Annotated in this window: 92 protein-coding genes and 1 tRNA gene (2 of these 93 cut by a window edge); 31 read left to right on the plus strand and 62 right to left on the minus strand. The window is 41.3% G+C overall.

Annotation, left to right across the window (positions count from 1 at the left end; all coding sequences use genetic code 11):
- On the minus strand, nt 1-1578 hold the 5' portion of the coding sequence (locus tag DZC72_RS02245) for a 2-oxoglutarate dehydrogenase E1 component (RefSeq protein WP_125221279.1). The gene continues 1218 nt to the left of window position 1, outside the view; only the first 1578 of its 2796 coding nucleotides appear in the window; its start codon is at nt 1576-1578; its stop codon lies beyond the left edge, outside the window.
- A gap of 120 nt (nt 1579-1698) precedes the next feature.
- On the opposite strand from DZC72_RS02245, the gene DZC72_RS02250 reads away from it, so the two are divergent.
- Together DZC72_RS02250 and DZC72_RS02255 are read left to right on the plus strand one after the other, a co-directional pair.
- Nucleotides 1699-2211, plus strand: a complete 513-nt coding sequence (locus DZC72_RS02250) for an alpha-ketoglutarate decarboxylase (RefSeq protein WP_243641625.1) — start codon at nt 1699-1701, stop codon at nt 2209-2211.
- Nucleotides 2212-2255: 44 nt separating this feature from the next.
- Entirely contained in the window at nt 2256-3359 is a 1104-nt protein-coding gene (locus tag DZC72_RS02255; RefSeq protein ID WP_125221280.1) for an acyltransferase family protein, read from the plus strand.
- A gap of 33 nt (nt 3360-3392) precedes the next feature.
- Here the strand turns inward: DZC72_RS02255 and DZC72_RS02260 are convergent, their stop codons facing one another.
- The 4 genes from DZC72_RS02260 to DZC72_RS02275 all read right to left on the minus strand — a co-directional run bounded on the left by DZC72_RS02260 (nt 3393) and on the right by DZC72_RS02275 (nt 7328).
- Nucleotides 3393-3746, minus strand: a complete 354-nt coding sequence (locus DZC72_RS02260) for a hypothetical protein (RefSeq protein ID WP_125221281.1) — start codon at nt 3744-3746, stop codon at nt 3393-3395.
- 21 nt (nt 3747-3767) lie between these two features.
- A complete protein-coding gene (locus tag DZC72_RS02265; protein WP_125221282.1) occupies nt 3768-5039 on the minus strand; it encodes a metal-dependent hydrolase family protein in 1272 nt (423 codons plus the stop codon).
- 74 nt (nt 5040-5113) lie between these two features.
- A complete protein-coding gene (gene galE / locus DZC72_RS02270) occupies nt 5114-6130 on the minus strand; it encodes a UDP-glucose 4-epimerase GalE (protein WP_125221283.1) in 1017 nt (338 codons plus the stop codon).
- Between the two features lie 43 nt (nt 6131-6173).
- Entirely contained in the window at nt 6174-7328 is a 1155-nt protein-coding gene (locus DZC72_RS02275; RefSeq protein ID WP_125221284.1) for a DegT/DnrJ/EryC1/StrS family aminotransferase, read from the minus strand.
- Between the two features lie 91 nt (nt 7329-7419).
- Here DZC72_RS02275 and DZC72_RS02280 point away from each other — a divergent pair, with 91 nt between their 5' ends.
- The 3 genes from DZC72_RS02280 to DZC72_RS02290 all read left to right on the plus strand — a co-directional run bounded on the left by DZC72_RS02280 (nt 7420) and on the right by DZC72_RS02290 (nt 11707).
- On the plus strand, nt 7420-8658 hold the full coding sequence (locus DZC72_RS02280) for a 3-deoxy-D-manno-octulosonic acid transferase (RefSeq protein WP_125221285.1): 1239 nt from the start codon (nt 7420-7422) through the stop codon (nt 8656-8658).
- 16 nt (nt 8659-8674) lie between these two features.
- Entirely contained in the window at nt 8675-8929 is a 255-nt protein-coding gene (locus DZC72_RS02285) for a hypothetical protein (RefSeq protein ID WP_125221286.1), read from the plus strand.
- Between the two features lie 1125 nt (nt 8930-10054).
- A complete protein-coding gene (locus DZC72_RS02290; protein WP_125221287.1) occupies nt 10055-11707 on the plus strand; it encodes a helix-turn-helix domain-containing protein in 1653 nt (550 codons plus the stop codon).
- Between the two features lie 525 nt (nt 11708-12232).
- Here the strand turns inward: DZC72_RS02290 and DZC72_RS02295 are convergent.
- From DZC72_RS02295 to DZC72_RS02340, 10 genes are all read right to left on the minus strand, one after another.
- On the minus strand, nt 12233-13987 hold the full coding sequence (locus tag DZC72_RS02295) for a RagB/SusD family nutrient uptake outer membrane protein (protein ID WP_125221288.1): 1755 nt from the start codon (nt 13985-13987) through the stop codon (nt 12233-12235).
- A gap of 25 nt (nt 13988-14012) precedes the next feature.
- Nucleotides 14013-17210: a SusC/RagA family TonB-linked outer membrane protein gene (locus tag DZC72_RS02300; protein WP_125221289.1), complete on the minus strand. Its 3198-nt coding sequence runs from the start codon at nt 17208-17210 to the stop codon at nt 14013-14015.
- A gap of 546 nt (nt 17211-17756) precedes the next feature.
- Nucleotides 17757-19490, minus strand: a complete 1734-nt coding sequence (locus tag DZC72_RS02305; RefSeq protein ID WP_125221290.1) for an efflux RND transporter periplasmic adaptor subunit — start codon at nt 19488-19490, stop codon at nt 17757-17759.
- A 30-nt stretch (nt 19491-19520) separates the two neighbouring features.
- Nucleotides 19521-20219: a PepSY domain-containing protein gene (locus DZC72_RS02310; RefSeq protein ID WP_125221291.1), complete on the minus strand. Its 699-nt coding sequence runs from the start codon at nt 20217-20219 to the stop codon at nt 19521-19523.
- A gap of 3 nt (nt 20220-20222) precedes the next feature.
- Nucleotides 20223-22715 carry a heavy metal translocating P-type ATPase gene (locus DZC72_RS02315; protein WP_125222566.1) on the minus strand — a complete coding sequence of 831 codons (2493 nt, stop codon included), beginning with the start codon at nt 22713-22715 and terminating at the stop codon, nt 20223-20225.
- 2 nt (nt 22716-22717) lie between these two features.
- Entirely contained in the window at nt 22718-23947 is a 1230-nt protein-coding gene (locus tag DZC72_RS02320) for a permease (protein WP_125221292.1), read from the minus strand.
- Between the two features lie 9 nt (nt 23948-23956).
- Nucleotides 23957-24484 carry a DUF3347 domain-containing protein gene (locus DZC72_RS02325; RefSeq protein ID WP_125221293.1) on the minus strand — a complete coding sequence of 176 codons (528 nt, stop codon included), beginning with the start codon at nt 24482-24484 and terminating at the stop codon, nt 23957-23959.
- 8 nt (nt 24485-24492) lie between these two features.
- On the minus strand, nt 24493-25707 hold the full coding sequence (locus tag DZC72_RS02330; protein ID WP_125221294.1) for a TolC family protein: 1215 nt from the start codon (nt 25705-25707) through the stop codon (nt 24493-24495).
- Complete coding sequence (locus tag DZC72_RS02335; protein WP_125221295.1) at nt 25704-29489, minus strand: efflux RND transporter permease subunit; 3786 nt, start codon at nt 29487-29489, stop codon at nt 25704-25706. Before DZC72_RS02335 ends, DZC72_RS02330 begins: the two co-directional genes overlap by 4 nt.
- A 106-nt stretch (nt 29490-29595) precedes the next feature.
- The gene (locus DZC72_RS02340; RefSeq protein WP_125221296.1) at nt 29596-30018 is read right to left on the minus strand and encodes an HYC_CC_PP family protein; all 423 of its coding nucleotides are present in this window, start codon (nt 30016-30018) and stop codon (nt 29596-29598) included.
- Between the two features lie 266 nt (nt 30019-30284).
- Here DZC72_RS02340 and DZC72_RS02345 point away from each other — a divergent pair, with 266 nt between their 5' ends.
- Nucleotides 30285-32018: a sulfatase family protein gene (locus DZC72_RS02345; protein ID WP_125221297.1), complete on the plus strand. Its 1734-nt coding sequence runs from the start codon at nt 30285-30287 to the stop codon at nt 32016-32018.
- A 292-nt stretch (nt 32019-32310) separates the two neighbouring features.
- Here DZC72_RS02345 and DZC72_RS02350 read toward each other — a convergent pair whose 3' ends face one another.
- Nucleotides 32311-33399: a Gfo/Idh/MocA family protein gene (locus DZC72_RS02350; protein ID WP_125221298.1), complete on the minus strand. Its 1089-nt coding sequence runs from the start codon at nt 33397-33399 to the stop codon at nt 32311-32313.
- Nucleotides 33400-33860: 461 nt separating this feature from the next.
- Between DZC72_RS02350 and DZC72_RS02355 the strand changes: the two genes are divergently transcribed.
- The 4 genes from DZC72_RS02355 (at nt 33861) to DZC72_RS02370 (ending at nt 41962) form a co-directional block, all read left to right on the plus strand.
- A complete protein-coding gene (locus tag DZC72_RS02355) occupies nt 33861-38006 on the plus strand; it encodes a hybrid sensor histidine kinase/response regulator transcription factor (RefSeq protein ID WP_125221299.1) in 4146 nt (1381 codons plus the stop codon).
- A gap of 260 nt (nt 38007-38266) precedes the next feature.
- Nucleotides 38267-39454 carry an endo-1,4-beta-xylanase gene (locus DZC72_RS02360; protein ID WP_125221300.1) on the plus strand — a complete coding sequence of 396 codons (1188 nt, stop codon included), beginning with the start codon at nt 38267-38269 and terminating at the stop codon, nt 39452-39454.
- 10 nt (nt 39455-39464) lie between these two features.
- The gene (locus DZC72_RS02365) at nt 39465-40919 is read left to right on the plus strand and encodes an MFS transporter (RefSeq protein ID WP_125221301.1); all 1455 of its coding nucleotides are present in this window, start codon (nt 39465-39467) and stop codon (nt 40917-40919) included.
- Between the two features lie 5 nt (nt 40920-40924).
- Nucleotides 40925-41962, plus strand: coding sequence for a glycoside hydrolase family 43 protein (locus DZC72_RS02370; protein WP_125221302.1), 1038 nt, complete (start codon nt 40925-40927; stop codon nt 41960-41962).
- Between the two features lie 108 nt (nt 41963-42070).
- Here the strand turns inward: DZC72_RS02370 and DZC72_RS02375 are convergent, their stop codons facing one another.
- Together DZC72_RS02375 and DZC72_RS02380 are read right to left on the minus strand one after the other, a co-directional pair.
- A complete protein-coding gene (locus DZC72_RS02375) occupies nt 42071-43117 on the minus strand; it encodes an FG-GAP repeat domain-containing protein (protein ID WP_125221303.1) in 1047 nt (348 codons plus the stop codon).
- 72 nt (nt 43118-43189) lie between these two features.
- Entirely contained in the window at nt 43190-44200 is a 1011-nt protein-coding gene (locus DZC72_RS02380) for a zinc-binding alcohol dehydrogenase family protein (protein WP_125221304.1), read from the minus strand.
- A gap of 210 nt (nt 44201-44410) precedes the next feature.
- Between DZC72_RS02380 and DZC72_RS02385 the strand changes: the two genes are divergently transcribed.
- Genes DZC72_RS02385 through DZC72_RS02395 form a run of 3 tightly spaced genes read left to right on the plus strand, consistent with a single transcriptional unit; the run spans nt 44411 to nt 48658 of the window.
- Nucleotides 44411-46882 carry a glycoside hydrolase family 95 protein gene (locus tag DZC72_RS02385; RefSeq protein ID WP_125221305.1) on the plus strand — a complete coding sequence of 824 codons (2472 nt, stop codon included), beginning with the start codon at nt 44411-44413 and terminating at the stop codon, nt 46880-46882.
- A 2-nt stretch (nt 46883-46884) separates the two neighbouring features.
- Nucleotides 46885-47688, plus strand: coding sequence for a glycoside hydrolase 43 family protein (locus tag DZC72_RS02390; RefSeq protein WP_207891695.1), 804 nt, complete (start codon nt 46885-46887; stop codon nt 47686-47688).
- Between the two features lie 25 nt (nt 47689-47713).
- A complete protein-coding gene (locus DZC72_RS02395) occupies nt 47714-48658 on the plus strand; it encodes an alpha/beta hydrolase (RefSeq protein ID WP_125221306.1) in 945 nt (314 codons plus the stop codon).
- A gap of 214 nt (nt 48659-48872) precedes the next feature.
- On the opposite strand, the gene DZC72_RS02400 is transcribed toward DZC72_RS02395, so the two are convergent.
- Nucleotides 48873-48954 (minus strand) — tRNA-Leu (locus DZC72_RS02400).
- 201 nt (nt 48955-49155) lie between these two features.
- On the opposite strand from DZC72_RS02400, the gene DZC72_RS02405 reads away from it, so the two are divergent.
- Nucleotides 49156-50553 (plus strand): dipeptidase, encoded by a 1398-nt coding sequence (locus tag DZC72_RS02405; RefSeq protein ID WP_125221307.1) that lies wholly within the window; start codon nt 49156-49158, stop codon nt 50551-50553.
- A gap of 69 nt (nt 50554-50622) precedes the next feature.
- Entirely contained in the window at nt 50623-51204 is a 582-nt protein-coding gene (locus tag DZC72_RS17670) for a hypothetical protein (RefSeq protein ID WP_165869248.1), read from the plus strand.
- Between the two features lie 29 nt (nt 51205-51233).
- Here DZC72_RS17670 and DZC72_RS02415 read toward each other — a convergent pair whose 3' ends face one another.
- A complete protein-coding gene (locus DZC72_RS02415) occupies nt 51234-51812 on the minus strand; it encodes a PhnA domain-containing protein (RefSeq protein WP_125221308.1) in 579 nt (192 codons plus the stop codon).
- 137 nt (nt 51813-51949) lie between these two features.
- Here DZC72_RS02415 and DZC72_RS02420 point away from each other — a divergent pair, with 137 nt between their 5' ends.
- From DZC72_RS02420 to tamL, 5 genes are all read left to right on the plus strand, one after another.
- Nucleotides 51950-52315 (plus strand): BlaI/MecI/CopY family transcriptional regulator, encoded by a 366-nt coding sequence (locus DZC72_RS02420; protein WP_125221309.1) that lies wholly within the window; start codon nt 51950-51952, stop codon nt 52313-52315.
- Entirely contained in the window at nt 52315-54348 is a 2034-nt protein-coding gene (locus DZC72_RS02425; protein WP_125221310.1) for a M56 family metallopeptidase, read from the plus strand. The genes DZC72_RS02420 and DZC72_RS02425 overlap by 1 nt, the downstream gene beginning before the upstream one ends.
- 112 nt (nt 54349-54460) lie before the next feature.
- Nucleotides 54461-55561: a DUF4407 domain-containing protein gene (locus DZC72_RS02430; RefSeq protein WP_125221311.1), complete on the plus strand. Its 1101-nt coding sequence runs from the start codon at nt 54461-54463 to the stop codon at nt 55559-55561.
- A gap of 485 nt (nt 55562-56046) precedes the next feature.
- Nucleotides 56047-60969, plus strand: a complete 4923-nt coding sequence (locus DZC72_RS02435) for a translocation/assembly module TamB domain-containing protein (protein WP_165869249.1) — start codon at nt 56047-56049, stop codon at nt 60967-60969.
- Nucleotides 60970-60997: 28 nt separating this feature from the next.
- Nucleotides 60998-63322, plus strand: coding sequence for a translocation and assembly module lipoprotein TamL (gene tamL, locus DZC72_RS02440; RefSeq protein ID WP_125221313.1), 2325 nt, complete (start codon nt 60998-61000; stop codon nt 63320-63322).
- A gap of 45 nt (nt 63323-63367) precedes the next feature.
- Here tamL and galE (DZC72_RS02445) read toward each other — a convergent pair whose 3' ends face one another.
- From galE (DZC72_RS02445) to rfbB, 5 genes are read right to left on the minus strand one after another with little or no spacing between them, the layout of a single operon-like run.
- Nucleotides 63368-64402 (minus strand): UDP-glucose 4-epimerase GalE, encoded by a 1035-nt coding sequence (gene galE, locus DZC72_RS02445; protein ID WP_125221314.1) that lies wholly within the window; start codon nt 64400-64402, stop codon nt 63368-63370.
- A gap of 16 nt (nt 64403-64418) precedes the next feature.
- On the minus strand, nt 64419-65297 hold the full coding sequence (rfbD, locus tag DZC72_RS02450; protein ID WP_125221315.1) for a dTDP-4-dehydrorhamnose reductase: 879 nt from the start codon (nt 65295-65297) through the stop codon (nt 64419-64421).
- Between the two features lie 8 nt (nt 65298-65305).
- Complete coding sequence (gene rfbC / locus DZC72_RS02455; protein ID WP_125221316.1) at nt 65306-65854, minus strand: dTDP-4-dehydrorhamnose 3,5-epimerase; 549 nt, start codon at nt 65852-65854, stop codon at nt 65306-65308.
- A 4-nt stretch (nt 65855-65858) separates the two neighbouring features.
- Nucleotides 65859-66719, minus strand: coding sequence for a glucose-1-phosphate thymidylyltransferase RfbA (gene rfbA, locus DZC72_RS02460; RefSeq protein ID WP_125221317.1), 861 nt, complete (start codon nt 66717-66719; stop codon nt 65859-65861).
- A 33-nt stretch (nt 66720-66752) separates the two neighbouring features.
- A complete protein-coding gene (gene rfbB / locus DZC72_RS02465) occupies nt 66753-67781 on the minus strand; it encodes a dTDP-glucose 4,6-dehydratase (RefSeq protein ID WP_125221318.1) in 1029 nt (342 codons plus the stop codon).
- 219 nt (nt 67782-68000) lie between these two features.
- Between rfbB and DZC72_RS02470 the strand changes: the two genes are divergently transcribed.
- Nucleotides 68001-69137, plus strand: coding sequence for a hybrid sensor histidine kinase/response regulator (locus tag DZC72_RS02470; protein ID WP_125221319.1), 1137 nt, complete (start codon nt 68001-68003; stop codon nt 69135-69137).
- Here the strand turns inward: DZC72_RS02470 and DZC72_RS02475 are convergent.
- The 31 genes from DZC72_RS02475 to DZC72_RS02625 all read right to left on the minus strand — a co-directional run bounded on the left by DZC72_RS02475 (nt 69134) and on the right by DZC72_RS02625 (nt 98125).
- A complete protein-coding gene (locus tag DZC72_RS02475; RefSeq protein WP_125221320.1) occupies nt 69134-70345 on the minus strand; it encodes a glycosyltransferase family 2 protein in 1212 nt (403 codons plus the stop codon). The two genes, DZC72_RS02470 and DZC72_RS02475, sit on opposite strands and share 4 nt — an antisense overlap.
- Nucleotides 70346-70356: 11 nt before the next feature.
- Nucleotides 70357-70995, minus strand: coding sequence for an acyltransferase (locus tag DZC72_RS02480; protein WP_125221321.1), 639 nt, complete (start codon nt 70993-70995; stop codon nt 70357-70359).
- 2 nt (nt 70996-70997) lie between these two features.
- A complete protein-coding gene (locus DZC72_RS02485) occupies nt 70998-72191 on the minus strand; it encodes a glycosyltransferase (RefSeq protein WP_125221322.1) in 1194 nt (397 codons plus the stop codon).
- Complete coding sequence (locus tag DZC72_RS02490; protein ID WP_207891696.1) at nt 72188-73366, minus strand: glycosyltransferase family 4 protein; 1179 nt, start codon at nt 73364-73366, stop codon at nt 72188-72190. Before DZC72_RS02490 ends, DZC72_RS02485 begins: the two co-directional genes overlap by 4 nt.
- Nucleotides 73367-73372: 6 nt before the next feature.
- Entirely contained in the window at nt 73373-74581 is a 1209-nt protein-coding gene (locus DZC72_RS02495; protein ID WP_207891697.1) for a glycosyltransferase, read from the minus strand.
- Between the two features lie 13 nt (nt 74582-74594).
- Nucleotides 74595-75563, minus strand: a complete 969-nt coding sequence (locus DZC72_RS02500; RefSeq protein ID WP_125221323.1) for a UDP-glucuronic acid decarboxylase family protein — start codon at nt 75561-75563, stop codon at nt 74595-74597.
- Between the two features lie 37 nt (nt 75564-75600).
- A complete protein-coding gene (locus DZC72_RS02505; protein ID WP_125221324.1) occupies nt 75601-76965 on the minus strand; it encodes a UDP-glucose dehydrogenase family protein in 1365 nt (454 codons plus the stop codon).
- Between the two features lie 143 nt (nt 76966-77108).
- Nucleotides 77109-78008, minus strand: a complete 900-nt coding sequence (locus DZC72_RS02510; protein ID WP_125221325.1) for a glycosyltransferase family 2 protein — start codon at nt 78006-78008, stop codon at nt 77109-77111.
- A 216-nt stretch (nt 78009-78224) separates the two neighbouring features.
- Nucleotides 78225-79718, minus strand: a complete 1494-nt coding sequence (locus DZC72_RS02515) for an O-antigen ligase family protein (RefSeq protein WP_125221326.1) — start codon at nt 79716-79718, stop codon at nt 78225-78227.
- The gene (locus tag DZC72_RS02520; protein ID WP_125221327.1) at nt 79715-81061 is read right to left on the minus strand and encodes an oligosaccharide flippase family protein; all 1347 of its coding nucleotides are present in this window, start codon (nt 81059-81061) and stop codon (nt 79715-79717) included. Before DZC72_RS02520 ends, DZC72_RS02515 begins: the two co-directional genes overlap by 4 nt.
- A complete protein-coding gene (locus tag DZC72_RS02525) occupies nt 81061-83256 on the minus strand; it encodes a GumC family protein (protein WP_125221328.1) in 2196 nt (731 codons plus the stop codon). The genes DZC72_RS02520 and DZC72_RS02525 overlap by 1 nt, the downstream gene beginning before the upstream one ends.
- Nucleotides 83257-83291: 35 nt before the next feature.
- Nucleotides 83292-84086 carry a TolC family protein gene (locus tag DZC72_RS02530; protein WP_125221329.1) on the minus strand — a complete coding sequence of 265 codons (795 nt, stop codon included), beginning with the start codon at nt 84084-84086 and terminating at the stop codon, nt 83292-83294.
- Entirely contained in the window at nt 84070-84912 is an 843-nt protein-coding gene (locus DZC72_RS02535) for a glycosyltransferase family 2 protein (protein WP_125221330.1), read from the minus strand. The genes DZC72_RS02530 and DZC72_RS02535 overlap by 17 nt, the downstream gene beginning before the upstream one ends.
- Nucleotides 84913-84926: 14 nt before the next feature.
- Nucleotides 84927-85229: an STAS domain-containing protein gene (locus DZC72_RS02540; protein ID WP_125221331.1), complete on the minus strand. Its 303-nt coding sequence runs from the start codon at nt 85227-85229 to the stop codon at nt 84927-84929.
- 76 nt (nt 85230-85305) lie between these two features.
- Nucleotides 85306-86529: a sugar transferase gene (locus DZC72_RS02545; RefSeq protein WP_125221332.1), complete on the minus strand. Its 1224-nt coding sequence runs from the start codon at nt 86527-86529 to the stop codon at nt 85306-85308.
- Nucleotides 86530-86531: 2 nt separating this feature from the next.
- A complete protein-coding gene (locus tag DZC72_RS02550; protein ID WP_125221333.1) occupies nt 86532-86894 on the minus strand; it encodes a response regulator in 363 nt (120 codons plus the stop codon).
- Between the two features lie 243 nt (nt 86895-87137).
- Nucleotides 87138-87275: a hypothetical protein gene (locus DZC72_RS17675; protein ID WP_165869250.1), complete on the minus strand. Its 138-nt coding sequence runs from the start codon at nt 87273-87275 to the stop codon at nt 87138-87140.
- 168 nt (nt 87276-87443) lie between these two features.
- Nucleotides 87444-89219 carry a MutS-related protein gene (locus tag DZC72_RS02555; RefSeq protein WP_125221334.1) on the minus strand — a complete coding sequence of 592 codons (1776 nt, stop codon included), beginning with the start codon at nt 89217-89219 and terminating at the stop codon, nt 87444-87446.
- Between the two features lie 39 nt (nt 89220-89258).
- The gene (locus tag DZC72_RS02560; RefSeq protein WP_125221335.1) at nt 89259-89732 is read right to left on the minus strand and encodes a DinB family protein; all 474 of its coding nucleotides are present in this window, start codon (nt 89730-89732) and stop codon (nt 89259-89261) included.
- The gene (locus DZC72_RS02565) at nt 89733-90092 is read right to left on the minus strand and encodes an MmcQ/YjbR family DNA-binding protein (protein WP_125221336.1); all 360 of its coding nucleotides are present in this window, start codon (nt 90090-90092) and stop codon (nt 89733-89735) included. It lies immediately after the preceding gene.
- Nucleotides 90089-90730, minus strand: a complete 642-nt coding sequence (locus DZC72_RS17680) for a hypothetical protein (protein WP_165869251.1) — start codon at nt 90728-90730, stop codon at nt 90089-90091. Before DZC72_RS17680 ends, DZC72_RS02565 begins: the two co-directional genes overlap by 4 nt.
- Nucleotides 90731-90899: 169 nt before the next feature.
- On the minus strand, nt 90900-91445 hold the full coding sequence (locus DZC72_RS02580) for a GNAT family N-acetyltransferase (protein ID WP_125221337.1): 546 nt from the start codon (nt 91443-91445) through the stop codon (nt 90900-90902).
- Nucleotides 91446-91455: 10 nt separating this feature from the next.
- A complete protein-coding gene (locus DZC72_RS02585; RefSeq protein ID WP_317127080.1) occupies nt 91456-91779 on the minus strand; it encodes a Dabb family protein in 324 nt (107 codons plus the stop codon).
- A gap of 95 nt (nt 91780-91874) precedes the next feature.
- Entirely contained in the window at nt 91875-92498 is a 624-nt protein-coding gene (locus DZC72_RS02590) for a DUF4230 domain-containing protein (RefSeq protein ID WP_125221339.1), read from the minus strand.
- Entirely contained in the window at nt 92491-92850 is a 360-nt protein-coding gene (locus DZC72_RS02595) for a DUF4260 domain-containing protein (RefSeq protein ID WP_125221340.1), read from the minus strand. The genes DZC72_RS02590 and DZC72_RS02595 overlap by 8 nt, the downstream gene beginning before the upstream one ends.
- The gene (locus tag DZC72_RS02600; protein ID WP_125221341.1) at nt 92847-93599 is read right to left on the minus strand and encodes a cyclase family protein; all 753 of its coding nucleotides are present in this window, start codon (nt 93597-93599) and stop codon (nt 92847-92849) included. The genes DZC72_RS02595 and DZC72_RS02600 overlap by 4 nt, the downstream gene beginning before the upstream one ends.
- 34 nt (nt 93600-93633) lie before the next feature.
- Nucleotides 93634-94824, minus strand: a complete 1191-nt coding sequence (gene hemW, locus DZC72_RS02605) for a radical SAM family heme chaperone HemW (RefSeq protein WP_243641626.1) — start codon at nt 94822-94824, stop codon at nt 93634-93636.
- A gap of 7 nt (nt 94825-94831) precedes the next feature.
- Nucleotides 94832-95434 carry a crossover junction endodeoxyribonuclease RuvC gene (ruvC, locus tag DZC72_RS02610; protein WP_243641627.1) on the minus strand — a complete coding sequence of 201 codons (603 nt, stop codon included), beginning with the start codon at nt 95432-95434 and terminating at the stop codon, nt 94832-94834.
- Nucleotides 95435-95437: 3 nt separating this feature from the next.
- A complete protein-coding gene (locus DZC72_RS02615; RefSeq protein ID WP_125221342.1) occupies nt 95438-95914 on the minus strand; it encodes a hypothetical protein in 477 nt (158 codons plus the stop codon).
- Nucleotides 95915-96134: 220 nt separating this feature from the next.
- Entirely contained in the window at nt 96135-97766 is a 1632-nt protein-coding gene (locus DZC72_RS02620) for a M56 family metallopeptidase (protein WP_125221343.1), read from the minus strand.
- Nucleotides 97763-98125, minus strand: coding sequence for a BlaI/MecI/CopY family transcriptional regulator (locus DZC72_RS02625; protein ID WP_125221344.1), 363 nt, complete (start codon nt 98123-98125; stop codon nt 97763-97765). Before DZC72_RS02625 ends, DZC72_RS02620 begins: the two co-directional genes overlap by 4 nt.
- Before the next feature lie 194 nt (nt 98126-98319).
- Between DZC72_RS02625 and DZC72_RS02630 the strand changes: the two genes are divergently transcribed.
- Entirely contained in the window at nt 98320-98829 is a 510-nt protein-coding gene (locus DZC72_RS02630) for a DUF456 domain-containing protein (protein WP_125222573.1), read from the plus strand.
- A gap of 160 nt (nt 98830-98989) precedes the next feature.
- Here DZC72_RS02630 and DZC72_RS02635 read toward each other — a convergent pair whose 3' ends face one another.
- The 4 genes from DZC72_RS02635 to DZC72_RS02650 form a co-directional block, all read right to left on the minus strand.
- Nucleotides 98990-99544: a nitroreductase family protein gene (locus DZC72_RS02635; protein ID WP_125221345.1), complete on the minus strand. Its 555-nt coding sequence runs from the start codon at nt 99542-99544 to the stop codon at nt 98990-98992.
- A 144-nt stretch (nt 99545-99688) separates the two neighbouring features.
- Entirely contained in the window at nt 99689-100549 is an 861-nt protein-coding gene (locus DZC72_RS02640) for a hypothetical protein (RefSeq protein WP_125221346.1), read from the minus strand.
- Nucleotides 100550-100564: 15 nt separating this feature from the next.
- Nucleotides 100565-101266: a hypothetical protein gene (locus DZC72_RS02645; RefSeq protein ID WP_125221347.1), complete on the minus strand. Its 702-nt coding sequence runs from the start codon at nt 101264-101266 to the stop codon at nt 100565-100567.
- A gap of 78 nt (nt 101267-101344) precedes the next feature.
- Nucleotides 101345-102232 (minus strand): LysR family transcriptional regulator, encoded by an 888-nt coding sequence (locus DZC72_RS02650; RefSeq protein ID WP_125221348.1) that lies wholly within the window; start codon nt 102230-102232, stop codon nt 101345-101347.
- A gap of 85 nt (nt 102233-102317) precedes the next feature.
- Here DZC72_RS02650 and hutH point away from each other — a divergent pair, with 85 nt between their 5' ends.
- From hutH to DZC72_RS02680, 6 genes are all read left to right on the plus strand, one after another.
- On the plus strand, nt 102318-103892 hold the full coding sequence (gene hutH / locus DZC72_RS02655) for a histidine ammonia-lyase (RefSeq protein WP_125221349.1): 1575 nt from the start codon (nt 102318-102320) through the stop codon (nt 103890-103892).
- 3 nt (nt 103893-103895) lie between these two features.
- Nucleotides 103896-105146 (plus strand): imidazolonepropionase, encoded by a 1251-nt coding sequence (gene hutI, locus DZC72_RS02660; RefSeq protein WP_125221350.1) that lies wholly within the window; start codon nt 103896-103898, stop codon nt 105144-105146.
- Nucleotides 105147-105154: 8 nt separating this feature from the next.
- Complete coding sequence (locus DZC72_RS02665) at nt 105155-107173, plus strand: urocanate hydratase (protein ID WP_125221351.1); 2019 nt, start codon at nt 105155-105157, stop codon at nt 107171-107173.
- A 54-nt stretch (nt 107174-107227) separates the two neighbouring features.
- Nucleotides 107228-108202, plus strand: a complete 975-nt coding sequence (hutG, locus tag DZC72_RS02670; protein ID WP_125221352.1) for a formimidoylglutamase — start codon at nt 107228-107230, stop codon at nt 108200-108202.
- A gap of 354 nt (nt 108203-108556) precedes the next feature.
- Nucleotides 108557-109750: a hypothetical protein gene (locus tag DZC72_RS02675; protein ID WP_125221353.1), complete on the plus strand. Its 1194-nt coding sequence runs from the start codon at nt 108557-108559 to the stop codon at nt 109748-109750.
- 62 nt (nt 109751-109812) lie between these two features.
- Complete coding sequence (locus DZC72_RS02680) at nt 109813-110040, plus strand: hypothetical protein (protein ID WP_125221354.1); 228 nt, start codon at nt 109813-109815, stop codon at nt 110038-110040.
- On the opposite strand, the gene DZC72_RS02685 is transcribed toward DZC72_RS02680, so the two are convergent.
- Complete coding sequence (locus DZC72_RS02685; protein WP_125221355.1) at nt 110033-110938, minus strand: universal stress protein; 906 nt, start codon at nt 110936-110938, stop codon at nt 110033-110035. The genes DZC72_RS02680 and DZC72_RS02685 overlap by 8 nt on opposite strands.
- Before the next feature lie 265 nt (nt 110939-111203).
- Entirely contained in the window at nt 111204-111893 is a 690-nt protein-coding gene (locus DZC72_RS02690) for a Crp/Fnr family transcriptional regulator (protein WP_125221356.1), read from the minus strand.
- A 120-nt stretch (nt 111894-112013) separates the two neighbouring features.
- Between DZC72_RS02690 and DZC72_RS02695 the strand changes: the two genes are divergently transcribed.
- The 3 genes from DZC72_RS02695 to ccoN form a co-directional block, all read left to right on the plus strand.
- Nucleotides 112014-114410: a heavy metal translocating P-type ATPase gene (locus DZC72_RS02695; protein ID WP_125221357.1), complete on the plus strand. Its 2397-nt coding sequence runs from the start codon at nt 112014-112016 to the stop codon at nt 114408-114410.
- Between the two features lie 103 nt (nt 114411-114513).
- Complete coding sequence (gene ccoS / locus DZC72_RS02700; protein ID WP_125221358.1) at nt 114514-114717, plus strand: cbb3-type cytochrome oxidase assembly protein CcoS; 204 nt, start codon at nt 114514-114516, stop codon at nt 114715-114717.
- Nucleotides 114718-114723: 6 nt separating this feature from the next.
- Nucleotides 114724-115343: the 5' end (the start) of a cytochrome-c oxidase, cbb3-type subunit I gene (ccoN, locus tag DZC72_RS02705; RefSeq protein WP_125221359.1), read on the plus strand. Its footprint extends 1582 nt past the window's final position; the window shows 620 of its 2202 coding nt (coding positions 1-620); the start codon lies at nt 114724-114726; its stop codon lies beyond the right edge, outside the window.

A 115343-nucleotide genomic window follows, 5' to 3' on the forward strand; every position in this document is an offset into this window, starting at 1 on the left:
TTTCCATTCATCGGCCATAAATGGCGTAATAATGGTTTTATCCTCTTTTCTGGAATCCTCTAATTTAATTTCAAGGGAATCCTTGTACTGTTTTTCCAATTGGGCCACATAATCTTCATTGATTACGCCTTCCTTGATCAAACGCTCCGCATAAATGTCGCGCGGATTCATATGTTTGGCTATGGCCTTGTATAGTTTTGGCTGTGTAAACCTAGGCTCATCACCCTCGTTGTGCCCGTATTTCCTGTATCCCAAAAGATCTATAAACACGTCCTGTTCAAATTGCATCCTATATTCCAAAGCGAACAATGCCGCATGGACAACAGCTTCTGCATCATCTGCATTTACATGCAATACCGGACTCAAGGTTACCTTACCAACATCCGTGCAATACGTAGAACTTCTGGCATCCAAATAATTTGTGGTAAACCCTATTTGGTTATTTACCACTATATGAATTGTACCCCCGGTCTTATAACCATCCAAATTGGCCATTTGTACAACTTCATATACAATGCCTTGGCCGGCAATGGCAGCATCACCATGTACCACAATGGGAAGTACTTTTGAAAAATCCTCTGGATAATGGGCATCTTGCTTTGCCCTGGTTATACCTTCAACTACGGCTCCTACCGTTTCCAAATGGGATGGATTGGGCGCAATGTTCATTCGAATCTTATTCCCATTATCGGACATTCGGTCCGAAGTCCAACCCAAATGATATTTTACATCACCATCAAAAATCTCCTGCTCATAATCCTTCCCGTCGAATTCACTGAAAATATCCTTGGCAGACTTCCCAAAAATATTGGTCAGGACATTTAGGCGGCCCCTGTGGGCCATTCCCATTACGAATTGTTTTACTCCCATTTCCGCGGCACGCTCCACTATCACATCCAAAGCGGGTATCAATGATTCATTGCCCTCTAGGGAAAATCGCTTTTGGCCCACATATTTAGTGTGCAAAAAGCCTTCGAAGGAAACCGCCTGATTCAACTTCTTCAGTATATGCTTTTTTCGTTCCGGACCAAAACTTGGATGATTGTCATTGACATTGATCCAATTCTGTATCCATTTGATTCTTTCCGGTTTTCTGATATACATATATTCCACACCGATGGAATCACAATAGATACTGGTCAAGTGGGCGATGATTTCCCTCAAAGTACTGGGTCCAATCCCAATGATGTCCCCCGCGTTGAAAACCGTATCCAAATCGGCCTCCGTAAGACCAAAATTTTCTATGTCCAGTGTAGGCTCGTATCGCCTTCTTTCCCTAACGGGATTTGTTTTTGTAAACAAATGCCCCCTACTCCTGTAGCCATCTATCAACCTAATTACCTGAAACTCCTTTTGTAAGGATTCCGGCATTTCAACTTGGTTGCCGTTGATGGTAACGGTACTTCTGTTTTCCGGGTGGATATCTAATTCGTCCAACGAACTCTCCATGCCAAAATCAAAACCTTGAAAAAAGGCGCGCCAACTTGGCTCAATGCTATCCGGATTGATTAAATACTTGTCATATAGCTCGGAAAAATAAGAGGTATGAACAGCATTCAAAAAGGAATATTTATCCATGAATTACTTTCTGTATCTTTAGAAGAAATTTGTACAAAAATACAACATTTACTATATCTAACGGAATGTTGCCAGGTAATATTGAAAAAAAATATTGTTTAAAACAAATTTGAAAAAAGGATGGATAAAAAATACATTTTAACCTGTTATCTACTGCTTTTAACAAGTTTGGTCTTCGCCCAATCCTACACTAATAATTCCGGATTTTTCAAAAGGGTACGCTATGGAGGCAGCCTTGGACTGGGTTTTTTTAACGGCGGATTCAATATCAATGTTTCCCCTAGTGCCATTTATCCCCTTACCAATGAATTTTATGCAGGGGCCAGCCTAAATTTCAATTATGCCAAATTCAACGATGAAAAACTTTTGGCCTATGGAGGAAGTATTTTATCCCTCTACAACCCAATCCCTGATATACAAATTTCCGCAGAATTTGAGCAACTTAGGATTAACAGATCTTTGGAAGCCTTTCCAACTAGGATAGAGGACAATTATTGGCTACCGGCCCTATTTTTAGGCGTGGGATATAGCACCTATAATGTTACATTTGGCTTGCGATATGATTTACTTTACAACGACAATAAAAGTATTTACGGAAATGCATTGATGCCATTTGTTCGGGTATATTTTTAAACCATTTTAATTCGCTTCACCAACCAATAACCAAACCAACCAATATGAATAAACTGAAAAACAGATACCTCTCCCTTGATGTTTTTAGGGGATTGGATGTGGCTTTAATGATCATTGTAAATTCTCCCGGCAATGGAGAAACCAGTTTCGCCCCTTTAAAGCATGCAGAGTGGCACGGTTTCACGCTAACAGATCTTGTTTTTCCCACCTTTTTGTTTGTGGTTGGCAACGCCATGAGCTTCAGTATGAAAAAGTATGAGACCCTAGGAGATGCCGCCTTTTTCAAAAAAGTATTGAAGCGATTTGCCATTATATTTCTCTTGGGATTCTTAATGTATTGGTTCCCGTTTTTTGAAAACGGAACGCTAAAACCTCTTGCCGAAACCCGAATATTCGGCGTTCTTCAGCGCATTGCCCTGTGCTATCTTTTTGCTTCTATTCTAGTCTATTATTTCAAAACACGCAAAGTAATTATATTTAGCGCATGCGCTTTGATAGGTTACCACATTCTTTTATTGACTTTCGGAGACCTCACTTTACTAGGCAATGCTGTTTTAAAGCTGGATAAAATTTTAATTGGTGCCGATCATATGTACCATGGCAATGGCGGTGTAGCTTTCGACCCTGAAGGGCTATTAAGCACACTACCATCCATCGTGAATGTCCTAGCTGGATACCTTACAGGCAAATTCATTCAAAAAAATGGACAGAACTACGAAACGGTGGCGAAACTTCTAATGTTTGGCTGTATTTTGGTTTTTGCAGGATTGGCTTGGGATTTAATTTTACCCATTAATAAAAAACTATGGACCAGTTCCTTTGTGCTTTTAACATGCGGAATCGACCTCTTCGTAATTGCTATTTTGGTTTACTTGTTAGACATGACCAAGACATTTAAAAGGACCTACTTCTTTGAGGTTTTTGGAAGAAATACCCTTTTTATTTACCTCTTGTCAGAAATCTTCATTATCAGCTTATTTGAAATCAAAATGAAAGGAACAACTGCCTACAATTGGATAGCGGATAATATTTTCATTGCTATGGCAGGAGACTACATGGGATCCTTATTGTTCGCCCTTTGGGTTATGTTGACTTGCTGGTTGGTAGGTTATGTTATGGATAAGAAGGGCATTTATATAAAAGTTTAGTTTTTTTAATCGCAACGAGCAAAACAACCCTAATCACTTATACTTGTTTTTGAGCCAAACTTTTTGAAATTCCCGCTTTAGGATTAGAAACGCCATTTGCCCTGAAACCTCAACGGCATCGGTAACCTCTATATGTTGAAATTCCCTTTCCGGAATATCTATGATATAAAGAACGTTTAGATATTCAGAAAATCGTTCCATCATCAAGAAATAGATTTTCTCTACAAGTACCTTGATCAGTTCCTCACTTTTGATATCACTCGTTATATTCAAGGGATTATTGGCCAAGGCAAAATCCTTTTCCAATTGCAACAATAAACGATCATACAATTCTTGATTTCCGGATAATTCCAATAACTGCCTGCTATTCTGAACTTGGTGCTCCATACAAGGATTTAAATCGAGGAGTTACTGCTTATAGACAACCCCTTCCTTCATCACGAAAGTAACTTCTTCCAATGTGTCCACATGTTGCAATGGATTTTCATCCACGGCCACAATATCCGCTATAAAACCTTCCTTTATCTGCCCCAAATTATCCATCCCCAAAAGATTGGCATTGGTGATGGTTGCCGATTGCAATGTTTCAAGTATAGGCATCCCAGCCCGGTGCATATACCCAAACTCTTTACCATTTTCCCCATGTGGCGAAACCCCTGAATCCGTTCCAAAGGCAATGGGAACCCCTTTTTTATAAGCTTTGGCAAAGGTTTTCTCTGAATAGGGCCCGATCTCCAACGCCTTCTTGGCGACGACAGGGGGAAAATATCCCGGTATTTTAGCCAAGCGAGCCGCTTCCTGACCCGCTGAAATCGTGGGAACCAAATAGGTATTATATTGAATCATAAGATCCATGGTTTCTTCGGACATCAACGTTCCGTGCTCAATGGTCTTAATTCCCCCTTTTATGGCCCGCTGCATCCCCTCATCACCATGTGCGTGGGCGGCGGTCAACATTCCATAGTCATTGGCCGTATCCGTAATCGCCTTTACTTCCTCTATGGTAAACTGTGGATTTTGTCCATTTTTTGCCACACTTAGTACACCTCCCGTGGCGGTAATCTTGATAACATCAGCTCCATTTTTGTAGCGTTGGCGAACCGCCTTTCTGCCGTCTTCCGGCGAGTTTACAACTCCCTCCTTGGGTCCCGGGTCCCCCATGAGGTCATCCCTGGTACCGTTGGTGGGATCCGCATGGCCACCTGTAGTTGCGATCGATTTACCTGCGGTAAATATTCTTGGCCCTATAATGGTACCTTTATTGATTGCATTTCTGAGGGCAATGTTCACCCCCGAACCTCCCAAATCACGTACCGTGGTAAATCCGGCCATCAAGGTTTTCTTAGCGTAAATCGTAGATTGAAAGGCCACGTCTGCTTCATTTTTGGTAAATCGCTCCAAATATCTGGATGGGCTAGATTCACTTTCAATATGAACGTGCATATCAATAAACCCGGGCAAGATGGTCTTTGATTTTAAATCCACTACCTTATCGGCATTGGTGCCTGAAACAAAGCCGTTTCGGATGCTTTTTATCAATCCGTCGGAAACAACAATAGTCCTTTCTTCAAGTAGCTTGCCAGATGCAACATCCAGAATATATCCACATTGGAGATAGGTGTCCTGGGCACTTAAAAAGGCAGTGCCCAAAAAAAGTAAAATGAATGGCAGGTTTTTCATAGGCAAGAGATTCTACATTAAATAAGTGGAAATATAGCCATATTTCCCCTTATAAACATTCATAACCTATGAAATCATTTTCTGATTTTTTGTTCCCAATCCCAGGCGGATTTCATGGCCTCATCCAATGAATATTTTGATTTCCAACCAAGTACATTATTGGCCTTGGTCGTGTCCGCATAGGCCGAAGTGATATCTCCAGGTCTTCTACCTACTATTTTGTAATTCAGTTTTTCACCAGAAACCCTTTCAAAACTATGAATTACTTCTAGGACCGAACTTCCCTTTCCAGTACCTACATTAAAGACTTCATAATTTTGGCTGTTCTTTGATGCCAATAAGCGCTCCAAAGCCACGACATGGGCCTTTGCCAAATCCACAACATAGATATAGTCCCTAATACAGGTACCATCTTCCGTGGGATAATCATCTCCAAAAACAGCTAGTTCCTTTCTAAGCCCTACTCCGGTTTGCGTTATAAATGGCACTAGGTTCTGTGGCACACCTATTGGCAATTCGCCAATTTCAGAGCTAGGATGGGCGCCCATAGGGTTAAAATATCGAAGTGCAATGGCTTTTAAATGTGGGGTTACCTTGCAGGTATCCCTAATAATTTCCTCCCCAATCTGCTTGGTATTTCCATACGGAGATTCGGCCTCCTTAACCGGAGCATTTTCGGAAATAGGCATTTTATCAGCTTGGCCATAAACGGTACAGGAGGAACTGAAAATGAAATTAGCCTTGTTCTTTTTACTTAGCTCCTTTAATATATAAATAAGAGCGCCAATATTATTCTCATAATACAGCAAAGGCTTCTCCACGCTTTCCCCTACAGCCTTGGAAGCCGCAAAGTGTATAACACCTTCTATATCCTGATTTCTTTGAAAAAAGTCTTCAACCTTGTCCCTGTCCTTTAAATCCAACTTCTCAAAAATTGGTTTTATTCCGGTTATTTTTTCTATACCATCAAGTACCTTTTCATCGGCATTGGAACAATCGTCTATGATTATAACCTCAAATCCTTTGTCTTGCAGTTCTACTACCGTATGGGAACCTATAAAACCAAGTCCACCGGTTACTAATATTTTCATTTCGATTATTTTAAATACCCTCTAAATGTAAGCACCAATTAACCTATCCATTAATATACTCGATGACCTTATTGGTAATAAAGGCGATTTGTTCATCATCTAGTTCTGTATGCATGGGAAGGGAAATAACTTCGTTCACTAATTGGTTGGTTACCATAAAATCGGCTTCCTTATATCGTTCATCCAAATAGGCTTTTTGTCGATGTAAAGGAATGGGGTAATAGATTCCGCATGGAATATCGTTTTCCGCCAAAAACCTGACCAGACCATCTCGCTTACCACTGGTAATTCGTAAAGTATACTGATGGAATACATGACAATCACAGGTATCACAAATACCCTCACAAGAATTGACAGTTTTTGGGAGTATAATGTCTTTCTGATTTTTTAAGGCCGCATTGTATTTCTTGGCCGCCGCCCTACGGGCATCACAATATCCGTTCAATTTTGGGAGTTTTGCCCTTAAAACTGCCGCCTGAATGGAATCCAACCTAGAATTTACACCGATTACATCGTGGTGGTATCTTTCGTACATCCCATGGTTTACAATGCCCCTAAGGGTATGGGCTAAATCGTCATCATTGGTAAAAATGGCACCTCCGTCCCCATAGCAGCCCAAATTTTTTGATGGAAAAAAGGAAGTAGCTCCCACGTGCCCTATGGTACCCGCCATTTTTTTGGTTCCATTTGCCGATAAATATTTTGCGCCAATCGCTTGGGCATTGTCTTCAATTACATACAGATTATGCTTATGGGCCAAAGCCATAATAGCATCCATATTGGCACATTGGCCAAAAAGATGAACAGGGACTATAGCTTTTGTTTTTGAGGTAATTGCCTTCTCAACGGCATCAATATCAATATTGAAGGTCTCCTTATCCACATCTACCAAAACGGGCGTAAGTTGCAATAAGGCTATCACCTCCACTGTGGCCGCGAACGTAAAATCAGCCGTAATTACTTCATCCCCTGGTTTCAAATCAAGCCCCATCATGGCAATTTGTAAGGCATCGGTACCATTCGCACATGGGATTACATGTTTTACGCCAAGATATGTCTCCAACTCCTTTTGAAAGGCATGTACTTCAGGCCCATTTATAAAAGACGTGGATTCCAATATTTGGAAAATTGACGCATTGACTTGTTCCTTTATTTCCTGATACTGACCGCCAAGGTCAACCATCTGTATTTTTTTCATTTTACGGTATTAGATGCACTAGGGCAAAAATACGAAACGTCCCATAATGATTTTCTTGAAAGAACCGTAATTTAGTCGCAAACAAATAAATTTGCGCTACATCTATTCCTTTGCTGTTTCTATAACATGGCAAATCCTAAAAATTATAGGGTTTGCCAATCCCAAGATTTCAAAATTTGTCAAAGGACGAAATATGGTCCTTGAAACCTTAAGAAATCATATTTCCAAAAGCGATCGGGTTATTTGGATTCATGCCGCATCCTTGGGAGAATATGAACAAGGATTGCCCATTTTGGAGCAGTTGAAATTAGCGTACCCCAACCATAAAGTCTTGCTGACCTTTTTTTCACCTTCCGGATATGAGGTTAAAAAGAATTCCTCGCCTGCCGATATCACCACATACTTGCCTTTTGACATTCCTGGGAAAGTAAACTCCTTTTTGAATGCCGTTAGACCCGATATGGCGATTTTTATCAAATACGAGATTTGGCCCAACTATCTTTTTGAATTGCATAAAAGGGCCATCCCTTCCATCCTGATTTCGGCTAGGTTCAGTCCCGACAAAATCTATTTTAAAAATTATGGAGGTTTTATGAGAGAGGCTCTTCGCAGCTTTTCACACCTATACGTGCAGGATAAACCATCCAAGGAACTACTTGACAAAATTGGAATAAAAAATGTAAGTATCGCCGGGGATACACGTCTTGATAGAGTTGCGGAAATTCTAAAAAGAGACAACACCCTAGACGTAATCAGCTCTTTTTGTAAAGGGAAAAAGTGCCTTGTAGCAGGAAGCACCTGGCCAGAGGACGAGCGGATACTCACCAACTATATTAATCATGCACCCAATGACCAAAAGTTCATCATTGCCCCCCATACCATAAAGGAAAGCCATATTCAAAGTCTTTGCCAGTCCATTGACAAAAAGACCGTTCTATATTCTAAAATTTCACTGGTACTTGAAAATGATGTTCAGGTTATAATCGTTGACACTATTGGGCTATTGACCAAAATATACAGTTATGCGTCCATAGCGTATGTGGGTGGCGGATTTGCCACAGGCCTTCATAACACTCTGGAACCTGCTGTTTTTGGAATTCCCGTTGTAGTAGGCCCAAAATATCAAGGTTTTCTTGAAGCAGAACAACTGGTCCAATTGGGAGGTATACTTCCAATACAAGATAAAGAGGAGTTTAATAATAGTATCAATCGATTATTTAAAGACCCCCAAGAACGTAAGAGCATCGGAGAAATCAATTCACAATATATCTTAAATAATAAAGGGGCAAGCGTCCATATCATGGCAGGGATACGTACATTATTAAAGTAATCAATGCCTAAAACAGATGAGAAACCCAAAAATCATCTACTCTTTGCTACTAGCCATCACCCTTTCTTCTTGTTGGGATTCATTTGTAAATACCAGGGAAAACAAAAATCAAGAAACCCAGAAGAAAATAGACTCCATCAAAATGAATCCTGACTCATTGAGACGTCCCCTTAAAAAACAAAATAGGCCCAAGGGAAACAAAGCTTTGGACACTTTAAAACCCGGAATAGCAATGGTATTCTTTCCTGTAAAGGAAATAAACAAAAGTTAGCTGCACGTAAAGTTTCAGTTTTTAACAGAGGATTTTTCTCTCTTGGTCGAATTAACCGCCTGTTTTTCAGAATCTTTATCTCAAAATCGGTATATTGTATTAAAGTTCCCCTGAGCTAGACCTGGAGGAATTGAAAACAAACGTTAATTTTTACTGCTACCAAGGGTTGATGTATATCAATCCCAGTTATCGAGTAAACAACACTATTAGGATTATGGAACAGGAACTTTCTTTTGGAGTGAAACTCCTCAATGGATTTTTAAAACTTATGATTGCTTGCCTAATTGGTATATTGGTCGCAATCCCCATTGCATTGATTTTAGATTGGTTAGGTATTATCGATTAGTATGAACAGATAAAATAGTTATAGGATGTGTATCTAAGGGTGCACATCTTTTTTAGTTTAAAAAATCGACCAATAGTCTGCTTTTATCGATATAAAGTAACGATTCAAAATTCAAGGACTACAAAATTATGCCCCTAGACCACGCTAAAACCCCACTACACAACAACGCCTACAATTAAAAGGTAGATTTCACGTACTTTATAATAAATAACTTTAAAGTAGGTAATGTTATGAACCATTTATCATTTAAAACCGGGGTTGACGCGTACTTGTCAGTTCTGATTATCGCAATGAACGCCTTTTTGGCCGTAGTTGCCGTAGGATCCTTATTGGCCTTGTTTGGCTTAATTTAAACCTTCTAAATTTCCAATTATAGATTAAAATCTACGATTAGCAAAAAAACCCTCCAAATTGGAGGGTTTTTTTTGTTAGCTTCCCATTATACCCCATTGAACTTTCCAAAAACTATAGCCTAAACCAAAACAAAATTCTGATTGTAAGTAAGTTGTAATACAGCTACAAATAAGAATATTAAATGCTCTTACATACATAGCTATTGACAAGTTTATTTTATAATTTAGTTTTCCCCTAAGGTTGATTATGACGGTTTGAAAAAAAACTCCAAAATATTCGTTTTTGTTTTTATTGCGATTCACACATTTGCTTTTTCGCAAAAACAGAAAAATGATAGCATAATCGAATATTTAAATCGTATTGAAAAGTTGGTTTCAGAAACTAAAAATCAAAACAAATATGATGAAATCAACAAATTGACCTCTATGAAGGATAATGCTTCTGGCAAAGAAAAAGCGGATATCCTACTTCAATTATGTCATCTATATAAATATAGAAATATTGACATAGCCAAAAACTACAATAAAGAAGCATTGGCTGTATCTGAGGATATCAATTATCAAAATGGCATCTACAAAGCCAAATATAATTTGGCTTATCTCATGTTCATACAAGGTGATTTCAATCGTTCAATGGAAGTCATTAAGGGTTTGGAAAAGGCAATAAATTACAAGCAATACCCAGAAACCTACGCGGAATTTGAAACCATAAAATCCGATATATACACGGAAAAGGGGGAATATGACAAAGCACTGGAAACAGGTCTCAAACTTTTGGACATTTCAGAAAACACCAATAATAAATTCATATTATCAAAGGCACACGCCGCTTTATCCCATTATTACCTTCGATTGGAAAATTATCAAAAAGCCCTAGAGCATTGTCTAAAAGGTTTGGATTTCATTATTAAACAAAAGGACAACCACTATATTTTTCAAAAAGTGGATGAAATAGCAAGGATGTCCGCAAAGCTGGGAGACAAAGAAGCCGCCTTAAAAGCATACAATTTCTATTTAAAATTGGAAAAAGAACTATACTCCCCTGGAAGTTATATACAAAGCGTCGTGTATATGAACATGGCAGACATCTATCTTTCCAATGGCGAATATGAACGTTCCAAAAACTATTTGGACCGATCAATAAGCATGATAATGGCAAACAACTACAGGTTTCGGCTGCCAAGGGCTCTTTTAATCCAAGCCGAACTCTATCTAAAGACCAGAGATACCTTAAGCGCTATATTAACCTATGAAAAAAGTATAGATGCTGCGGAAAATATCAACGCTTTTGACGTAATAAAATCCAACAGTCTAATTTTAATGGATCTTTATAACAAAGTAGGTAGGCCCGATAAAGTTAATGAAAATAAGACCTTGTACGACGCTATTAAAGACTCACTGTTCAACAATGAGAAAGAGCAACGCATAGTTATCCTAGAGGCCCGAAGAAAGATTAAAGAGGCCGGATTAAGACAACAGGCGCTTGAATTGGAGAATATTTCGCAAAGAGCTGAACTAACCTCCATTATAACTGTGCTGCTATCAATTCTAGTAATTGGATTCTTTGGGGTTGTGGCCTATGTAAAATTCAAGGAAAAAAACAAAGTTATTTATAGGAGGACTATTGAAAATCTTGAGACACAACTAAAAGCACAAAACAAAAATATTCCCATTAGACCATTAAATGTCAAAACTGAAGACAAAACAAATAATACTTTAGACGACAATGTAAAGTATATAATATTAAAAAGGTTAAAAAAATTGGAAGAGGAACTCTTCTTTATTGATTCCAGTTGTAACCTACATCAGTTATCAGAAAAACTTAAAACCAATCCCAAATATCTATCGCAAGTTATAAACATTGAAAAAGGCTCCAATTTTAATAATTATATAAATGAGCTTAGAATAAATTACTTATTAACAAGACTGGTACAGGATGAAGAATTTAGGCAAAGAAAATTAAGTTATATCGCCTCATCCATAGGATATAACAATCTAAACACCTTCAACGCAGCCTTCAAGAAAAGACAGGGAATCCTACCGTCCTATTTCATTAAGAAATTAAATGAAGAAGCATAATAGTAGAAACCATTAATTATAAAAATAGAAAAAGGTAGCAAGGTGAACCTGTACTACCTTCTTTTTGAAATTAAATAAACTAACTCTAACAATTTTGTAAACCTAATTACAGTGACAATTTACACTAAAAATCAGCCACTTATGTTGTAAAGCGTGATTGAATCTGTAAAATTCATGAATTTTACAGAGTAAGGACACAAATAATATATTAAAGAAATTTTCTTAACCTGACAAATAGATAATTAGTTTACAATCAACTTAATAACCATAGGTCCCAAATAATAATTCAGGTAGGAGTTATTACATAAATATTTAAGAACTTGTTGCTTTGGATTGATTTCAAGAATAATAAAAAGATTTAGATTAAACCAATCAATAAACAAATGAAAAGGACTTATTTGAGAGCCACTATATAAATCTACTGATAAATATCATAGTAATTCAAGACAACAAAAAAGGCTCGAAGAAATAATTCTTCGAGCCTTTACTATTGATTTAATAAACTACTTACTTATAAACACTTTCTTAATACGCAGGATCTTGTGTCAACGTAGGTTGTCCATCCAATGCGGAACGATCAATTGCTTCCAATGGAATTGGGAAGTACTCATGCTTACCAGCTGTAAAGGAACGACCTTGAAGATATGACCTGTGTTGAGACTCACTGGCTATATACGCGTTCAATACTTGAGCTGATACGCCCCATCGTTGAAGGTCAAAGAACCTATGTCCTTCTAACGCGAATTCTAAACGAGACTCAAAGCGTACGGCTTTCCTCGCCAATGCTTGATCCGTCCAAGGAGTATCATAAGTAGCAATATCATAATTAGCTGCAGGTACTCCAGGTTCAATGGTGAAATCGTTTCTCTCAGCACCCTGTATTGCATTGGGAACGAAACCTTCTGGGTTCGCAGCCCTACTCCTTATTTCATTTACCAACTCCCTAGCTCTTTCCAAATTACCCAATTCCACTTCTGCCTCAGCAAGCCACAAGTAAATCATACCTAGTCTCATGATTCGGTAATTATTTGCAGATAGGTTACCCCAACCACCTTGGCCAAATGCTTCCGGCTCGGCAACGTGCTTCATGGAGAAAAATGGACCTGCATATGATAAATCTCTTACGAAATCGGTCTGATAAATCTTGAATCCTTTGTAAAGTATACCAGGTCTACCTACAGTATGGTCCAATCTTGGGTCTAAAGTTGTAGTAACTACAGATGATCCATCTGCATTCGTATCAGCAGAAACATCAGTAGCATCAAAAGTATCCAATAAGGGCAAACCATTTTCAGTCTGATAAGCGTTGACCAAGTTTTGTGAAGCTTGATAAAAACCACAGCAACCCCATGGATCTGTATATGGGTGTGCAAGTCCAATACCCCTATTAGAGGCATCACCGGTAGCACTATTAATTGCATATTGCACTTCAAAAATTGATTCCGCATTATTACGGGTTGCCACTAAAAAGTTATCTTCAAATTTATCCATTAATTCGAAAGGACCGTTGTTTATGATATCATCAAATATGGCCTTGGCCTCACTCATTTTAGCAGTATTGGCGTTGCCACTTTGATCAAATCCCTGATAGATTTTAGCCTTACCTAAAAATGCTTTGGCTGCCCAGCTGGTAGGTCTACCAACATCACCTTGTGTATCTGGCAATACCGAGGCAGCAGCTTCAAAATCAGCCTCTATAAATGGCCATATCTCCCTGTCATTAGGTATTTTAGTACTTTCCAAATCATTTAGGACAAAGTTTTCATCACTAATGTAGACCGGCATACGCCACATTTTTCTTGCCTCAAAATGGAAAAGACCTCTTAAAAAACGTGCTTCCGCAATAATTTGTTCCCTCCTCGCATCAGATATTCCATCCTCAACAAGAGCTAAGGTATTTATTACATTGTTCGCTGCGGCAACACCTTTGTACAATCCTCTCCATTTATCACGGATATGCACATTAAAAGCTTGAAAATCGTACGCTTCTATAAAGGATTGTTCTGGCTGGTCACCGGCATCCGTACCTTTTAAGGCATCATCAGACGCTATGTTGAAAACCCAACTGTGTATATCGTTGTGCCAGGTTTGTCCAGTAAGACCTCCACCTGGAACCATAGTATAGGCCGCAATTAGAAGACCTTCAACCCCTTCTGGAGTGGCTACATCACCTTCACTGAAACGGCCTTCCGGTTCCCTGTTTAAATATTCATCACTACAGCCAGTCGCCAAAATCAATATGGCGAATAAGGCCCCGAGCATAAAATTTCTCTTTTTCATAATACTTGTATCTAACATAATTTTTTTAATTTAAAGTTACATTAAGTCCCAATAGGAATGTTCTTGCAACAGGCATGAACCCTCCGTCGTAACCAATATCAATACTATTTGGTGTTTGAATTTCAGGATTTAGACCAGAATATTTTGTCCAAGTAGCCAAGTTTTGACCTTGAATATATACTGAAGCCCTGGATATTCCTGGAATAGCATCCAATAAACCTTCGTTAAAATTATAACTCAACTGGACGTTCTTAATTCTAAAGTAGCTACCATCTTCCACAAAATAAGATGAAGGTCGGCTACTTACTTGGTCATTGGCGTCCATAATTGGCACAGTTGCGCCTGGATTTGCAGCTACCCAAGTACTTGGGTCTGACTGTGGATTTGTGGGCTGCCAAGCACCATACAATGCCCTTGTAGATCGGTTACCTTGAAACGTGTTAAAATCTGCGAAATAACGCACATAGTTGTAAATATCGTTACCCTGTGAACCATTACCGAAAATATTCAGAGCCAAATTCTTATAGGTAAGATCTATATTGATACCATATACAAAATCTGGATGCGGATTTCCAATAACTGTCCTATCGTCATCGTTTATAACTCCATCCCCATTGATATCAGCTACTTTCAACTTTCCAGGTGCATTATAAGTACCGTACTCTGGCCAAGTATCAGCTTCTGCTTGAGATTGAAAGATACCAACGGTTTTAAATCCAAAGAAAGAAGATAGCGGAGATCCTGCCTGGGTTACCGTTAAAGAGGGTACCCTTCTTGACCCTCCTAAGAAACGGGTAGATGGGTTATCATCCAATTTGTCTACATTATTGGTGTAATGTGTAAAATTAGTATTGACACTGTAACCAAAATCTCCCTTTTTATCACTAAAGCCTAAATTAAATTCAACCCCTTTATTGGTAATACCACCCACGTTAAAACGAGGAGCTTCAGCCTGTCCAGCTGTATAGGTTGGAGGGATTTGAAACAACATGTCCGTAGTAACCCTAGTATACGCATCAAGAGAGAAAGTCAATCTATTTTGTAACATATTCAAATCTATCCCCACATTATTTGTAGTAGTCGTTTCCCACTTTGCATTGGGGTTACCAAATGCTTGTGTTTGAAAACCTATGGCAGGCGAGGAAGGATTACCATCAATTGGGTAACCTCCTGTTCCTATATTGGATTGAAAAGTCGTAAAGGCATTGTAGTCGCCAATCTGTTGGTTACCCGTTTGACCCCAACCATAACGTAACTTAAGATCATCGATCCAATCCACATTTTCCATAAAGCTTTCATCAGAAACCCTCCATCCTAAACTAAATGCAGGAAATATCGCGCTTCTGGAAGCTGATTGAAACCTAGATGAAGAATCATTTCTTAAAGTTACCTGTGCCAAATACTTTCCATTATAGTCATAGTCTATTCTACCAAACTGGGACCATAGCGAATAATCCTGCTCCACAAAACCATAGTTGGTAGATGTTGTTGCATTACCTAAATCCAAATAGCTTAGAATATTGGTAGTTTCAAAGGCAAAACGCTGTCTTGAGGCACCAAATCGCTCTTCAAATTGTTGAATACTCTCAACACCCAAAAAAGCCTTGAAATTGTGTACCTCATTGAATGTTTTGGTATATTCCAAACTATTAGTCCAAGTCCACTGATACTCATATTCCTCTCTAGCGGTAGAACTATTGATAAAGTTACCTTCTACGTACTCAGGCTGTGGCCTGCCTAAATCTCTATTACGCTGGGCCCTAACATCGGCACCAAAACTGGTGCGAATACTTAAATTTGGTGTAATATCATAATTTGCGAAAACGTTCCCTAAAAGTCGTAACCTGTAAGTCCTATCGTCTTGATCCCTAGCAAGAACCGCATAAGGGTTAAAGTTGTTACCTAAATTAGCACCCCTACTACCGGCAAAGTTGCCTGCAATATCATAGATGGGTAGCAACGGATGGTGCTTGTAAGCAGCGGAAACAGCATTTTGCTCTTGGTCATTTTGAAAGTTACCTTTTTGGTTATCAAAGGAAGCGGTAAAATTCTCACCAATGGTCAATTTACCATCTATTGCCTTGAACTCAGTGTTGGCCCTTAGTGACACCCTATTATAACTTGCAAATTTTACCAAATAGTCTTGCTCAAAATACCCTAGGGTAAATGCATATCTTGCACTTTCAGTTGCACCGGAAGCGGATATATTATGCTGTTGAATAGGCGCAGAGCGAGTAACGGCATCCCACCAGTTGGTATCGGCAGAACGTGTAATGGCATAAATATTGCCTTCTTCCAAGGCGTACAAACTTGGATCTGTACCAGGGTCTCCCTCATTAGCACCACTAGGAAATACAAAATCAGGAATTGTAACCTCGCCATTTGGTCCAAAAGTATATTGACCGTGACTTGGTGCTTTTCCAGCATACAAATCGGCCAAGTATAGGTACTCTCCCAATTCTCTAGCATTAAGTGCCTCTGGGTCCTTTTCAGGTGAACCTATACCATAATAAGAGTTGTATGATATGGTAGGCTTTCCTAATTTGCCCTTTTTAGTTGTAATGATGATAACACCATTGGCAGCCCTTGAACCGTAAATAGAAGAAGCAGAAGCATCCTTAAGTATTTGCAGGGACTCTACATCATTAGGGTTCAAATTGGCCTGAGCCTGGGTTGGTACACCATCAATTATATATAAAGGAGCGTTGTTACCAACTGTACCAAACCCACGGATTCTTACAGTAGCCTCACCGCCAGGCCTAGCATCGTTGATAATACTTACACCCGCTGCCCTACCTTGTAGTTGTTGGGCAAACGTAGTGGCAGGAACGGCTAAAAGTTCTTCCGTGTCCACAACAGAAACAGAACCGGTCAAGTCCTTTTTGGCCTGGGATCCATACCCTGTTACAACTACCTCGTCCAATTTACTAGCGTCCTCCTCCATAGTTACATCTATAGTAGATTGACCATTTACCGGCACTTCGACCGTCTTAAAGCCGATGTAGCTGAAGACTAAGGTGGCATTGTCATTTACATTGTCCAACGTATAATTACCGTCAAAATCAGTTTGGGTACCTGTCGTGGTACCTTTAATTAAAACACTAGCGCCAGGAAGTGGCCCAGTTTGGTCTGAAACTGTACCCGTTACGGTTTGAGCCTTTACCAACCCGAAACATAAAAATGCCCCGAACAGCAAAAAACCCTTTAAAAATGTACTCTTCATAAATGAATTTGGTTTAAGTTAATATTGATTGTTGTTAGTTAAAATGAAAAAACTAAATAAAGTTATGGAGCGAGTTTGCCATCTCCAAACAAAATGTTAATAGTCTAAAATTTTCTTAAAATTACCTTAAGGGATTTAAATCCAAATATGTTTCTTACCATAAGAAGTATCAAATTCATGAATTTTTAGATTTTTTGGCTTTCAAGGCCCATATAAAAATTGAAAGATTCGATTTTATTAGGTGTTCAATGTAAACCAAGTGGTATTAAATATTTCTGAAAAATTAGTAAATATTTAACTAATATTCGCAAATACTGCAAAAAATAATATTCAGAAACACAAGTCAAACTGAACTCATCGTGTAAAGTTTCTTTCTCTGAGCTTGTTAAAAAGAAAAATACAAAGTTCATAAAATGCACATAAACTCGTGAAGAATTAGGAGTTGTACAGGTGAGTTAAGAAAAGCTGAAATTATGATTACATTCTATTTGAGATCGCAATATTTTCTACACTGTTAATATTAAAAAATAATCAAAGTCGTAGATGCTACTGAATCGAATCTATAATACTCCCACAAGTCAGCATTTGGTCTCCATAATATGGATTTTTAATTTCCTTTTCCATGCTTAGCCAATATGCCCCTTTATTTTTATTCGCCATTGGACATTTTTGAATATAGACCAGGTTATCCATTTTACCTATATTCATGATTATCGGAACAATGTTCTCATTTAGTGCAATAAAAATGTCCCTTTGATATTTAAGATCTTTACTATTCGACATATCTTCCGCCAAATCAATAATTATTGAAAAATGTGATTTTCCTATGTCATTGAGGTCGGATTCATTTATAGAAACAAGGCTTTCCAATAGGTCTTTAGCATATTCAGACACCTCGGTTGCACTTCCTAACACTAAGGCATTCTTAATATTGAAATAAGATGGCAAGACCGATTTAAATTCCTTTTTAAAGGAATCCGACAGTACCATTTTCATATTTCCAATTTCACTAGATGAAATTTCCTCTTCTTGATTTTGATTCATCATGGATTTTTTACCCTGAAGCTGCGCTGCCGCATCCACCGTAAAAGTTCCATTGGTGACCACTTCATCCCCTTTTTGAAGACCTGAATTCACCACAAACATATCCCCGTTCCTGCCGCCCAAATCAACTTCCTTCATCCTAAAAACAGGGGTATCACCATTCACTTTTAAATAAACAACAGAACGTTCACCGGTCCACATAACCGCCGACGCCGGAATCATAACTGATTCAGGGACAGCATCTTCCTTATCCTTTAAACTTTCAACATTTCCTTTAACGAACATTCCCGGTTTAAAAATCCCATCCCGATTATTTAAAGTAGCACGTACAACAACGGTACGGGTACTTTCATTTAAAATTGGATCAATAAAAGTAATTGTAGCCTTAAACGACTTATTTGGATAGGCTTTTGTGGTCAATGTTATTTTTTCACCTTTTTCCAATGAAGAAATTTGATTCTCATAGACGTCAAACTCAACCCAAACAGAACTAAGGTCTATCAATTTTAAAAGTGGCTCACCTTGTTTTACATAATCCCCCTCAGAAACCATTTTTTCCAAAACAGTTCCAGAAACTGTTGCGTATATAGGAAAGTACTCTTTAACCTCTCCTGTTTTCTCAATAGTATTGATTTGGTTTTCGGTAAGTTTCCAAAGCTTCAATTTGTTTCTGACCGCCTTGTACAAAGCTGGTTGAGATTCCCTTAGCGATAATGAACTTAGTAACTCTTGCTGTGCAGCAACTAGGTCTGGCGCGTAAATAGTTGCCAACAGCTGTCCCCGCTTTACGTCTTGCCCTTCATAAGATACATTCAAACGCTCCAAACGACCGTCAAAATAACTTGCTTGTACCATCTGTTCCTCTTCGTTCACCTTTATACGTCCAGATAAGGAAATATCAGTCATTGAACCGTCGTCCTTGCCATCTCCAATTACAGTGGTGCTAATATTGGCCAACGCCATGGCATTTTTGGTCATTTTAATTTCGTTCATGGCCAAACCCTCTTCATCCATATTCGCTGGAATCAACTCCATACCGCAAATGGGACAATCTCCAGGTTCTGGCTGCATAATCTGGGGGTGCATCGAGCAGGTCCACATTTGTTGGCCTTCGAGTTTATGCTCATGCACTTCAGCACTACTATTGGCCCTTTCATCGGATTTTCCAAAAATCAACCAACCCAAAAACAGACCTGCTATACCTGCCAATCCTATGTAAATTACTTTTCTATTCATGACCATTAAATTTGATTTGTATCAAAATCATTATTTTAAACTTTTTCTAATTGTGGGAGAACTAATAAACCAGAGCAAAAATCCGCTAAGAACCGTTACCAAGCCCAACAAGGAAAAGGCCCTTAATACTATCGTGTTAAAATCATCCCTTCCTTGGTAGTCCATCGTATGGGTCATCCAAAGAAAATCGAACCAGCGCCAATCCCTATGTCGCAACGTCTGAAAAGCTCCATCTTTGACCGACACATAAGCTATTATATTTTCTGCATGGTCATATGAAAATGCATAGGCGGGCAGGGACCTACCTCTGTATTCAATATGGTTCCCAACTTTTGTTAACCTAGAGACTCCTGATACTTTTAAATCAGGACGCATATTCACCGCTGCAATTTTCAACGCTTCCTTCTCGGTAATTTGCCGTTTCAAATCACCTGTTCTGGCATTATACAACTGCTTATTGTTTATCCAATAGTAAGGTTCTCCACCAATATCCCTGAGTGCTACGGAGGATATTGGTTTTTCTGGTTCAATATCAGAAAGACCTATTAAATCCGTAAAAGATGCTTCATTTTTGGATTGAATTCGAAAATGGTCCCCATGGATTTCATCGATATCAGTCCAACTAAAATAAAGTCCGCTAATAGTCCATAGGAGAAACTGTATACCTAAAAAAATACCCAAATACCTATGGGCCTTTCTAATTTTGATGGCGGTTTTTCTTTTTACCATATATTAATCCAATTTTTTACTTCTCAACCTTAAGGCATTGCCTATGACGGATACCGAACTGAAACTCATTGCCAAAGCGGCAATCATTGGAGACAATAATATTCCAAAAAAGGGATAAAGCACCCCTGCCGCCACTGGTATGCCAACTGTATTATATATCAAAGCAAAGAAGAGATTTTCCTTTATATTTCTCATTACACTATTACTAAGTGTGTGGGCTTTTACAATACCGTTTAAATCCCCCTTTACCAATGTTATCATAGCACTTTCAATAGCTACATCCGTACCTGTTCCCATCGCAATGCCCACATCGCTTTTGGCCAGTGCGGGCGCATCGTTTATTCCATCACCGGCCATGGCCACAACCTTACCTTCCTTTTGTAGTTTAGCAACCTCATTTAGTTTATCCTCTGGCAACATGCCCGCTTTAAAATCCGCCAAATTTAACTTTGCGGCAACCGCCTTTGCCGTATTACGGTTATCTCCTGTCAACATGACTACCTCAATCCCCTTTTTTTGAAGTTCTTGAATTGCCTTTGCACTAGTTTCCTTGATTTTGTCACCTATAACCACATAACCTAAGATTTCTTGGTCTACCGACAAATAGGATACTGTTTTACCTTCGCTTTGGAATTTTTCAGCTTCCTGCTTCATGTTTTCCTTTAAATTGGCTTTGGCATATTCCATCATTTTGGCATTTCCCAAGCTTAATTTTTTACCTTTCAAGAAACCTTCCACACCCTTGCCGGTTACCGCATTAAAGTTCTCTATCTTTCCAATTTCCGCATTTTTTTCCTTGGCATACTTTATAGTAGCCTCGGCCAAAGGATGTTCACTAGAACTATTTAGGGCAGCAATATGCCCAAGCAATTCATTACTATCAAAGTCACTCCCAAATGCCGCAACCTTTTCTACGGTTGGTTTACCCTCCGTTATGGTTCCCGTTTTATCCACGATAAGCACATTAACCTTATCCATCTTTTCTAGGGCCTCTGCGTTTTTTACCAAGACCCCATGCTGCGCGCCTTTACCTACTCCTACCATGACGGACATAGGAGTAGCCAATCCTAGGGCACATGGACAGGCAATGATCAAAACCGCAATGGCATTGACCAAAGCATATACATAAGCCGGTTGTGGACCCCATATGGACCATACGATAAAAGTGATAACCGATACCATAACCACAATGGGTACAAAATAACTTGAAATTTTGTCCGCTAAATTTTGAATGGGTGCCCGGCTTCGACTGGCATCGTTCACCATCTTAATAATTTGCGAGAGCAGGGTATCGGAACCCACTTTGTCCGCCTTCATCAAAAACGATTGATTACCATTTATGGTGCCACTGCTAACTTTATCGTTTAACGATTTTTGAACGGGGAGTGGCTCCCCGGTTATCATAGATTCGTCCACCGAAGTTTCTCCTTCGATTATCGCACCATCTACCGGAATCTTTTCTCCGGGTTTCACCTTTAGGATATCATTAATTTCAATCTGGTCGATGGCCACCTCTATTTCCTTACCATCCACAATCATTATTGCTTTGTTCGGCGCCAGTTTTAACAGCTCTTTCACCGCCGAATTTGTTTTACTATGGGCACGAGCTTCCAGAACCTGACCCAGGAGCACGAGGGTCAATATAACCGTGGCCGATTCAAAATATATATGTACGGCACCTGATTCCGTTTTAAACTGGGCTGGAAAAAAATCAGGAAACAATAATCCAAATACACTGAAGAGCCAGGCTATCCCGGCACCGATGCCTATCAATGTAAACATATTAAGGTTCCAAGTCTTGATACTTCGATAGGCACGTTGAAAAAACATCCAAGTTGCATAAAATACAACGGGTATGGAAAGGGCCAGCTGAACCCAATTCCACCATTTTTGTTCCATGATATCATATAAGGGCATACCCGGTATCATATCGCTCATGGCAATCAGGAAAATGGGCAATGTGAATCCTAAAGCCAACCAAAATTTCCTTAGCAACTTTTTATAGTTCTTCTCCTCAGCAGAAAGGTCAGGTTCTTTGGGCACTAAATCCATTCCACAAATAGGACATGAGCCCGGTGCATCCTCGATTACATCTGGATGCATAGGACAAGTCCATTCTCCATTTTGGGAAGCAGTACTCTGTTCTTCAACTAAGTCCATCCCACATACCGGACAATCGCCAGGTTTATCATACGTTTTATCCCCTTCACAATGCATGGGACAATAAAAAGTTCCCGTACCCTTTTCATTTGGCTTCTTCTTTTTGGATGGCTTGGGAGCCTCTCCATGATTATGTATTCGATAAGAACCCCCATCCTTTTCAAGAGCTTCCTTAAACTGGTCAATTGGGATATGAGCATCCATTTCAATAGTGGCTTCCCCATTTTCCAAATCAACGGATACATTGGTCACACCCTCAACATGGGATAGTGTCTTTTCTACATGGTTTTTGCAGCCATTGCAGCTCATTCCCGTTATTTTATACTTGTGCTTCATATTCATGTTGCAAAAAATTTAATCATAAGTCCTCCTAACAACCACACATAGCAGATATAAGCCACATACTTTAAAACAGCTTCCAAAATTTTACTTTTAGGGGCCATTTCGCTCATGGAATGATCCACGTCCTTTCTCTTGAAAAATCCCAAATAAATTAAATAACCTGAAACAATAAGGAATACAATATTCAAAAAGAACGTATAGTCTATCTTGAAATATGCACTATCCTGGATTTTAACTTGGGAAGGGTCCGGCAAAATATTCAAAAAGTCAAAACTGTAATGCAGTGCCAACGAAGCAACTATCAATGCAGTAAATAATAGGAAAAGTATAAACAAGGACATTTTCCAGCCGTAATACTTTGCATTTATACGGAGTACGGGAAAGACCACCAAGTCACTGAAAATAAAGGCCATTACCCCGGCAAAACTTACTCCCTTACCAAAAAGTAAGGCGGCCAAAGGTATATTTCCCATAGAACCGATAAACGTTAGAAATGCCGCCACCGGCCCAACCACAATATGTTCAAAAATTTCAAAAAATGAGAAATCCATATTTCCTTGCCCACTATTGATGAACAGAGTCTGAAAAAAAGCATCGGGAACAAATGCGGCCACAATGCCCGCTATGGTAAAACCGACTGTAACATCTTTCCAGACCATCTGCCATTCCATCTTATATTTTTTACCGACCCTTGCCCAACTGTTTTCCTTTATAATCTGCTTTTTCCAATCTTTTGAATCGTCCATGGAATCGCAGTCATCCTCATCATCCAGGTTTTTTCGTGCGGCCTCAATCAACTTTTTGGGATTGATCACGCGAATGAGAATCCAGCAAATACCTATTAACAATAGACCTCCAATGTATTCGCCAACCACGAATTGCCATCCCAAAAAAATGGAAATGATAATCCCCAGTTCAATGACCAGGTTTGTGGAGGCCAATAAAAAAGCCATGGAGGACAGAAAACTCGCCCCCTTTTTAAATAGTGATTTTGCACTTGCCAAAGCCGCAAAACTGCAGGAACTACTAACAAAGCCAAAGAATGTACCCAACAGCACGCCCTTGGATTCGTCTTTTCCCATGGTTTTCTGCATACGCTTTTCGGTTACGAAAATCTGTATCATACTACTTATGACATAACCCAAAATGAAGGCCCAAAGGGCCATCCAGAAAAATCCGGTAGTTGTATAAGCAGCTTCACCCCACTGTTTAAAAAAGTTGCTCAAAATAGTTCTTTACTGTATGGTTTCGATTACCTTTCCACAGGTAAGCATTCTATCCCCAAAATAAGGGTTTCTTATTTCCGATGCATCGGAAATCCAGTATCCTCCCTTGCCTTCAAAGGCCATAGGACAAAATTGCTTGTAGATTTCGCCGCCCTCAATGGAACCTTTGAAAATAGGTTCTACCATTTCCGTAAGTTGGGAAAATAGTTCACGCTGTTTTTCAACATCTCCCGCTTTGGAAATTTCATCGGCCAAATTGCCTATTTCACTGTAGGTCTCACCAACAGCTTTTTTCATTTCTTCAGATGTTGTTTTGGCCTTATCTGGAGCAGTTTCTACCAAAGCTACCCTCAATTTTTGATACTCTTCAAATAAAGCATGGGTACTTTCATCATCGAAAGATGCCACTGCCATATCCTTTGACTGTTCTTCTACCAATGTTTCTGGAGTTGCAGGTTCGGCAACTTTCTTTTCTTCCTTGCAAGCAAGTGATAACACTAAAACGATTGCCATTATTGGCATGATTACTTTTTTCATACTTGTTGTTATTGAATTAAATAGTTAATTATTGCACTTTGTTCGTAATACGATTTTATAGCTTCCAATTGATTTACCTGAAACTTGAGTTGTAATTCCTGAATATCCAGCACATCATTAAAATCAATGGTACCTGTTTCATAATTTTTGGTAAGTATTTCCTCTGCATCCTTGGCCTGCTCTAAATTCTTCCTCGAAGTATTGTATGCAATCCTTGCTTGATTCCTCCGGGAAATGGCCCTTGCCAAAGTAGTTTCCAACAAGTTTAACCGTTGCTTTTTTTGAGATTGAAGTTCTTTTTGCCGAAGTTCATTTTGTTTGGATACCGATTTAAAGGATGAATTGAACAAGGGAATTGACAGGGAAACCATTGGCATAACTATATCCTTGCCGTTATCGCTAAAATCCATATTTGGCCTTTCGGAAACGGCAACATAATCCAGGCCCACCCCAAAATTAGGGGCACCCTGTTTCTGATTCAATAGTTCCGATTTAGTGACCGACTCATACAATCTGTCATATCGCAAAAGTTCAGGGTTCAATTCCAAGTTTTGATTCTCGTACATAGAATCTTCCAAGGGTATATCAAGTTGCGATACGACGTCAACCGATAGACTTTGTTCCTGATTTCTTAGTCCATTGAAGTTAGACCTTTCCGCTAACGCCTTTTGCTCCAAAACTTCAATTTGTTGCTGTAATTCATTCTGGCGGATTTGTAAACGCAATACATCCACGGCTGAAGCCTTCCCCACCTCCACTGAGGTCAGGGCGAGTTGTTCATAAGTGTCCAACAGTTGTATGTTTTCCTTCAAAACTATTTGTTTTGCATTTAATACATAGAGTTCGTAATAAGATTGCGCTACCGATAATGCCAACTTTCTTTTTGCGATGGCCAAATCCAAATAGTCCGCTTCTGCAAGGGAGCTCGCATAGCTTTCCCTAGCCATAATCGTTCCAAACCAAGGGAGCATCTGTGCCACGGAGAGGCGGGTGCGCTGTGCTCCGGTACGGGTTTCCGGCTCACTTACGAAATAACCGGCGCTAATAGATGTGTTAGGAAAGCTCCTAGCTTCCCCCACTTTTTCCTTGGAAATGTTATATTGTAGCTCATAAGCCTGTATTTCTGGATTGTTCGCTTCTGCCTCTTCCAAATAGGATTCCAGACTTTGTGCATTCAGGCTAAACCCGAACAGTATCAGAAATATAATAGGTATTGTTCTCATTTGTTAGCTCGTTTTAATTGATACTCTTTTTGCCAACTGTACAGCACAGGTACTAGAAAATAAGAGGTTATATCTACTACCATTCCCCCAAAAATGGGTATAGCCATGGGAATCATAATATCGCTTCCCTTCCCTGTAGAGGTCAGCACGGGCAACAATGCCAAAATAGTGGTGACCGTGGTCATCAAACAAGGCCGTATCCTTTTGTTGGCCGCCTCCAAAGTTGCTGAACGAATCTCCTTTACATTGCTGGGATTTTCCCTATCAAAAGTCTGCGTCAAGTAGGTGGCCATAACCACCCCATCATCCGTTGCAATTCCGAATAGGGCAATAAAACCGACCCAAACGGCAACACTCAAATTAATGGTCTTCATGTTAAATAAATCTCGAAGGTTTTCACCAAACAAGCTGAAATTCAAGAACCAATCCTGTCCGTAGAGCCATATCATGATAAATCCACCTGCAAAAGCTACGGCAATACCGGTATATACCATTAAAGAAGTAGCGACCGACCTGAATTGAAAGTACAGTATTAGAAAAATTACCAATAAGGCCAGAGGAATTACAAATGACAAGGTCTTTTCCGCCCTTAATTGGTTTTCATAAGTACCCGTAAACCTATAACTTATACCGTTAGGCACTTTTAACTCTCCATTGTTGATTTTTTCCTTTATCAAAGCCTGGGCATTTTCAACGACATCCACTTCTGCAAAACCGTCTAGCTTATCAAATAGCACATAACCTACCAAAAAGGTATCCTCACTTTTAATGACCTGAGGTCCTTTTTCATATCGAATGTCCACCAATTCACCAAGCGGTACCGGACTTCCGTTTTCTACGGGAACATAAATATTCTTTATGTCAGTAGGGTTATCCCTAAGCTCTCGTGGATATCTGACCCTGACCGAATATCTTTCCCTACCCTCTACTGTTTGTGTCAAAGGCATCCCACCGATTGCAACTTCAAGAATGTTCTGAACATCCATTATGGAGATACCATATCGAGCCAACTGTTCCCTTTTAATATCGATAAGCAAATAGGGTTTACCTATGATTCGGTCGGCAAATACCGCCTGTTCCTTCACCCCTTCAGCCTCCTTAAGGATATCTTCCAACTGCAGACCAAAACTTTCAATTTGCTGTAAATCCTGTCCTTTGACCTTAATACCCATGGGTGCCCGCATACCGGTCTGTAACATGACCAACCTTGTTTCTATGGGCTGAAGTTTAGGTGCCGAGGTTACACCCGGTAGTCTAGTTGCAGATACGATTGCATTCCAAATATCGTCTGGAGTTTTAATCTCAGGTCTCCAGTTTCTAAAATAATCCCCACTGCCATCTTCAATCAAATCCTCTCTGGATACCGTTTCAACCAGTTGGGTAGCATCATACTTGCCGTTATTGTTTATAGGATTGTTCGGGTTAATATGCAGCTTTCCATTTTTCAAAACGAAAAGTCCATCTTCGTTCACTTTATACCTTTGCCTTTTACCCTCGGTATTTCGCATAAACTCAGACTTATATTGAATGACGTTTTCGTACATAGAGAGTGGTGCAGGGTCCAAAGCCGATTCCGTCCTACCTGCTTTTCCTACTACGGTCTCAACCTCGGGGATATTGGCCACGGCCATATCCAACTGTTGCAAAACACGTTTGTTCTCGGCCACCCCTGCATGAGGTAAGGAAGTAGGCATTAATAGGAAGGTACCTTCGTTAAGTGAAGGCATAAATTCCTTGCCCGTATTTTTCATGATCAATATTCCCAAGACCAATACCATGGAAGGTATCAAAATAAACAGTCCTTTATTTTCAAGCGCCCACCGCAGGATTTTGGAATAGTATGTTTTGAATAAGGAGAAAATTCCCAATAGACCGAAGCAGATAATCGCAACAAAAATGAAATTTATGACCAATCCCCTATGAAAGCCCAAAGGCCTCCAATATTCCGCGAGGAGAATAACAATGACCAAAACGGAAATACCAATGTTTGCTAATGTTTTAGAGACCGATAACTGATATCGATTTATGGAAAACCTGAAATTTTCCGTCTCCTTAAAACCAAACCATAATCCCAAGAATCCGAAGGCTACCAAGGCCAAGCCCAACCAAAAACCAAAAAATATGGCCAAAATCCCTATACCTACAAGTGTATAGTCCCAAATTTTGTGGAATGGCAATTGCCTTTTTGATTTTTTAAATAGGAATGCCGCAAAGGGAGGAATCAAAAACAAAGCGATTACCAGAGAAGCGGATAGCGCCATGGTTTTGGTAAAGGCCAAGGGTCGAAACAATTTACCTTCCGCACCTATCATGGTAAACACAGGGATAAAACTAATAATGGTCGTCAATACCGCTGTAAGGATAGCTCCCGAAACTTCCGAAGTCGCTTTATAGACAATTTCATTCGTTGTGAGGTAACTCCCATCTTCCTTTACTTTCAGCTTTTCATCCTCTAAATGCCGAATCATATTTTCTGCCAATATGACCCCAACATCGACCATGGTTCCTATGGCAATAGCAATACCGGACAATGCTACGATATTGGCATCCACGTGAAATAATTTCATGGTGATAAAAACCATTAGAATGGCCACGGGTAACAGTGTGGATATAAGTAGCGATGCCCTTAGATTAAAAACCATGACAATGATTACCATAATGGTAATGAGCACTTCCAGGGTCAAGGCTTCTTTTAAGGTACCCAAGGTTTCCTGAATCAATTCCGTACGATCATAGAAAGGAACAACGGTCAATTGCGAGGTACGTCCATCAGCTAAAACTTTAGAGGGTAGTCCTCCACTCAATTCTTTGATTTTGTCCTTTACATTTGTAATTACCTCTAAAGGATTAGCGCCATATCTGGCCACAACAACACCACCAACGACTTCTGCGCCCTCCTTGTCCAATATTCCCCGTCGGCTTGCGGGTCCTAAATATACCTTGGCAATATCCTTGATACGAATGGATGTAAATTCTTGGGATGCAACTACCGCATTTTCAATATCCTCTAGGGATTTTATATATCCAAGTCCCCGAATAAGATATTCGGCCTGGTTCATTTCCAAAGTTTGGGCTCCTAAATCTTGATTGCTCTGCTTTATGGCCTTCACAACTTCTGTAAGTCCAATACCATACTGTCGCATCAATTCCGGGTCAACATCCACTTGATATTCCTGAACATACCCGCCAATGGAGGCCACTTCTGAAACCCCACCAGCAGCCGATAATCCGTATTTTAAATAGTAATCCTGTATGCTTCGTAGTTCCTGTAAATCCCATCCACCGGTAACATTACCTTCTTCGTCCCTACCTTCCAAGGTATACCAGAATATCTGTCCCAATCCGGTAGCATCCGGTCCTAAGGTAGGAGTTACCCCTACTGGCAACAATCCGTTTGGCAGCGAATTGAGCTTTTCTAGAATTCTACTGCGGGACCAGTAAAACTCTACCTCTTCCTCAAAAATGATATAGATACTGGAAAATCCGAACATGGACGAGCTTCGAACGGTTCTCACCCCGGGAATTCCCAACAAAGAACTAGTTAAAGGGTAAGTAATCTGATCCTCTATATCCTGTGGAGAGCGTCCTTCCCATTTCGTAAAAACAATCTGTTGATTTTCACCAATATCTGGAATGGCATCTACTGCAACCGGATCGGTTGGTAAAATACCGATATTCCAATTAAACGGGGCGTTCAATATGCCCCATCCTACAAATAGGAGGAGCATAAGAACCGCAATCAATTTGTTTTCTATGAGGTATTTTATGCCTTTATTCAGCATGTACATTGATAATTAGACAGTTAAACATTTTCAAGTTTTGAAATAGCAAATAACAAAACATGCCCGGAAACTATTAGCTACCAGGAAAAGATGTAGTGTCTAAAAATCAAATGAGGAAAGTCTGGTCCAGAACCTGAACATCCCTGATCAAGGGAGGAGGGGAATAATCCTTAAAATGTACTTTTTCTTGATGTCTGGTTTCAAATAAACAGGAATAAGTATCTAAGAAGGAGGTAATAAACAACTGTTTATCAAAAGACAATTGGTTGAAGGAAATTTGTAAATCGTCCTGACCCACAGCAGATAGTTCAACATCGGAACAGCAATCCATTTTCATTTCCACCATAGCGCAATTGGCCATTTTATGAGAAATCTGTGGTTGCATCATACACCGTTCTACATCTCCAGACAGGCTAAAATCCATAAGATGGTCTCCACAATAATGCATGTCTACCGAGAACGAGGTCGTGGTAAACAGCACTAAAAGTGCCATGGTAATGGATACTATTTTATGGAAGACGTCCTTCATTGCTTGTCAAAAATACAAAATAAACAAATTTAATTACTGTAAAGTTTTTAATTCTAATCTAATAGTACTGGAATAACGCAGATTTTGGGAAGATATTTGATAATCAATTAATTGAAAATACGGCTTATAGAGGTTCATGTATTTGAATTCGCAAAAAAAACGCCCAAGAAGATGAAGAAAAATCTGTTTTTTTAAACCAAAAAAACCTTTAAGTAATTAAATCGAAAATACAGTAACTTAAGTGCCTTTGTTAAATACGATTTGATATGAATTCTAAACTCAACCAGTCCAAACTTTCTAAAAGATTTTTTATAAGGTTTGCAAGCCTTTTGCTTATTTCGATTTGCCTAATTGGTTGTAAATCTGAAACAAAGTCAGAAACTAAAGAGAAAGCGGAGAGGCCCAATATTGTCTTTATCATGTCTGATGACCATGCATACCAAGCCATTTCTGCCTATGACAATAGCCTAATCGAGACACCCAACATTGATAGAATTGCCAAAATGGGAATGTTATTTACCAATGCCAGTGTTACCAATTCCATTTGTGCACCCTCGAGAGCTACGATTTTAACCGGGAAGCACTCCCATATAAATGGCAAGATTGATAATGTCTCCCCTTTCGACACTACCAATGTCACCTTTCCACAACTTTTACAAAAAGCAGGATACCAAACCGCCATGTTTGGTAAGTTACATTTTGGCAATAATCCGAAAGGTTTTGACCAGTTTAAAATATTACCGGGACAAGGGTCTTATTACAATCCGGATTTTATCACAAAAAATGAAGGAGAAATTCAAGTGAAAGGGTATGTAACGGATATTATTACCGGTATGACGCTAGAATGGCTTGAGAATGAACGTAAAAAGGATTCGCCATTTATGCTTATGTACCTGCATAAAGCCCCACACCGTTCCTGGTTGATGGCGGAGCGACATATGGAGGAATACACAAATAAAACTTTTCCAGAACCCAAAACCTTGTTCGATGACCATGAAGGAATGCCCGCGGCTAAGGTGGCCGAAATGAAAATTGACGGCGACATGGGTTGGGCGGCGGACAGCAAGCTATATCCCGAGGTTATGGACCAATTAGGGTTGGAAGAACAAATTGGTTTTGACAAGCGCAGATACGAAATGACGGTTGGAAGATTAGACTCCACCCAAAAAGCAAATTTTGATACATACTACAGAAAAGTTGCGGAAGATTTCATTGAACAATACCCGAACATGACAGAAAAAGATATTGCCAAATGGCGCTATCAAAGATATATGCAGGATTATTTGGGGACTATAAAATCCTTAGATGAAAATGTTGGAAGGGTTTTGGATTACCTGGAAGCCAATAATATGATGGAGAATACGATTATTGTGTATACGTCCGATCAAGGTTTTTACCTTGGGGAACATGGCTGGTTCGACAAAAGATTCGTGTACGACGAAAGTCTTAAAACGCCGCTTTTGGTTTCTTGGCCAAATCGGGTAAAAGCCGGAAGTGTATCCGATGAACTTGTCCAGAACCTGGATTTTGCCGAAACATTCTTGGACGTGGCCGGGGTAGAGCAACCCGAGGACATGCAGGGAAAGAGTTTGGTCCCCGTTCTTACCGGTGATATGGAAAATTGGAACAGGGATGCCGTTTACTATCACTATTACGAACATCCTTCCGAGCACAATGTCAACAGGCATTATGCAGCTATTACCAAAGATTATAAATTGATACACTATTATTTCGATATGGACTATTGGGAATTGATCGACAGAAAAAAAGACCCTTTGGAACAGCACAATTATTATGATGACCCGGCCTATGCAGAAATTCAAAAGGGTCTCCACCAAAAATTGGATGCCTTACGTGAAAAATATGGAGACTCTGAAGCACTGAGTCAAAAGTATATAGACGAATTTATGCCCCTTGCAAAAGAGGGTAAAGTATATGGCGTTGAAGATGATATTTTAAAGCCTATGATAGAAAAATGGGAGAATTCCAAAAAGGATTGAATAAGATCTTGTTTTCCTATTTCCGACAAAAACCGATTACAAAATGTCTGCTTTATTAATTTATAGTGCACTTAGTTACTTCATCTAAAAATCATCATAACCTTTTGGGCTTTCTAAGCTTCCAAAAGAAAGAAAATAAGACAACTCTATAAATTTTATTTGCGTTCGAAAACGATACTGTAGACCTCACGCTTTGCTTCGCCACATCAAACGCATAGAAACACGTCGCCATAACTTTTAAACTTTAATTGAATTTACAGTCAGGACAATGGCCAAAATTTTTAAACGGGAACTAAAGTTTAACCATACAATTCTGCCCGGCCGATTTATAAATGGCCTCTACTACCCTAATATCCCTTAGCCCTTCCTCTCCAGGTACGGGCATTTCCTGATTGCGAATTATCGCCAAGGCATCCTCATCCATCTGTTTTGCTTGCTGGTTATTTATGGCATAATTTATAATAGTGCCATCTGACATACTTCCCTTATTTCCAATATAGGCAGAATGAGGTTCCATTTTGAGCCAGCCCTTTTCATAATTTACCTGTAGGTGATTCATCTGTATGCCAAAGCTGGTTTGGCAGGATGCAAGGGCACCGCTTGGAAATTCAAGCTGAAACATCATGGTCTCTTCTACTTCGTGATAAATTTCGGGTCTAGTTGTCGAAGCCTGTGCCAAAACGGAAATAGGCTCCTCTCCCGTGGCCAATCTAGCACCTTGTAGTGCGTAAACCCCCATATCACCCATAGCTCCTCCGCCTAGACTTTTTTTCTGTTTCCAATGGTCTGTCCTGCCATCAAAATATCCAGCTGCGGAAGTAATCATCTTTACCTTACCAAAAGGTCTTTCCTTGGCCACTTTCATGTAGGCCTGAATATTTGGATCGTGCTGACACCTATATCCTATGGCAAGTTTTACCCCATTGCTTTTACAGGCATTTATCATGGCCTCGCAATCCGCTACAGTAGGAGCCATGGGCTTTTCGCACCAAACGTGTTTTCCAGTATTTGCCGCCCTTAAGGTATATTCCTTGTGCATAGACGGTGGTAGCACCACATAAATAACATCTATGTCTTCATTGTTGGCAATAGAATCAAAGTTCTCGTAATTATAAATATTCTTGTCCTTAATGCCATACTTTTCTTGCCAAACAGGAATTTTTTCAGGACTGCCCGTTACGATTCCTTTTAATTCGCAGTTTTCGGTCAGCTGGAGGGCCGGGGCCAGAAGATCCGTACTATAGTATCCCAATCCAACAAGGGCTATACCAAGCTTTTCCTTTTTTGGCCTAGTAGCTGACATCAAGAAATTTGGAGAAAAGCTTGCGGCAGCACCAGCTATTATTGAGTTCTTAATAAATTGTCTTCTCTGGTTCTTCATGGTTCCTATTATTTTATATACAAATTACAATATTAGATTTGATTAGCTAATTTTTATTTTAAATTGACTTTTGAAAAGAACTATAAACCTCCCTGGGATAAATTCATTGTTTTTCACTTTGTTAAAATAAAATTCCAATCAATTTCAAAAACCTATCTTTTAGGCTAGGTTTATTTTTGGGATATAGGGAAATATTAAAGGAAAGGACAAGAATTCCAATACAAAATAAGACTTGGGTACCATCTTAATCCCAAATAATGTCCAACTGCAACGTTTTTTTTGCGTTAGCATAAAATTACTTTGAAGCCTTTTACTAAAACATTTTCGTAATTAAATGCTTTTTTGGGCGGTAGATTATCAAATTCATAGAGTTTTATTGCTAAAATTGAATATTTTAATAGGAGCAAGAAAAAATCACAAAATATTGTAAGTACCTGCTTTTTAAGGCAGGTTTGAGAAGCATGTTATATCAAAAGTATATTCATACCAGTTACCTTTTTATATCTGTTTTGTGCGGTTTAATGCTGTCCGCACAATACAAGGATAGCAACTATAACTTTTTGGATATCGAAGAATCCATTACACAACGAGCGGTATCCACCATAGTTCAGGACAAACAGGGCTTGATTTGGATGGGAACGTATGGGTTGGGGTTGAATAAATATAATGGTATAGACCTTGTGCCTTACACGCAGGAGTTTGACAATCCAAATTCCCTTAATAGTTCATTGGTGCATACAGCCTATGTAGATTCCTCTGGACTGCTCTGGGTTGGCACGGAAACAGGATTAGATGTTTATCAAAAAGACTTTGATAACTTTAAACACGTCTCATTTTATAAAAATGGGAAACCTTTAAACAATCTAGTAGTTACCGCAATTGTTGAAATTGGAAATGATAGGTTATTGATCGGAACTATAGCGAATGGCCTATTTAAGGTAGACATCAAAACCTTAAAGGGATATCCCGTAACAATAAACAATCCAGCGTCCACACCTCTTCTCATTAATTGTTTGCTGCGATACAAGGATCAAATCGTTTATATTGGAACAAACAGGGGGCTGTACTCTTTTGACGGTAAGCAAACCCATAGGGTTAAGCTTAGAGAAAAACTTTTCGGTGAAACTGAAAATTTTGAGATAAATATAGAATCACTGCTCATTGATGACAGAGGTTCACTTTGGCTGGGAACACATTCGAATGGTCTATTAAAATTTTCAAATCCTGATGCGTCCAGAAATCATTATAAAATAGACATTTTCAATATAACCAGTGAGCGAATACTAACCATAGTACAGGCACCTGACAAACGAATTCTTTGCGGAACTGAAAATGATGGCTTGTACGTTCTTTCTCAAAATGGTGATCTTATAAAAAACTATCGTTACGATAAATTCAACAATAACAGTATTAAATCGAATTCAGTATGGTCCTTATTTGTGGATAAACAAGATCGGATATGGATAGGGTATTATAACAAAGGGGTTGGGGTACATGATTACAATTATGACAAGTTTCCAGATATACAAAGCATTTCCAATGTGGACAACTCATTGCAATCATCTTCAGTAACCGGAATAATTAAGGATAAGCAAAAAAGATTATGGATAGGAATGGATGGCGGTGGTATAGATGTTTACGACATAAAAACAAATCAATTTGTTCATCTATTAGACAACAAAAATTCCATAGCTAGGGGGCTGAAAGCTGATGACGTACAGACCATTTTCATGGATAGCCATGAAAATATTTGGGTAGGAACTTGGAATTCAGGTATTTACTTCTTAAAATCCAATACACAGGTTTTTAAACATTTTGATACCTATAGCACCAATGGCGCTTTAAAATCCAATAGGGTCATGAGTTTTTCAGAAGACAACTTCGGTAAAATATGGATTGGAACCTTTTCTAATGGTCTCCATTATTATAGCCTTGAAGATGGGAAATTTGGTTCCGTAGACGATAAAAAATTCAACGACCTGAAGACATACCGTGCGGAAATCCGCAAAATCATGGTGGATAGTAAAAATACCATCTGGATTGCTACTACGAGCGGATTGTTCAAAAGACAGGCCGAATCCAGCGAATCTTTTAATAAGATCGAACTGAAGTCCGAGAAAATGAATTCAAACGGCCCTAGCGTTTCGGTCGATGTTATTGTATCCCTATATGAAGATTCGGAAAATAATATCTGGATAGGCACAGACGGCGCTGGTGTATGGAAATTCGACGCAGGAAATGATTCAATACAGTGGTATAATAAGAAACAGGGACTGGAGCAGGAAACTATCGCCACGATCATGGAAGCGAACGACGGAAAATTGTGGATGGCCGGAAACAAAGGTATTTCTTGCTATGACAAAAGCAAAGGACAAATTATCAACTACGACATCAATGACGGGCTACTGACCAATGATTTCAACTTTAATGCAGCCTTTAAGGACGAGGACGGAACGCTTTATTTTGGAAATTATAAAGGCATAAATGTCGTTAAGCCTTCCGCCCTTCCACGCAACATCCACGAACCTGAGGTTTATTTTACAGACTTTAAGGTCTATAATAAATCCTTAGAAATAAATGAAAAGGATGCCCCTTTAAAAAAAGTTATTTCTGAAACTGAACAGATAACCCTAAATCATAAACAAAGTGTTTTTACAATAGAATTTATGGGTATAAATTATACAAGGCCTGAAAAAAATCAATATGCATATTACCTTGAAGGTCTAGAGGACGATTGGAATTTTGTAGGTAACGCAAGAAGTGCAACCTACACAAATCTATCTCCGGGAAATTATACCTTTAAACTAAAGGCAGCCAACAATGATGGGCTCTGGGGCGATAAAGTAAAAACCCTTTCGCTTACCGTATTAGCACCTTGGTGGAAAACTAAATTGGCCATTATCTTTTATTTGGCAACGATTGTTCTGTTTTCAACTTGGCTGTATAGACTATTAAGGGCAAGAATTCGAGAAAAACGTCTTGTTGAATTTGAACGTTCAAGACGCATTCAGGAGGAAGAACTTAATACTAAGAAAATACAGTTTTTCACAAATATATCCCATGAGTTCAGAACGCCATTGACCCTTATTTTGAACCCCTTGAAAGATATAATGTCCAATACTTCGCTTCCACTTCCCACGGTGGTACAGGAAAAACACACAATAATTTACAAAAACGCTGCCAGACTCAAACGACTTATCGATGAACTGATGGATTTTAGAAAACTTCAATTGAACAAATTTTCCATAAAGGTTTCCAAAATAGACATCAATACATTTATCAAGGAAATAACCGACCATTTCAAAGAGGAAGCGTTATTGAAAAACATCGCCTTATTAATAGAACGAAATGAGGCGCCTCTTTATCTATGGAGTGACCCTGGAATGCTCGAAAAAGTAATCTTCAATATACTTTCAAATGCATTTAAGGTAACGCCTGAAAATGGCGCCATAACCATTAGCGTTTTCCAATCTCCCAATGACGTTCATTTTCCCTTGGCAGAAAACAAAACCCTTCCTTGTTTAGAAGTCAATATTGAGGACACCGGTAGTGGCATTAACCAAGAGGAAGTGAAAAAAATATTTGATAGGTTCTATCAGGTAAAGAATATGAATAGTCAGTATTATGGAGGTACGGGAATAGGCCTTGAGGTGGTCAGGAATTTCGTTGAATTGCTGAAAGGGGTAATAATCATAGAAAGTGAAGAGACTGTAGGTACAAAATTTAGGATTTTACTTCCTTTGGGTAAAGAACATTTTAATGAAAGTGAATTTTTTAGCAATCCACAGAGCGAAAGTTATTTGCCAAATCTGAACTATTCAAAAACATCTTTGGCTTCCAAATTTGATAATAAATCCTTAAAAACAATATTAATCGTGGAGGACAATACGGAACTAAGGTCCTACCTAAAACACGAACTTTCCTTTGAACATACCATTTTGGAGGCCTCAAATGGACAACAAGCTCTGGATATAGCGCACCGTAGAATACCTGATGTAATTATTACCGATGTTGTAATGCCAGAAATGGATGGTTTGGAATTTTGTAGAAACCTTAAAAAGCATATTGCCACGAGTCATATTCCTATAATCATGTTGACTGCCAAAGCCATGATAGATGATAAGGTCAATGGAGTAAACTCAGGAGCCGATGTATATATGACCAAACCTTTTGATATGCGTTTACTCAACTCGTATCTATCGCGTTTGATTGAAAATCGTCAGGTGTACATAACCAAAAATTTAAACGACCCCACTAAACTAAACCTACTGGAGAAAACCACGGAAATGGATAAATCCTTTATGCGAAAGGTTTTGGACTATCTTAACAAGAATATTGAAAAAACCGAATTAAACGTGGAGCACATGGCAGAGGATATTCACTTAAGCCGTAGCCAACTTTATAGAAAAATCAAAGCCATGACAGGACTAACACCAAACGAATTGATTCGCAAGGTGCGTTTGGAAAAGGCAAAAAATATGATAGAAACAGGTTGCGAGTCAATTGCAGAGGTAGGCTTCAAAGTAGGTTTTTCTTCTCCTTCCTATTTTAGCCGTTGTTTTAAGTCTGAATTTGGTATATTACCTACAGATATTAAAACAAAATAGCAAGGTACACTCTTTAATGCATCCAGAATCGCGCCCAAAAATCAATAAAAAAAGAGTCTTCGATCTTTATGACCCACTTTAACCTTAGGACGTAAAGGACATTTTTCCAAAAAGTTCATAAATAGAATAGCTCCGCTACCCTAAACCACACATACAACATGTTTAGGATAGATAGCTACATTTTTAATATTTCATGGATTGACATTCTTTTAGATTTACTGCTAAAATGAATTCTAACAATGATTTACTTAAAGCTTGAAATGACTTGCATTGCAAACAAAAAAACCATTGTGACCCCGTCTATTTTAAGACTGCTGTTCCCAATACTGTTTATTATCGTTTTGGTCTCTCTAGAAAGTTGTTCGAACCCCAATGAGCATAAATCCTTAGAAGTGGAATCCCTAAAAGATGCATTTGAAAAGGATTTTTACATAGGCGTAGCTTTGAACGGCGGCATCATTGACCAAAGCGACAGCACCTCTCTTAACGTCGTAAAAAAGGAGTTTAATAGTATTACCGCCGAAAATATCATGAAATCGGCCATCATTCATCCAAAGCTCGACAGTTTCAATTTTGAAATGGCCGATAAATTTGTTGCATTGGGAAAAACCAATGACATGCACATCCATGGCCACACGTTGATTTGGCACAGCCAATTATCACCTTGGTTCCAAGATATTGAGGACAGTCTTGAATTTAAGTCTGCAACTGAAAACCACATCAAGGATTTAGCACTTCACTTTAAAGGAATCGTTAACTCTTGGGACGTTGTCAATGAAGCCTTAAACGAGGATGGCACATTAAGAAATTCGATTTTCCTCAAAAAAATGGGAGCGGATTATTTGTCCTTGGCTTTTAAATGGACTTCCGAAATCGACCCGGATGCGAAGCTTTATTATAACGACTACAACATGACGAATCCTGAAAAAAGGCAAGGGGCCATTAGGATGGTAAAAAAAATCCAAGAACAAGGTATAAAGGTAGACGGTATTGGAATGCAAGGACATTGGCACTTAAATTCACCTTCCCTTGAAGAGATAGAACAAAGCATTTTGGAGTATTCCAAATTGGGCGTGCAGGTAGCAATTACGGAACTGGATATTAGCGTATTGCCCAACCCTTGGGATTTGGAAGGTGCGGAAATCAGTCAGAATTTTGAGAACAGTGAAAAAATGAACCCTTATACGAAGGGTCTACCTGATTCCGTTCAAATACAATTGGCCAATCGATATAAGGATATTTTCAATATTTTTTTAAAGCATAAGGACAAAATAAGCAGGGTTACTTTCTGGGGCCTAGGCGATGGGCAATCTTGGTTGAACGGCTTTCCGATTAGGGGCAGAACAAACTATCCTTTGCTGTTCGATAGGAATTTAAAGCCTAAGGCCGCCTATTATAGTATTATCGGCTTAAAAGAAAAATTTGACCAACTACAAACAACAAACTAATTTGTAGACAATGAGTTTAGAAGCACATAAATTATCCATCAAGGAAAAAATTGGCTATAGCCTTGGGGATCTCTCAGCTAACTTGGTATTCCAAACATTAGTTACCTATCTGGCTTATTTTTATACGGATATTTATGGTCTGGAAACAAATGATGCCTCGGTAATCATATTCGTAGTGGGCATAATTTCGGCTTTTGCCTTTAACCCTATTGTAGGTGCTCTTGCAGATAGGACACGGAGTAGATGGGGCAAATTTAGGCCTTGGATATTATTTACATCGGTACCATTGGGGATTGTTGCCCTACTAGCATTTAGCACACCAAATTTTGACTATCCAGGAAAGGTAGTCTATGCAGCGGTTACCTACACCTTGTTGCTGTTATTGTACGCGGCCAATAACCTGCCCTATGCGGCCCTGAGCGGTGTTATTACCGGTAGTATGAAAGAACGCAACAGTATTTCATCCTATCGATTTGTGGCCGTTATGTTCGCGCAATTTTTTGTACAGGTTTTCATGCTGCCCATTATATTGTATGCAGGGGATGGCGATAAGGCGGAAGGCATTGAAACGGTTATGACCTATTTGGCCATTTTAGGTACCATCATGCTATTGATTACCTTCTTTACCACAAAAGAACGCGTTGTTCCTACCCCGGAACAGAAATCCAGCTTAAAGGAAGATTTAGGCGATTTATTCAAAAACCGACCGTGGATCCTTATGTTGGTGCTCACCACTTTGGTCTTCATTACCCTTGCCATGAAGGGAGGGTCCTATGTCTATTATTTTGAAAATTATGTAGACGCTGCCAGCTTAGCCAATTTTATTGCCCCTCTGTTGAATGGTCTTTCCAGCATTGGTGTCGACTTTTTTGGAGACGACCCAACTTCCGCAGGGTTTGGACTGTTCAATGCAGGAGGAATTATTTTTATGATCGTTGGAATTTCATTATCCAAAAGGCTGGCGGACAAATATGGAAAACGGGATGTATTTGGCAGTGCATTGTTCGTGTCGACCCTATTTATAGCCATTTTCTATTTCTTTTCCTCCACTTCGGTAGAACTGATGTTCCTTTCACAAATTTTGCATGGATTTTTCTACGGAATTACCATACCGCTTCTATGGGCCATGATAGCAGATGTAGCCGATTATTCTGAATGGAAGAACAACAGAAGGGCCACGGCCATTATATTTTCGGCCATGATGATAGGATTAAAATTAGGCCTTACCATTGGCAGTTCAATGGTTACATGGATACTTGGGCTTTATGATTATATCCCAAAGAAATTTGCCACTACTGAATTGGTAATTCAGCCTGATAGTGCGATTGAAGGAACTAGGATGCTCGTTAGCATTTATCCCTCTATAGCATTCTTTTTGGGAATAGCTTTATTGTTCTTCTATGAAATAAACAAAAAAATGGAAACCCAGATTGAAAACGACTTAATCACAAGGAGACAAAAATAAACGGCATGCCAGAAGATAGTATTGAAAATATCGATTTTGATAAACTAAACGAAAAAGCGATTTCCCAACCACTGATAAAGCATATATACACGGCAGATCCCTCTGCCCATGTTTTCAACGGTAAAATCTATATATATCCCTCCCATGATATTGATGCAGGCGAGGCATTTGACGACTTGGGAAGTCATTTTGCCATGGAAGATTACCATGTCCTTTCCATGGATTCAGTCGATGGCGCAGCCGTTGACCATGGAATTGCCCTTCATGTAGAGGATGTCCCTTGGGCCGAAAGACAAATGTGGGCACCAGATGCCGCACAAAAGAAGGGTACATATTATCTATACTTCCCTGCAAAGGATTATGACGGAATTTTTAGAATAGGCGTGGCCGTTTCCAATTCCCCAACCGGACCTTTTATACCACAACCCTATGCAATAAAAGACAGTTTTAGCATAGACCCTGCCGTATTTGAAGATGAGGATGGAAGCTATTACATGTATTTTGGTGGCCTTTGGGGCGGCCAATTGCAACGATGGAGAACCGGGGAGTTCAATGCATCCAACCCTGAAAGTCCTACGGCACATTTCCCAAAAGATGATGAACCCGCCCTGCTTCCATACGTCGCCAAATTGGATGATACCATGTTGGAATTCGCTGAAAAACCTAGACCGATAGAAATATTGGATAACGAGGGCAAGCTATTGCTGACAGGGGACAACGACAGACGTTTCTTTGAGGCCGCTTGGATGCATAAACACCAGGAAAAATATTATTTCTCCTATTCAACAGGGGATACGCACTTCATCTGCTATGCCATAGGCGATACGCCATACGGTCCTTTCGTATACAAAGGTAGAATATTGGAGCCAGTCGTTGGTTGGACATCCCACCATTCCGTTTGTAAAGTCGATGGTAAGTGGTTTCTCTTTTATCATGATTCCTCACTATCAAAAGGTGTCACCCATTTGAGGTGTATCAAGGTAGCTGAAATTGAACATTTAAGCGACGGCAGCATTAAAACGCTCAAACCGTATAACGATTGAATTAATTCGTAAATAATCTATAATTCAACTAGTATGTTTTATTGAAATTGAATATCCTTTTAAGCAAGGTTAAATAACATAAGGATCTAAAAAGTCAATAAATACAATCTATTTTTTGGGAAGGGTATTGGTTTTTCCATAAAAACCCAAGGTATCATTTTGTAGGCCAACCAGTATTAGTTCTTCATTCGAATAAGTTTTCAATTTTACCAAGGACCTCGCCTCGCCGGAAACAATAAAACCACTTTTACATAGATTGACCAATTCAAATTTGCCCAAAATCCCATCATAAATAAGCATGTGGCCCTTGCCGGCATCATAGTGTCCGGTAAGGACTTCAGTGTTCATAAAATTTCCTACCGCCAACAATCCCTTTTTATTATCTCCCTGCATGTCCAAATCAATGAAATCAAAAATTGGAGACCATTGCAATTCTTCAGGCAAGGAAGACCTTTTGAATTTTCCTTCGCCTATGTTCTCAAAATACATTGAGGCCAACTCGTAGGTCTTGAATTGGGCCTTTGTATCAATTTTTTCTTTGTCAAAGAGTTCGCCAAAGGTCTTTTTCCCATAATCATGATAGTTGTTCGTCAACTTTCTAATTAATGGCAACTGTTTCATTAAAGTACCCCTAGCCTGTAGGATATATTCCTTTTCCCCATTGAAATAAGTTATAATTGGTTCTATGGTTCCGTTGGAATCAAAGTCTTTGGCATAAAGACTTAAAGGCTCTTCAAAACTGGCATGGAAGGGGTTGTTCAAGCCCCAATTTCCAGCCACAAAATCCATATCGCCGTCTCCGTCAAAATCTCCCGATTTTATGCAATTCCACCAACCATGTGTATTCCTTAAACCATTATCATTCAGATCAAGTGCCAAGCGACCCTTCTTGTTCAAAAAAAGTTGAACTGGATTCCACTCGCCTACCAAAATAAGGTCCATCCATCCATCCTTATTTACGTCCTCCACAGCTGCATCCGTTATCATCCCAGGGAATAGCAATTCCGGTGAAACTTTTTCCGTAACATCCAAAAACACTCCCTGTCTATTCTCCAAAAGGTATGATCTTGGGGAAAAAGGATATTTATTAGGATTCACACGTCCGCCAATAAATAGGTCCATATCCCCGTCATGGTCAAAATCAATTGGAACCACTGTACCGCTTGGAAATAAAATTTTTGGAAGTGCTGATGTAAGTCTATAATCATACTAATCGCTCTGCGGTTTCTAATCGAAAGTTATCATGGCCTTGACCACATTAGTTTCTGGCAATAACCAAGAGTCGAAATGTTCGATCATTTCAGAATAATGAACCTTATGCGTTATAAAAGAATCTGTTGGAAATTCCTTTATATGATCGATTACGAATTGAAAATCTTCCAAAGTAGCATTTCTACTGCACATCAAAGTCGTTTCTTTGGCATGTATCTGGGGGTGCGTATAGGTAAGTTCTCCTTTGGATAGGCCTACCAAGACAAATCTACCCCCATGCGACATATAGGAGACCCCAGACTCCAAAGCATGTTTGTTGCCAGTAGCATCAAAAACCGCAGTGGCCATGTCACCATTGGTAATTTGGGCTATTTTTTCTATGGGATTCTCCCTAACGTCCATTGTATAAGGCACCCCTATTTGATTGGCAGCGTAATTCAATCGCTCTATATTCATATCCAAGGCGATAACCTTGGCACCTTTAATTTGGGCCAACTTCATGAGGCCGATACCTATAGGGCCACAACCAATTACAACGATTGTTTCGCCTTTATGAATAGCTGCCCTTCTTAGGGCATGTGCCCCAATAGCCAAAGGCTCTATAATGGCCATTTCCTCGAGGGATAGACTATTTGCGGGAATAAGCAGATTTTTAGGTAGGCTTATAATTTCTTGCATGCCCCCATCCACATGTACGCCCAACACATTGATCTGGGTACAGCAATTTGTTTTTCCATTTCTGCAGGCTACACAGGTACCACAACTTACATAGGGCATGATGATAACATGATCGCCTGTTCTGAGGTTTTCATCATCCTCGCCAATTTCCAAAATCTCAGCGGCCAGCTCATGACCCAGTATTCTTGGGTATTTGAAAAAAGCTTGGTTTCCTCCGTAGGCATGCAAATCTGTACCGCAAATCCCTACCCGATGTATTTTGACCAGTACTTCCCCAGTTCTTCTAACCGGTCGTTCTTTTTCCTTTAATTCAAAACGGCTAGGTTCCTGGCAAATGATATATTTCATGGTGCTGCGTCACTTATCTTGAATCAAAAAAATTAATATTTCGGTTCAGAAATGTTATAAGTCTCAAAATAACGGAAGTTATTCTAACAATTTATTGGTTTTTTTTAGATTCCTTCACAATTATTCAAAAAATACTTTTTAAAACTAAAATTTAAATCGGCTTTATGTGTATATTGAACACTTAAATTAAATCTTCATTTTATAAGTTAGATGGTAACCCTAAAAAATGTAATTTGTACGGCCCTTCTCCTCCCTCCATTTTTATTTTTCGGACAACAAAGTTCTGACCTAAAATTGTGGTATGATGAGCCTTCCGGGGAGGTTTGGGAAAATGCCTTGCCTATTGGAAACGGACGCATAGGAGCCATGGTCTACGGCAATGTTGATAAAGACATTTTTCAATTGAATGAGCATACCGTTTGGAGTGGTAGCCCTAACCGAAACGATAATCCGGATGCGTTGAAAGCCTTGCCCAAAGTACGTGAGCTGATTTTTAAAGGCGAATATAAGCCCGCCGAACAACTGGCCAATGAGAAAATCATTACAAAGAAATCACATGGACAAATGTTCCAACCCGTTGGCAATCTTGAGCTATCCTTCCCGAACCACGACCAATACAAAGATTATTATCGGGAATTGGATATTAGCGACGCAATATGTAAAACTACCTATATCCTTGACGGGGTTACTTATACCAGGGAAGCATTTGCATCTCTACAGGACCGATTATTAGTTATCAAAATTTCGGGAGATGAACCGGGTAAAGTTTCTTTTACGGCAAACTTTACTTCGCCACATTTGGAACCAAGAATTGAGACTCAGGGTAACGACCAACTTTCCCTTTGGGGTAAAACAAGCGACCACGAAGGAATAGAAGGTAAAGTGGAATTCAATGCACTGGCCAAAATAAAAACCAATAACGGAACGGTCACTCAAACCAATTCCTCCGTTGAAGTTAAAAATGCGGATGGTGCTGTTATCATGGTATCCATTGCTACCAATTTCAATTCATATCATGATTTAAGTGGTGATGAAACGGAACGGGCAAAATCTTATTTGGATGCTGCTTTAGAAAAGGACTATAATCAATTAAAGTCCGACCACATTAAAAAATACAAAGCACTTTTTGATAGGGTTGTTTTGGATTTTGGAAGTTCAAAGGCTTCAAAACTATCTACGGATGAGCGTTTGGCGAATTTTGGAAATACCGAAGATCCATCGTTTGTGGCCCTATATTTTCAATTTGGAAGATACCTATTGATTTCCTCATCTCAACCTGGCGGACAACCGGCAAACTTGCAGGGAATATGGAACGGACGCATGAAACCCGCGTGGGACAGTAAATATACGATCAACATAAACGCCGAAATGAACTATTGGCCCGCAGAGCGAACCAACCTCTCGGAATTGCACGAACCCTTTTTGACCATGGTGCAAGAGCTTTCCAAGACGGGAATAGAAACCGCAAAAGTCATGTACGGCGCAAAGGGTTGGATGGCGCACCACAATACAGATATTTGGCGTATCACCGGCCCTATAGACGGTGCGTTTTGGGGTATCTGGAACGGGGGCGGTGCATGGACCAGCCAACATCTTTGGGAACATTATCTATACACGGGCGATACCTCGTTTTTAAAATCCAGTTATCCGGCTTTAAAAGGTGCTGCCGAGTTCTACGCCGATTTTTTGGTAAAACATCCTAACTACCCCTATCTGGTCGTCGCACCTGGAAATTCCCCAGAAAACGCCCCAAAAGAACATCAAGGGTCTTCCATTACGGCCGGCTCCACCATGGACAATCAATTGGTTCTGGATGTTTTCACTACAGCGATCAAAGCATCCGAAATTTTAGAAAAAGACAGGGCGTTTGCAGATTCCCTCAAAACCTTACGGAAAAAACTTCCACCCATGCAAGTGGGCAAGCACAATCAATTACAGGAATGGTTGGATGATGTGGATTCGCCCGAGGATAATCATAGGCATATTTCCCACCTATACGGACTTTTTCCATCCAATCAGATTTCACCGTATAGAACCCCCAAACTTTTTGCAGCCTCAAAAAACACATTACTGCAGCGTGGTGATGTCTCTACAGGATGGAGCATGGGCTGGAAAGTAAATTGGTGGGCTAAAATGCAGGACGGCAACCACGCCTATAAATTGATAAAAGACCAACTGACCCCGGTTGGCATAAACCAAGGTGGCGGCGGTACCTACAATAACCTTTTTGACGCGCACCCACCGTTTCAAATCGATGGTAATTTTGGGTGTACTTCCGGTATTGCCGAGATGTTGTTGCAAAGTTCCGATGGTTCGGTTCATTTGCTTCCTGCCATTCCGGATGCCTTAAAGTACGGTTATGTAGGCGGACTAAAAGCCAGGGGTGATTTTGAATTGGTTTCTATGGAATGGAAGGATAAAAAATTGGTGGTCGCTAAAATCAAATCAAATTTGGGAGGAAATCTTCGGCTACGAATACCAAATACCATAGAATTAGTAGGAAGAGGAACCTTGAAAAAAGCGGTAGGCGAAAACCCGAATCCACTCTTTTATGTACCTGAAACGGCTGCACCCATAATTTCAAAGGAGGCCACCTTGAAGAATCTAGAATTGGCAAATACGTTTCTATACGATTTGGAAACTGAAAAAGGAAAGACATACACCTTTATAATGAAGAAGTAAGCATGAACCGATTTTACACCCATACTATTTTGCTTGTTTTACTGATGCTTCAGTTTTCTGTTCATGCCCAGGGGCAAAACGCACAGAATCCCATTTTGTTTGCGGATGTTCCGGACGCATCCATGGTGCGTGTAGGAGACGCATACTATATGGGCAGTACCACCATGCATTTGAGTCCGGGGGTTCCTATCATGAAATCCAAAGATTTGGTCAATTGGGAATTGGTGGACTATGCCTATGACCGACTCGGGGAAGTGGATGCCATAAATCTGGAAAACGGCAAAAATGCCTATGGCAGGGGTTCGTGGGCCAGCTGTATCCGATACCATAATGGAACATTTTACGTATTCACGTTTGCTACCACTACCGGAAAAACCTACGTCTTTTCTACTAAGGATATAGAAAACGGTCCTTGGAACGAAACCTCGTTTGAACCTTCGTATCATGATTTGACGGTCCATTTTGATGATGATGGCAAAATATACATGGTTTGGGGTGCGGGAAAATTGATGATAGCAGAACTTGAAAGCGATTTGTCCGGTGTAAAAAAAGGAACGGAATGCGTATTGATTGAAAATGCCAATGCCCCGGCCGGTGACAATATCATGTTGGGCGCGGAGGGTTCACAACTCTTCAAAATTAATGGGAAATACTATCTCTTCAACATGACCTGGCCAAGAGGCGACATGACCTTTATACATTTGCCCAGCTTTTATTTAAAGAGTAGGCGAATTATACCTATGTATATTATTAAAAAAATCAGATCAAACAACCTTTGGGAAAACCAATTTGCAACATTAAAATAAATTAAACTCATTAAAACAAAACACTATGTTACACAAATTTAAATTCGCAATTTTAGGCATGCTATCGCTCTTTGCTGTATCGGCCTTCGCACAAGATGGAACCATCTATCCCCTTGAAGCACCTTCGGAGCCAAATGCCATTCCACTCAACACAGGTGGTGTGGATGACCAACCCGCATCAGAATCCTGGTTTAAACAGTGGGGCGACCCCATGGCAAGAAATATAACAAAAGCGACTTTGACGCCATTTCTTCCAGAGCCTGGAAAAGCGAACGGAGCAGCGGTCATTGTGGCGCCCGGCGGTGGTTTCAGATGGCTTTCTTTAGGTAACGAAGGGTGGGAAGTAGCGGAGGCACTTGCAAAACAAGGTTACGCTGCATTTGTACTTAAGTATCGTCTACACCCTACAGTAGAATCACTTGATGATTTTACGGCTTGGATGAACCGTCCTCGTCCTCCTGCGCCAGCTGAAAACTCTAGTGAAAAAAAGGAAGAAGCACCTGCACCCCCTTTACAAAGGGACCTTTCCAACCAACTAGAGGATGCGGAGGCTGCATACGCTATGATTGTAAATCGTGCCAAGGAGTGGGGCGTTGACACCAATAGAATAGGGATGATAGGATTTTCAGCAGGGGCCGGACTTACTATGCACTCAACGCTTAATTCAAAAACTATGAAATTAGCTTTTATAGGCCCAATTTATGGTGGTATGGGACCTGTTGAGGTACCTAAGAATGCCCCACCAATGTTCAATGTAATTGCTAGTGATGACTTCCTTTTTAGGGGTCAGTTTGGGGTTATTGATTCATGGTACAAAGCAGGTATTCCCGTAGAATTTCATCTTTATCAAAACGGCGGACATGGATTTGGCCTAGGAAACCCAAACCGTACAAGCAATCGTTGGTTCGATGCCTTTATACATTGGTTGGACGTCAATGGTTTTCAATCGGAAATGACAGCGGAAAAATAGGGTTATTAGATATTAAATATCCAATAACTAAATTGGCTACTGTCCTAATAAAAATAAAAAGGCCGACTTCTAGAAGTCGGCTTTTCCCTTTGTACTGACGGAGAGACTTACTTCGACTGCGCTCAGCATCAACTTCTTGTCTCTACTCCATTTCTAAATTCATTAAAGAATATTCAATAAAAAAAGCTTCTTGTTTCCAAGAAGCTTTAATCAGTACAGGCGGAGAGACTCGAACTCTCACACCTTGCGGCACTAGATCCTAAGTCTAGCGTGTCTACCAATTCCACCACGCCTGCATTTCCGTTAAAACGGGATGCAAATATAAAGCAAAAATTCAATTCTCTAAATTTTCATGTATTTATATTTATGGTTTTTGGAAAGTCACATGTAACATCCATACCTATTGTTCCGCTTTGTACCTAAAAATTTACAATGGATGTTTCAAACTTTAAACTCGAGCTTTTTGTATTTTTAAGTAGTTTATCCAAAAAATATAAATGAAAAACGTTAAAGAATACATCGCCAATCACAAAGACCGCTTTCTTACCGAACTCATTGAAATCCTAAAAATTCCCTCCATTAGTGCCGATTCGGCCTTTTCCCAAGATGTACTGGACACTGCAGATGCCGTAAAGCTGGCCTTGGAAAATGCTGGATGTGACATCGTGGAAATACACGAAACCGATGGTTACCCCATCGTTTATGGTGAAAAGATTATTGATGAAAATCTTCCTACCATTCTGGTTTATGGACATTATGACGTACAACCCCCAGATCCAATGGATTTATGGAACTCTCCCCCATTTGAACCGGTAATCAAGAAAACGGAACTTCATCCAGAAGGTGCAATATTTGCCAGGGGCGCCTGTGATGACAAGGGTCAAATGTACATGCATGTTAAGGCATTGGAATTCATGGTTAAAACCGACCAATTACCCTGCAATGTCAAATTTATGATCGAAGGCGAAGAAGAAGTGGGCAGTAATAATCTGGCCACCTATGTTTCGGAGAACAAGGAAAAACTGAAAAATGACGTCATATTAATTTCCGATACGGGAATGATTGCCAACGATATACCCTCCATCACCACGGGACTTCGAGGTTTAAGTTATGTGGAAGTTGAGGTAACCGGCCCCAATCGAGATCTTCATTCCGGGTTGTACGGCGGTGCCGTGGCCAACCCAATAAATATATTGGCAAAGATGATTGCGAGCCTCCACGATGAAAACAATCATATAACAATACCTGGTTTTTATGATAAGGTACAGGAGCTTTCCGATGCAGAACGTGCCGAAATGGCTAAAGCACCATTTTCCCTGGAAGCATATCAAAAATCATTGGATATTGAATCCGTATACGGTGAAAAGGGCTACACGACCAACGAAAGAAACTCCATAAGGCCCACTTTGGATGTTAATGGTATCTGGGGAGGTTATATTGGTGAAGGTGCTAAAACGGTCATCGCGAGCAAGGCTTATGCAAAAATTTCCATGCGCCTGGTACCCCATCAGGATTGGAGGGAAATTACAGAACTGTTCAAGAATCATTTTGAATCCATAGCGCCAAAAGGTGTCAGGGTCAAGGTTAAACCGCATCATGGCGGACAAGGCTACGTTACACCCATAGATACCGATGGCTATCAAGCAGCTTCGAAGGCCTATGAGACAACCTTTGGAAAAAAACCGATTCCACAACGCAGCGGCGGTAGCATTCCCATTGTTTCCCTGTTTGAAAAGGAGCTGGATAGTAAGACCATTTTAATGGGATTTGGGCTGGATAGTGATGCCATCCACTCCCCCAACGAACATTTTGGGGTTTGGAACTATTTGAAAGGTATTGAGACCATACCTTATTTCTATGAATATTTTACTGAAAAGAGTTTGGGAAGGGGTTAGGTATTAGGAGCTAGACGTTGGTTGTAACCTTCGACTACGCTCAGGGCTAGGGTTTTTGGTTATTGGTTGTTGGTTGTTGGTTGTTGGTTGTTGGTTGTTGGTTGTTGGTTGTTGGTTGTTGGTTGTTGGTTGTTGGTTGTTGGTTGTTGGTTGTTGGTTGTTGGTTGTTGGTTGTTGGTTGTTGGTTGTTGGTTGTTGGTTGTTGGTTGTTGGTTGTTGGTTGTTGGTTGTTGGTTGTTGGTTGTTGGTTGTTGGTTGTTGGTTGTTGGTTGTTGGTTGTTGGTTGTTGGTTGTTGGTTGTTGGTTGTTGGTTGTTGGTTGTTGGTTGTTGGTTGTTGGTTGTTGGTTGTTGGTTGTTGGTTGTTGGTTGTTGGTTGTTGGTTGTTGGTTGTTGGTTGTTGGTTGTTGGTTGTTGGTTGTTGGTTGTTGGTTGTTGGTTGTTGGTTGTTGGTTGTTGGTTGTTGGTTGTTGGTTGTTGGTTGTTGGTTGTTGGTTGTTGGTTGTTGGTTGTTGGTTGTTGGTTGTTGGTTGTTGGTTGTTGGTTGTTGGTTGTTGGTTGTTGGTTGTTGGTTGTTGGTTGTTGGTTGTTGGTTGTTGGTTGTTGGTTGTTGGTTGTTGGTTGTTGGTTGTTGGTTGTTGGTTGTTGGTTAAAAAAATACTTTTAACGATTAACTATTAAATCAAACCTTCTTTACATATTTTGTGATGATAACGATTTGCTGACCGTCCACCTTTCCCTCTATGTATTCAGCATTTTCGTGGTCCAAGGAAATTCTACGAACGGCCGTACCCTGTTTGGCTACCATACTGGAACCTTTTACTTTTAGGTCCTTTATCAATACAACGGAATCGCCATTCTCCAAAATAGCTCCATTGGCATCCCTATGAATTATTTTATCCGATTCTGCTACACCCTCGCCAGTAGCCTTCGCCCATTCCAAGGTTTCTGGTTCCAGGTACATCATGTCCAACAGGTCTTGGGGCCAGCCTTCGGATTTTAATCGGGATAGCATACGCCAAGCCACTACTTTGACCGCATCGTGCTCGCTCCACATACTATCGTTGAGACAACGCCAATGGTTAGAATCGGTTGTATCAGGATTTTCAATTTGATCTGTACAGGTAGTACAGGCCAAAACACTGCCGTCAAAACCTCCAGTCGAAACCGGTGGCACTTCATATATCTTAAGATTGTCAGCTGCCCCACACAGTTCGCAAACATTGCCACTTCTATTTTGTAAATCTTCCAATAACCCCATTACACTCAATTTTAAACAAACAAACATACTGCTTTGCGCTTGTAAATTCATTTATCAAATCAAAAAAACATACTCTACATTTGTAGAATTAATTTTTTTATTCTATGTTTGTAGAACAAATTCTAAAAATGTAGAAGATGCAGCTATCAAAATCCGAAGAGGAACTTATGAACATCGTATGGAAATTAAAAAAGGGGTTCATGAAAGATTTGTTGGATGCCCATCCAGAACCCAAACCGGCGCCTACCACGGTAGCCACACTTTTGAAGCGCATGACGGATAAAGGTTTTGTAGCCTACAATAGTATAGGAAGAAGCAGGGAATATTACCCTTTAGTTAAGAAAAAAGACTATTTCGCCAAACATGTAAATGGGTTGATCAAAAATTTCTTTAACGATAGTCCGGGACAATTCGCATCCTTCTTTACCCAAGAAACAAATTTGAGTAAAGCCGAATTGGAAGAATTGAAAAAATTAATCGACAACGAAATAAAAAAGAAGTAATGATACTCGCCTTTCTCTTAAAATCGACCGCATGCTTGGCCATTTTTTTGGCCTTCTACAAACTTGTTTTGGAAAAGGAAAGTATTCATACTTTTAAACGATTTTTCCTGCTTGGAGCTTTGATCACCTCCTTTATAATTCCCAATATTGTATTTACGGAGTACGTTGAAATAGCATCAGGTACCGAAATTAATGTTACTCCGATGACTGGAGATTTACAAGCCTTGGACTCCGAGCCAGTAGCTATAATATCAACATCTTTGGATTGGGAAGTAATTCTATGGAGCATTTATGGCATTGGGGTTATCATTTTTGGATTTCGATTTATAAGGCATCTGCTACAAATTTGGTCCCGTATTCGGTTTAACCCCAAATTGAAGGAGAACTTTATCACCCGGGTACTTCTAAGACAGTCTGTCGCACCACACACCTTTTTCAACTACATCTTTTTGAACAAAAAAGAATTTGAGGAAAAAAATATCCCACAAGAAGTATTGATGCATGAAGAAGCGCATGCCAAACAAAGACATAGCTTGGATGTACTTTTTATTGAAATGGTCCAAGTGTTCTTTTGGTTCAACCCCCTGATTTATTTATTAAAATCCTCCATAAAACTAAATCATGAATTTTTGGCCGATAATGCCGTAGTAAACAGCAATATAAGCATTCCCAAATACCAACATCTTTTACTTTCCTTTTTGTCAAAGGCAAGTGAAAATCACCATTCATCCATCAAAATAGCGAACGCTATAGTTTATTCATCAACCCGTGCCGAGCGAAGTCGAAGCATCAAAAAACGTTTTACAGTCATGAAAACAAAAACATCAAAAAAATCAATTGTTCTAAGAAGCTTTTTGCTTCTCCCCTTAACCACTATTCTCTTATTTGGATTTAGTGAAAAAAAGGAAATTCCCTTTAGCGAAAAAGCAGTCTTAGAGATAACGTTAAAATCAAAAAATAACGTTGATCCGAGTCTTTGGTCCGCTACAAAGAAAGAATTATTAAAATTCAACGCTCTTGCCAAAAAGTACAATGCTATCCCGGTTGAAAAAAGAAAAATACCCATGGATGACCTCCAAACTCTGGAAACCATCTATGGCAAAATGAACGAGGTACAGAAAAAGGTAGCACAACCATTTCCAGAATGTCCGCCCCAAAATCAAATAACAGTGGAGCTCATAGAAATCAATATTAACAATAACGGTCAATTATTGGTTCAGGATGAACTGGTACGTTTGGAGGATTTAAAAGCCTATCTATCTAAATTTAATAATCATCTTTCCTTTGACGAACGAGAAAAAGTAGTGCGTTCCATTATTAAAGTAGACACCAAAACCCCAAAGGGGGTCATCCAAAAAGTAGATAAAATCTTAATGGAATATGGCTGTGCTACGATTAATATCGTTGGCAGGGATAATCAACCTCAATCAAAAGTTCAACATAGCGCCACCCGTCAAGAAATGAACGAATACAATACCCTGGCCAAAAAGTACAATGAAATGGACCCTAACCGTATGGTCATCAAAAACAAGGAAATAAAACGCTTAAAGGAATTGTACGTAAAAATGTCCAAAAAACAACAAGCGGATGCAGAACCCTTTCCTAATTTTCCTCCACCTCCCCCTGCCCCAAAAGCACCAGAACCTCCCAAAAATGTTTCGGATACTAATTATGCAGCGAACCAAATAGAAACCATAATTGAGAAACAGGATCCTTATGATGTGGTTGGCAAGACTATACTGGTTAATAGGTCTGAACTACCGGAGCCTCAAATGACTCCAACCTATATCAAGATTAGTGAACCAAATATAGCAACGCCACCTCCTCCGCCAAACCCTATCTCCCCCGTTGAAAGCATTGAGAAATTGGCCAAAGAGGGAGCCGACTTTATACTCAACGGCACACCCATTTCCGCAGAAAAAGCATTGGAAGTCGTTAAAAACAATCACAAAATAAACATCGACCTCAGGGAATCCAGTGGAGAAAAGCCTTTAGTGAAGTTATCAGTAAATCCCATTCACCTAAAAAACTAGAATTTTTACTAATTACTGTTAAAAGCCCCTACTAAGGGGCTTTTTGTGTAACAAACTTTGGTAAACTACGTTCTAACAGATAAGGCTTTAATCAATCAAAAAACAAATCAACATGCTTCAAGACTTTTTTATCCTTTGTTCCGGGGCGGATTCCGAAATTTTAAAAACCTGTTCCAAGGGAGAGCAGAACAAATATGCCGGCATTGGCGCAACTGTTTTTTTTACGGCCGTCATGGCCTTTATTGCTAGTAGCTATGCCCTTTATACCGTTTTTGACAGTGTGTATGCCGCGGTTTTCTTCGGTCTCATTTGGGGCCTTTTGATTTTTAACCTGGATCGATTTATCGTTTCTACCATTAAAAAGCGTAATAATTTTTCACAGGAATTGCTACAGGCCACTCCCCGTATTTTGTTGGCCATCATCATCGCGGTTGTCATTTCCAAACCGCTCGAAATGAAAATTTTCGAAAAGGAAATCAACCAGGTGCTTTTGGAGCAAAAAAATGAATTGACCTTGGCCAATAAGGAACAGCTTGCTTTACAGTATACGCCTAAAGTGGAGCAATTGAACCAGGATATATCTGACTTAAAATCAGAAATTGCCACCCAGGAAGCCGAAACAAATGCGCTCTATGATGTTTACATAAACGAAGCCGAAGGAACGGCCGGAACCGGACTTTTAGGGAAAGGTCCCGTATACAAGGAGAAACGTGAAAAACACGATGCGGCATTAGCGGAATTACAGGAATTAAAGGTTACCAATGGTGAAAAAATAAAGTCCCTGGAATCTCAAATCGCAACCTTGGATGCAGAGTACGCCGAAGTGGTAAAAAATTCCCAACCGATTATTGATGGTTTTGATGGACTCATGGCCCGAATTATAGCTTTAGGTGAGCTTCCATGGTTTCCATCCTTCTTTATTTTTCTATTGTTCCTAGCTATAGAAACCTCGCCCATAATTGCCAAATTATTAGCTCCCAAGGGGGAATACGACGTCAAATTAGAGGAACAGGAAAGTATCCTTAGCTCATGGGTAGCTCAAAAGGTAGCTCAAAGACAACTGATAGTTTCTACGGATGGAGAAATCAACCAGAAAATCTATGAGGATCTAAAGGGTGAAGAGGAACTTTACGGTTATAAAAAGCAGAAAGCGGAAGAACTCTTACGACTACAGGCGGATAAATTCCATGAAGTTCAAGTTAAAAACTTATAGCTAGGGCTGTTTACATCCCGGACTGTAGATAAGGACTATAATAGTGCCCAAAGGGTACTTGACCGAGGCAACCAAAATTTCACCGCCTACGTTTTTAGGAGCTTCATATAACGTAGCTCCAAGCCCAAGGAGTTGGTCGAATTCCCATTATTACCTTTATTTAGCACTGTGAAATCAGCTAAAATCACCTAATAGGAATAAACACGATCCTTATGGGCGCAAAAGAGACACTCTTTATAGCAAATCAGCATCGCACCATTGATATTACGAGGTATTTTTGCACAAGTATGAGTAGCTTGAAGGAAAGAAAGCAAAAAAAGAGAAGAATTTATAACCTGGTTATTGTTATTTCCCTGATCATTGTCATTTTGACGGCATTTTTGGTAAACGCCGAATAATAAGGAGCTTGGTCAATTTGCCAAACCATCTCTTTTCTTTAGGAATGTATGAAAATCAAAACTTGGAACCGAAAGCGGATATTGAAAATGGCAGGAAAGTTTTTTCTGGCCCTCATGCTGCTATTCTTTATTTTGGTACTGCTTATACGGACACCTTGGGTACAGCATAGTATCGTTACGAAGCTTACCAATTATATTTCGGAAAAGACAGGTACCAAAGTTGCGGTGGAGCATGTCTTCATAACATTTTCAGGGGCCATCATGACCGAAGGTATTTTCTTGGCGGACAAACAGGGCGATACGCTGCTCTACTCCAAAGAACTTCAGATGGATTTACCCATCTACCCACTACTCTTTAAAAATGAATTGTCCATTGACGATGTGTACGCCACTGGACTCATTGCGAACATCGGTAGGACCAAAAATCCCAATGGCTTCAGTTTTTCATTTCTGATGGAGGCCTTCGAAACCTCAAAGGATACCACTACCACCACAAAACCCATGTCCATATCATTGGGCGATTTTTATTTAAAAGACTGGAAAGTTCGCTACGACGATGCTTATTTGGGGACAAAATTGGACGTATCCCTTGGAAACCTGGAGACACAAATAGATGTTTTTAATCTGGAAGATATGACGTTTTCCGTGGATGGATTTAGTTTGGTCGATAGCCAAATAACCTATCATCAAACAAATGATTTTCCTGAATCCAATGACTCCACTACCACCCCGATGCCCACTATTGATTTGGGCAATTTCGATTTAAAAGAAGTGAACGTGGCCTACCACTCCCAACCTGATGGAATAACATCTCAAATGCAACTTAAAGATATTGGATTATCGGATGTGCAGATAGACCTATCCAAAAATAGCTACAAGGCAGAGGATATTCTACTGAAAGACTCCCATATGGATTTGGCATTAAATCAACCTGTGGACACCGTTGCCATACAAAAAGAAAACACTCTATTTGAGTGGCCCCAAATGGAAGTTTCCCTGAATAGTGTTAATCTGGAGTCGAACTCCTTTACTTTTTCCCGAAACGGCGCCGTACAAAATGATACCTTGTTCATCCCCGATGCCTTTGCAATAAACGATTTGCAACTAATCGCTGAAAATGCAAGTTACAATCCTAAAAATGTACATCTGGGAGTAGAAAACCTTTCGTTCAAAGAGTCAACCGGAATCAATCTAAAACAATTGCGTTTTGAAATAGGTCTAACGGACAAAAAAGCCTTCATTTCCAATTTAAACATACAACTGAACCAAAGTGAGGCCCGTGCCAGTCTATCTGCAGAATATACTTCTCTGGATGGAGCCATGGAAAATCCAGCGGACAGCAATCTGGAAGTGGCCCTTACGGAACTCAAACTGGAACCAGGGGATTTTGTCAGAAGGATACCCCAATTACAAAAAAACACCTATCTGGATTCCCTTGCGAAACACCCTATTACGGGTAGCCTAAAAGCAAAGGGGAGCTTGAAAAAAGTAGAAGACTTTGACACTGAACTCCATTGGGGACCTAATACCATTGTAACCATGGAGGGAGATTTTTTAAATCTCACACAACCTTATGCCTTTTCGTTCAATTTGAACAATATTGACTTAAAATCCACCAAAGAAGACCTTGAAAAATTCATATTGTCCAAGAACGTACCCTTTAAGATTCCCGAAAAACTATCACTCAACGGAACGGCGCAAGGAACCATGGATTCCTTTGAGACACATTTGGCCTTGGTACTACCAGAAGGTAAAATAGACATGGATGCCACTGCAGATCTCGGTTCCCAAAAACAATTCAAGGCACAAGTGAGCACGGATAGTCTGCAATTGGGAACATTGTTGCAAAACCAAAATCTGAGAACTATTTCCCTTCAAATTGAAGGTTCCGGTGCTGGTTCGGAACTTTCTACCATGGATGCCCAAATTAAGGGTGCCATTTCCCAGTTTCAATTCAATGCATACAATTATAAGGACCTTAAACTTTCAGGAACACTAAAAAATGGTTCTGGGAATATATCCTTGAATGTTCAAGACAAAAATCTCAATCTTACATCGGATACGTCTATTGATTTAACCTCAGAAGGAAATAACATCAAGTTTACTTCCAATATAATCGGTGCGGACCTTCGGGAACTGGGCTTCACCAAAAATGACATAAAAATTGCAGCCGATATAAACGGTTCCTATTCGGGCTCAGCCAATAATTTTAACATCCAAACCTCCATTACCAATGGCATTGCTGTGACCGGTAATGAACAATACCAAATTTCTCCCATAATCATTAACTCCCACGTAGAAGATTCCGTAACAGATGCGACCATAGAAAGCGGCTTTTTGAATGGAAAACTCTACTCAAATGCATCCCCCAACAGAATCAATAAAGCCTTAAAAAAACAATTGGAAAACTACTTCACTGAGGAAGCGGGGAATAATAATTTGGACAATGTCAAGGCGGAATTAAAATTGGCCCTTATCCCTACCCCTATCATTTCAAAAGTATTTTTTGATGGCGTCCAAGATTTGGACTCGGTACATATTGATGCCCATTTCGATGCCCGTTCAAGGCAAATTAACGGTGAGCTCTTCATCCCCAAATTCTCCTATGCCGGCAGTATCGTGGACAGTCTTGCTATAAAGGTCCTTGGGGATTCGCTAAACCTCAATTTTTCTGCGGGTCTTTCTAGTTTTGAGTACCAACCGCTTCACTTAAAAAAAACCTCTTTAACGGGAAACCTGCAAAACAAGGAATTGGTATTGGATTTTAGTTCCGTGAACGACACCACCCAGATAATGCATATCAACTCTGAACTGGTATTCAAAAAAGATACTCTCACCCTCCATGTCTCTCCCAAAAATCTTACGCTCAATAAAAAACAATGGCAAGTACCGGAGGATAACAAAATAATCATGGCAGAATCCTATTCGGATTTTCAAAATCTGATTCTTTCTAGAAACAACCAGTCGCTTCAAATTTCAACAAAGGTTCCTAAAATGAATAGCGACCATATAGGAATCGTTTTTAAAAACTTCCAATTGCAATCCCTTTTAAGTCTGTTGAATCCCGATGAACCTATTGCCAAGGGCGTCGTCAATGGTAATTTTGTTATACTTAACCCATATGAAGCTTCAGGTTTGGTTTCGGAAATGGATATTTCAGAATTTCTACTCATGGGAAATCCGCTGGGGACCTTAAGCCTAAATGCCTCCTCCAAATCCCTGAACGACTATGATTTTGACCTTATATTGAAAGATGGTGCAGATCTTAGGCTTACCGGAGATTATGTGGCTAAACAAAATGATGCCGATTTAAACCTGGAACTGGACATTCAAAAATTTCAAACAAGTATTATACAGGGCTTTCTTAAGGATCAAATTTCAAATCCGTCCGGGTATATCTCCGGTAGTATGCTGGTCAATGGTACGCTTAGTAATCCCGCCTACTCCGGCAGGTTAAATTTCAATGAGGTAGGTCTTACACTGTCGGATTATAAAACAAATTTGAACATCAACGAACAGCAGCTCGATTTAAACGAAGAGGAAATCACCTTTAATGCTTTTAAAGTAAACGATTCAGGCAATGGAACAATTACTTTGGATGGCACCATAATTACAGCTGATCTTTTTAATCCGGAGTTCGACCTTGCTATCCAAGCGGAGAAATTCACGGTACTGGATTCCAAAAAAGGAGATAACGATTTGGTTTATGGCAAGGCTCTGATCGACACGGATTTGGAGGTGACGGGAAATATAGCATTACCGGTAATCAATGGTAGGCTAAGTATTGGTGATGCAACGGACCTCACCTATTTGGTTCCCCAAAGCCAATACGAAATACAGGAACGGGAAGGCGTAGTAATTTTTGTTAATCGTGAAAACCCCGATGCCATATTGACACGAAACTCGGGCGAAACGACCAGTTCAGTCTTTGCCGGCATGGATATCAATACCACTCTGGAAATTTCGGATGAAGCTCTATTTACAATAATCTTGGATGAAAAAACACAAGATAAATTACAAGCATCTGGAAATGCGACTTTAAATCTCAATATTGATCCAAATCAGGATATACGATTATCGGGAAGACTGGAGCTAAATTCTGGATTCTACAGAACAAGCCTTTATAATCTAGTAAGCCGGGAATTTAAGATTAACGAAGGAAGTAGCGTGGTATGGACCGGTGACCCCTATAATGCAAAACTGGATGTTACGGCCATCTATGAAATTGAAACCTCCGCTGCTCCCCTTATGTCTTCTATAAGCTTTGGGCAGGATACCGGGATTTCCGGACAATACCAGAGATCTTCCACCTTTTTGGTGTATCTAAATGTTGGAGGTGAAATTACGACCCCAGAACTATCCTTTGTATTGGACATGCCCGAGAATGTACGGGGAACCTATGGCGGAGCGGTTTATGGCCGCATACAGCAATTGAACGAGCAAGAATCAGAACTTAACAAACAGGTGTTTTCCTTACTGGCCTTGAACCGATTCTATCCTACCTCAGGAAGTGATGGAAGTAGTGGTGGTGCCGTGGCCCTCGCCCGAAACAATGTAAACAAAGTGCTATCCGGCGAACTCAACTCCATCTCCAATAAGCTTTTGGGCAATAGTGGTTTTGAACTGGATTTTGATCTGGACAGCTTTCAAGAGAATCTGGGTGCCAGTTATCAAAATAGAACCCAATTGAATATCAATGCACGTAAGAAACTGTTCAATGACCGTTTGATCGTTACCGCGGGTAGTGCTGTAGACGTGGAGGGAAGCGCTTCCAATTCCGATACCGCTACGCCCCTCATTGGAAACGTGACCTTGGAATATCTATTGACAGAGGAAGGAACCTATCGCCTAAAAGGGTTTAGAAGACAGGAATATCAAAATATCATTGACGGGCAACTTATTGTTACGGGACTTGCCTTTATTTTTGATCGGGAGTTCAATAAATTCAGTCAGTTGTTCAATCCGGTAAAGAATACGGCCAAAAAAGAGGACAACCCTAAAAAAGAATAAGACAAACCATGAACCTGAAACAAATTATTTGAAAAAATCCATCAGAAAATATCTTTTTTTATCTGGACTGGGAATTTTGCTAATACAATCCTGTAGTATAGAAAAGTTCATCCCGGAAGGTGAGAGGTTGTATACGGGTGCCCAATTGGAATTGGACACCATTGGTGAATTCAAGGGGTTAAAGGATGTTAAAACCGAGTTGGTCAATCTAATCGAGCCCAATCCCAATACAAGGTTTTTGGGCATGAGACCGGCCCTGTTTTTTTATTACAAGGCACAACGTGAAAAACCAGGTTTTATTTATAGATTTTTGAACAAATCCTTTGGTGAGGAACCGGTATATTTTTCAGAGGTCAAACCAGAAAAAGTAGAGGAACTGCTATTGAACCGTTTGGACAACAACGGCTTCTTCTATAGCCGAACCAGCTCGGAACCTGTCCTGAAAGAAAAATACGCCTATGTAAATTATGCGGCTACAGTTCAGCAGCCTTATACTTTGGAAAACTACCAACTGGACAATGATTCCCTTCCCATTTACAGGGAATTGTCAGACCTCATCAAGGATACGCCCTTATCCAAGAACGACCGTTTTGATCTTGACCTGCTCAAGGCAGAAAGGGAACGTTTGAATTTCAATCTAAAACAACGCGGCTATTATAACAGCCAGGCAAATCTTCTCATTTTCGAGGCGGATACCAATCAATATAAAAATAAGAAATTCGACCTGTTTCTTAGATTGAAAAAAGAAGTACCAAAAAAATCGGCCATGCCCTATATCATAGATTCCATAACGGTATATCCCAATTATTCCGTGGAGGGGGATACCATACCAAAATCCCGACAAAATCCGGTAACGGTCAATGAAACCGATTTTATACAGAACGAATACTTCTTTAAACCTGAATTGCTAGAAACCTATCTTCTCTTTAAAGAAGGAGACCTTTATAATGCAAATACCTCTAAGATTACCAGCGACCGACTCGCTTCCTTGGGCAGTTACAAATATGTAAATATCCAATATAGGGAGTTGGATACCACCATGACAGATGGCGATTACGGTTCCCTAGCGGCCGATATCTATTTGGCTCCGTTGACCAAACGTTCCCTTCGGGCAGAGGTACAGGCCGTTACAAAATCCAACGGATTTACGGGACCTGGTGTGCAACTTACCTATAGCAATAGAAATTTGTTCAAAGGTGGGGAAACCTTAAGTTTATCCACCCATTTCTCCTATGAGTCACAGCTCTCGTCCGGGAATAATTCCAGTTTAAGCAGCATTGCTTATGGCATAAAGGGCGATTTAATTTTTCCAAGGTCCATCCCTTTTTCACCCAGAAATTTTAGATACTCCGTTCCTAAAACCAAAATTTCCACGGGAATTGATTTCTTAAGACGTAGTCAGCTTTTCACCTTGAGTTCCATTAACGGTTCCTTTGGATATACCTGGAAGGAGAATAAGTATGTATACCATCAACTGGATCCCGTTAGTATCAACTACTCCCGTTTATCCAATGTAACCGATGAATTTCAAACCATTTTAGATGACAATCCATTTCTAAGACGAAGTTTTGAACAACGCTTTATAGCCGGACTTATGTATGGATTTACGTACGACGAAGTATCCGATTTGGATAAGGATTATCCTATTTTCTTCTCCACGAACATGGATATTGCCGGTAACCTTTTTAGTTTGCTCGATGGTGGTTCAGGGACCATCGTAGGTTCGGAATACGCCCAATATGCCAAGGTGGATGCAGACTTTAGGTTTTATCTGCGTTGGGGCAAGGACCAATCCTTGGTAACCAGGGTTTATGCCGGGTGGGGCGTGCCTTATGGAAATAGTGAGACAATGCCTTTTATAAAGCAGTTTTTCTCCGGAGGGCCTTATAGTGTTAGGGCTTTTGACATACGCTCCTTGGGTCCTGGTAATTTCAATGCCCAAGAAGACGAGTCCACTACGGACTATTTTGACCGTTCCGGTAATCTAAAACTGGAAGCCAATTTGGAATACCGATTTCCTATTTATTCCTATTTAAAAGGTGCTTTCTTTGTGGATGCTGGTAACGTTTGGCTTACGGGAAATTACGATGAATTGGAAGCCGACCAACGAAACAGTAATTTCTCCAATACCTTGTTCACCGATGGTACGTTTGAATCGGACTGGATTCGTGAAGTCGCTGCCGGATTTGGATTCGGTGCCCGTGTGGACATCCAGAATTTTGTGATTCGTCTAGATTTGGCTTCACCCTTCCGTGTTCCCAATCGGCCGATAAATGACCGATGGAACATCCCCTTCTTTGGGGATAAAGGAAATAAAATGACCTTGAATTTCGCTATTGGATATCCATTCTAATGGTATGAAACATACCTAGGTCAAATTTACATTTGAATTAAATTTTTATTGACTAACAGCTTCGGGGCGTCTAATCTTCTGCTCCCAATCCCATGCGGATTTCATGGCGTCATCCAACGTGGATTCAGCTTTCCACCCCAGCACTTCGTTCGCTTTGGTCGTATCGGCATACGCCGTAATCACATCCCCGGGGCGTCTGGCCACCATTTTGTAGTTCAGTTTTTCCCCTGAAACCCTTTCAAAACTTTCAATAACCTCCAACACGGTACTTCCGGTTCCGGTTCCCAAGTTAAACACATCAAAGTTGGACGCATTCTCTTCCTTTAAAAGTCTTTGAAGGGCCACCACATGGGCCTTTGCAACATCTACTACATGGATGTAATCCCTGATGCAGGTACCATCTGAAGTTGGATAATCGCTTCCAAAAACCGATAGTTCCTTTCTTAGTCCTACGCCCGTCTGGGTAATAAAGGGCACTAAATTTTGAGGCACGCCCAAGGGCAATTCACCAATATGGGCAGATGGGTGTGCCCCCATAGGATTAAAATAGCGTAAGGCTATGGCCTGGAGGTTGGGGGTAACCTTGCAGGTATCCCTGATGATTTCCTCCCCAATTTGCTTGGTATTTCCATAGGGCGATTCGGCAGCCTTTACCGGAGCGGATTCTGTAATCGGCATTTTATCGGCTTGCCCATAGACCGTACACGAACTACTAAAAATAAAGCGGGCCCTTTGCATGGCACTCAGCTCCTGCAGCATGTATACGAGCGTATTCAGATTGTTTTCATAGTAATTCAAAGGTTTGGCCACACTCTCACCAACCGCCTTGAAGGCTGCAAAATGGATAACACCGTCCAAATCCTTGTTTTCGGCAAAAAAGGTTGAAACGGCCTTTCTGTCCCGAAGGTCCAAACGAACAAAATCAGGTCTTTTGCCGGTAATGGCCACAATTCCCTCCAAGACATCCTCCGAAGAATTACTAAGGTCGTCAATGATCACTACATCAAAGCCTTCATTTTGAAGTTCAACAACGGTGTGGGACCCTATAAAACCAAGTCCGCCGGTTACCAATACTCGCATACTGTTTATTTTTAGGTTAGACCGATTCCTTCCTAAGAATTTCGGAAACGGCCAGTAAACTTTCCCGCCAATGCGGAATGTCCATTTTTAATACTTTTTTTATTTTTTCCTTGTCCATCACACTATAGGCGGGACGTTCCGCGGGGGTAGGATATTCTTTCGATCGGATTGGTTTTAAATCTACCTCAATATGGTTGATGTCAAATATCGCCGCCGCAAAGTCGTACCAACTGGCCACACCTTCGTTACTGAAGTGATAGATTCCGTAATTATCTATTTCCTCCGAAATGATTTTTAGGATTACTTCAGATAGATTATGTGCCGATGTGGGCGTGCCCACTTGATCGAATACAACCGATAATTGGTCCCGTTCCCTACCATATTTGAGCATGGATTTAAAGAAGTTATGACCGTATGCCGAATACAACCAGGAAGTACGTATAATGAAATATTGATCCATATTCCGTACCACCTCCTGTTCGCCCTTGAATTTGGAATGACCGTAAATTCCCAAAGGACTGGGTCTATCGGTTTCCTTATATGGTGAACTTTGGGTGCCATCGAACACAAAATCCGTGGAAATATGTATTAATTTTGCATTGGAACCGTGACACGCCTTTGCCAGGTTTTTGGCTCCTTGTTGGTTAATGAGCAATGCAGTTTCTGAATCTTCTTCGGCTTTGTCCACCTGGGTATAAGCTGCACAATTGACACAATAATCAAAGTTGCCCTTATTAAAAAAATCCGTGACCGCCTCTGGGTTCGTGATATCCAAATCCTTTGAATTGGCAAATTCAAATTCAATGCTTTCATCAATGGATTGAACCGTTCTTTGCAAGGTAGTTGCCAATTGACCTGCGCCTCCGGTCACCAAAACTCTTTTTTTACGCTGCATGAAATTGCTTAATTGAGTATCAAATCCTTGAACCTTGGTAATACTTGGTCCTTCTCGGAAATGATGAGTTCACTTTCGTTTATTTCCCAATCGATGTTCAAATTGGGATCGTTGTATATAATTCCCGCTTCTGCCTTGGGGTCGTAATAATTATCACATTTGTAGAAAAAGGTAGCCGTTTCGCTAAGGGTCACAAAGCCATGGGCGCATCCTCTAGGAACAAAGAGCTGTCTATGGTTTTCTGCGGATAAAATAGTCTTGAACACGTTTCCATACGTTGGGGAATCCTTTCGGATGTCCACCGCCACGTCCAACACTTTTCCCTGAAGCACCCGTACCAACTTCGCTTGGGCACTTTCACCTTTTTGATAATGCAACCCACGCAAGACCCCTTTGGATGAAAACGATTGGTTGTCCTGAACAAAATTCACCATAAGACCGGTCAGTTCGGCAAACCTTTTTTGATTAAAACTCTCAAAGAAATAACCTCTTTGGTCCTCAAATACCCTAGGTACCAATTCATAACAATCCTTAATATTCGTTTCTACAACCTGCATATTTCTATGATATTACGGACCACAAGGTCTTACTATAGCCACTTTTTAGCAAGGGCTCCGTAATCTTTTTAAATTGATTTTTTGTAATGTATCCCATTTTATAGGCGGCGGACTCGATAGAACCTATTTTCAAACCTTGCCTTTCCTCAATCACTTGTACAAACTGGGAAGCTTGCATCAAGGAATTGAAGGTTCCCGTGTCCAACCAGGCCGTTCCGGTATCCAAGATACTTACTTTTAATTTACCCCGTTTTAAATATTCTTTATTTACATCCGTAATTTCCAACTCGCCCCGTTTACTGGGCTTAATATTTTTCGCAATGGAAACCACCTCGTTATCGTAAAAATAAATGCCTGGAACCGCATAATTTGATTTTGGTTTTGCCGGTTTTTCCTCAATGGAGAGCACGTTCCGCTTCTCATCAAAATCAACGACCCCATAACGTTCGGGATCGCTCACGTGATAGGCGTAAATGATACCACCGTCTGGGTCATTATTGGCCTGAAGCAATTTTTCAAGTCCCGTACCATAAAAGATGTTGTCCCCTAAAATAAGGGCTACTTTGTCATGGCCTATGAATTTCTCCCCAATGATAAAGGCTTCGGCCAAACCATTGGGAGCTTCCTGTACAGCATATTCGAATTTACAGCCCAACTTACTGCCATCACCCAATAGTTTTTTGAAATGAGGCAAATCATGAGGCGTGCTGATGATCAAAATTTCCCAGATTCCCGCTTCCATGAGCGTTGACAATGGGTAATAGATCATCGGTTTATCATACACCGGCATCAACTGTTTACTTACGGCCAGCGTACATGGGTGCAGTCTTGTTCCGGATCCACCGGCCAATATTATTCCTTTCATCGGTTTACATGTTATGGGTTAATGGACCAAGCCCTAGACCAAGGTTTTTTCATATTTTTCGATATACCATGAAATGGTCTTTTCAATGCCCGTTTCAAAGTTTTCATCGGCCTTCCAACCCAACTCCTTTTCTATTTTGGTGGCATCAATGGCATACCTAAAGTCGTGCCCCGCTCTGTCCTTTACATAGGTAATAAGTTTACTGTACGGTTGTTTGTTGTCCGCAGGATGGAGCTTGTCCAATAGTTCACATATCCGTTGCGCGATGTATAGGTTGTTTCGTTCGTTCCTGCCCCCTATATTATATGTTTCCCCGGACTTTCCTTCCTCATAGGCCAGAGCAATTCCCTTACAATGGTCCAACACATATAACCAATCCCTGATATTGCTTCCGTCACCATAAATGGGAATAGGTTCTTGATTTAAGGCTTTTCTAATAATGGTAGGAATCAACTTTTCATCGTGCTGTTTTGGTCCATAGTTGTTGGAGCAGTTGGTGGTGACCACGTCCATGCCATAGGTATGGTGGTAGCTTCGCACGATAAAGTCCGACGAAGCCTTGGAAGCGCTATAGGGACTATTGGGCGCGTAGGGCGTTGTTTCCATAAATAGGCCTTCCTTGCCCAAGGTTCCATACACCTCATCCGTGGAAACATGGTGAAATCTACAGTCTTTATAGGCCTCCTTATAAATTCCAGGTGCAACCATCCAATGTTTTTTGGCAACATCGATCAGATTAAAAGTTCCGATTATATTGGTCTGCATAAAGGCATCCGGATTGGTAATGCTATTGTCCACATGGGATTCCGCAGCAAAATGGATGACCCCTTTAAAATCGTATTCATCAAATAAGGACTCGATCAGTTCACGATTACAAATATCACCTTTCACAAAGGTATATCTAGTGTGGTTTTCCACTTCCCTTAAGTTGTTGGAATCCCCCGCATAGGTCAGGGCATCTAGGTTTACAATATGTATCGATGACCGCTCCCCAAGATAGTAGGGAATAAAATTGGAGCCTATGAAACCCGCTCCTCCTGTAACCAAAATCGTTTTTTTCATGAATATCGGTTTATCCTTAATTTCAATTTTTGTAAATATAATCCTACATTAAATTTTCTATCAACTATTTGTTGTGAAACGTAAAAAGCCTGTGGTAGAATACTGTTTTGTATAGACTAGTCATTTTTAAAAGCTCTAAAAACCGAGACCAAGGCCAAAAACCAAACTACAGTCATGTGATATATTTTCCTACTTTTGAAAGCCTTTACATTCCTAAATATGATACCAAAACCTGAAATTGATCAAATCAACATCTCCATCATTGACGATGAATTGATGAACTTGGAAATGCTGGGGTTCATCATTCGTCAGTTGGGTTTTGGCTCCACGGGCATCCAACATAGTCTGGAGGCCATCGAAATTTTAGAAAAGTCGGTTCCCGATCTCATTCTTTTGGATGTGAAAATGCCCAAAATGGACGGTTTTGAACTTTGTACCAAAATTAAGGAACATAGGAAATTAAAGGAAGTTCCAATTATCTTCCTTACCGGACTGGACCAAACGGAAAATAAGATCAAGGGATTGGAACTTGGCGGGGTGGATTATATCACCAAACCGTTCAACCCCTTGGAGCTAAAGGCGAGGGTCAAGACCCACATAGAACTCTCCATGGCCAAAAGAAAAGTAGAGGAACAGGCAAAAAAACTTAAGGAAGACTTAGCCATTAAAAACCGAATGTTCTCAATCATAGGGCACGATCTTCGGTCTCCCTTGAGTGCGGCCAAACTCAAGATGGATTTTATTCAACGCGGAATCATAGACCACACCTCCCCCGATTTTATAAACGGGACGGTCTACGAAATCTCCAGGACGATGGACGAGGCCCTGAACCTTTTACAAAACCTTTTGGGCTGGGGAAAATCCGAAAGTGGGCAAATTGAGATTATCGCGGAAAAAATTGCATTGCACGATATGGTCGATGAAACCTTTAGACTGCTAAAACTGCCAAGCAGCCACAAGGGAATAGGTCTTATAAATGAAGTGCCCCAAGAGACATATGTCTATGCCGACATGAATACCATCAAAACGGTTCTAAGAAACCTGGTTTCAAACGCCATTAAGTTCACACCGAAACAGGGAATAATAGGAATTGGGGCGGAGACAAAAGGGAAATGGGTCTACATTTCGGTTACCGATAATGGTAAAGGAATCACCGCGGAGGACATCAAAAAAATCCTAAACCCTAAGAAACATTTTAGCCAATTGGGTACGGAAAAAGAACCGGGAACGGGATTGGGACTAGTCCTATGTCAAATCTTCATCAAAAAGAACGGTGGAAAACTTTCCATAGAAAGTGAACCTGGGAAAGGCAGCACTTTCACCTTTAAGCTCCCCCTGTACCAAAACCAGGCCTAGGCCACTGGCTCTGCAGCAACACCGCCACGCTTGGCGCGTTCCCAATTCACGGTTTGACTTCCTTTCAGGTATCTCCAAAGGCCTAAAAACACGGAGAGATTCATGATAAAAAAGTAATAGGGAACGAACAAAACCTTTACTTTGATCCTTCTATTTTCCAAGAACCAGCCCAACAATGCCGCTGCATAGAACATCATCTGCCCCCAAAACAATATGGAGTAGATGCCCAAGGCATATATTCCCTCATTCATAGCCAGCACCAAATTCATGGGGATTAAAAGCAAAAGAAACAGGGGTGTCAAGGTCCATCGCAATACCCTATGGGAAATGTACTGGAACGACAGGGTCCCATACTTAAAGAAATTCAATAAGGGCGCCAATCGTACAACGGATTGCAATCCGCCCGCGGAAATTCGCACCTTACGCTTCAATTCCTCCTTTACGTTGGCGGAGGCCTCTTCAATGGCAAAGGCTTCCGGGTTGTACTGGATGGTGTAGCCGGACATGGCCACGCGTAACGAGATCATGAAATCGTCCAAGAGCGTATCCTTTTCCACTTCCTGCCAAAGTTCCGTTCTAATGGCAAAAAGCTCGCCCGCCGCTCCAACAACGGAATACAGCTCGGCATCCCATTTTTTCAACTGCGACTCATACTTCCAGTACAGGCCTTCCCCCGCACCCGCAGCGGCATCGGACTCCTTGGAATAGATTCGCTTTTCCCCAGAAACACAGCCCACTTTTGGGTCCCTGAACAGTTTTACGATTTTCTTAATGGCATCGGCTCCCAAGGTGGTATTTCCATCGGAAAAAATTACGATCGGAGTATCCACAAAGGCCATCCCGCGGTTCATCGCGGCAATTTTTCCATTTCGGGCCGGTTCATGGAGTACTCGGACCCCATCATATTTTTTTAATTGATCCGGTGTGCCATCGTTGGAACCATCGGTCACCCAGAGTTGTTTTATCTTGTTTTGTGGATAGTTCAAGCTTTTGGAATTGTTGACCTTGGCATCCAGATAGTCCTTTTCATTATAGGCCGCCACGAACAAGGTTACCTCTGGCTCGTAGTCCTCGTTACCCGTAAACTTTTTGTCCAGGCCCAAGAGCCTACGTACTTTAATGATCGCGAACAGCAACATTCCATAGCCCAGATAGGAATAAAAAATAACGAAAAGGGCAATCCAAAATAAAACTTCCAGTACTGACATAATCCCTGTTTTTAAATAGCTATTGATTGTTTTTTCACCACCGATTCCCAGGCTCCGGTGAGATGGTTGTATTGTTTGATGACCCGTGCCGGGTTACCCACAGCTACGGAAAAGGGCGGGATGTCCTTGGTAACCACGCTTCCTCCTGCGATGATACAGTGCCTTCCTACGGTTACGCCGGCCACAATGGTAACGTTCGCACCGATCCAGGAGGCCTCTTTTATGCGAATCAGCGAGGTGGAAACCCCCTGTTCATGAATTGGGCGTGTAACATCCTCATAATTATGGTTCAATCCGGAAAGCACCACATTCTGCGCCAATCGAACATCGTTGGCAATACTAACCGGACCAATAAGGGTATTCCCCAACCCGATACGGGTGTTGTCTCCAATGATCACATGCCCCACACCGTTATTAATGGTGGTGAAATCCTCAACGGTGGAGTTTCTGCCCAATTCAAATCGGTTCCAGGGAAGTACGTCCATACGGGTACGCCGACGAATTTTGGCTCCCTTTCCCTTTTTATGGTAAAAGGGGTTTACGAACCACTGCACCCATAATCTAGGCCTTGCCTGTCCCCCGGGCACAAGGGCCCAATGCACTAATCTCTTTAATGATGTATTTTGTTTTATGCTGTCCTTTAGTCCCATAATCAAGCCGATTTTTGAATGGCCTCATAGATGGCCCCTACATTATTTTCCCACGTATGGCTTTTGGCAAACGCTATTCTGGATTTTATGAGTTCCGATGAATTTTCTTTCAACGCCCTTTGTGCCAAGGCTATGTAATCCTCTTTTGTTTCCGCTAGATACACATGGTTCTGGAACATCTCCATCGCCTTGGTGTGGGTAGCCAACACAGGTTTCCCCATGGCCAGGTACTCATCGATCTTTCTAGGGTAGTTTCCAATGGTCCAATCATTGACCACCTGTGGGTTCATGGCAATATCGAAACCTTTCACGTATGCAGGTAGTTCTTTGGAGTCCTTACTTCCTAGAAAATATACATTGTCCATTTCGTGCAAGGCACTATTGCGAAAGGCTTCGTCCTCAGGTCCTACCAATACAATGCTCCAATCCTTATTCTTTTGGGCCATGTATTCCAACAAACCAATATCCAAGCGCATTCCCGTCAAATAGCCCACATAACCAATAATAGGCCTGGGAATATTGGTGAACTCCGCTGGGATAGGTATGTTGTTTCCTTCATCGTTGAAGAGGGACAAATCGCAGCCTTGTCCCACCATAAAACTGTTTTTGTTGAACTTGGCCCCATATTCCGCATAAAGCGTAGAATTGTTCACGACAACATCGGCCTTTTTTATAAGCTGGGGTTCCATACGCTCGCCATGCCTTTTCCAATAGGGTACTTTTATCAGATAATCGCGCATATAGTAAGTATAGAAACTTATGGGCAATAGCTCCTTGAGGTGAAAGCCCAAGAACATGGAGCTGTCGTTGAAAAGCAAAACATCCTTAAAGTCGAGGCGTTCCATGGCGGAACGTATGTTCTTCGCAAACAATCTGTTGTTCCTCTTGTTCAAGACTTTGAACAGGGAATGTGAGGGCAACCAGTTTATGGATTCGATCCTATTTTTAGGGTAGAGGTTCCAGAGGTTCTCCCCTATGGATACCAAATCTTTCTGCAAGCCTTTTTGTATCTGTATCCGTTTCATCACCTTTTCCGTATTTGCCTCTCTTTTTAGCGTGGCACGGTCCAAAGGTGGATTTACATAGAGCACTCTGTTATACCGGGCAAACTCGGTCGCAATGTTCTTACAATTACTGCCGATTTCGATATCCCAGGCCTGTATGCCTATCACTACAATATCCCTTCCCTTGATCATTGCACAATCACGTTTTTATTTTCTTGATATACTTCCTGATATACTTCGTGGTAAATGGCCAGTACCTCCGATGCCATCGTACGCCACGAGAATTTTGCGGCACGTTCGATACCTTTTTCGGCCAACATTGCCGCCAACTGCCTATCCTGAACCAGCATTTCTATGGCTTCGGTAATTTCCCATGGATGCAAGGGATTGACTATCAAGGCCGCATCCTCCCCGGCAATTTCCGGCATGGATGAGGTATTGGAGGTAATTACGGGCACTCCACAGGCCATCCCCTCCAAAATGGGAATTCCAAAGCTCTCCCGTAATGATGGATATAAAAACACGGTACACTGACTAATGAGCGCCGGTAATTTGTCGTTGGGAACATATCCGGTCAAATGGATTCTTTTGCGAAGTTCCGGCCGGCCAAGGGTATCCAATATTTTTTGCAAGGCACGCTCCTCGTAGTCCAACATTACCAAGGTATAGGTATTGGGGTACCTATCGTTAAAGTCGGAAAAAGCCTCAATCACCCCCGGAGTATTTTTTTTGGGGTCCGTATTGCCCAAAAAGAAAAAGAATTTATCGGGTAAACCGTAATCCATCTTTACCTGCTGCAGTTCCGTACCGTTGGTTATCTTCTTAAAATGTTGCCCTACCCCATTGTAAACGGCGCATAGCTTTTCATCGTTAAATCCGAAGTATTCCTGAATCCGTTTTCTTTCATAGTTGGAAACCGTTATGACCTTTTTACTTTGTCTCACTACGGATGGCACCACAAAACGCCGATACATATTCCCTAATTTCTGATACCAAGTACCAGCCCTATTCAAAATACTGATGTTTTCCAGGTAAATGATATCGTGCAGTGTGGTCACTACAGGGATTTTACTGTTAATAGGTCCTGTATTGCTGGTACAATGGAGGATATCACAACCCTCTCGTTCCGCCGCTTTGGGCAATTCAATCTGTTCCCATCCCGGGTATCCAAACTGGGATTTAAGTTCCACGACCTCAAAATTGGGAGCTTCCGGAATGCAGGTATGGTCCGCATCTGGTTTTACGAAAATCACATATTCGTTCTCCGTATCCAATTTCTGGAGGTTCTTGATCAGCTCCAACGCCACCATGTCCATTCCATGCTTCTTTTCCCTGAAAAGTCGCTGGCCTTCAATCCCTATCTTCATCTTTAATTAATTGCTTTTTATGGTCCCGTGCTGGGTATGAATAAATTTCTTGTTGGCGCCCTTTAGCTTAAAAAGCGAAAGGAACATGACCCCAAATGCCTTGGGTAGGGTCCAAATGGCCCGCAATGTGGCCGCGTTATAAAATTTTTGGGGTATGGCCAACAAAAATGAAAGAACCGTCATCCCAAAAATCAGGTACCACGCCAAGGGCGACACCAACAGCCTTGAAGCCTCAAAGAACACATCGAACAACAAATAACCCATGGTGATGAGTACCACCATGCCCAACAATAATATTCGGGGTGGGGAAACCATTTGATAGACCTTATCGGCAAAATCGACATTCCCCCTTAAAAATAATTCCTTGAGCCCCGAGGCGGCGAAACGCCCGAAATACACAAATTGAGCCGAAAGCCATCGCTTTCTTTGATTGGAGAAAACATCGGTCTTTTGGACTTTTTCGTCCAATACGTAGGCATCCGCCAAATATTCAATGGTATTTCTGTCCTTGAGTAACTTCAATTCCAGCTCCTTATCAAACCCGCCCACGGCATTTACCTGTGCCATGGTCTTTTTGAAAAAATGAAAATCAAAGGCCATCCCGGAACCGATCAAGGCGGAAGAAAGTCCCAAAACCCGGTGTCCCTTTCGGAAGATATGGTTGTTCACTTCTTCACTTATGGCATCCAAAACGGCAAAGGCCGTGTTGGTGTTTTTGGCCACACGATGCCCTTGGACTACCTTATATCCTTTGTTAAAGGCATCGTTCACTTTACCGATGAAATCCCGTTCCATGATGTTATCCGCATCCAATACAAGGGCCACTTGATAATCGTCTCCCAAAAGCTCCATGGCCTTATTGAGTGCCTTGGACTTGGTGCTTTTTTCAAACGAAACTTCCAAAACGGTTATGGGCAGTTTTTGGAGCGCCTCCAATGTGGTCCTTTTGAAGGAATCCGCAATGACCACCACCTCGAATAGGTCCTTTGGATATTCCTGCTCCAGCGCACTTTTGGCCACCTCCACAATGACATTGTCCTCCTTATACCCAGGAATGAGCACGGCAAATTTCCGTTCCCGGTTCATGATCCTGGCCCGTTTTGGGGCCTTAAAGACACCCGCGAAGGCAAAAATGAACACGTAGAGGGAAGCAAAGCCGAAGTAGGCGATCAAAAGCACCTCCAAAATGTACGCTATGATTCTAAGAACATCCATATTGAGGGGCTACTTAGGAATTCACCAATGCCTTTATGGATTGGTCCTGCAACATATTATCAAAATACTCGATCGTTTTAATCAAACCGGATTTTAGGTCGACAGAAGGTTCCCAGTCCTTTAGTTTTTCTTTGGCCAGGGAAATGTCTGGTTTGCGTTGCATGGGATCATCCGATGGTAATGGCAGGTGAATGATCTTTGATTTTGAACCAGTAATTTCTATGATATTTTGGGCGAGTTCCAGCATGGTGAACTCACCGGGATTCCCAATGTTTATGGGTCCGATAAAATCGTCATCGGTATCCATCATTTTTATCATTCCATCAACCAGGTCGCTTACATATTGAAAGCTTCGGGTCTGGGTGCCTTCGCCAAAGACGGTAATGTCCTTGCCCTGAAGGGCCTGCATGATAAAGTTGGAAACCACCCTACCATCGTCCGGTTCCATTCTGGGTCCGTAGGTATTAAAGATGCGAATGATCTTTACTAAGACGTCATTGGAATGGTGGTAATTGATGAACAGGGACTCCGCACATCGTTTCCCTTCATCATAGCAGGAACGGATCCCTATTGGATTTACATGGCCCCAGTAGTTTTCTGGCTGCGGATGTATTTCCGGATCGCCATATACCTCACTGGTAGAAGCCTGTAATATTTTGGCATTGATACGTTTGGCCAAGCCCAACATATTGATAGCACCTAAAACCGATGTCTTTATGGTCTTAATGGGGTTATGCTGATAATGCACCGGAGAAGCCGGACACGCCAAATTATAGATTTCATCCACTTCGATAAAATAGGGCAGGGTTACATCATGCCGTATAAGCTCAAAATAGGGATTGTCCATTAGGTGTACGATCTTGCTCTTTCTACCCGTAAAGTAGTTGTCCATGCAGACCACCTCGTTACCTTCGTTCAATAGGCGTTCACAAAGGTGCGAGCCTACAAATCCCGCCCCGCCGGTTACCAATATTCTTTTCATCTGTTGTTTTTTATCTTTTATAAAGGTTCGAGGTCTACTAGACAGCCTTTTTTACTTGTACGGGCTGTTCCTGCTGATTGTTGATTGTTTCTCTACCAATACTGTAATATTGGAATCCAAGCTCCCGCATTTCTTCTGGGTCGTATACGTTTCTTCCGTCAAAAATGAGCTTTTGGTTCATAATCTTCTCCAAGATCCTAAAATTGGGCATCCTAAATTCTGACCATTCGGTCACCAAAATCAATGCATCTACCTCTATACAGGCATCGTATTCGTCCTTGGCATAGACAACGGTTTCGCCCAAACTATGTTTGGCCTCCTCCATGGCAACCGGATCGTATACACGTACCTGGGCACCCATGGCCTTTAACTGTTCTATGATAACCAAAGATGGTGCTTCGCGCATATCATCCGTTTTTGGCTTAAAGGAAAGACCCCAGATTCCAAATTGCTTGCCATTCAAATTGGTTCCTAAATGACCTTTTATTTTTTCCACCAATTTGGATTTTTGTCTATAATTAACGTTTTCAACGGCTTTTAGGACCTCTAGGGAATGCCCATGTTCATCGGCCGTTCTAATCAAAGCCTGAACATCCTTGGGGAAACAGCTACCGCCATATCCCGTACCCGGATAGATGAATTTATTACCGATGCGCGCATCTGAACCAATGCCCTTGCGAACCAAGTCCACATTGGCCCCGACCAGTTCGCAAAGGTTGGCAATATCGTTCATGAAGCTGATTTTGGTCGCCAGCATGGAGTTTGCGGCATACTTTGTCATCTCTGATGAAAATATATCCATAAACAACAAGGGGTGACCGTTCATCAAGAATGGTTTATATAATCTTTTCATGGTCTTTTGAGCGCGATCGTTTTCTATTCCAACAACAATTCTGTCCGGTTTCAAGAAATCATCCACAGCGCTACCCTCTTTTAAGAATTCTGGATTGGAGGCTACATCAAAGGGTATGTCCACTTTACGCTTGTCCAATTCCTCCTGTACCGCTTTTTTCACTTTAAAGGAAGTTCCAACGGGAACGGTACTTTTTGTAATAATCACTTTGTAGTCGTCCATGTGCTGGCCAATTTCCCTGGCAACGCCAAGAACATACTTTAAATCGGCACTACCATCTTCATCCGGTGGTGTTCCCACAGCTATAAAAACAGCATCACTGCCCTGTATACCCTTGGCCAAACTGGTAGTAAAGGTTATCCTACCCTTTTCTAAGTTTCTTGCCAATAAATTATCCAGACCCGGTTCATAAATGGGAACCTCTCCATTTAAAAGCATCTGAACTTTTTTCTTATCAATGTCCACACAGGTAACATCGATTCCGGTTTCTGCAAAACAGGTACCCGTAACCAAACCTACGTACCCTGTACCAACTACTGTTATTTTCATTTTGTTTGAATTGATTATATATTGTAAATATATTCTTACATTTTTTGAAGAAATAATATATGTTGTATAACCACCCCAATATGTGGTGAATACTTTTTTATTATCTATTTAAGATTTCAGGATTTTATACGACCTAACAACTCCTATTTTGATAACTTGAAATGTGTCAGATTCCAATAAATGGCACTAAAAAATGCCTTCAAATGTTCAAATTGACCTTTTAATAGAAATGTGATAAGATTTTTGGGAATGGACACCACGGTCTGAAACAGCATGCTGAACCATAGATATTTGGAAGAAAAATTTCTTCTGGCAAAGACTATCCTATTCCTTGCGATATAGTATGTTTTTAGTGGACTGTTCTTACCCGTGGACAATGATTCCTTATGTAGGATATATGACTTTGGTTGATAATAAATGGAATATCCCGCCCTTTTTATCATTTCGGCCCAGTCATGTTCCTCATAGTACAGGAAATACATTTCGTTCATCATGCCTACTTCTTCGATCACGTGTCTGGGCACCATCATGGCCGCTCCGTGAATGGAGGCTGTTTCCCCTTCGCTGTCATAGCTTCCATCATCGGTCTGATGATACCCAATGCTATGGTTCCTAATCGTCCATTTGTTCATGGGCGTATATCCGGCATATTGGATCTTACTGGGGTCCCAATGAAATTTGATCTTGGGGCTTACCATACCAATGGTCGTATCCTTTTGTAACGTTTCCACCAAAGGCTCCAAAAAGTGTTCCGGTACTATGGTATCGTTGTTGATGAACAGAAGATAGTCTCCTTTCGCCGCTTTCACCCCAAGGTTATTTCCGCCTGCAAAACCTAGGTTTTCATCGCTCTCGATCAACATAATTTCTGGGAAGGTCTTCTTGATTATGGACGGATCGTCATTTGGCGAAGCATTGTCCACCACAATGACCTCCACATTTTTGTACGAAAGGTTCCTCAAGGATTCCAAAAGATCCATCGTTACCCGTGATTCATTGTAGTTCACGGTAATGATGGAAACAAGAGGTAGGTTATTGTTCATGGGAAAATTGGTTTTATGGGCATCGCCAAAGGGTTTATTACCCTAGGATTGCCTCGAAATTAAAGGTTCGTTTTCAAAGAATGCCTCATGGGCTTGCCCCGAGGTAATTTTCATATAGCCCGCTTTCCGACTTCGAAAATACAGGGCCCATCTATTTTTTTTATGTTACTGTCGACGAATGGTCGTTTGCCATATTCGAGCAATTCGTTTTACTGGTTAAGCCGCAAGGGCCTTTTTCTCTATAGCCTCCTCGTTCTCCAACAACCCCTTCTCCTCCAAGATTTTTCTATCCATTTTGGGGGCTATGAACATAAATACCATGCCCGTATACATCAAGATACACGTTGGAAACTGTCCAAAAACCCCATTGCCGTAGGATGCCAACATAATACCCGCCATCCCACAGACCAAGGCCGTTATCTGGCCTTTGAGCCAGACGTCCCTGATCTTGTACATCACATTATAGGCACCGGTCACCAAAATGAAAAAGAGAATGAACAGATGAAGATACAGTCCCACAACACCGGTATCCGCCCAAACGGCCACAAACCAGCTATCCGTTGCCGTGTTGGCCAAAAAGGTATTTGGGGAAAAGCGCTTGCCCCAATTTCCCGTGGAGCCGATACCCCCACCCAAGGGTCTTGTGGCCAAATAGCCCCTGAGCTTTTCCTGATTTATCCTACGCATTTCCAAGGATGCGTCATTGGGGTCGAAGGCAGTACGCATACGCCGTATCTGGTCATTATCGTTTCCAATGGTGGTGTACTTGAAAAAAACGAACACCCCAATACCCATAAGCACCCCCATGATGATACTGGGCATGTGCTTTCGCACCAGAATGAACATAACGCCCCCCATAGCAGGAACCGCAATGGCCCCGCGCGTTCCGGATATCATCATTCCAATGAGTCCGGCCATGGCCACCACCCCACAAAAAAGCTGAAACTTCCTGTTTTTGGCAAAGAGCGCCAAAATACCGAATACAACACCCGTATGCCCCTGCGAGGCACCGAATTGGCCAGCATCGGAATAAAAGGAAAAGATGCGCAATTTCCCGAAAAGGATATGGGTCACGTCGCCACCGGCGTCCAACCAGGCCTGTTCCCACTTGTCCACCCCAAAGATGAGCTGTTGCATCCCTTTGAGGGTGGCCATAAAGGAAAGTACGCCCCAGATGATAAAGAACACATGCAAGTCCTTATGCTTATTGAACAATATAAAGACCAAGGGAACGAACAACCATTGGTAAAGGGCCAAACCTCGCATGGCATAAAACCAGGCCGCCACACTTACAGCTTCGGGATTTACGATCTGTAGCACGGCGTAACCGAACCAAACGGACACCAACAACGTCAGTTGGGAACTTGCCCTACTCCAAGGAACCTTTATTTTAAAGGCCTTAAAGAACAAGGAAAGGTACATGAGCACCATGATGCCATCCATGAGCAGTCCCCAGGTCATGGGAATATACCTGCCGATACCCAATACAAAAAAGTTGAAAATGAGTATGGTGATGATACCGATTCTTGGATTTACGAACAGCGCACCCACATACATGGCGACCAAAGGCAGTACCAGAACGGCCAAAGTGGCCACGATACCCTTTGTTGCCGTTAGGTAGGAGGTTATCAATATCACGGAAAGCAGCAATGCCACTGGCAAGGGCTTCCTCAAGTGATCAGGACCATGTGTGGTTAAAAACGGATTCATGGCGCCCAATTGGATTTTAATTTTTTTACGAAAAGGATGCTCTCCAAAAACATTTCCCTGATATGAATCTGAAGCTCCCTTCGTACATAAAAGAACCCGAGAAAGATACCCAAGAGCGTGAAAAACACAGTGCCAATGGCAACGGCAATCAAACTTTTGAAAACGAAGACGGCCAACAAATCCACCAAAATATTGGCCGAAGCCATGAACAATACTTTATAAAGGTTGTATTTGGGTTTGTTCAAACTGTCCAATAAAACCCCCGTAAAACGGTCAATGGGCAATAACAGGACATACACGGTAAACACCCTAAAAATAACGGCCAATAAGTGAAGGGATTCCTTGTATTCCGTACCTCCCAGTAGCAAGATCAATTCTTCCGCGAATACGAAACTAACAAGTGCCACGGGAAGGAACAATAAGGTCACTGCCCCGGAATAGGTGTAAAAAATACTTCGGGCACCTAAAATATCGCCTTCCAAACATTTTTTGGACATCCTGGGATAGGCCGTCATGGAAAAACTATGCAGGGGAATACCCAGTAAATCGGTTAATTTAAGTGGGATGGCATACATGGCAATTCCGGCGGAGCCCAAAAAAGGACTAAGGCCGATAATAAAAGTATCCGCACTTTTTAATAAACTAGAACTGATTAGGGTTCCCATGGAATATTTCCCAAAATTCACCAAGCGTCTTTCAACATCCCTCCGGGCATAGCCCAGGAAAAAGAGTCCGTCCCACTTTTTTAGGGTACACGCCACGCCGGAAATAAAGTTCACCGCGATGTTCACCACAATAATCGCGGTAAGGCCATAATGGAAAAACCAATAGTTGAAAACAAGGAATATCAAGAACAGAACCACATTGGACAAACGTATGTACATCATCCTTCTAAAATTCTGTTCTGCCTGAAAAAGGGCCAAGGCATTGTTCCAACTTAAATTTGCAAAGGCCAATAAGGGATACCAAACAAGAAATAGATAGTAGCCCTGGGCAAGTTGAATTTGCCCTATTTTCACAAGAAAAAGAAAGCTCCAGCATAGCACCGAAATACCGAGTACAAGTGCTAGGTTTATCCGGAAGGTAGCGCCCAACAGCCGTTTTCTCAATAGTTCATCGGCACCGGAAAGCTCCCTAACGGCAGCAGTTCTGGTAAGTCCAAACCGCAATAGATCCACAAAAGTCGCCAAGGTGATAAAAAGCACCCAATCCCCAAAGGACTCCTTTGGCAATTGCCGTGTCAACAACACAAAACTCAAGAGACCGGAAAAAGCCACGCTTACGTTGGACAACAACGAAGCAAGGTTTTTTTCCCTTCCCAATTTTAATAGTTTACGTATCATTAGGCGATGGATCTTTTGTTGAAAAACCGGAACTGAACTACCTGTTTCATAAATTTTCTGAACAAGGACCGCTTTTTGGGCAGCTCCCCTAGGACGGTCTCCATTTCCAAGACCTTAACACCGTTAAGAATAATGGTAGGTTCCGGCCCTGTAGTGGCCTCTTTAAAGAGCCTAAGCGCATTTTTATCCGCTTCGCTCCATGCGCGATTTGCACGGGTGACCAAAAAGGTATAGTCCATGGTAGAGGCCAATTTCACTGGAAACGGGTTCTTTATGATTCCGGGAATCTCCAATACCACAAAATCGAACAAGGAATAATCCTGAATGGAATCCTCGCTATCGAATTCATGGATTTCCGAAATCTTGTACAACCTGTCGTTCACCGGATAGGTGATTTTTTGATAGTATTTGCTTTGAATTCCCAAGTCCTGTACATCATATGTGATATGCAACACCTTATAATCCAGTTCACAGAGCTTGGTAATCAAATTCTTGCAGATAAAGGACTTGCCTTCATGCTCTTGGGTGGAGAACAACATATTGACCACAGGCTTCTCCATTTCGGATTTTTTGTACTGGTTCAACAAAACGTTCCGGGATATCGCATTAACGGCCTTGTTTTGAATAAACGCATAGTCAATACCTTTATCCTCCAAGTTGATGACCGGAAAAATGGAGGATACACTGAGTTCTATCTTATCCTCCGCCCTCGCCGCCGTATTGATATTACTGTCTAAAAATTCCAACAGGAAGATGACAATAACGACCAGTAAAAAACCTACAATTCCTGCAACCGCTACCAGCATCATTCGCTTGCTTGGTTTTGGGTTTATGGGATAATAGGGAACTTCGGTAAGTTTTATGTTGGATTTTAGCTCCACATTCTGCTGTTTCAATTTGGCCAATCCCAAACTGTGCAACAAGCTTAGGTATTCCCGCTCCGCAATGTCGATTTTCCGTTCCAAGCGCTTCATGGTCGCTCCCAGGGGCGAAAATTTCTTGTAAAGCTCCTCAAACTCAAGGCGCTTTTGCTCCATTACCTGTAATTGCGCGTTGTACCCTTCGTATTCGATAGTATTCTGTAACCAGGTTGCCAGAATATTTGTGGATGCCACACTTTTATTGTCGTAATCGGTTTGATAGAGATCTTCTACCTGTGAGGAAAGTTTTGCCTCAATTTCCGCCACCTCTTTCATTTTATCGGTCATCCTGTTGGAATCCGATGCAGACAAAGTGGAATCTTTTTTCATACCCAGACTGCCCATGGATATCTCAAAATTCAAAAGGGAGAGTTTCTTGCGGAGTTCCATGATGTTCTCACTGGCGATCCGCTTTTTTTCATGGGTGGCCAACTTGGACTCCAATTCATCCAAAATGGCCTTGGATGCATGGAACTTTCTATATATTTCAAAATACTTTATCTCAAATTCCTCTTTCTCCGCAGCTATGTGCTTGGTCTGTTCGTTGTAATTAAAAATATTATGTGTCCTATTGAAATCAAGCAACTCATCTTCCGCCTCCTTTAAATGGACTGTAGAATTGTTGAGCTGCCCCTCAAAATATTTCACAACTGCATCGGACTGGTTTACCTTGATATCGGCATTTAGCTTTACAAAGACCTCGCACAATATCAACAACGTATTCTGACAAATGGCCGCATCATCGGATTCATATTGGATATCAACAAAATCACTATTGGATATCCTATTAAGACCTACTTTTCCCGATATTTTTTCGATGCTATAATCCGGATGATCCAAATTTATTAGCTTGTAGATATAGTTGGAATGGCCGGAATCCTTCAAGGCGACAAAGTTCTCCAAGGTTTTTTCCACGTCGCCCTTTACCACCAGGTCCTTGACTTCCCGTGGAACTTCCTCCAAAAGGGATTCATATTTTTCCGCGGAAATAATTTTAGGGTTGGATTCGCCCAAAGCCATGTGCTGGGCAAAAAGATGGAGTCCTACCGCTTCAATCGTGGTCCTTGCCTTAATGAGGTTCAACAGGTTGTCATAGGCGGTATTGGCCGCCCTAAAATCTATTTTGGTGTCCTCCAATTCTATGGTGGAACCTGATGCGATTCCCGTATACACCCTTGCTTTGGAATCATAGGTCTTGGGTTGGTCCATGGTCAAATAGAATACCATGGTCGCCAAAATAATGGGCATACCGATCAGGAGGCCTATGTGCCTCATTAAAAGACGGACGAAAAAAAGTAGGTTAAACTTCATTATATATCAAAATCCGCTCCTGTAATATTTTCCAATGCCATGACCGCGGCCACAAAATCGGAGCGTTGTAGTTCGTAATTCATGGATGCCTGGTTCATCATTTGCTGTAAACGGGTGTACTCCGTAACCGAGATGACCCCGTTGGCGAAGTCCTTTTCCGCCCTTAGGGACTGTACCCTAAAAGTGTCCACAATGGCATTGGCCAGAAAGAACATGCGGTGAATTTTCAACAAGTCGTTGTAAAGTATGGTGACCTGTTGTTCCAGTTCCATTTCCGCCACTTCGGTTTCATAGCGTGCCTTTTCCGCCTCGCCCTTGGCACTTAAAATTTTGGCCCTTCTATTGATGATCGCCGATAGGGGTAAACGAACCGATACACCAAGCTGATACCTGCTCTGCTCTGTCGAAAACAAGGCCTGACTTTGGGGATCGCCCGCAATTTGGGAATTGCTCAGGTTGTCAAAAATACCGTAGTTGTATCCGGCCTCCAGATTGATATACTGTAACCAGGCACGTTGTTCAAAGGAAACAACGCCATCCCTGTATTGCTGTTCGTTGAGGGTCACCTTTAAAAAAGGGGAATGCTCCTTGGCCATCACGACCAAAGAATCCAAAGGGGGTAGTTTTTTGCTGATGTCGTTAACCTCGAGACCATTGGCTATGAAGTCATTGATATCCTGGGCCATTGCCATTCTCACCATCAATAAAAATATATAGGGAAGGGTACGGCGCAGAAACTGCGCGGTACGCTTCCTATCAAAATCAGCAATTATAGTATTATAGGGTAGTTTCAATTTCCAAGGCTTTTAGAGTGGTCCTTACTGTTTCGTTTTGGGGGTAAAATCTATCGTTGCAAAATGGAAAGGGCCTACCCGGTTCCCTGGCCGGTGGTAAGGCCGTGTGGACCGATATGGGTACGTATTTGAATTTACCGGAGTTGTTCAAGGCGATAGCTACCATACCATCATCGCAACCGGATACTACTTTTAAATCTGTATTGTAGCCAAATTTTACCATGGTTTCCCTTCGATACGCCATGGCCACAGCACGTATATGCTTTATCCTTGAGGAAAATCCAAGGGAAAGTTTGGTCCTGAAATAGTGCACTTTTGCCCAATTCCTTAGCCACATCTTCAAAGGGAGCTGAAAATCCTGTTGGTAGCTTTGTGATATGGAATAGCATAATACCAACTTGGGATGCTCATAAAAGGGCAAAACCATTTTGTCAATATAATACGGATCGTAAATACTATCCGGGTCCATGGTACAGACAATTTCTCCCTTCGCCTCCTCCAAACCCTTTTGTCTGGCATGCGTGATTCCCTGATTTTTTTCATGGACTACTTTTGCACCTACTGTTTTCAAAATGTCCTTTGTGGCAACATCCGCATTGTTGTCTATAAAAATGACCTCGTACGGCAAAATGGTCTTTAGCTTGGAAAGGGAAAACATATGGGCCATTAAGGTTTCCTTGGCCCTAAAAACAGGAATCAAAAGACTGGCCATGGGCTGCTCCACCTTGCTAAGAAGCTCAAAGTAGCGGGTTATGTGATTCAAATCCGCAGGGGAAAGGTCTTCTGGAAGCTTTCCAAAATATTTTTTATAATCCGTAACGTTCATGGGAATAGCGGTTATTAAACCCTATCGGTACTAAGAATATAGTCCGTTTTGGTGGTGTGCATGATTTTTGAGATATTGGAATTGTGCCTACCGATAATGTGGATTATCTTATTGTCACTGGCCACTTCCCTATAAAACCGCTCAAAAAAGTGTGCGGCGGACGAGTCCATCTCCGTCACTTTCTCAATGCTAACCAAGAGTTTTTCAGATTTCTCCAAAATTGCCTGGAAGTAGGTTCTTAAAATGCCCAGATTCTGGGACGTTACCCTACCGCTTATTTCAAAAAGTCCGTCTTTGTCTTCTATTCGTAATGCCATGCTGTTATGTTTTGATTCATCCTGTTTGGTTCCTATTTATGTTATGAGGTAAGATTTTAGGGTTTTCTAAGGATAGTTAGACATTTTCCTTTTGGAATACGGCCCGGAAGGTTCTAAATATGATCCACATGTCATATAAAAAGGCCCGCTTGCTGTTGGCGTATTCCACATATTTTACATCCAATTGTTTGCGTTCCTCAGGGGACATCTTTGATGTTCTTCCGCGCGCCTCTACTTGCCAGAGGCCCGTAATTCCGGCCGGACCATTAAAACGCTCCGTCCACTCGTCCGTGGTCAACATTTCCGCCTCGTACAGTGGCAGGGGCCTGTTCCCAACGATGGACATATCGCCCCTGAGTACGTTGATCAATTGCGGAAGTTCATCGATACTCAATTTCCGGATGATCTTTCCCACCTTGGTGATCCGCGGGTCGTTATCGAACTTTACAAAGGCACTGTCCGTCTGCTTTCGTTTCTTCTCATTAAAGGCAAGTTCCTCTATTTCTGAATCATCGCCGTAGAGTTTGATTCCGTTGGAAAGGGTGATCTCCTCCAAGTACGCATCCTCATCCTTCGAATCCTCGTGTACATACTGGTTCAGGTGTTGGAATTCCTTCAAGCGCTTATCGGCATCCGGATACATGGACCTCAACTTTAGAAAATTGAAGATCTTGTAGCCCGTACCTACCCTCTTTGAGATATAATACACCTTCCCTTTGGATTCCAGTCGAATGGCCATAATAACCAAGAGCAGAAACGGAGCCGCAAGGAGTAGCACGGTCCCGGCGAGAACGATGTCAAAACTACGTTTCCAAAACCCGATCTTATATCTTTTGGAGCTTTTATTGGTGGATATTTTATTTTGTAAAAGATTTGACTTTAGTTCCCTTAAAAAGGAAACCCGCTCCAGAATCTGTTGCATACCCAAGGGATAGACGAAAAAATCATCGAAGCCATGTTCTATGGCCAATTGTTTTTCTCTTTTGCCCAATGCCTTGCCCAAAAGGATAAAGGGAATTTTCTGTTCCGGATCAAAAGTATCCGTAACATATTCCTTAAAGGCGACCATACCGTCGTCGTACAATCCAAAATCACACAAAATGGCATCTATGGCGTTATGGGAAAGGCTCCACTTTTTGTCCTTATAACTCCCTTGGCCATGGATCCATTTTATGGCCTTTTCAACGCTATCTACCATGTGGATGGCGGTTCCATTTTCCTTTTTATGGATTTCCTTCATCAACACCTCATAGCTACCTATGTATAGTAAAACCGTAGTCCTGTCCGTAGTAACCTCCATTCTTACTGCATTATCAGTTTATCAACACGTATCAATAGTTCTTCCGGATTAAAAGGTTTTACCATATAATCCTGTGCCCCTAGGCGAAGGCATTTAATACGATCGGCACTGCTCTCACGACAGCTGAGCACAATGATGGGAATGTCCGAAAACAGTCCAGAACCCTTTACCTTTTCAATCAACTGAAAACCATCCATTTCAGGCATCTCCAAGTCTGTAATTATCAAGTCGGGCAAATTTCCCTTTTGCAACCAAGTAAGGGCTTCCAATCCATTTTCTTTCGTAGTAACTTTGTAGGATTGGCCTAAGAATTGTGCAACAAGCTCACTTAGAGACTGCTTGTCGTCTATGACTAAAATTTCCATAACATTACATTTGTAGGTTTATTTAATAACGAAATGTAAGATTTATATTACCTTTTGGTTCTGTTTTGTTGTAAACCCATGGCATATCGTTGCCATTACCTATAAAGTAGTTGACAGTATTTTCTTACTTATACGATTTGAATCGATTAAATAAATTACCCCGTCTCAAGAGAAATAGAGAAAAAGCCGATACGCATATCGGCTTTTAAAGACTCGGGGGAAACTACCTGTTGTAGTTTTCTTTTAAGGGGCTACTGGCGTTCTTGTACTAACGATTATTTCCTTTCCGTTGATGACCACATCACAGATCTGATAAATTTTTAGCGTTTTTGAGACTTCCAAATAGCCGAGGGATTTTCTGAGTTTATTGCCTTTTTTCATTGTAATTGTCGTTTGATTTGATAACAAATGTAGCAACCGTTCCCAATGCTATGGTGCAGTTAAAGATGAATGGTCTAAATACTGTAGATGAATGGGAATAAACTATGGACAAATAAAAGTTCCGTTCAAATTTGCGCTATGGAATTGGTCTATCCTACAATAAGTACGCTATTCTTGGATGATGTCCATTTTTCGCAATAGAAAGGATGCGTTCATATTTTGACAAATGCCCTTCTTAAAAGTATAGTCAAAATGAAGCTCGTCATCAATTATCTCCGCATCAAAATAGTAGTTTTTAATTTGTGGCAGTTCCTGGGCCACTTCGCACAAACTAAGATCATGGGTGGCTATAATTCCCGATGCTCCTGAGGATACCAATCGCTCCACGAATTTTCTGGACCCAATTGCCTTATCCTTACTATTCGTTCCTTTGAGAATCTCATCCAAAACAACAAAATAATTTTCCTTTTGAATTTCGTCTACAATGAACTTCAATCTTTTTAATTCCGAAAAGAAATAGGAGGCTTCATCGGTCAAGGAATCCGATGTACGCATGCTGGTTATCAATTTTATGGGATTATATTCCATGGATGCCGCACATACGGGCAGCCCGATGTTGGCCATCACTATCTGCAAGGAAACGGTTCTCAAAAAGGTGCTTTTGCCGGCCATATTGGCGCCGGTGATGATAAAGAAATCCGTTCGATCAATCACGTAGTCATTAACCACACATTTTTTGGGGTCCAGCAAAGGATGTCCCGCCTGCTTTGATCTAATGCATATTTCGTTTTCCTTAAGAATTGGAAATGTATATCCCGGATGGTTAAAGACAAAATTCGCCAAGCTGTTGTGGGCATCGAAAAAGGCGATACAATCGAACCAAACACCCATAGATTCCTTGTGTTCAGAAATCCACTTTTCAACCCTAAATGCCGTAAATAGGCCCCTTAGAAACAAGCCGTTTCCAAAAATGAGGTATAACAGGTTGTTGTTTTGGTCCAAATCCGACAGTAAACCAGCGAATTCCCTTAGCACTGCCGAAGTCTTTCTACCATGGCTCTGTATTCCAACCTGTTTTTCCTTTAGTAAGGCCGACTCAAATTTTTGTGCTTCGATGGCCGCCAGCAAACGATTGTAGCGCTCAAATATCGACTGGATCTTACTTGTCCCGGAAACTAGCTTTGTCATTTTTTTGGAAAAGGCACCTGTAATCAACAGTCCCAACAACAACCAGTAGAACAATACCGATGCGGGTAGAAAACCCATTAGCAATAGGCCAAAAAACAGGATACTGCCTCCAGTGTACAACCATGGTAAAAATCGCATAATACCCGGAACAAAGGGTGTATAATTTAAAATCCAATGCAAAGCCGTCTGGGTAGTTATTCCCGACTTCGACAAAGCCGCGGTGGCGGCAAAATCCTGTCGCCATTTGGGAATTTGGGCCAATTCCTTCAGCGCCTCCTGCTTTTCTTCAATTCGGTCTGTAGTGTTTTCCTTTAGTATGAAAGCCAGGAGTTGGCCGCCTTCAGGAAGGCTGCTTCTGTTCAGATACTGATAAAAAGAACCATTTCCAAAAAGGTCTATATCCTGACTGTAAAAATGGGTGTCATCCTTAAAACCTGAACCGTCAGGTAGGTTTTTAAAGTCCCTGTTTAAAGCCTGAATCTCGGTTTCGTTAAGGAAAATCAGCTTTTTAAGCTTGTCTCTTTTGTACTGCAAATCGGTATGCCTGGAGACCAAATAAAGAAAAATAGCAATGGCAACGACCATCGCTACAAGGACCATCCTGGTATTCCCATATAAAAAATAAACACCAAATACAGCAAGCATGAAAACGACCAAACGGACGGTGCTTGAGGCGAGCAATTGTTTCTTCACCATTTCCAATTGCACCTTGTATGATTTTATTTCTTCCTGATAAAAAGATTGGGGGTCCCTCATTCAGTTGCCAATTTCTTGAATTTCAACAAAAGTAGGGTTTCAATCGCTAAGCAGGGAAACCAACATGGATATTTGGCCTAAATGGTAGATATCATGTTGGGAAATACTGGTCAAAATTGGACCATAAGTATATTTTTTGCCTGGAACCTTCTTCTCTAAAAGATGGTCGTTTTCAGTAATCAATTTTTCCAATAAATCAGTTTGAGTACGCTGTAAATTCAACAACAAAGCTTTCCATTCCGGTTCGTTTTTTATAATTACCGGTGTCCAATCCTCTAAGCTATCTATTACTAAATCATATGATTCATCACCCTCCAACTTTTTAAGCAAGAAAATACGCCAATTGATAATATGTTGGACTAGAACCGCAATGGACTTGGAACCATAGATTTGTTCATTAACGATGCTCCACGGCACTTTTTCAAGCTTCTCCATTAAAGAAACCCCATACCATGGCTTCCCATTGAAACATTCCTTTAAATTTCTTATTATATATTGCAATTCCAAATCCATCTAATATAAATTGTCATACTCCGCCCTAAGCTTTTTTGGGAACTTGGCCACCACCAAATCATAGGAATGGTCCGTAAGCTCTAAAACCAACTTGGGCTGCAAACGTTCTATAAAGAGGGTATTCCAATGGATTTTGCTCATATGGTAGCCTGGAATGATTAATCCGTCGTATTGCTCCCTTAATTTCTCCCCTCTATTTGGGTCACACTTAAGGTTCACTTGTGAAGGTACCCGTTCCAAACCACATAAGGCAAACATTTTACCCATGACCTTGAAAACGAGGGTCTTTTGGTCAAATGGAAATCCTTCCGTTACGCCCTTTTTTGATAGACAGTATTCCCGAAAGACCTCAATGTTCATCTTGAATTGGTTGTTGGTTGTTGGTTGTTGGTTGTTGGTTGTTGGTTGTTGGTTGTTGGTTGTTGGTTGTTGGTTGTTGGTTGTTGGTTGTTGGTTGTTGGTTGTTGGTTGTTGGTTGTTGGTTGTTGGTTGTTGGTTGTTGGTTGTTGGTTGTTGGTTGTTGGTTGTTGGTTGTTGGTTGTTGGTTGTTGGTTGTTGGTTGTTGGTTGTTGGTTGTTGGTTGTTGGTTGTTGGTTGTTGGTTGTTGGTTGTTGGTTGTTGGTTGTTGGTTGTTGGTTGTTGGTTGTTGGTTGTTGGTTGTTGGTTGTTGGTTGTTGGTTGTTGGTTGTTGGTTGTTGGTTGTTGGTTGTTGGTTGTTGGTTGTTGGTTGTTGGTTGTTGGTTGTTGGTTGTTGGTTGTTGGTTGTTGGTTGTTGGTTGTTGGTTGTTGGTTGTTGGTTGTTGGTTGTTGGTTGTTGGTTGTTGGTTGTTGGTTGTTGGTTGTTGGTTGTTGGTTGTTGGTTGTTGGTTGTTGGTTGTTGGTTGTTGGTTGTTGGTTGTTGGTTGTTGGTTGTTGGTTGTTGGTTGTTGGTTGTTGGTTGTTGGTTGTTGGTTGTTGGTTGTTGGTTGTTGGTTGTTGGTTGTTGGTAAAATAATCATTACATAATACAATTGAAAAATATTCAGTATTTAAAAAATTGTACTAAGTAAGATATACCCTTAAACAAAAACAATTCCAACACGCATTGAACAAATCACTTCGTACTGCAATCCTGCGAAGACATAGTTTTTGTAACCTTTCAATCCTTGCTCCTTGCTCCTAACAAAACTATCCCCTCTTTTTTGACGCAACAAGCTTTAGAAAGGCATCCATATCACTCCAAACGTATCGGGTTTTGGAGAAGGTTTTATCCCCAATATCATTCGCTTCCACACTTTCAAATCGTTGGCCACCAATACGATCATAAAAAGTAACGGCCGCATAGTTGACATCCAACACCCATAAATAAAAACCGTTTGCGTAGTTTCTTACCTTTATCTTCTCCGCCAATTGCTGCATTAATAGTGTACCGATGCCTTTGCCCTTAGCATTGGCACTTACGTGTAAATTATCAAGATATGCACCGTAAACAGGATTTTCCTCAAAGTAAGAACATATAAAGCCTAAAAGTTCTCCCTGCTCCTCGGCAATGATAATAAACTGATTTTCTTTTGGATGCGCGAAACGTTCGTTCCAAACCGTAAGCCTATCCTTAACGACCTCATTATCCAGAAAATGGGCGCTGAACGCTTGCCTATAGTTTTGCTGCCAACTTAAAGCGTGCAATTGGGCTATACGTTGTGCATCTTCGGCTGAAGCTTGCTTAAAAACCACCTATGAAATACTAGATGCCGACCGAATCGTAGACGATAACCTTCTCCCAAAGATGTTCTGACTCTTCAATGAAAAGTTTATGTGGGGCTTCATCCTGGTACGCCTGTTGTGCCTCGGCAGATTCGAAGGAAACCATTAGGGAAAAAGTAAAGGAACCATCCACTACGTCCCTGCTCGCTTTTGGCGGGGTCCCTATGAACTTGGTCTTGGCATACCCGGAATTGTCCAAAAATTTTGACAGGGACTTTACAAAGGCATCCCTATCAGCCTGACTATCTGGATTTTTCAACCAAAAAAATACGGTGTGGTTGAAATTAGGATCGAATTCTTTCATGTTTTCTTTTGTTTGGCCAAAGGCCATGGTTGTAAGTACCAAAAATACTAAAGTTGTAATAGTTTTCATGTGATTGTATCCGTAGTTTGATAAGTTTATTGTTCGAGTAGTCTCTTGTCCTTTTCCGAAATATGCAAGGCGGTATAATCCAATTTCCAGCCAATGGTCTCCACAATCTTTTCAATGAGCAAAACCGATTGTAAAGCCTCTTTTCTGGCAGTCTCCATAAGTCCACTTTCCGGTATTTTTTCCCGAATATGCTTTTTTGCCTCGATGTTGAGACTGGTCAAATCGTCTGGGGTAAAGGTATTGAAAAGTCCGTTTTTAATATCATAAAATTCCAAATCGGGCTCAATCGACAAAACCTCAGGTTCCGGAAAATTGGATAGGATGATCTTCCTTTTGCCAGTATCGGCATGCATCAATATTTTATTGAGGTCGTACCCAATTTGTGCTTTCGCCTTAATGACGATGAGCGCCTTTTTTTTGCTGCTCAACAGGCTCATAAACCGCTCCCGTGTATTTTCGTACTTGTAGACTTCGGCAAAATCGCCCTCCACAGAAATTAACTTGCAGACACTGCGTATCTTTTCCAATAAAACGGCGGATTGATGCGTAGTAATTTCCTTGCTCTGTTTTTTTCGGAACAGGGAAAACAACCAATACATGCTGATTCCACCCAAAATAAGGCCCAAAAAGACATCAAGTATATTATCCATTCCTTTTTCCTATCTCCCCTAAATGGGTGTATTTAAATCCCTTTTCATATTTAAGTCCATACCCAAAAATCCGGTCCATAGATGCGTGCGCGAATAGTATGACCCCTATCATCTGAACGACGGGCATTGAGAGGTAGATCCCCAAAAAATACAAAAGTATGGCAATTCCCTTATGGTGGAAAAGATTATATGCAATGGCCCCAACCTTTTCGTTTACCAGATAACCGAGCATGCCAATATCCGGCGTTAGCAGTAGTACAAAAAATAACCACCACGGGTAGCCCAAAAGTCCGTACATAAAAAGACCCAATGCAAACATGGCCAATTCCTCCAATCTCAACAAATTCCTCATACTTCGGTAATTTTAAACAACACAGGTCTGCTAGGGCTGGCATCGTTCACGAACGGAGCAACCTGCAGATTCAACAAATACATTCCGTCGGTTACCTCGTTGGGTACAAAAATAAATTCCGTAATGGTGGCCTCCTTTCGTATGTCGCCGTTCATGTTCCAAAAGGTTCGATGACAACGCAAGGCTCCGCCATCCCTTTCCTTATCCACGGATGGTAGGTCCACCAATAAATGGTCAATATCGCTGTTGACCAAAAATGCCATGGCATCCTCCATAAAATATGGCGGATTGCTATTTGAATACTGTTTTGAAAACTTCTCCTTGGTGTTGGGCAAGGTACGAACCACCAGAGCGTCCGGTTTTGCGCCTTTTAAGGCATTGCTCAATTGATGCTTTGAAATCACAAAATCGTCCCCTAATTTTCCTGGGGCGATTGTAATGACTTCGGCCAAAAAGAAGTAGTTTTTCAATTTTTCGTTGACCGAATAGACCTCACGGGTAATATGGCCGTAGCACTCCGTATGGGTGCCATGGGCATGGGGATTGAACCAGATATCGTTGAAATTGGTGCTTGCGCCCTGCTTCACGCTACCCGTAAAACCATGTTCCACGTGCGGCTCGATCCTTGGATGGTCCACATACCAAGCATTTACATTGGATATGTCACCGGTCATGGGAATGGATATATCCAACGGTTTGGAAAGGTCTACTTGATAGGTTCTTTTTTTATGGGTTATGGTGGCTTTCACTATTAAAGGTGTATCCTTAAAACTGGATCTTTTGTCAGGACAAGTTAATCATAAACAAATCAGCGGCAATTCCATCCGCCAAAAACTTCCCTTTTTTGGTGGTAGAAAGTACATTTCCCTCTAAAACCAACAAGCCCTCTTCCCTAAATTTCTTGGATTGCATTATAAGATAGTCTTGATATTTTTTCCCATACTCCTTTTGGATTCGGGTTACATCCACGCCCCAAATCGTTCGTAGGCCGGTCATGACATACTCGTTGTATTTATCCTTTGTGGACAAGGTTTCCGTTTCCATGGGAAGTTCCCCCTTTTCCAGTGCCTTGATGTATTTGGGGTTGTTGCCGATGTTCCACCCCCTGCGAATCCCGTCAAAGGAATGTGCCGATGGCCCGATACCCACATATTTCTTTTGCTGCCAGTAGGCCGAATTGTTCTGGGAAAAATAGCCAGGCTTGCCAAAATTGGAGATTTCGTAACAAATAAACCCTTCGTGCAGCAATGTTTCGTACAAGAGATGAAAATGCTCTTGGGCCACTTCATCACTAGCGGGCCGAATCAATCCTTTGTCCACAAAATTGGCCAATGCCGTCTTGGGTTCTATAGTAAGCGCATAGCTCGAAATATGGGGCACCCCAAAGGAAAGGGCCTTTTCGATGTTTTTTTTCCATCTATCCAAGGTCATATCTGGCATGCCATAAATTAGGTCAATGGAAATATTGTCGAAATAGCGTACCGCATTTTTTAGGGATTCCGATGCTTCATCGGCAGTATGGGCACGGTTCATCAGTTTTAAATCGGTGTCAAAAAAAGACTGTATGCCAATGCTCAATCGGTTGATAGGGCTTTTCGACAATGCCTGGGTTTTTTGGAGCGAAAGGTCATCCGGATTGGCCTCCAGGGTAATTTCTGGCGTATCGACCACCTTATAATGCTTATTGACGTTCGAAACCAAATCCTCGATTTCCTCCAATTCCAACACCGATGGTGTGCCGCCCCCAAAATAGATGGTTTCCACGTTTTCATTAGCGAATTCCGACTTTCGTAATTCCAATTCCTTTTTTAAGGCGGCTATCATGGCTTCCTTTTTTCCTAGGGACGTGGAAAAATGAAAATCGCAATAATGACAGGCCTGTTTGCAGAAGGGGATGTGGATGTACAAGCCAGCCCCCTCCGCCCCCGAAGGGGGAACTTTTTCCAAACCGATTGAATCTATATACTTGTCCAATTATGGTTTAGGTTTTCTTTTTACGTAAATTCACCTGCAAAGAGTTTTGAACTCCCCCTTTGGGGGCTGGGGGGCTATTCTGTTTCACGAAAGCCTCCCATCCAGAATACGACTTCCCTACCTCCACCCTGCCTTCATTGTAGAAATGACAGACTGCTGCCGCAAGTCCGTCCGTGCTGTCCAGATTTTTGGGTAGCGATTTCAGCGAAAGTAGGCTTTGGAGCATTTTGGCCACCTGCTCCTTACTGGCGTTTCCATTGCCCGTGATGGCCATTTTTATTTTTTTCGGTAAATATTCCGTTATTGGGATTTGTCTAGAAAGTCCTGCCGCCATGGCCACGCCTTGTGCCCTGCCCAATTTGAGCATGGATTGGACGTTCTTGCCAAAAAACGGTGCTTCGATGGCGATTTCATCGGGATGGTAGGTGTCGATGAGTTCAATGGTGCGGTCAAAGATCAATTTGAGCTTGGTGTAAGGATCGTCATATTTTTTCAATTGCAGTTCGTTCATTTGGAGGAACTGCATCTTTTTGCCTACAACCTTTATTAGGCCGAAGCCCATAATCGTAGTTCCGGGATCTATCCCTAAAATGATTTTTTCTGTCGCCAAACCTTATTTGGTGTTTAATTGTATCGGTATCTTAAATTTTGTTTTTACAGGAATACCCCTTTTTAGAGCTGGGGCGATGGGAGGTATGTTCTTGAGACTTTGGGTGATGATACCATCAAATTCGGGCATTTGCCTTAGGATGGCCGCATCCTTGATTATCTTTTCGACACTGATTTTTCCCTTCGCATCGATGACAAAGATAACATCTACCAGGGCCCCTCGGTCAGAATCAACGGTAAATTCAAATTCCCGCAAGGTATTTTCAAAATGGGTCGTCAATTGATGTTCAAAGCATTTTCTCTGTGCCTCTTTGCTGGCCGTTTCATCGCACTCCAAAAACAAAGGATAGGAATCCACGGAGTTCCAGTCCATTTCCCGAAGTTCCGCGTTAATCAATTCTTGGGTCCTTTTTTCCTTGGACTGGAACAAGTTGCAGGAACCCAAACTTAAAAAGACCAATAATACCACTATGCGCTGCATGACACCAAATCTATGGTGGAAATTACGAATTTTTGGCGGGTTTACTTTTTGGAAAAATGGATTTCTGACTTAAGATCGAAAATGCGTTTGGTTGCTTTTTTTGGTAAGGTAAGCTGTATCAATTACCAGTCTAATAATTTATATAGAAAGTATTTTGAAGCACAAAACCTGTCAGGTTTTGAAAACCTGACAGGTCTAAACTTGTTACATTTCAAACCGATTATTCCAACTTAAATGTTACCGGAATGGAATAGGCAACCGCCACTTTCTCACCCTTATTTTTACCCGGTTTCATTACTGGCAAACGCTTTAAGATTCGCTCCACCTCATCCTCCAATAGCTTGTCGGGTCCGCGCATGTCAATATTTTCAACGTTTCCATCCTTAGAAATTGTAAAAAGGGCACTTACCCTGCCTTGGATTCCCCTGTCCTGTGCTTCTTGGGGATAGCTGAAATTCTTGCTTATATGCCGCATGATTTTCTCATTGAAACAGGCACGGGAGTCGGTAGCGTTTTCACAGCCCGGGAAAACGGGAACTGCATCTACTTCACCAAATGGTACGGCATTCGATTCAAGGGCCTTATTGGTCCGAATTGTTTGGGCCGAGGTTCCGTCCAGTTGAAAAACTACAGGAATGGAATAAGGTATGTTCACGTTCTTACCATCCTTTACCCCAGGCTCCATTTTTGGGAGCTTGGAGATGATGCGTACCACTTCATCTTCCAAAAGAGGATGTTGACCGCGTTTCTGGATGTTGACAATATTTCCATCTGAATCTATGGTAAACATAACACTAACCCTGCCTTCAATATTTTGCTCTAGGGCTTGATCAGGATACCTAAAATTTTTGCTTATATGCAATTGTATTTTTTCGTTGAAACAGGCTCGCTTGTCAGAGGCGTCTTCACAACCCGGAAAAATGGGCACTTCATCTATTTCAGCAAAAGTTACCATGTTGTTTTTTAAGGAAGTAGCTTCCAAATTTTCTTTGGAATTGGGCTCGCTTTCACACGAGGTATAGAACAACATTCCGAGTACCAAGGGTACCAAGACCAAATACTTTAATTGCCAGATTTTTTTTGATTTTGATTTTTGTAACATGACTATTCGTTTTTTGATTAATGATGATTTAAAAAATGGATTGATAAAAGAAATATTTTGAACTTCGAATGCTTGGGATAATAGCATCTCACAATGCAACTGTCGGTCTTGTTTTGGAACTTGTGCATCGGCAATGAATTCGTGCAGTTCCGTCAATCGGTTTTGATAAACATAGACCAAAGGGTTGAACCAACACAGGATGCGCATACCCTCAAAAAACAAGAGGTCTAAGGTGTGCCACTGCCTAATATGGACCAACTCATGCGCTACAATGGATTCGGTTTCCTTCCGACTAAAATTCTCGCCTAAGAAAATGGACTTTAGGAATGAAAAGGCCGCATAACTGTGTGGAATCAGAATCCTTCTGTGGTCCCGATAACATTGTACCGTCCCCGTCAACTTTAAGGTTCGCAAGCGCCAAAGTTTCACGACAAAGGCAATGGTAGCCATTCCGCATCCAACCAAAAACAGGACCATGGGCCAAGTAATTTCCATGGGCCCCGGAGCAGTTCCAACTCCCACAATAGGCGTCGGCTGAAGGTTCCATAAATATTCGGAATACCCTAATATAGCGGGGGAATCGGTTTTAAAGGCCTCTATTTTTACCCAGGGCAAGGCCAAGGATGCGGCAAATGTGGCCAACAGATAGACCCGGTTCCATTGAAAGAAGGTCTCGCGCTTAAGGAAAAAATCATAAATAACGAGGAACACCAATTGAAAGGCGATGCACTCTAGGATATATTGTATCATTTATTATCCTTTTTAATTTCGTTCATAATGGACTCCAATTCGGACAAGCTCATATCGTTCTTCTTCATGAAAAAAGAAACCATACTCTTGAAGGAGCCCTGGAAATAACCGTCCACCAATTTGTTGATGCTTTGGTTGCTGTAATCCGATTTTTTCACGATCGGAAAATACAGGTAGCCCTTTCCCTCCTTCTCATGGTCCACAAAGCCCTTGCTTTCCAAAATCCGAATGATGGTGGAAACGGTATTATAGGCCGGCTTGGGTTCGGGCAATTCATCAATGACACCCGCCACGTTCGATTTTTCCAATTGCCACAATACCTGCATTACCTCCTCTTCAGCCTTGGTTAACTGCTTCATTACTTTAGTTTTTTTATTCTCTTAAATACAAATTCCAGACATTACTCCCTGCGACTCCGCTCTGGATAGCAGTTCGATTCGTAAATCTTACCGCTAATATAACTAAATATTTAGTTTAAACTAATTTTTTAGTTAAAAAAATGATTTTGTATGACACCTGTAACATTTTTGACTTATTTTCGTCCCATCGTTATATGGACATAGCACTATTGATTATCGGGTTTATTTTTATGCTGCTAGGCATCCTAGGTAGCTTTCTTCCTGTACTCCCAGGGCCACCTGTTAGTTGGATCGGACTGCTGCTTTTATACCTTACCAAGGCAATTCCCAACAATTGGTGGGTGCTGGGTATCACCCTCGCCATTGCGTTGATCGTATTTGCGCTTGATTATATCATTCCCGCCATGGGCACGAAGAAATTTGGCGGAACACGGGCCGGAATGATAGGTACGACCATCGGCCTCATTGTTGGTTTGCTCGCACCCATACCTGGAGGTATCATTATTGGACCTTTTGTGGGAGCTTTTCTAGGGGAACTATCGGCGAAGGCCGATAACAAAACTGCCCTAAAAGCAGCTTTTGGTTCCTTTTTGGGTTTCCTTACCGGTACGTTTATGAAGTTCATGGTCGCCGTGGTTTATTTGGGACTGTTCATCTCCACCGCTTGGGAGTACAGAACGGCGTTGTTTCCGTATTTTGACTAGGAGCCTGTTTAAATTTCTATCAATTGTTTTTCTATGCCACTTTTTGCGCATAATTTCGTTAAAATCTCATCAAGTAGCGCTGCTATTATCTTCGATTTTGCCTTCTTCTACATAAAAAATGGGTTATACAAAAAATCAATCATACAAATTTAAATAGGCTCTAATCCAGCCAAACGGTTTTTTCAGAAATTGGATTTCTGGTAGATACCGGCACATCGCCGTCAAAATAGCCCATGTACAAAAATCCAAGGCATTTTTCCCCTTCGGCCATATCGAAAAATTCATCCATGTATTTTATAATTCCAGGGGAACTCCAATAGCACCCGATTCCCAGCTCGGTACAACACAACCACATATTCTGCACGGCCATGGCAACTGCGGCCACCTCTTCCCACTCCGGAAGACTTTCCTTCAAATCCCGCTGCATACAGATGGCTATCACTGCTGCAGATTGACTTGCATTCGCCTGAAGTTTCTTAACCTTTATCTGCTTGGGCAAAGGATCAATTTCGGCATATTTCCCAGCAAGGAAAGCCCCCAAGGATTCCTTGGATTTTCCCTGTAGTACCTTAAAGCGCCATGGTTCCGTTTTTTTGTGGGTAGGTGCCCAATTTGCTGCTTCCAATATCCTTTCCAAATCGGATTTAGATAGCTCCTTTTCTATATATTGAGGTGGAAATACCGACCTTCTTTTTTTAATCAAATCAAATATCATGGAGTTTTTTATTACGTTAAAATCCTTTTAGAAGAATGAATGTTCATCCATAACAAATATAGGACATAGGCCATATATTACGTTCCTACTGCTTCGCCAAAATAAATATGAAAACTGCTTCAGATTCGAATTTTTAGACCCTATTTATACCATTTTGCGGATACCATATTCAAATCTAAGCACTCTCAGATTCCATAAAGTCAAGGTTTGTGTCGCAGTAATCCTGCCATTTTCACTGCCCACAACCAATGTATCCCTGAACGACCTGATAAATTTTGTCCAAATTTCACTTTTAGAATCCATTAGCAAAAAGTAAAATCCGCTATCCCCTATTTTTTGACCTGATGAATCCAATATCAATTCACCATTTTGACCAACCCTAGGGGCTAAAATGACGGTGGCATTTCCATTTGGTAACGGGAAAACCGCTTTGATGCACGTGGGTCCATTGGGTAAAACACAAGTTCCATATACCCCTGAATAAACTACTTTACCCGTAGATTTAAAAGTTCTCAGCCACACCGTTCTTTTTACCTTATTGGTTTGGGAATCCACCAATTTTATGATTTGATTGGTCAATCCCATGGAACCTTCCAAATCCTTAATGGGAACATTAAGCTGCTCAATTCTATTACTGAAAATAATTTTAACCAATAAGCCAAAAACTTTGAATATTGGGTTCCATTTTGCTTTCAGTACAAGGTCGTAATTTGAGGTATTCTCATAAAAATCAATGACATCTGGAGAGAGCTTTTTCAAATCATGTTCGGAAAGCCCCAAATGCCCAATGGAATCCAGTAATCCCTTATCCTTTCCTTGACTATCGATTAACAGGTTCTCATTGTGGGCTAGTTCTTTTATATACTTTAAACCTATTCCATTTATTCCACCAAAGGGCCCTAGAAGCCACTCGTATTTCAATGTATCAATCTTTTGTCCAAAAAGAATGACCCATTGTTGGGTAATCCAATCCTGTAAGCTTTGATTTTTCTTAGCTATTCCCATGGTCTCTGAAACAGGTTAACTCTTCGGAATAAAATTGGATCTACCTTTCCATGTCCCAAACTCCGCCAGAGGCTTGAACCGAAGTGTGGTAAACTCAAAATGAAAGTCCTTTCTCTCCCTTTCTTTCATTGCGTCTACATGCCTTTTTGGCTTTTCAACGTTACTATGCCCCTTAACCATATCCTCCATCTCCTTTTCAGATTTCCAAACGGAAAAAGTGGAAACTGTATTTGGAAACTTTACGGAGGCTAATGCGAGTGTTGTTCCCGGATGATCCCTTACCAGCTTTTCAACTGGTCTACCCCAGTGTATGAATCTGGGTACCGCAAAAGGCTTCATCCTGGCAATGGTTACCGCAACAACAGGGCCATTGGAGCTATCTACCTTATTTTTGTATTCGGGAATTTTGAATCCCTCATACTTTCCCCATTGTCTTGTAAACGATAAACGAACATGCCACCCTTTTGAAAGAACCTTGCCAAAATGGTCATTCTCCAGATAACGATTCAGTCCTGTTTCTTCCTCCCACTGCATAAAAACAGCTACTTGTCCAATCAGTACTCTTGAAGTGGAGAAGATGGGAGCACCCAAAGTCATGGCCGTCATATATTCTGAGTGAACCAATCCTTTTGTTTGCTTTGAAATGGGTGTCAAGCATATTCCTTTCATTGCTTGAAAAAAGGGAAGTTCCAATAAATGGTAAGAAAATAGCGTCACTCCACATTGGTTTAAATTAACGGTTCCTCCAGTTTCTCAAATTATACTGAAAAGAAACTTAAATATACGTTCCTCTAATCAAGAATCAAACAGTAAATCTATACAGTTTTGCAAAACCGGATTCCTATGCTCTTTTTTCCAAATGGCAGAAAGCAGTGCCTTTTGCTCTATATCCCTTAGCTCGATAAATTTAACCCGCATTTGAAAGCCGTATTGCAGGGCCGTTGGCACGATGGCAATGCCCAAATTGTTCTCTACCAATTTAAAAATGGTCTGTGCATGCACGGATTTATGGGAAACTTTGGGTACGAATCCCGCATCGGAACAAATACTCATGATCGTTTCATAATAATGGGGGCTGTAATCCTGACTGAACAGAATAAAGTTATCCTGGGAAAAGCGATCCATCCCCGTATACTCCCTTGTCAACATGGGATAACTCTCGGGCAATACCAAGGAGAACGTGTCCTCATAGACCGTACGCATTTGTAAATTGGCCGGAACTTTTGCCAATCGGACAAACCCAATATCCAGATCTCCCTTTAAAACGGCATCCACTTGGTTCAAATTAGACAGCTCCTCCAAGGAGGTCTTTATCTTTGGGAATCTATCCCTTAGCTTTATCAACAGATTAGGAATTACATCCTGCATGGCGGAACCCAAAAACCCGATTCTAATTTCTCCGGTATCGCCTTCCCCTATCAGTTGTAACTGTCGTTTTATTTCCTTTAACTGCTTAAAAAGTTCTTCGGCTTGGTTTTTCAAATAATGTCCGGCCGGGGTCAAAGCCACTTTCTTCTTGTCTCTCACGAAGAGTTCCGCTTGTAGAATTTCCTCCATTTGCTTAATCTGGCGTGACAATCCGGGTTGTGAGATAAAAAGTTTTTCCGCAGCCTTCCTAAAATGTAGTTCATCGGCTACCGCCAAAAAATACGTAAGGTGCCGTAATTCTATTTGAGAACTCATAGTTATTGGTCGTTCAACAAAATGGTATTGGTAATTATCAAACTTAAGCAATATCTTTATAAAACTAATATCTAAAAGGCAAATTTTGGCGTTGGACACCTTTAAATTTGGAGAAGACCGGCTCACTGTAAGTAAGGTCTTAAGTATTGCAAAAGGAGGTACTACAATTGTTCTTTCCCACTCGGTTCAAAAACGAATCGAGAACAGTTCACAGGTTGTCGCCTCTATTGTGGAAAAAGGACACCCTGTTTACGGGATAAATACGGGCTTCGGGCCCCTATGCACCACCAAAATATCCAAAGAGGAGACGCGCATTTTACAGACAAATATCCTTAAAAGCCATAGTGTGGGCGTTGGAGAGCCAATTTCTGGAGAATTGGCCAAAATCATGCTGATTTTGAAGGCCCATTCGCTGGCAAAAGGATATTCTGGTATAGCGCTTGACACGTTGGAACGAATTATTTGGCATATTGAAAACGATGCGATACCTGTAGTGCCGTCTCAAGGCTCCGTGGGGGCATCGGGTGATTTGGCGCCATTGTCCCATTTGTTTTTGCCCTTGATCGGGCTGGGCAAGGTCGATTATCAAGGAAAAATCATCCAGACCCAAACCTTGTTTGAAAAAACGGGACTTGAAGCTATAAACTTGGGTCCAAAAGAAGGACTGGCCCTAATTAACGGTACCCAGTTCATTGCCGCCCACGCCGTCAAGGTCGTGGAAAAATTGCATTCTGTTTTGTCCCAAGCCGATATCATTGGGGCCATGATGATCGAAGGGCTTCAAGGTTCCGTAAAGCCCTTTTACAAGGAACTGCACGAACTACGTCCCTTCAAGGGCAATATTCATGTGGCCAGGCGCGTCAAGCGATTGCTAAAGGGTTCAGAAATCATGGAGGACCATATCGATTGTGACCGCGTACAGGACCCGTATTCCCTACGTTGTATCCCCCAAGTGCACGGGGCCTCCAGAAATGCCTGGTTGCACTTGAAGGAACTTTTGGAAACCGAACTTAATTCGGTTACTGACAATCCCGTCATCATTGACGAGGAACTCACCATTAGTGGCGGTAACTTTCATGGGCAACCCTTGGCCCTGGCCCTGGACTATGCCTGCTTGGCGGCATCGGAGGTGGGAAATATTTCGGACCGCCGCATTTATTTGGCCTTGGAAGGAAACAGTCCCGGCGTACCTAAATTGTTGATGAAGGACACAGGTATCAATTCCGGTTACATGATCCTACAATATACCAGTGCGGCCTTGGCCAGCGAAAACAAGGGTATGTGCTTTCCCTCCAGTGCGGACAGTATACCCACTTCCCTAGGGCAGGAAGACCATGTTAGTATGGGTTCCATTGGAGGCAGGAAGGCGCTTCGCGTCATAGAAAATGTAGAAAAAATATTGGCCATAGAACTGTTGACGGCGGCCCAGGCCTTTGAATATAGAAAACCCTTAAAATCGGGTATCTTTTTGGATGAAATACACAAAGCGGTTCGGAAAAGGGTACCCTTTGCCGAGAAAGACCGTGTTTTTTCGGACGATATCGAAAAGGGCATCGAAATGATACAAAACAAAACGATCATATCGGTAATTGAAAAAGTTGAAAAGAACAAAAACATTTCGCTCAAAACGAAATATTCGCCAGAATTTGAAAGCTATTGATATATGGATGCATTGCAATTAATCGGACCCTTCAAACAATTGTTGACCATGGAGGCCCTGCCTTTAAAAGGTGCGTTGTCCGATAGTCGACTTTGGATCATTGAGGATGCAGGCATATTAATTTCCGATGGAAAAGTGCTGGCCACTGGAAATTACGATACCCTAAAAAAAGAATATGCCTCCGCAAAATGTCACGAATTAACAGGTGCCCACGTTTGTCTTCCCGGTTTTATAGATGCCCATACCCACATCTGTTTTGGGGGAAGCCGGGCAAACGACTACGCGCTCAGAAATTCGGGAAAAACCTATTTGGAAATCGCCAAAGCGGGCGGTGGTATTTGGGATACGGTTACCCAAACCAGAAAGGCGGACAAGGAAACCTTAATTAAAAAGACAGTAAAATTGGCCAATCGGAACCTTAAAACGGGCACCACAACGCTAGAGGTGAAAAGCGGTTATGGACTGTCTATTGTAGAGGAAATTAAAATATTGGAGGCAATACAAGAAGCGAACAAAGAAGTTCCATCCGACCTAATCCCGACCTGTCTTGCCGCGCACATGTTTCCGAAGGATTATACGGGTACCAAAACCGAATATTTACAGGAATTGGCCCAAAGACTATTGCCGAAATTGAAGGCCAAAAATCTCGCCAACAGAATCGACGCTTTTATTGAAGAAAGTGCCTTTTCTCCAGAGGAAATAGCCCCGTATTTTGAAACGGCCAAACAACTTGGATTTGATATTACGGTGCATGCCGACCAATTTTCCACTGGCGGGAGCAAAGTGGCCGTTGATTTTGGTGCCATAAGTGCAGACCATTTGGAGGCCAGCACGGATACCGAAATTGAACTTCTGTCAAAGAGCAATACGATTGCTACGGCCTTACCGGGAGCCTCTTTGGGACTTGGATGTAATTTTGCACCGGCAAGAAAATTGTTGGATGCGGGGGCCACCTTGGCCATTGCTAGCGACCACAACCCGGGTTCCGCCCCCATGGGCGACCTATTGACCCAAGCGGCTATTTTAGGCGCTTTTGAAAAATTATCGAATGCCGAGGTCCTGGCCGGAATTACCGTAAGGGCGGCCGCTGCCTTGGGGCTTAAGGACCGAGGGAAAATTTCACAGGGACATCAAGCGGATTTTAGCCTTTTCCATACCGATAACTATCAGGAAATTCTGTACAACCAAGGAAACCTGAAACCCTGCATGGTCTGGAAAAACGGAAATTTGGTGTACAACAAGCATAAAGCCTAAAGACTAGCATGGATTTTAAAGCACAGATTCTTGCGGGAATCCCATCGGATTTACCAAAGAAAAAAGAACGTTCTTCCAACGTACCCCATGCTCCAAAAAGGAAGGATACCCTTTCGAAGGATGAAAAGAAGTTGGCCATACGAAATGCGTTGCGGTATTTTCCACAGGAATGGCATCAAGAACTTGCCGAGGATTTCGTGCAAGAACTGATGGAATATGGTCGGATTTACATGTACCGCTTCATGCCCGATTATAAAATGTATGCCCGACCCATTTCCCACTATCCGGCCAAAACAGCTCAAGCGGCCGCGATCATGCTGATGATACAAAACAATTTGAATCCCGATGTGGCACAACATCCGGAAGAATTGATTACCTACGGGGGCAATGGGGCCGTTTTCCAGAATTGGGCCCAATACCTATTGACCATGCAATTTTTGGCCACGATGACCGAAGAACAAACACTTCATATCTATTCCGGGCATCCCATGGGCTTGTTCCCGTCTTCCAAGGAAGCCCCCAGGGTGGTCGTGACCAACGGTATGATGATTCCCAATTATTCCAAACCCGATGATTGGGAAAAGTTTAATGCCTTAGGGGTTACCCAATATGGCCAGATGACCGCCGGATCGTACATGTACATAGGTCCACAGGGTATCGTTCACGGCACTACGATTACTGTCATGAACGCCTTTAGAAAAGTGTTGAAACCCGGTGAGACCTCAACGGGAAAAATCTTCCTTACGGCCGGACTGGGCGGTATGAGCGGAGCCCAGCCCAAGGCAGGAAATATTGCAGGTTGCATAACCGTCTGCGCCGAAGTGAATCCGGCGGCCGCCCAAAAACGCTTTGAACAGGGATGGGTAGATGAGCTATTGGAAGACATGGACAAACTGGTTGAAAGAACAAAAGTCGCTATCAAGAACAAAGAAATAGTCTCCTTGGCCTTTATTGGCAACGTGGTAGATGTTTGGGAGCGGTTTTACGCCGATAACATATTTGTACATCTAGGTTCTGACCAGACCTCCTTGCACAATCCATGGGCCGGGGGCTATTACCCTGTGGGACTCAGTTATGATGAGTCTAATGAACTGATGAGCGCAAATCCTGAACTTTTTAGAACCAAGGTCCAGGATTCGCTAAGGAGACATGCCAATGCCATCAATAAGCACACCGAAAAAGGTTGCTATTTCTTTGATTACGGTAATGCCTTTCTTTTGGAAGCATCAAGGGCCGGAGCAGAGGTAATGTCAGAAAACCAGATTGATTTTAAATATCCTTCTTATGTTCAAGATATATTGGGACCTATGTGTTTCGATTATGGTTTTGGTCCGTTCCGATGGGTCTGCACCTCTGGCAAACCTGAGGATTTAAGAAAAACGGACCAGATTGCGCTGGAGGTGATGTTACGTATAAAAGCGACCGCTCCAGTTGAGATTCGGCAGCAAATGGAAGATAACATCAAATGGATCCATGAGGCCGAAGAAAACAAATTGGTCGTTGGTTCCCAGGCAAGGATTTTATATGCCGATGCGGAAGGTAGGGCCGCCATTGCCGAAGCCTTTAACCAAGCGGTGAAGTCGGGTGAAATTTCCGCGCCGGTTGTTTTGGGTAGGGACCACCATGACGTGAGCGGCACTGACAGTCCATATAGGGAAACCAGTAATATTTACGACGGAAGTAAGTTCACGGCAGATATGGCCATCCACAACGTAATCGGCGACAGCTTTAGGGGCGCCACCTGGGTATCCATCCACAACGGTGGCGGCGTAGGTTGGGGCGAGGTCATCAACGGCGGTTTTGGCATGGTGCTCGACGGGACAAAGGAAGCTTCGAACCGACTAAAAAACATGTTGTTCTATGACGTAAACAATGGCATCGCCCGAAGAAGTTGGGCCCGAAACAAGGAAGCCATCTTCGCCATAAAACGGGAAATGGAGCGCACACCCAACTTACGAGTTAATTTGCCTAACTTCGTGGAGGACCACGTTTTAGAATCGGTATTCAAGACCAAAACGGAAGGATAAACATAGAGGTGGATCCACCTGCCCAATGAAATGAGGCAAAAAAAATGACACGAAATGAGCAACTACTCAGAAACCTTTTCAAACATATACACTGGAAGACCATCGGGCCAGCAGCTGTATTTACATGAAAAGATTTCTTGTTTGCCTATTACCAAAGTAGCAACGGTTGCTTCCGAAAAATGCTTTGCCCTTTTGGGCTATGCCTGTGATGAAGGGGTGAAAAGAAATTTGGGTCGGCCTGGTGCCGCCAATGGACCGGATGCCATTAGAAAGCACTTGGGCAAACTGCCCAACCATCTTCCAACGGAGACACTGGTCTATGATGTGGGCACCCTACAATGTTTGGAAGGCGATATGGAAGAAACCCAACAGGCCCTTGGCGATTCCATTTGCCTATTGCTTCAGCAAAAACACTTCCCCATCGTACTTGGAGGCGGTCATGATATGGCCTACGGCACCTACAACGGACTGAAAAAATATGTTGGGAAATCGGAAACCATCGGTATTATAAATTTTGATGCCCATTTTGACCTTAGAAACAACTTACAGGACGACGGCAACACTGTGAACAATTCTGGTACCCCATTTTATCAGATAGCCCAGGATTGTATAGAAAACGGCTCACCCTTCAAATATCTTTGCCTAGGAATACGAAAGGACGCCAACGACCGAACCCTATTCGAAACGGCTAAGAAACTGGATGTAAAGTATGTAATGCGGGATACTTTTAGGATACAATTCCACAATGAAATAAATGCATGGATCAACGCCTTTGCCAGTAGTGTGGACCATATTTATGTAACTATTGACCTCGACGGGTTTTCATCTGCCTATGCCCCTGGGGTAAGTGCCCCTTCGCCCATGGGTTTCACCCCAGATGTTGTTCTAGAATCCCTAAAGACCATTATGGGATGCGGTAAGCTACGGGTTTTGGATATTGCCGAGTTAAATCCGGATTTTGATCGGGACGACCAAACGGCTAAATTAGCCGCATCCTTAGTACATTTTATACTCCACGACCTTCCTTAAGAACAGAAGTAAACAAAAAAAGCCTCCCAAATGGAAAGCCTTTCATTGGTTTCAAATAGGTATCACCTATTTACACCATTGTCCCAAAATTCCTTCTGAGACACAACACAACGACACAAAGATAAGAAAGGAATTTTAATATTTTGTAGGGTTTAAAAAAATAGGGAAAGATGAAAGGTCAATTTGTCCCTTGAAAGGGCATATATACACATTGGGCAAACTCGATTAAAACCTATTAAATCAGGTTAAATACCAAGAACAAGAGTAATAGCGAAGATACTTTCGCTTGGTCGATAGTTTCCAGTAACCCCAAAATCGAAACCTACCTTGCAAAGCCAAATCCATATCTGGCATATGAACCTACGTCCAATCACATTCATATCATTTTTATTCCTATTCATCTCCTGCAGTAAAGAGGACGTAACCACCATACAAGAAGATTTGATGGTTTCCTTGGACGAGGATATTGCCGCCGAATCCGAAAAAACAAATCAAAAATCCCAAATTTTTGATGAGGCCTTTGTCAATTGGATCTTAAGGAGACAACAATCCTCTGGTTTATTGGAAAGTACTGAAATTTCAAGCTTTACCTCCCTATATGACAATGCGCTTGCCGCCATATTTTTCATACAGGAGGATAAAAAGGAAAATACCGAAAAGATATTCGATTACTATGAATCCATAGCCGATACTGAGCTATCCCAGAACGGCGGATTTTTTCAATTTAGAAATTCAGATGGTTCCGAACCTGAAAGGATATGGATGGGCGACAATGCCTGGTTGCTGATTGCCTTGAACCAATATGCGAACAAATATAAATCCACAAAATATGAAGCCCTTGCCCTAAAACTGGATAGCTGGCTACGGTCCCTGCAAATGGAAAATGGCGCCCTAAAAGGCGGTACGAATGCGGACGGGACAGAAATCCCCAATGTTACGGAAGGTATGATTACGGCATTTCATGCCGTAAAAGGATATGACGATTTCCATAAAAAAATCCTACAATTCCTAAGGAACAATAGGTGGGACGAGGAATTGGGACTCTTGATAGCCTGGCCAGAAAATCCGGAGTATGCCTTTGCCCTAGACGTGCTTTCCCTAAGCAAACTAATTTTCAAAGATCTCTCTGATGACGTGTTATTTCAGGCCAACAAATTCCTAAATGACCAAACTGCCACCTTGAGCGGGGCATTGATTACAGGCTATTGTTTTGACCAGGACAAAGACGTTATTTGGTTGGAAGGTACCGCACAAATGGCAGTGGCCTTTAACGATATCCAACGGTCTGACATTACTGAAAAAATTATGGAGAACATTGAAAAAACAAGGATTCAGAGCACGATTTCAGAAAATGCCGCAGGTATACCTTATGCTGCAAATTATGGAACTTCCTATGGCGCGAGCGCCTTATGGGACCATGCCGATATCACCCCTGCATTGTCCTCAACCTTATGGTATTACTTTGCAAAAACTAATTTTAACCCTTTTGATGCTGGCAAGAAATCTGTAATTCCAGAGGCCGATAGATTTTGGGAACACGATTTTTAATCCAAGTTTTAGAAATACTTTAACGCAATTACCAATCCCTAAACATTATTTTTCTGTTAAAAATGAAAGATTCAGTCTACATTTGGGTGCTGATTACCACCTTAGCCCTTGTCACCGTTACCATCATGTCCGTTATGGATTTCCCTTTTAATTGGGTATTTTACTGCACCGTTTTGGGTCAGGCCCTGATTGTCCTCATGGTATACAAAGTATTAACCGACAATTACACGACGGAGAAAACCTTTAAGGATTTTTATGAAGACCACCCCATTGGCAATAGGGTCAATTAGACATCAAGATGTTATCCCTATTCCTAGATTCCTTTAAATGTGAAGTCATGCCAAGCTCCGGTATGACCAGCAATGGTATCTTGGTGTGAAAGGCCACCCGTTTTACAACGGGTTCCCGTACCAATTGTTCCATATAACTATGTTGATAGTTTAACATGGCCAGCAAGTGAATTTCCATTTCCTTGGAAAATACCTCCAGAGTCTTGGATACTGAATTCAATTCAGACACGGTATGCACGTAGTGTTCCACATCGCCAAGATATTTCCGTAACATGCCTAAATTGAACAGCTGCAATTCGGAAAGGGTTTTGATTTCATATTGTACATGTACGATTCGAACGGTGGCATCAAAAATAGTGGCGAGTTCCACCAAGGGCCTTAGTTCAGATTTGGTGTAAAAACGGGTAAAATCCGTGGCAAAAGCGATTTCCGTGGGTTTTTCAAACTCAAAATTTTGTGGAATGGCCAATACCGGACAATCCTTGACCGATTTAATGACCCGTACCGCATTACTTCCCATAAAAACCTCTTCCATACCGGTCGCCCCGGTAGTTCCCATAATGACCAATTCAATATCATAAGCCGTAATGCTTTCAATGACCTCATCCACCAACAAACTAAAGGAAGAAATAGTCTCAAAATGATGTCTATCGTTATTGAAGTCCTTCTGAACCCTTGCCATAAGATCCTCAAGTCCCTTTTGTGAATACTTTGCGGCACTGTTGGTCAACATGCTTTCTTCAAAGCTCGTTGCCATAAACCTACTTCCGGCCATGGCAGGAGTGTAGGTATTCAACAAATAAAAGGTACATTCCTGATCCCAGAACATGGATATGGCATACTTGATAGCATTACAGGAATTATCCGAAAAGTCCGTAGGAATTAAAATATTCTTCATCTAATTTCAACTTTGAATCGACGATAAAATTAGACGGTGCTATACAAGGAAACTATGACAATTATCAGCTTTGTATAAAAAGACATTGGATGCCCAACAAAAGTGCTTTTTGGATTTTGAATGTTAGTGTGGGCGATGTAGAGACATCCCTTTGAACCCATCAGGTTAGATAAAATTAGCAATCAAACTTTCTTTAAGCCTATAGAAGATAACGGATTTACGGTGATTGCTTTGGTAATTGATGTTTATAATCAGAAATTGGATTTTAAAATCCTTCCACCAAATTTTTTAGGGCCTTCTCGTCCTTAACACCAATTCTTTTTCCAGATGTCTTCAGATACCCTTTTTTTTTGAATTCTGAGATGATACGAATACATGATTCTATGGCGGTTCCTACTACATTGGAGATATCCTCCCTAGATAGGACGAGTCTCAGATAGCCTTCCTCATCCTCTCCAAAATTATTTTTCAAATACAAAAAAGCTTCGGCCATTCGCTGCTTTACGCTTTTTTGGCTCATGTTCACGATAACGTCATCGGCCTCCTTTAGGTCGTGCGCCATATGCCTCAATACCTCCAAGGTAAAATTAGGATTGGTATGTAAGGTAGAGACTATTCCATCCTTGGGAATAAAACAAACCTCCATATCACTCACGGCCACGGCACTCAGGTTCACGCTTTCTTCCGCAACTACGGATCGCTGGCCAATGACCTCACCCTTGCTGGCAAGTTTTACAATTTGATCCTTTCCGTTCTCGCTTAATTTGGATAGTTTGGATACCCCATCACGAACACAAAACACACCGTCAAGCTTTTCGCCCTCCTTAAAGAGGGGTTCACCTTTTTTAATCATTCGGGTTGTTTTTGAATCCGATACCCGTTTTAATTCCTCCTTGGACATCGCACGTAAGGAATTGAATTGCCGCACGATACAATTTTCACATCTGCTTTCCATTTTAAAAAGTTTACCTGACCACTCAAAAGTAATTTCAACAAGTTACGTAAAACCTGATAAATATCATATTTAAAAACTGCCTCATTTCCAACCTTTGCCCAAGGTATTAGCAAATGAATTATGGAAAAGCAACATTGTTATCACTGTGGTGACGATTGCGATTCCGATAGTATCGAATACGACCAAAAATGCTTCTGTTGCAACGGATGCAAGACCGTCTACGAGATTTTTTCGGAAAACAATCTTTCCTATTATTACGACTTACAGGCTTCTGCGGGTTCTACACCCACGGCTATCGAAGGCACCTATGATTTTCTGGAAACGGATAGTATCGTTGAAAAATTAACGGAATTCAATGATGGCAATCTCCAGATAGTGAATCTCTATGTTCCTTTAATACATTGTAGTTCCTGTATATGGGTTTTGGAAAACATGAACAAGCTGAACCCGTTCATTACATCATCACAAGTAAACTTTTCGAAGAAAACGGTAAGGATATCCTATAACAGCAAAAAGACCAACCTAAAGGAGGTAGTGGTGCTATTGGCCAGAATTGGGTATGAGCCCTATATATCCTTGGAGGATATAGATGGAAAGGAAAAAAAGGTAGATCGAAGCCTTATCTACAAATTGGGAGTCGCAGGATTTGCCTTTGGCAATGTAATGTTTCTTTCCTTTCCAGATTATTTTGATCTAAGCTCTAGCAAAACATCCGGTGGCGAATTTTGGTTGAACCAATACGAAGTTGTTTTCAGATGGTTGATGTTCACATTTTCCCTTCCGGTCGTTTTTTATGCGGGAGCCGATTACTTCATTTCGGCATACAAAGGGCTGCGTTCCAAAATCTTGAACATAGATGTTCCCATTTCATTGGGGATACTGGTTTTGTTTGTACGTAGTACGCTCGAAATCATGTTCGATTTGGGAAGCGGTTTTTTTGACTCTCTAACCGGATTGGTCTTCTTCCTGCTACTTGGGAAATTTTTTCAGCAAAAGACCTATTCCTTCCTTTCCTTTGAAAGGGATTACAAATCCTATTTCCCCATTGCGGTCACCAAAATCAATGATGATGGTACTGAGGTGAGTACACAGGTACACGAAATTAAGCAGGGTGACCTGTTGTTGATCAGAAATGGGGAGCTGATTCCTGTGGACGGCCTTCTTTACAAGGGCAAAGCGCAGATTGATTACAGTTTTGTAACGGGGGAATCGGTCCCCGTTGAAAGGGAATTTGGCGATAAAGTATTCGCAGGGGGCAGACAAATGAACGGGCCTATTGAGGTGGAGGCCTTAAAATCGGTTTCCCAAAGTTACCTTACCCAGCTTTGGAGCAACTCGGTCTTTAAAACGGACAAGTCCACCCGATTCCAAAATATCACGGATAGTATTGGAAAACGCTTTACCATTGGGGTACTAACCATCGCTTTTTTGGCCACTTCCTATTGGTTGTATTTTGACGCGTCCTTGGCCATGAACGTTTTTACGGCCGTGTTGATCATTGCCTGTCCGTGTGCCATTGCATTGGCCTCCCCCTTTACCTTGGGCAACATGCTCAGGATATTTGGTCAGAAGAAATTCTATCTACGGGACACAGCTGCCATTGAGCAATTGGCCCAGGTAGACACGGCCATATTTGACAAGACGGGCACGATTACCACATCCAAAAGAAGTTGGGCCACTTATGAAGGGATGCCGTTGACACCGGAGGAAGAATCCCTTTTAAAAAATACCTTAAGGGCCTCGAACCATCCCTTGAGCAGAACCTTATACGATATTCTGTCAGACCACAATATTTATACCTTGGATGAGTACGAGGAACATGTGGGCAAAGGCCTTGAGGGGAGTAAAGGCGGCAAGCATATAAAGGTAGGTTCATCAGAATTTGTGGGCAACCGAGAAGTGTCGGATAGTTTGAATACGGCCGTTCATGTTGCTAGCAATAATGCGTACAAAGGCAAATACGTCTTCCATAACCAATATAGGGAAGGTGTTTCGGAGGTTTTTAGGCAAATGTCGGAACAACTGCAATTGGCAATCCTGTCTGGGGATAACGAAGGGGAAAAGAAAAACTTGGAAAGACTCTTGCCCAAACTCACCCCGCTGTACTTTAACCAAAAACCAGAGGATAAACTGACCTTTATTACATCCCTGCAGGAACAGGGAAAAAAGGTCTTGATGGTGGGTGACGGACTCAACGATGCCGGTGCACTTGCCCAAGCGGAGGTAGGCATAGCAATTTCAGAAAACATCAATGTATTTTCTCCTGCCTGTGATGGCATTATGGATGCCTCAAAATTCCAATACCTATACCAATATATCATTGCCTCAAAGAAGGCCATGAAGATTATAAAACTGAGCTTTTTATTATCGCTCCTATACAATGTTGTTGGACTTTATTTTGCTGTTACCGGGCAGTTGCAGCCCGTAATCGCAGCCATTTTAATGCCCTTGAGCTCCATTAGCGTGGTCGCCTTTACAACGGTACGGACCAACCTTTTGGGCAGAAAATTGAACTAAGAAACGATAAGTAACAAGCATATGAATAAAATTTTTAAAACTGATAAATGTCATATTTAAAAGGAGTCAACAACGGTAATTTTACCCCGAAATTCAGGTAGGTATGAGTGTAATTTATGTGTTATTGGCCATTAGTATCATCGTCGCCATTGTCTTTTTTGCCGCTTTCATTTTCTCGGTAAAAAACGGACAATATGACGATTCCTATACGCCTTCTGTCCGAATGCTCTTTGAGGACGAAGTGGTAAAACAGAAAAAGAGTTTACAAAAATCCAATATGGATACATCAATAGAATCAAATAACTAATCAACTATGGAAGTACAGCAGTTTTATTACGATAACAAAATCGTAAAAAAGTTCATCTATGCCACAATGCTTTGGGGTATTGTTGGTATGTCCGTTGGCCTATTATTGGCCTTTATGTTCTTGTTTCCGAATGTTACGGACGGAATTTCTTGGCTAAGTTTTGGCCGTTTAAGACCCTTGCACACCAACGCGGTCATTTTTGCCTTTGTAGGTAATGCCATTTTTGCCGGTGTGTATTATTCGACACAGCGCCTCCTTAAGGCACGAATGTTCAGTGATGTGCTGAGCAACATCAATTTTTGGGGCTGGCAATTGATCATTGTGGCCGCAGCCATTACGTTGCCATTGGGAATTACCACATCTAAGGAATATGCGGAATTGGAGTGGCCCATCGATATTGCCATTGCCCTTGTGTGGGTAGCCTTTGGGGTCAATCTAATCGGAACCATGATCAAAAGAAGACAACGCCATTTATATGTTGCCATTTGGTTCTACTTGGCCACTTTTGTAACGGTTGCCGTACTTCATATCTTCAATAGTTTGGAGTTACCCGTGAGTGCCTTGAAGAGCTACTCCGTATATGCTGGGGTTCAGGATGCCTTGGTACAATGGTGGTATGGCCACAA

The sequence above is a fragment of the Maribacter algicola genome (assembly GCF_003933245.1).
GTDB classification, from domain to species: domain Bacteria; phylum Bacteroidota; class Bacteroidia; order Flavobacteriales; family Flavobacteriaceae; genus Maribacter; species Maribacter algicola.

What these genes read in the sequence shown, in the direction of transcription:
- DZC72_RS02500 (WP_125221323.1), bottom strand. Translation starts at nt 75,563, where the DNA reads ATGAAAAGAATATTGGTAACCGGCGGGGCGGGATTTGTAGGCTCGCAC.
- DZC72_RS02475 (WP_125221320.1), bottom strand. Translation starts at nt 70,345, where the DNA reads ATGTCAGTACTGGAAGTTTTATTTTGGATTGCCCTTTTCGTTATTTTT.
- DZC72_RS02290 (WP_125221287.1), top strand. Translation starts at nt 10,055, where the DNA reads ATGAAGGATAATGCTTCTGGCAAAGAAAAAGCGGATATCCTACTTCAA.
- DZC72_RS02615 (WP_125221342.1), bottom strand. Translation starts at nt 95,914, where the DNA reads ATGCAGCGCATAGTGGTATTATTGGTCTTTTTAAGTTTGGGTTCCTGC.
- DZC72_RS02625 (WP_125221344.1), bottom strand. Translation starts at nt 98,125, where the DNA reads ATGAAGCAGTTAACCAAGGCTGAAGAGGAGGTAATGCAGGTATTGTGG.
- DZC72_RS02365 (WP_125221301.1), top strand. Translation starts at nt 39,465, where the DNA reads ATGAGTTTAGAAGCACATAAATTATCCATCAAGGAAAAAATTGGCTAT.
- DZC72_RS17675 (WP_165869250.1), bottom strand. Translation starts at nt 87,275, where the DNA reads ATGAAAAAAGGCAATAAACTCAGAAAATCCCTCGGCTATTTGGAAGTC.
- ccoS (WP_125221358.1), top strand. Translation starts at nt 114,514, where the DNA reads ATGAGTGTAATTTATGTGTTATTGGCCATTAGTATCATCGTCGCCATT.
- DZC72_RS02640 (WP_125221346.1), bottom strand. Translation starts at nt 100,549, where the DNA reads ATGGGAATAGCTAAGAAAAATCAAAGCTTACAGGATTGGATTACCCAA.
- DZC72_RS02330 (WP_125221294.1), bottom strand. Translation starts at nt 25,707, where the DNA reads ATGAGAACAATACCTATTATATTTCTGATACTGTTCGGGTTTAGCCTG.
- DZC72_RS02525 (WP_125221328.1), bottom strand. Translation starts at nt 83,256, where the DNA reads ATGAGGCACATAGGCCTCCTGATCGGTATGCCCATTATTTTGGCGACC.
- galE (WP_125221314.1), bottom strand. Translation starts at nt 64,402, where the DNA reads ATGCGAGTATTGGTAACCGGCGGACTTGGTTTTATAGGGTCCCACACC.
- DZC72_RS02285 (WP_125221286.1), top strand. Translation starts at nt 8,675, where the DNA reads ATGAGAAACCCAAAAATCATCTACTCTTTGCTACTAGCCATCACCCTT.
- DZC72_RS02535 (WP_125221330.1), bottom strand. Translation starts at nt 84,912, where the DNA reads ATGAACGTTACGGATTATAAAAAATATTTTGGAAAGCTTCCAGAAGAC.
- DZC72_RS02690 (WP_125221356.1), bottom strand. Translation starts at nt 111,893, where the DNA reads ATGGAAAGCAGATGTGAAAATTGTATCGTGCGGCAATTCAATTCCTTA.
- DZC72_RS02345 (WP_125221297.1), top strand. Translation starts at nt 30,285, where the DNA reads ATGAATTCTAAACTCAACCAGTCCAAACTTTCTAAAAGATTTTTTATA.
- DZC72_RS02355 (WP_125221299.1), top strand. Translation starts at nt 33,861, where the DNA reads ATGTTATATCAAAAGTATATTCATACCAGTTACCTTTTTATATCTGTT.
- DZC72_RS02505 (WP_125221324.1), bottom strand. Translation starts at nt 76,965, where the DNA reads ATGAAAATAACAGTAGTTGGTACAGGGTACGTAGGTTTGGTTACGGGT.
- hutG (WP_125221352.1), top strand. Translation starts at nt 107,228, where the DNA reads ATGAGCAACTACTCAGAAACCTTTTCAAACATATACACTGGAAGACCA.
- DZC72_RS02590 (WP_125221339.1), bottom strand. Translation starts at nt 92,498, where the DNA reads ATGGATAATATACTTGATGTCTTTTTGGGCCTTATTTTGGGTGGAATC.
- DZC72_RS02630 (WP_125222573.1), top strand. Translation starts at nt 98,320, where the DNA reads ATGGACATAGCACTATTGATTATCGGGTTTATTTTTATGCTGCTAGGC.
- DZC72_RS02335 (WP_125221295.1), bottom strand. Translation starts at nt 29,489, where the DNA reads ATGCTGAATAAAGGCATAAAATACCTCATAGAAAACAAATTGATTGCG.
- DZC72_RS02595 (WP_125221340.1), bottom strand. Translation starts at nt 92,850, where the DNA reads ATGAGGAATTTGTTGAGATTGGAGGAATTGGCCATGTTTGCATTGGGT.
- DZC72_RS02295 (WP_125221288.1), bottom strand. Translation starts at nt 13,987, where the DNA reads ATGAAAAAGAGAAATTTTATGCTCGGGGCCTTATTCGCCATATTGATT.
- DZC72_RS02315 (WP_125222566.1), bottom strand. Translation starts at nt 22,715, where the DNA reads ATGAAGCACAAGTATAAAATAACGGGAATGAGCTGCAATGGCTGCAAA.
- DZC72_RS02550 (WP_125221333.1), bottom strand. Translation starts at nt 86,894, where the DNA reads ATGGAAATTTTAGTCATAGACGACAAGCAGTCTCTAAGTGAGCTTGTT.
- DZC72_RS02485 (WP_125221322.1), bottom strand. Translation starts at nt 72,191, where the DNA reads ATGATCAAGGGAAGGGATATTGTAGTGATAGGCATACAGGCCTGGGAT.
- DZC72_RS02260 (WP_125221281.1), bottom strand. Translation starts at nt 3,746, where the DNA reads ATGGAGCACCAAGTTCAGAATAGCAGGCAGTTATTGGAATTATCCGGA.
- DZC72_RS02250 (WP_243641625.1), top strand. Translation starts at nt 1,699, where the DNA reads ATGGATAAAAAATACATTTTAACCTGTTATCTACTGCTTTTAACAAGT.
- DZC72_RS02635 (WP_125221345.1), bottom strand. Translation starts at nt 99,544, where the DNA reads ATGATATTTGATTTGATTAAAAAAAGAAGGTCGGTATTTCCACCTCAA.
- DZC72_RS02545 (WP_125221332.1), bottom strand. Translation starts at nt 86,529, where the DNA reads ATGGAGGTTACTACGGACAGGACTACGGTTTTACTATACATAGGTAGC.
- DZC72_RS02665 (WP_125221351.1), top strand. Translation starts at nt 105,155, where the DNA reads ATGGATTTTAAAGCACAGATTCTTGCGGGAATCCCATCGGATTTACCA.
- DZC72_RS02255 (WP_125221280.1), top strand. Translation starts at nt 2,256, where the DNA reads ATGAATAAACTGAAAAACAGATACCTCTCCCTTGATGTTTTTAGGGGA.
- DZC72_RS02380 (WP_125221304.1), bottom strand. Translation starts at nt 44,200, where the DNA reads ATGAAATATATCATTTGCCAGGAACCTAGCCGTTTTGAATTAAAGGAA.
- DZC72_RS02515 (WP_125221326.1), bottom strand. Translation starts at nt 79,718, where the DNA reads ATGAATCCGTTTTTAACCACACATGGTCCTGATCACTTGAGGAAGCCC.
- galE (WP_125221283.1), bottom strand. Translation starts at nt 6,130, where the DNA reads ATGAAAATATTAGTAACCGGTGGACTTGGTTTTATAGGTTCCCATACG.
- DZC72_RS02385 (WP_125221305.1), top strand. Translation starts at nt 44,411, where the DNA reads ATGGTAACCCTAAAAAATGTAATTTGTACGGCCCTTCTCCTCCCTCCA.
- DZC72_RS17680 (WP_165869251.1), bottom strand. Translation starts at nt 90,730, where the DNA reads ATGATTATTTTACCAACAACCAACAACCAACAACCAACAACCAACAAC.
- DZC72_RS02685 (WP_125221355.1), bottom strand. Translation starts at nt 110,938, where the DNA reads ATGAAGAATATTTTAATTCCTACGGACTTTTCGGATAATTCCTGTAAT.
- DZC72_RS02350 (WP_125221298.1), bottom strand. Translation starts at nt 33,399, where the DNA reads ATGAAGAACCAGAGAAGACAATTTATTAAGAACTCAATAATAGCTGGT.
- DZC72_RS02405 (WP_125221307.1), top strand. Translation starts at nt 49,156, where the DNA reads ATGAAAAACGTTAAAGAATACATCGCCAATCACAAAGACCGCTTTCTT.
- rfbD (WP_125221315.1), bottom strand. Translation starts at nt 65,297, where the DNA reads ATGCAGCGTAAAAAAAGAGTTTTGGTGACCGGAGGCGCAGGTCAATTG.
- DZC72_RS02370 (WP_125221302.1), top strand. Translation starts at nt 40,925, where the DNA reads ATGCCAGAAGATAGTATTGAAAATATCGATTTTGATAAACTAAACGAA.
- DZC72_RS02650 (WP_125221348.1), bottom strand. Translation starts at nt 102,232, where the DNA reads ATGAGTTCTCAAATAGAATTACGGCACCTTACGTATTTTTTGGCGGTA.
- DZC72_RS02695 (WP_125221357.1), top strand. Translation starts at nt 112,014, where the DNA reads ATGGAAAAGCAACATTGTTATCACTGTGGTGACGATTGCGATTCCGAT.
- DZC72_RS02425 (WP_125221310.1), top strand. Translation starts at nt 52,315, where the DNA reads ATGATACTCGCCTTTCTCTTAAAATCGACCGCATGCTTGGCCATTTTT.
- rfbC (WP_125221316.1), bottom strand. Translation starts at nt 65,854, where the DNA reads ATGCAGGTTGTAGAAACGAATATTAAGGATTGTTATGAATTGGTACCT.
- DZC72_RS02435 (WP_165869249.1), top strand. Translation starts at nt 56,047, where the DNA reads ATGGCAGGAAAGTTTTTTCTGGCCCTCATGCTGCTATTCTTTATTTTG.
- DZC72_RS02275 (WP_125221284.1), bottom strand. Translation starts at nt 7,328, where the DNA reads ATGAAAAAAATACAGATGGTTGACCTTGGCGGTCAGTATCAGGAAATA.
- DZC72_RS02540 (WP_125221331.1), bottom strand. Translation starts at nt 85,229, where the DNA reads ATGGCATTACGAATAGAAGACAAAGACGGACTTTTTGAAATAAGCGGT.
- DZC72_RS02565 (WP_125221336.1), bottom strand. Translation starts at nt 90,092, where the DNA reads ATGAACATTGAGGTCTTTCGGGAATACTGTCTATCAAAAAAGGGCGTA.
- DZC72_RS02325 (WP_125221293.1), bottom strand. Translation starts at nt 24,484, where the DNA reads ATGAAAAAAGTAATCATGCCAATAATGGCAATCGTTTTAGTGTTATCA.
- DZC72_RS02395 (WP_125221306.1), top strand. Translation starts at nt 47,714, where the DNA reads ATGTTACACAAATTTAAATTCGCAATTTTAGGCATGCTATCGCTCTTT.
- DZC72_RS02675 (WP_125221353.1), top strand. Translation starts at nt 108,557, where the DNA reads ATGAACCTACGTCCAATCACATTCATATCATTTTTATTCCTATTCATC.
- DZC72_RS02480 (WP_125221321.1), bottom strand. Translation starts at nt 70,995, where the DNA reads ATGGGACTAAAGGACAGCATAAAACAAAATACATCATTAAAGAGATTA.
- DZC72_RS02305 (WP_125221290.1), bottom strand. Translation starts at nt 19,490, where the DNA reads ATGAATAGAAAAGTAATTTACATAGGATTGGCAGGTATAGCAGGTCTG.
- DZC72_RS02470 (WP_125221319.1), top strand. Translation starts at nt 68,001, where the DNA reads ATGATACCAAAACCTGAAATTGATCAAATCAACATCTCCATCATTGAC.
- DZC72_RS02620 (WP_125221343.1), bottom strand. Translation starts at nt 97,766, where the DNA reads ATGATACAATATATCCTAGAGTGCATCGCCTTTCAATTGGTGTTCCTC.
- hutI (WP_125221350.1), top strand. Translation starts at nt 103,896, where the DNA reads ATGGATGCATTGCAATTAATCGGACCCTTCAAACAATTGTTGACCATG.
- DZC72_RS02300 (WP_125221289.1), bottom strand. Translation starts at nt 17,210, where the DNA reads ATGAAGAGTACATTTTTAAAGGGTTTTTTGCTGTTCGGGGCATTTTTA.
- DZC72_RS02430 (WP_125221311.1), top strand. Translation starts at nt 54,461, where the DNA reads ATGCTTCAAGACTTTTTTATCCTTTGTTCCGGGGCGGATTCCGAAATT.
- DZC72_RS02585 (WP_317127080.1), bottom strand. Translation starts at nt 91,779, where the DNA reads ATGAAAGAATTCGATCCTAATTTCAACCACACCGTATTTTTTTGGTTG.
- DZC72_RS02390 (WP_207891695.1), top strand. Translation starts at nt 46,885, where the DNA reads ATGAACCGATTTTACACCCATACTATTTTGCTTGTTTTACTGATGCTT.
- DZC72_RS02555 (WP_125221334.1), bottom strand. Translation starts at nt 89,219, where the DNA reads ATGAGGGACCCCCAATCTTTTTATCAGGAAGAAATAAAATCATACAAG.
- DZC72_RS02560 (WP_125221335.1), bottom strand. Translation starts at nt 89,732, where the DNA reads ATGGATTTGGAATTGCAATATATAATAAGAAATTTAAAGGAATGTTTC.
- DZC72_RS02360 (WP_125221300.1), top strand. Translation starts at nt 38,267, where the DNA reads ATGACTTGCATTGCAAACAAAAAAACCATTGTGACCCCGTCTATTTTA.
- DZC72_RS02340 (WP_125221296.1), bottom strand. Translation starts at nt 30,018, where the DNA reads ATGAAGGACGTCTTCCATAAAATAGTATCCATTACCATGGCACTTTTA.
- DZC72_RS02520 (WP_125221327.1), bottom strand. Translation starts at nt 81,061, where the DNA reads ATGATACGTAAACTATTAAAATTGGGAAGGGAAAAAAACCTTGCTTCG.
- rfbA (WP_125221317.1), bottom strand. Translation starts at nt 66,719, where the DNA reads ATGAAAGGAATAATATTGGCCGGTGGATCCGGAACAAGACTGCACCCA.
- rfbB (WP_125221318.1), bottom strand. Translation starts at nt 67,781, where the DNA reads ATGAAAAAAACGATTTTGGTTACAGGAGGAGCGGGTTTCATAGGCTCC.
- DZC72_RS02490 (WP_207891696.1), bottom strand. Translation starts at nt 73,366, where the DNA reads ATGAAGATAGGGATTGAAGGCCAGCGACTTTTCAGGGAAAAGAAGCAT.
- DZC72_RS02265 (WP_125221282.1), bottom strand. Translation starts at nt 5,039, where the DNA reads ATGAAAAACCTGCCATTCATTTTACTTTTTTTGGGCACTGCCTTTTTA.
- DZC72_RS02510 (WP_125221325.1), bottom strand. Translation starts at nt 78,008, where the DNA reads ATGAACAATAACCTACCTCTTGTTTCCATCATTACCGTGAACTACAAT.
- DZC72_RS02310 (WP_125221291.1), bottom strand. Translation starts at nt 20,219, where the DNA reads ATGGTAAAAAGAAAAACCGCCATCAAAATTAGAAAGGCCCATAGGTAT.
- DZC72_RS02420 (WP_125221309.1), top strand. Translation starts at nt 51,950, where the DNA reads ATGCAGCTATCAAAATCCGAAGAGGAACTTATGAACATCGTATGGAAA.
- DZC72_RS02415 (WP_125221308.1), bottom strand. Translation starts at nt 51,812, where the DNA reads ATGGGGTTATTGGAAGATTTACAAAATAGAAGTGGCAATGTTTGCGAA.
- DZC72_RS02680 (WP_125221354.1), top strand. Translation starts at nt 109,813, where the DNA reads ATGAAAGATTCAGTCTACATTTGGGTGCTGATTACCACCTTAGCCCTT.
- DZC72_RS02495 (WP_207891697.1), bottom strand. Translation starts at nt 74,581, where the DNA reads ATGGATGTTCTTAGAATCATAGCGTACATTTTGGAGGTGCTTTTGATC.